Genomic DNA, 112,060 nt, shown 5'->3' with positions numbered 1-112,060 from the left:
GCATCACGCCTTTATGAACAGAAGCAAATGCAAACGTGTTTTCTTCTTCAATCGGCAGCGCGTCCATATCCGCTCGAATCGCAACTACTTTCCCCTGCTCTTTTCCTATTAATCTAGCCACCACGCTTGTTGGTGTAGGACGCGTAATGATAAAGCTTCCAAACGAACGAAGCGTATCTTCAACGTACTGAGCCGTTCGATGCTCTTGAAACGATAATTCAGGATAGCGATGAAAATGTCTTCTCCACTCAATTACCTGCTTCTTTAAGCTTTCTGTGACGCTGTATTCACTGATTAATTTGACTGTCATACACATACTCCTCCTTTGTTTGACTATATCGATTGGCTGGAACGGAAAGGTTCAAATTCCCGCGCAGCGTACTGCTTTCATATGAAGTGTCGTAAAGGCCACGCTCTTGTAAAATAGGCACTACTTTTTCCACAAATTGATGAGACGTCTCGCTCATAAAAGGACGAAGCACAAATCCATCCGCTGCTTCTTGCTCATGCCATTTTTGCATTTCATCCGCTACGTGTTCAGGTGTCCCTGAAAACGGCGAACGCGGCAATATTGTTTCAAGCGCCACTTGTCTTAACGTTAACTTTCGAGCAGCCGCCGCTTGTTTAATTTTATTTGTCGTGCTTTGAAAGGCATTTGCTCCGATATCCCCTAACTCTGGAAACGGTGCGTCTAGGTCAAATTGCTGAAAGTCGTAGTCATCAAAAAAACGAGCTAAATATGTAATGGCGTGATCAATTGGAATTAGCGCAGCAAGCTCTCCATATCTTCTTTCTACATCTTCCTCGCTATCTCCTATAATTAAATCAATACTTGGAAAAATGAGAAGCTCTTCGGGATTTTTTGCTCTATTTTTCATATCTTGATAGAATGCCTGCGCTTCTTCTAGTGTATGTGCATTTGTATAAATCGCATCGGCATTTTCCGCTCCGAATCCTCTTCCTCTTTCTGATGAACCTGCTTGAAACACAACCGGATGTCCCTGCTTTGAACGAGCAATATTTAACGGCCCTTGAACTTGAAAATGTTTGCCTTTAAATCCAGGCGTATGCATTTTCTTTGGATCAAAAAACTGCCCCGTTTCTTTTTGATAGATAAAAGCATCGTCTTCCCATGAATCCCACAGTCCTTTTACTGCATCGAGATGCTCTTTTGCAATTTCGTATCGTTCGCTGTGAAGAGGAAGATATCCTCTGCTGTGATTGCGCGCTGCCCTTTCTTGCGGAGAAGTAACTACGTTCCATCCCGCTCTCCCGCCGCTTATATGATCAAGAGACATCAGCTGACGAGCGATTGTAAAAGGCTCACTGAAACTTGTTGAAATCGTCCCGACTAGTCCGATGTGACTCGTAGAAGCAGCGAGAGCTGACAGCAGCGTAATTGGCTCAAAACGATTTAAAAAGTGAGGAATAGACTTTTCAGATATGGCTAATCCATCTGCAATAAAGACAAAGCTGAACAGTCCTTTTTCCAATATCCGCGCTTGTTTCTTATAAAACTCAATATTAATGCTCGCATCAGGCTCTGCGTCCGGATGTCTCCATCCATCCGTCGTATTTCCAAGGCCTTTAATATTTGCTCCTAGCTTTAGCTTTCTTTTTTCACTCAACGTATACTTCCTCCTTTTTACGACAAATAAAAAGAGATGCTTTGATTGTTCAAAGCATCTCCAGTCGTCTGGTCGATTGTTTTTAAACGGCTATTTATTTAGAGCAAAATAGCTGTTGACCTCTCATTTATTTAGCTTATTTGAATAGTATACTCACTATTCCTATAAGTCAAGTTTGTTTTTAGTTAAAATAAATGATCTCTTCTTTCTTTAACTAAACTTAATTACGATTTCATTCTTTTTAAATTTCTTAAAACTCATTTTGACTATCGAAATAACCGGTGATATAACTATATGTACATTCAGCATCCATACTGCCTGTCAGGCTACTGAAGGCTCTTATCTTCTCTTCAACTTGAAGCGAGATAAGAGCCTTTGGCATTTAAGGAGTTGAATGTTTAACCCAGCTCATTTATTTTCACTATTTAACTAAGGAGGCGTTACATATGAGTTTGCAATTTGCTTATTGGGCTCCGAACGTAAGCGGAGGTCTTGTCATTTCCAACATTCCTCAAAAAACAGAGTGGTCATTTGAAGCGAACAGCCGGTATGCGCGAATTGCCGAGCAGGTGGGCTTTGATTATGTTCTCTTGCAAACTAGGTTTTTTGCAAGCTACGGAGCTGAAAATCAACTAGAAGCTGCGACTCTCGCTTCTGCTTTGGCCGCCACTACTAAAAAAATCAACATTATTACAGCAGTTCTTCCGGGGCTATGGCATCCCGGCGTATTTGCTAAAATTATTTCGACTATTGATCATATCAGCAGCGGACGCGTCTCTGTGAACATTGTAAGCGGCTGGTTTAAAGGCGAATTTAACGGCTACGGCGAACCATGGCTAGATCATGATGAGCGATACCGCCGTTCTGAAGAATTTATTAACGTGCTTCGAGAGCTATGGAAAAACGAAACGACTACGTTCAAAGGAGACTTTTACCGATTAAATGACGCACCGTTAAAACCAAAGCCTCTTCAGCCGCCAAAAGTATTTCAAGGAGGAAACTCTAAAGCTGCCCGTGAAATGGCAGGCCGAGTATCAGACGTTTATTTCATGAACGGCAACTCGATTGAAAACTTAAAAAACCAAATTGAAGATGTAAAAGCAAACGCAAACGGCCGTGATATTCAATTCGGGGTGAACGGGTTTGTCATTGTCCGTGAAACAGAAGAAAAAGCAAAACAAGTGCTAAAAGAAATTGTTCTACAAGCGGATAAAGAAGCCGTTGAAGGGTTTGAAAGTCAAGTGAAATTTGCAGGCAAAGCTTCTCCTCAAGGTGAAGGCATGTGGGCAAACTCTTCATTTGAAAACTTAATCCAGTACAATGATGGCTTCCGAACTGGCCTTATCGGAACAGCCGAACAAGTCGCCAATCAAATTATCGAACTGAAAAAAATCGGCGTGGATATTATTTTGACAGGCTTTTTACATTATGAAGAAGAAATCAAAACGTTTGGCGAAACCATCATTCCGCTCGTAAGACAAAAAGAACAGGAACTAAAAGAAAAAGCGGGCGCATTGTAAATAGTTTATCCTAACAAACATTAAAATTTTTGGAGGTATGTTATGTCAGTCGAAATTTCTGCACGTCCTGTATATAATCAATCAACGCGCGCTTATTACGCGTCCATCCGCGAGAAAATCGCTTCTCTTGTAGATGAAGTGATCCGTCCTAATGCAGCCCTTACAGATGAAGAAAGCGTTTTTCCAAGAGAAAATTTAGAAGCGCTTATTAAAGCAGGCTGGGGAAATATTCTTGTACCAAAGGCATACAACGGCTTAGAGCTTGATCACGTGGCTTTTGCAATTGTAGCTGAAGAAATTGCAAAAGCTTGTGCTTCTACTGCTTTAGTTTACGTGATGCATGTCGGAGCGATTCAAACTATTACGCTGTATGGAAACGACAATCAAAAGAAACGCTGGTTACAGCCAATTGACCAAGGGCTGATTGGTACGTACTCTACAAGTGAAAAAGCCTCAGGAGGACACTGGTGGTACAACTTCAGCCAAGCACAGAGAAATGACGAAGATTATGTAGTTAATGCTGACAAATCATTTACTACGAGCGCCGGGCAAGCTGATTTTTATATCGTCCAAACACGCAGTCCTGAAGCACAAGAAGCAACGGATATTAGCTTTTTTATTGTAGATGGAAAATCAGACGGCATCACCGCAAGTCCATGGGAAGCGCTGGGCGTTCGCGGCAATCACAGCGGTCCGATTTCTTATAAAAATGTACATGTGCCAAAAGAAGATCTTCTAGGCAGTGAAGAAACAGGGAAAGAAATCGTCTTAAACGGCGTTTCCCCTATTTATTTAATTGGCCTTGGTTCTGCTTGGCTTGGAGTAGCGGAACATGCGCTAGAGCTTGCGGTTAACCATGCAACGCGAACGATTCACCGCGATTTTAATAACCAGCTTAGCGACTATCAAGTCATTCGCCAGCAGATTGCCGAAGCAAAAGTCCTCATTGAAAGCACAAAACCATGGCAAATTGACTTGGCAGAACAGCTTGATATTTTACAAGCTGAACAAAAAGCACAAGGTGTCCTTACCCTCCCTCTAACTGAATTTAAAGTGCACGCTTCAGAAGTAGCCAACAAAGCAACGCGAATTGCATTGGATGTAAGCGGCGGATACGGCTATAAAAAAGGACCTATTGAACGTTTGTTCCGAGATGCCAGAGCTGGCATTGCTATGGGCCCTTCTAATAATATTGCCAGAGAATGGATCGGAAAGAACCTTGTAGGGCTTCCTCTGGAACTTTGGATTAAAGGCGGAGAGTAGCGTTTAATATCGTAAAAAAGAGGATCTTTTAAAGAGATTCTCTTTTTTACTTTTTTAACGTAACGACTACGCTCCCTATTTTATGTCCGGTTTCTACATACTCATGAGCTTCTGGAATTTGTTCTAAAGAGTAGCATCTATCAATCACTGATTTTATCTGCCCTTCTTCCATCAGCTTTTTAAGAAGCAATAAATCTTTCGTCTGCACTTTGGCAATTCCTTGCCCTTCGACCGAAACAAAGCGTCCATTTAAGGCTAACGCTTCCTGGCACTGATTTTTTGTGATTTTCCCAACGGCATCAAAGATAAGATCGTATCTTTCTTCTTTTTCAGTAAAATTTTCGTGTTGGTAGTTGATGACGCGGTCTGCTCCTAAAGACTTTACTAGTTCACTATTTTTAGCACTGCACACGCCTGTCACTTCAGCTCCGTAATAGCTAGCAAGCTGTACAGCGGCAGTTCCTACTGCACCTGAAGCACCGTAGATAAGCACTTTTTGACCAGCTTGAATGTTTCCTTTTCTAAAAAAATGCAGAGCCGTCGTGCCGCCAAAAGAAATAGAGGCGGCTTCTTCACAGGTTACATTCTCTGGCTTTACGGCTATTGTCCCCTTTTCTGGTAAGCAGATATATTCCGCATATCCTCCGAACTTCATACCAGTCATTGCAAACAGCTGGTCGCCTTTTTTGAACCGCGTTACGTTCTTTCCGACGTCCTCTACTTCTCCGGCCAGCTCTACGCCTAGTATTGATTTTCTAGGCTTCCGTAATCCTAAAACTATTCGCATTGGAAGCCACAACAGCAGTGGACTGTTAAAGCTCCTCACTCTGCAGTCGCCCGATGTGACCGTGGTGGCATGAATTTTTATCAGTATTTCATTCTCTTTTGGAGTAGGATTTTCCACTTCTTCAAGCTGAAGAACATCTGGTTTACCATACTTTGTACATACCATTGCTTTCATAACAGCTCTCCTTTTTTCACTAGAGTTCAATATATGTTTATAAACTATGCTCGTCGAAAGCTATTCTTTCACATTTTATAAAGAACGCCGGTGAATCTACTATCACATATGGTAAATAAAAGGATATTGCTATAAAATAAGTATAAAAACAGAAAGCGTGGTACGTGTTATTGTTTAAACTTCTTTTAATTGAAGATGATGTAACGCTGTTTAACGAACTGAAAGAACGGTTGGAGCAATGGTCTTATGATGTTTACGGCATCCGTGATTTCAGTAACGTTATGCAGGAGTTTAGCGAGGTAAAACCTGATTTAGTTATTATGGATATTCAGCTGCCGAAGTATGACGGATTTCACTGGTGCAGAATGATTCGTTCTCATTCAAAGATCCCTATCATTTTTCTATCTTCACGTGATCATCCTTCTGATATGGTAATGTCTATGCAGTTTGGCGCAGACGACTTTGTGCAAAAGCCGTTTCATTTTGATGTGCTTGTAGCAAAAATACAGGCCCTTCTCCGCCGCGTGTATAATTACAGCGTTGAACAAGTAAACCTTCTTTCATGGCAAGGCGCAACGATTGATTATGAAAAAAACAAAGTATCAGCGGGATCTACAGCTATTGATTTAACCAAAAATGAAATCTTTATTTTAAAATGCTTAATACAAAAAAAGAATACGATTGTAAGCCGAGATGAACTGATTAATAGTTTGTGGGAAGATAAACGGTTTATCAGTGACAATACGCTGACGGTAAACGTCAATCGCCTGCGAAAAAAATTAGATGAAATTGGACTTGGAGCTTTTATTGAAACAAAAGTCGGCCAAGGCTACGTAGCCATTGAAGAGGAACGCTATGATTAAACTCTTTATTCGCGAGCGTTTAAGCTGGATCCTTTTCTTTTTTATCATACATTTTTTTATGCTGTTTATCGCGTATATTGATGAATCCATTCCTCTGTCTTCGATTCTCTATATCGTGTTTTTATCATCGATTATCTTTCTTATTTTCTGCGTCTTCCGCTATCACAAAGAAACGACATTTTATCAAAAGCTAAAAGATGAAGAAGACTTCTTTGATTCTTCTACTTTTTCTCATCCGCTGCGTCCGTTTGAAAAGATTGTTCAGCGAAATCTGATGCAACAATTAGAACAAGCGAAAAAAGATGGCGTGGAAACTCAGCTGCACGTGACGCAGGAAAAAGATGAACTGTTAGCTTGGATTCACGAAATTAAAACGCCGTTAACTGCGATGCATTTAATAATTGAACGTTTAGAAAATCGAGAAGTTAAAGCAAACTTGAAGTTCGAGTGGCTACGCATTCACTTTTTGCTTGATCAACAGCTGCATCAAAAGCGCATTTTCTTTATCGAAAATGATATGTATATTGAACATCTTGATTTAGAGTCCCTTATTTTCACTGAAATCAAAACGCTGCAAGCTTGGTGCATGCAAAAAAATATTGGGTTTGATGTGGACCTACAGGCAGAACGTGTACTGTGTGACGCAAAGTGGCTTTCGTTTATTATGAGACAGCTGTTAACAAACGCAGTCAAGTACAGTGAAGAATCTGATGTGATGATTAGAAGCTACGAGCACCGCGGTCAAGTATACATCGAGGTAAAAGATAACGGACGGGGCATTTCTCCTCAAGATATGCCGCGCATTTTTGAGAAAGGTTTCACTTCAACTACGCAGCATGAAGACAGCCGCGCTACAGGCATGGGCTTATATCTGGCTCAAAAAGCTGCGCAGGCCCTTTCTATTCACATTGGCGTGCAGTCAGCTCTTAACGAAGGCACAACGTTTACACTTGCCTTTCCTAAATCAAATGATTTTGTGGATATGAAAAGCATGTGACAAAAATGTCACATGCTTTCGTTATTTGTTCGGTGAATCAAAGGAAAAGCTAAAGCCCTTTTTCTATAATAAACGTATCAGATCAAAGGAGTGAGTACATATGAACATATTAGAAGCAACTAATATTCATAAAAGCTACGGAAATAAATTTAATAGACAAGAAGTATTAAAAGGCGTAGATATTACGATTATGAAAGGAGAATTTGTAGGAATTATGGGCGCTTCAGGATCAGGCAAGACGACTCTTCTGAACGTGCTTTCCTCCATTGACAAAATCAACGGAGGAACCATCAAAATCGAAGGAAATGAAATTAGCAGAATGAAAGAAAAGCAGTTAGCAAACTTCCGAAAAACGCATTTAGGCTTTATTTTTCAAGACTATAACTTGCTCGATACGCTGACAGTAAAAGAAAATATCCTCTTGCCTCTTTCCGTTGCAAAAACTCCTTCAGCAGTAGCTCACAAAAAATTTGACGCGCTTGCTAAACAGCTCGGTATCTACGAGCTAAAAGACAAATACCCAAATGAAATTTCGGGCGGACAAAAACAGCGTACCTCTGCTGCAAGAGCCTTTATTCATGAGCCAAGCATGATTTTTGCTGACGAACCAACCGGTGCACTTGACTCAAAAGCGGCCAGCGATTTGCTAAACAAACTGACCGAGCTTAATGACAAAAGAAGCGCAAGTATTGTGATGGTAACGCATGACCCAGTGGCAGCCAGCTACTGCAGCAAAGTCATTTTTATAAAAGACGGACAAATTTATACGCAGCTGTACAAAGGCGATCAAACGCAAAAAGCCTTTTTTGACGATATTATGAAAACTCAAGGCGTGCTAGGCGGAGTGCAAGATGAATATTAATCAGCTCATTTTCCGCAACTTCAAAAAGAATGTAAAAAACTATTATTTATACGTTTTTGCACTAATTTTCAGCGCAGCTTTATATTTTGCTTTTGTCACGCTTCAGTATGATCCTGCTCTTGATGCAACCAAAGGCTCCATTAAAGGAGGTGCAGCCGTTCGGGCCGCTTCTGTTTTACTTGTAGCTATTGTTTCTATCTTTCTATTATATGCAAATACGATATTCATCAAGCGACGCAGTAAAGAAATTGGCTTATTTCAGCTAATTGGTATGACCAAAACAAAAATTTTCCGTATTTTGACCGTTGAAAATTTTATGCTGTACTTTAGCTCGCTGATTGTCGGCATTTTAATTGGGTTTTCGTTTTCAAAAGTAATCATCATGATTTTATTTAAAATCACTGATACAAAAGGCATTGCCAAGCTTCACTTTTCCGAAGAAGCCTTGATTCAAACGCTGATTGTATTTGGAGTCATCTATTTACTGATTATGACGATGAACTATCTTTTTATTAAAAGACAGACCATTTTAGCATTATTCCGCGTTACTTCATCGACAGAAAGCAAAACGAAAAAAATCAGTATACTTGAAATTATTATTGGAATTCTCGGCATGACCTTTATTGCTTCTGGCTACTATATCTCTGCCAAATTGTTTGACGGATCTTTTACAAGCATGAATGCTTTAGCAATCGCCATGATATCTATTTTAGCCTCAGTTATCATAGGTACTTACTTGTTTTATAAAGGCTCGGTTCGCTTTTTATTAAATCTGATGCGAAAAAGCAAAAAAGGCTATTTGTCAATTAACGATGTATTATCTCTTTCATCCATTATGTTTCGCATGAAATCAAATGCACTGTTGCTGACGGTTATTACAACCGTATCGGCTCTCGCTATCGGTTTTTTATGTTTGAGCTACATCTCCTATTACTCTGCTGAAAAGTCGGCTGGGGACTATGTACCTAACGATTTTGCTATCAATAATACAAAAGACGCTGCTTCGTTTAAAGCCGCACTGGATCGAAAGAAAATAGCATATACGGAAAAAAAGATCGACGTCATCCAAGTAAAAGCAAACGTAAAAAACATCTTAGAGAATGAATTAAAAAGTCCAATGGTCGACTCGTCCGCTATGATTTTTCCGATGGTTAGTGAAACATCCGTTAGTGGTGTAACCATAGCTCAAAATGAAACTTTATTTACCGGCTCTAATGATATGCTTCAACAAGCAATGACATTTAAAGACTCCGGACAAATTGAGCTAAAAGGAAAGAAAAAAGTCGTCCCGCAAAAGTTTATAGGTTTAAACCGAAAATTTATCTTATCTACCTATTTTACAAGCGGTATGCCTGCTGCCATTGTAGATGAGGCTGTATTTAATGAGCTAAAAAAGGATGCGGATCCTTCTATTCAAAAAGAATCTTCTGTCTACACTGGAATAGACATATCAAATGAAGATAACTTACCAAAAGCAAATGAGCTTTTCGGAGAGATAAAATTTAGCGATAATAGCTTAAATAACTCGCGTATAGAAATGGCAGCGAGTCAAAAACAAAATATGGGTCTAATCATGTTCATTGTTGCTTTTCTAGGACTGGCATTTCTAATTACATCAGGCTGTATTCTTTACTTCAAACAAATGGACGAAAGTGAAGATGAAAAGCCAAACTATACAATTCTTAGAAAATTAGGCTTTACCGAAAAAGACTTATTAACTGGCATAATAATTAAGCAGCTTTTTAACTTCGGCATCCCCTTAACCGTAGGCTTGCTTCACAGCTATTTTGCCGTCCAATCCGGCTGGTTCTGGTTTGGAACAGAACTTTGGACACCTATTATTATCGTCATGATTCTCTATACCGCCCTCTACTCTATTTTTGGTATTTTATCTGTTCTTTACTATAAAAAGATTATCAAAGAAGCTCTTTAAAAATCAAAAGCACAAGCTATAGCTTGTGCTTTTGATCGTTAAATGCCATTAATTGCTCGCATTTTCTTTATTTCCCTGACTGGCTGCGTGTAAAAAACCTTCTAGTCGCTTTTTGACCAACGGCCACTCGTCGTCAATTATACTGAAGATCACCGAATCTCGTACGTATCCATCAGGTAAAACCATATGTTTTCTGCTGATGCCTTCCTGGGTAGCCCCTAACCGTTTAATAGCAGCTCTGGACCTATTGTTTCGCACATCCGTTTTGAATTGAACGCGGTGAAGCTTCAGCTCTTCAAAACAGTATTTTAACAATAAATACTTACACTCCGTATTAACCCGAGTGCGCCACACGGACGGATGGTACCACGTCCAACCTATTTCTACGCTTTTGTTGGGAAGTGATATATCTAAAAATCTCGTGCTTCCTACAATTGAATGTGACTTTATATCAAACACAGCAAAAGGCAGCTCTCTTCCCTCTTGCTTTGCTTTTAAAGCATTTTCAACGAGCCGTTTCATATCACTTAGACTATGAACGTTTACCGGGAGATGCTCCCAAATTTCTTTCGGTTTTGCAGCTTCATAGAGTCCTTGTTCATGCATTTTCCCAAGCGGCACTAGCTTTACCGCTGTTCCTACAAGCTCACCTGACTTTAGCATAACTTCGCTCCTTTTCGATACGTCTAAAGAAAATGTTAATACATGTATACGTACTGAAAAAGAGTCAGTTTCTGCTTATTGTAAGGTATCACTTTCAGAATACATAGCTAGTGATCAGCTAATTGCTTTTCGAGAAACTGACTGATTGTTTGGAAGGCTTGGTCTGCTGATTCTTTATTAAAGGTTTGTGAAAAAGGATTCATAAAACCATGAACGCCATAAAATTTTTTGATTTCCAAAAGCGGCTCTCTTTTTTGCTTTAATGAATTTATTAAACAGTCTACATCAAATGTTTGCTCTACAGCAGGAAAAATAAGAAGAGTTGGGCAAACAGGACTTCTATTTACATAATCTCTAATACGGGATCCGTAACAGCCAATCACAAAGTCACACAAATTGTTTTCACTGCATAGCCACGATATTGTTGCTCCTACACTGAATCCTATAACTCCTACTTCTTCATATTCTTGTTTTAGTTGAATTAGCATGTTAGTAATTTGTTTTGAACCCTCATCAATCCCAATGTTTTGAACAAAGTTTTGATAAGCCATTCCTTCTTCTTCATAACTATAGGAAACGTCTTTAGATAATAAGTTAGGACAGATAATATCTGCCTCTAACTTAGACAATTTCTCTTTCATATACTTCATATGATCGTTCACACCGTATATTTCATGAATCAATAAAATAGCTTTATTTGATTTTTCCATTACTTTTATAAAACAGTCGTTTCCCTTGTCAATTCACGATGCAATACGTCTCCCATGCGCTTCATGCCTTCAACGATTTGTTCAGCAGACATATTAGAATAATTCAAGCGCAGCGCATTGTTTCTTGTGCCGTTTGGAAAGAATGGCGTTCCAGGCACGCAGGCTACGTTATTTTTTAGACATTCTGAAAAGATATGTCCTGAATCGATCCCTTGAGGCAGTTCCACCCAAATAAACAATCCGCCTTCTGGCTTACTGTAAGACAAATTCTCCGGGAAAAATTCTTCAATGCACGATAGCATTTGGGTACATCGCTCTTTGTATACGGCTTTAATTTTTTGAATGTGCTCTTCGATATCATAAAGCTCCATGTACTTAGCCGTTACGCGCTGAGCAAAGCTGTCCGTATGCAAGTCTGCCACTTGCTTAAACGCTACGTACTTATCAATGAAGTCTTCATCTGCACACACCCAGCCGATTCGAAGACCTGGCGCAAAAATTTTAGAGAATGTGCTGATATAAATAACTCTGCCTTCTGTATCAAAATGCTTAACCGGCGGCAGCGTTTCTCCTGCAAATCGGACTCCTCCGTACGGATTATCTTCTACAATCAGCACATCGTATGCGTTCGCAAGCTCAATCATTCGCTGACGTCTTTCGCGCGTTAAGGTGCGTCCTGTAGGGTTTTGAAAATCAGGAATCGTATAAATAAATTTCGCATGGGGATTTTCCTGAAGCTTTTTCTCTAGTTCTTCCATAATCATTCCGTCTTCGTCCATGTCCACTTCTACAAACGTCGCATTATAGGATTTAAATACGTTAATAGCCGCTAGGTACGTTGGGCTTTCACAGATTACCACGTCTCCGTCATTAAGAAACAGTCTTCCGGTAAGATCGATTGCCTGCTGAGATCCGGACGTAATTAAAATGTTCGAAACCGTGGACTCAATGCCGATGTCCTTCATTCGTTTAGAAATTGCTTCTCGTAAAGGAATATACCCTTCAGTTGTACTATATTGAAGCGAAGCGGCTCCGTCTTCATTTAATACCGCGCGGCACGCATCGTTCATTGCTTCAACGGGAAATAGCTCCGGCGCTGGAAGTCCTCCTGCAAACGAAATGACTTCTGGTCGTTCCGTTACTTTTAAGATTTCACGCGTTTCAGAGGATTTTACAAGACTAGCTCGTTGGGCAAATTTATCTTTCATTAATGATCATTCCTTTTCTAGATTTTAAACTTTTAACAATAATTATTCGAATAGTCAGAAAAATTTAAGCAGAAGCCGTGGAAGATGCCTTTTTAATAGACAACCAGCATCTGCTTGCTCTCTGACTCTTCATTTCTTCTTGATGCCACGTTCTCCTTTCGGTACATATTTTTCTCATTCACTATTTGTAATACAAATCAAAGGTCGTACGATAATTATGGCCTTGTATTTAATGTATGTTAAAAAGGATAACATAAAAATCAAATAAATAAACAATAAATTCTATAAATTCTTAATTTTTTATGCGAATATATTTATCTTAGTAAACTATTTTGTAAGATTCCTTCTCTTTTATACTCATTAAATCGTTTCATGAGATAATCATAAACCTAAAATTTAACATTTTCTATTGACTATATATATCATTAAATGATATATATTAATTAACGATATATCGTTTAATGATATAAGGAGGTTGAATATGCCGCGAAACGATTCATTAGAGACAGGGGAACTTACCGATACGTCCTACTACATCTTAGTGTCCCTCATAGAAGCAAAACACGGGTATCTTATTATGAAAACCATTGAAGACATGACCAATCAACAGTTTTCGATTGGACCTGCATCCATGTACACCACGATTAAAAAGCTTCTTGCAGCTGAGTTAATTATGCTTTTTAGCGAAAGCAAAGACAAAAAGAAAACGTATGTTGCAACGGAAAAAGGAATTCAGTTTTTAAAAAAAGAAATTCAGCGCCGTAAAGAAATGATTAAACACGCTGAAGATGCTTTAGGAGGTTTATAAATGAAAAAGACAAAATACATAATGAGCGGCGGAACGGCTTTTGCAGAGCAAGAAGATTTACAAAAGCTCAGCGACTATGCTAAAAAAGGCTGGCTATTAGATCGTTTTGCATTTTTAGGATATACCTTAAAAAAAGGAGAGCCTCAAGACCTTCAATATTCACTGGATTTTCAGGAAAATGCAGATGATGAATATTTTCTGCTTTTTAAAGATGCTGGATGGCAGCACGTTTGTTCAGAGGGGCATGCAATGCATATTTTCAGCGCACCTCCGGGAACAAAACCTATCTATTCCGATATAGAGACTATTATTGACAGATACAAACGAGAAAAGCATTTCGTAGGGAAAGCAGCGCTATCTATTCTTGCCATTATGGTGTTTCTTCTGCTTTTTAACGCTATGAGCTCATACGGTTGGTTGCCAGAAGCAGTGGGAATGATTAGCGACATTTTATTGATAATTTCAACAGTGCTTCTAGTATTTCCAGGACTTCCTTACCTGGCGTATCAGCGTAAGTTAAAAAAGCTTCGCAACATCTAAAGAGATACTCTTTTTATTGACCTTTCCTATAAAACCCTTTATAATCCTTATTAACTCGATAAGATTTAAAGGTTTTAGTACAGGAGTGATGAAAAGTGAAATGGCTTCATTTGCTGTTTAATGAACGATGTCCTAAATGCAAGCAAGTGTTAAATACATCAAAATCCAATGCGCTTCGCTCTACTGTTGTGAAAATATGTCCGTCGAACCACTATCAAAAAGAATTTCATCCTGCGCTTGAAACGTTTGTGGAAAGTGATGAAGTACTATAAAAAAGCTAAAGCTATGGAAATCCATAGCTTTAGCTTTTTTTATAGCAGCCCCCACCAAATCTTAATTGCTGTTGCTAAAATTAAACCGGCAAGGATCCACTGAAGCACTTTTGTATTCATTTTCTGACCAACTTTTGCCCCAATTGGAGAAGCAACTAGGCTTGCTACCACTAATATAAGTGCAGGTATGAACGGGACTTGATGCGTTATCAACTTTCCAACCGTCGAACCAATGGAAGAAATAAAGGTAACGGCTAGTGAAGTTGCGATGGTAATTCGAGTTGGAATTTTAAGTACCACGAGCATCACAGGAACTAAAATAAAGGCTCCTCCTGCTCCTAACACGCCTGCTACGGCTCCGATAAGCAGTGATAAAATAGAAGCTAATCCTTTGTTGAATTGAAGTTCACCTTCTTTTATCTCATCTAAATTTTTCTTTGGAATAAACATCATAATAACCGCAATAAGAGCTAAAACTCCATATACAACATTTAATCCTTGTTCATTCATATAATGTGAGCTGTAGCTTCCAATCATGCTGCCGATTAGAATATTGCTGCCCATATATAAAATTAATGGTTTGTTTAAAAATCCGCTTTTTCGATACGCCCATACGCCGCCTATTGTCGCAAAGAACACTTGAACAGCTCCTGCACCTGAGACTTGATGAGCCGTTAATGCTCCTACTCCTACCAATGGAGGAATATATAACAGCATCGGATAATTAATAACAGACCCGCCAATACCGACCATACCGGAAATAAACGACCCAATAAATCCAATAAGAAAAAGCGTGATGATAAATGTAAGATCCATCTATAGTCGCTCCGTTTCATATAAGGAAAGGGTACCTTTTACAAGAGATACCCTTTTCGTCCATTATTTCTTATCCTTTTTTAATCCAAAATTTAAGAACGTCGCCTTCTTCTGTCTGAAGAAGCTCATGACCGCCAGATTTCGCCCAAGCTGCAAGGTCATTTTTCGCTCCTTTATCCGTTGCGTGAATTTCTAACACTTGACCTGCTTCTAGTTCATTCATTGCTTTTTTTGTTTTAACAATCGGCATTGGACAGGCCAGCCCTTTTGCATCTAATACTTTATTTGATTCCATTTCTCTCTCTCCTTTGTTTAGGTTTTAGCGAATCGCACAGCGGTTTGGTCCAATTTCCATTTCACGCTGTTTTTCTTCATCTGGACTTACTTTCCCCATATTAGTTTCACGGATTTCTTGATATGCATTTGGCTGCGGCGGTAAGTTATCTGTTACTAAGTGTCTGAACTCTGCTTCGTCTTTAATGTTTAATCCATGATTTTTTGCAAACAAAGTACCTAACTTTTCAGCTACGCTGCCGTTGTCATTTAGCTCATCAATAATCATAAAGTGAGCTGGCAATACGATTAACTCATCTGATAATGCTTTATAGCGTTTATAAAGCGTGTCGCGCAGATCCCCTACCCAGTCTTCAGCCATACCAGCTAAATCAGGACGTCCAATTGAATCAATGAATAAAATATCACCTGAAAGCAAGTATTGATCGTCTACGATACAAGAAGTTGATCCAATCGTATGACCCGGTGAATAAAGAGGCTGAATCGTAATCATTGTGTTACCAATCATGACATCACTGCCTTCTTCTAACGCCTTGTAGTCAAAAATCACTTCTTCTGCATCTTTTGGAGGCAGCCAGTACGCTGCATTTGTTGCTTCAGCAATAACTCTTCCTCCTGAAATGTGATCTGCATGAAGGTGCGTATCAAATACATGCTTAACTGTGACACCAAGTTCTTTGGCAAAGTTGATGTACACATCCGCCATACGCGTCGCATCAATAATAGCCGCTTCACCATTTGATACGATCATATAAGATAAGCATCCTTTACCGATACGAACAAACTGATAGATCTCTCCGCCGTCTTTTAAATCTCCGACTTTAACAGGTTCTAAATATTCACTCCACGCTTTCATACCGCCTTTAAGGTACGATACGGTAAGCCCCGCTTCTGAAAGCATGTCAGCTACCATCACGGATGAACCTTCTTTGGCGCAGACAACTAACACTTCTTTATCAGAAGGGATTTTTTCTAAGATTTCTTCTACTCCGTCTAAAAGATCGAAGTACGGCACGTTTAAATGCTGAAATTGATGACCTTCAATTTTCCAATCGCTAAAATCACTTTCATTACGAACGTCCAAGATAAATAGCGCTTCTTTATTGATAATTTTAGATGTAACTTCTTTTGCAGTAAGAACATGTACTGTCATATTAAAATACCTCCTTGAGTATATAAAATATCAAATTTTTTTAATTCACTATAATTCATTAGTTATTCTACTTTACCTGTCCAGTCACGCATACCAGGAACCACGTTAATTAAGTGTTTAAACCCTTGCTTTTTCATCGTTTGCCCTGCCATTTCACTTCGTCTTCCAGAGTGGCAAATAATATAAATTTCATTCTCTTTATTTAGCTCATTCGAACGTTTTTCTACTTCACCAAGCGGAATATGAACTACGCCTGGAATATGAGCTTCATCGTATTCTTCTACTTCACGCACGTCTAAAATATGAAGATGTTCATCATTCTCTACTTTTTTCGCAAATTCTTCTAATGAAATTTCAGGAATTGGCGTTACGTTTTCTTCAGCGCCGCCTTTACGAAGAAAGTGGTGAAGAACGTCACCTGCTGCCTCGGTACCTAAATACTCATGACCTGTGCTTTTTGCCCATGCTTGTAAGTCCGCCGTAGAGCCTTTATCCGTTGCTTGAATTTCTAGTACTTGACCTGCTTCTAATTCATTCATTTTCTTCTTTGTTCTTACGATTGGCATTGGACATGCTAACCCTTTTGCATCTAATACGAAGTTTCCTTGCATCATTTCTTTTTTCCTCCTTAGTTTAAATACTAGTAGGGGTATATTTTTCTCCAAAAAAATTAGATCGTTTCCCCTTTCCACTCCATCATTCCGCCTGTCATATTCGTTACACTGTAGCCTTGCTGCTCAAGAAAACGAGCTGCCATTCCGCTTCTGCCTCCAGAACGACACACCACAATGTAGTTCTTTGCTTTGTCTAACTCATGCATACGGAATTCCAATAAAGGAAGCGGGATATTTAACGCGTTTGGAATTTTACCTATTTTTACTTCCTCTACTTCACGCACATCTAAAATGTGAATTTGTTCTTGTTTTTTTACTAATTGTTCTACTTCTTGTGCCGCTATTGTCTTCACGCTACTTCTCCTCCTTTTTGATTTATCTCCACGTATTCATGCCGCCTTTAACGTTGGTGATGGATGTAAAACCTTGTTTTTTCAACAGTTTACTTGCTTTCATACTTCTCATTCCGCTTTGACAAATAACGATTACTTCTCTGTCTTTTGAAAGCTGGCCTGTTTGCGCTGGCAGTTCTGATAAAGGAATGTTTCGAAACCCTTTAATATGTTTGGTACGAAATTCATGCGGTGTTCGCACATCGATAAACTGTTTATGTTTATTTTTTAACTCTGCTTTTAATTCCATCGTCGATATTTGCTGTATTCCTTTTACTGGTGCAAAACGCTGATACAAAAACCACAGCAGAAAGATGATAATAAGCGCATTGATAATCATATTAACCCTCGCTTCATGAGTTATCTTTTAGATGAATAAGTTTACGTTTCCATCTTCTGCGTCGGCTAAATACGCCGCTACGCCTGCATATTCAATATTATCTAGCAGCTCTTTTTCCTGTAACCCTAGAAGATCCATCGTCATCGTACAAGCCACTAGCTTCACATCTTGTTCTTGCGCCATTTCGATAAGCTGCGGTAGCGTTAGGGCATTATGCTTTTTCATTACGTTTTTAATCATTTTAGGTCCCATACCTGCAAAATTCATTTTAGATAAGCCCATTTTATCCGCACCGCGCGGCATCATTTTGCCAAACATCTTTTCTAAAAATCCTTTTTTCACCGGCACCATTTCTTCTTTACGAAGTGCATTCAATCCCCAAAACGTATGGAATATCGTCACTTCATGATCATAGGCAGCTGCTCCGTTGGCAATAATATAAGCTGCCATCGCTTTGTCATAATCACCGCTAAATAATACAATTGTTGTTCGTTTCTTTTGTTCATTCATGTTGTTCCTCCTCTTACCCTGTGGGGTATATTTAATTCTAAAAAAAATTAGCCTTTTTGAATGTAAAAGATAAATGTGCTGCCTTCTTCTTTAAAATCAATAAGCTCGTGTCCTGTTGATTTTGCCCACGCTGTTAAATCACTTTTAGCACCTTTATCTGTTGTTTGCACTTCTAATACTTGACCTGTTGTTAAAGTATCCATTGCTTTTTTTGTTTTTACGATTGGCATTGGACACGCTAATCCTTTTGCATCTAAAACTTGATCAATTTTCATCGTATTTCTCTCTCCTTTTTATATACATATACCTGTAAGGGTATACTATACTAAATAATGATATTCGTCAACCTTAAACAAGGTGACAATGATTAACGACTTTTCACTAACAGCTGTACAGCTTCTTTCACTAAACCTTCCGTTGGCTCTCCTTGCTCCAGGCTTTCTCTGACGCACTGTTCAAGATTGCTGCTCACAATGACTCCCATTGTGCGATCAATGGCACTTCTTGCAGCAGATAATTGAGTCACGACGTCTCGGCAGTCTTTTCCTTGCTCCATCATGCTAAGCACGCCTTTTAGCTGCCCTTCAATTCGGCGCAGGCGATTTTTCACCTGTTGGTTATACTCCATAATCAAATACCCCTTTCTTTCCTTTACTTTTACACTTACATGCTGCTAACTCATAGCTGCGTACTTCAAAACCTTTTTTTCGTAAGAACCTTACGCCCAAATTTAACTCCACTCTATCTCCGGCAATCAGATGAACACTGCCCTGTGGAATTTCTGAATAAAAGCGTTTTAGATACGCATACGGAATAACTATACCAATCGAATCGCGAACTTCATGGTAATGACGAATATCTACAACCGTTCGCCCAAGTTCTTTTGCTTCAGATTCACGTATGCACTGTATTCCTTTAACGGGATAATAACGTCTGTATGCAATAAATAAAATAGCAAGCAACAACACTGCTATATAGAGCATAACCATCACCGCCTTGCTATTGAATTAATATTGTTTACATGCTTTATATTATACCCCTATAGGTATATTGTCAAGCGAGAAAATTATATTTAATTTTGCTCATTTACATAGTTCCTTTACCGCGAACTAGTCCATTTTATACAGCTTAGGCATTATAAATGTTGGTCTTCAACTCGCTTTATATATGTACCCCCTACCCTATCGACCAAACATATTCTTCATCATCGTCGCTCGTATACAGCGCTGAAAATCAAGCTTACTGCATCATTCACGTCTACACACAAAAGGTCCAGTTCCCAAGGAGAACCGGACCTTTTATGGTAAAAAGCTGATTAGCTTTGATGATAAATATTATGCCATTGATTCCACGAACTGTGTGGATGCTGCTGGTGCCACTGATTCCATGGCACATATGGATTTTGCTGATGCCACTGATTCCACGTACCGTGCGGATACTGCTGATGCCACTGATTCCAAGGTGTGTATGGATGTTGTTGATGCCATTGATTCCATGTGCCGTGCGGATACTGTTTATGCCACTGCTCCCACGGTACATGAGGATGTTGCTGATGCCATTGATTCCACGTGCCTTGAGGATGCTGATGATGCCATTGTTCCCATGGAATATAATGTTGCTGTCCTTGATGCATATTTCGTCAACTCCTTTTCCTTTGCCACATCATATGTTCTTTTTAGAATTTAGAGCTTATCTATTTTAAAATATAGGCGTTTGATTAATTATGAATTAAATTACGTATTTCTTCTCTTTACTTATAGGCATGAGCTCTTGTTTTATAAGTGGAAGCACGTATTTATGTAGAAGTATAGAATGAATATTTCTTATGTTTCACCTTATTGCTAATAATATTTCTTTCAGGGGTCTATGTTTTTTGGGATGCATTTGTCTTCCCATGAAAAAAACACCTTCTCATTCGAGAAGGTGTTTAAGAATTAACCTACAATATTGTAACCAGCGTCTACGTGTACGATTTCTCCCGTTACGCCGCGTGAAAGATGGCTCAATAATACAACCGTCATGTCGCCAACTTCTGCTTGCGTTACGTTACGCTTAAGAGGTGCTTTTTCTTCAACTTTGTGAAGAATTTGGTTAAAGTCAGAAATACCTTTTGCTGCAAGCGTACGAATTGGACCTGCTGAAATAGCATTTACGCGGATATTGTCTTTTCCTAAGTCTAATGCTAAGTATTTTACTGAAGACTCAAGCGCTGCTTTCGCTACGCCCATTACGTTATAGCCTTCAACTGCGCGCTCTGCACCAAGATAGCTCATCGCTACAAGAGAACCGCCTTCTGTCATAAGAGGTTTTGCTGCTTTTGCTACCGCGATAAATGAATAAGCGCTTGTATCTTGAGCAAATGCATATCCGCTTCTTGACGTATTGATGAACTCACCGTTTAAATCCTCTGAGTGAGCAAACGCAACAGAGTGAATCACTCCGTGAACTGTGCCTGCTTCTTCTCCGATTTTCTTGAACGCTGCTTCAATGCTTTCATCGCTGTTCACGTCACATTCAGCAATTAGTGATGCTTGAATTTCATTTTTTTCTAGCAGCTTGTTCAATTTTCCTAGTGAACGTTCTTTACGGTATGTAAAAATTAAGTTTGCTCCTACTTGGTGAAGGGCTTTTGCAACACCCCAAGCAATACTTCTGTCGTTGGCAACTCCCATGATCACAATGTTCTTGTTCTTTAATTGTAATAAATCTTCCATATTATCCTCCAAAAAAAATTAGTCATCAATGATGACTAATAGGTAATTGTATAGCTTTATTATAGCACAAAGATGCGCTTAGTTCCTAAGAGTCTTATGAATTAACCGATTTTGCTCTATAAATAATCTCCTACTTATCCGAATCCTGCAGCCATGCTTGCGTTGTTTCAGCAAATTTTTTGGCTGCAGGTGAAAGATGATAACGAGTAGCTAGACCAATTGAACGGTAGCTGTCTACTTGAAACGGAATCGCACGCAGCTCTTGCGGGATCGAATCCAAAAGCATTTCAGGTAAAATGCTAATTCCTAAGTGATGCGTAACCATCGATAAAATAGCACTTTCATCCATTAATTCAAAACGAATGTCAGGCTGAATGCCACGTTCCTCAAACAGTTGCTTAATATCATGATAACCGCCGTATGTCGGCATAATAAACGGTTCTTTCTCTAGATCTTCAAAAGAAACGGTTTTCTGATGGTATAGAGCACTTTGATTCGATACGACGCACAGCAGCCGGTCTTTTTTTAAAGAAATAATATGAAATTGACTTGAATGCGTAATGTTGATAAAGCCGCAGTCTATTTCTCCGCTCAGCAGCCACTGTTCAATTTCAAGGTAGTCGCCTTCCTTGAGCTGAATTTGAATGTCAGGGTAGTTTTTCTCCATCAGCCGAATAATTTCAGGAAGCCATTTGGTTGACACGCTTTTAAAAATACCGATTTTAATCGTTCCTTTTGCAAGACCCAGCAGGCTGGCTGCTTCTTGATGAACTTTTTCATTTTCTTGCAGAACCTTTCTAATGGCAAGGAGCATCGTTTCGCCTTCTGTTGTTAAGGTAATACCCGACCTGTTTCGATTTACAAGTGGAAAGCCAAATTCCGATTCAAGATTTGTAATGGCATGACTGACCGCTGACTGCGTGAGCGCCATCGCATCTGCCGCTTTTGTAAAGCTTTGCAATTCCGCTACTTTGTTTAAAATTTCATATTTTACTAAGCTCATTTTATCCCGCCCTAACATGAATTTAATTCATGTTTATCATTATAAAGATTCATTTTATTAATATCAAATTCCTTTGTATACTGTGAGTACATCATAAACAATGGAGGGTTGAACGTGAGTTACCGCACACGAGCAAATATGATGATGATTGGGGTAAACGTATTTTGGGGTATGTCGTACGTGTTTATGAAAATGGGGCTTAGTTCACTCGGGTCATTTACCATTATTGCGCTTAGATGTTTGATTGCTTTTTTCATTGCCGGGCTGTTTTTTCATAAGCCTTTACGGCAAATCACGCGCAAAACGATTTTATCATCCGCTATTTTAGGCTTTTTACTGTTTTCTGTTTTTACATTTGTCACGTTTGGCGTCAGCATGACGTCTGCTTCAAATGCCGGATTTCTTGTCAGTTTAACGGTCATTTTTGTTCCGTTGCTCAACTGCGTGTTAGTGAAGAAGCTTCCTTCTTGGCCGATTGGGCTCGGCATTATCACTACCCTAACCGGTATAGGTGTTTTAACTTTAAAGCACTCCTTTCATATGAATGCTGGTGATTTACTTTGCATTGGAACCGCACTATGTTATGCCGTTCATATTACGTTGACCGGCACGTTCACCAAAAATGAAAATCCAATTGTTCTCGGCATTTTACAGCTAGGGTTTGCTGGATTATTTGCACTGATTTGCAGCTTTTTATTTGAACACCCTAGCATCCCCACTACTTTATCATCATGGATTGCGATTTTAGGTCTTGGCGTTCTTTGCAGTGCGATTGGATTCATTTGTCAAGCCATTGCCCAGCGCTACACAACTCCTACTCACACAGGCCTTATTTTTGCAACAGAGCCTATTTTTGCTGCGCTGTTTGCCGTTCTTTTTTTGCATGAGCTGTTTACGCTTAAAGAACTGATTGGTTCTGTTATTGTGGTTGCGGGGATTTTAATTGCTCAGTTAGACAATTTGCTACTAAAAAAAAGAGTTCATTATCAAGAGACATTGCCAAAGTAAAAGCCGCTAGGTTCGTTGACCTAGCGGCTCACTTTATACCTTATATGTATAAAACTTTTTATCTACGTTCATCACCGGGAAATTCTCAGGCAGCTTTTCTTTCTCTATATGTTGAAACCCATTTTTCTCATAAAATCGATGAGCAGCTCTATATTGTAATGTGGTTCCTAAATATATTCTTTCCACTTCCTGCTTTTTTGCCCACGCGATGGCTGTATGCAATAACCGGTGAGCTGTTTTGAAGTTCGCTCCTCTATAAGACTTTGCTACAAACATTTTCCGCAGCGCTACTTGACGGCTGCCGATGTCTATTAAAGCCACGCTTCCTACTACTCTTTCGTTACAAACAGCAACCCAGAAGTTTCCGTTTCCCTGTTGATAAAAGCTTTCAATTTCAAACAAATCAGGCTGATCTTTTTCCGTTATCGGAATGTGGTAAGGAAGAATTAAATCCACTACTTGCTGTTGATACTTGCTAGCATATGGCTGAATAATGATACTTTCACTCAAAACCTCCACCGCCTCTAATCAGTTTACTCCATCTTACTTTTGACTGTTTTTAATACTGCACAGCCTATGTTCATTATAAAACCAATCACAATACCTGCAAGAATCGATATCACGCCTACAGCGATAAAATCGCCTTTAGTCGGCTGAAATAAATTCATGGAAAGCAAACCGAACATAAAAAGCATGGGAATAAGATAACTCAGCATCTTTTTCAATTTCGCACCTCATTTCCTTATCTTTATAAACCCTGTAACCATTTTATCGTATAGTAATTTCCTATTTATTACAATCATTATCTTATTTCATATTTTTATCGAAAAAATGAAATAAAGTGCCTGCCTCTCGTTCCTTACTAATTGAGAGACAGACACTTTTTTATAAAACATGACTCGTTGCTTGTAAAAAGAACTGAGACTGTTCGTAGTTGTACGTTACTTTTGAAAAGTCAAACGGCTGGCCGTTGGCTAAATGAAAAAGCGTTTCAATAAACAATTTAGGATCGCCTTCTTTTAATCCTAAGTATGTAGCTTCTTCTCCGTTCAGCTTGCCAACGTGAAGATATAGATCAGAAAACCCGATTTTTAAGCCAAGTCCTTCTTTAATGTAATGAAAAATAGACTGAGAAACAATTTCATTATTTAAGTATGTAACGATGGATTTATTATAAAACGATTCTTCTAGACACAGCGTCTGGCCGTTGATATACCGCACTCTTTTTACATAATAGACGTCACTATTTTCTTCTATGTTTAAATTTAACGCGGCTTCTTGCGTCGGCTTTCGCACATCTAACTCAATCACTTCCGACGTTAACTGAAAATCTTCAAGTTCACTCGTAAATCCTTGATTGGAAAGCAAGCCAATGTATCCTGTTCGTTTATGACGACGGACAAAAATGCCGCTTCCTCTTACTTGAAAAACCACGCCTTTTTTCTCCAGCAGATCTAAGGCTTTTGTTACCGTACTTTTGCTTGCCTTAAACTGCGCCATCAGCGTTTCTAATACCGGCAGCTTATCTCCTTGCTGAAGCTTGTGTTCTTCAATATAGGTTTCAATTTCAATTGCAATTTGTTGGTATTTAATCATAGCTATACCTCTTTACTGAATTTGTCTCAAGAATAACACGATTATACCATAATCTAACTCCATGCCATAAACTTAAATTATTTATTGATTATTATTTTATTAGGGTATTGATAAATTGTATCGGTACAATTATACTGAAGCGTATAATCAACAAAGAGGTTACAATCACGCCGGTTATTATCACCAATTCAAGCGCTTATCGAGAAGTGATTGTTGAAGATGTTGAAACTAGCGGGCTGAATCAAACATTATTTACCGTAGTGAAATAAGGAGGAACTAACAATGACAAAGATGCCAAAGAATTTTTTATGGGGCGGCGCATTAGCAGCTCATCAATTTGAAGGTGGATGGAACCAAGGCGGAAAAGGACCGAGCGTAGTAGACGTGATGACTGCAGGTGCGCACGGTGTACCGCGACAAATCACTGAAACAGTAGAAGATGATAAATTTTATCCGAATCACGAAGCGATTGATTTTTATCATCGCTACAAAGAAGATATCGCGCTGTTTGCAGAAATGGGCTTAAAATGTTTGCGAACGTCGATTGGCTGGAGCCGTATTTTCCCTAAAGGCGATGAAACTGAGCCAAACGAAGAAGGACTAAAATTCTATGATGATGTATTTGATGAACTGTTAAAGCATGGAATTGAACCGGTTATTACGCTGTCTCACTTTGAAATGCCACTGCATTTAGCTCGAGAATACGGCGGGTTTAGAAGCCGAAAAACAGTAGATTGCTTTGTGAAGTTCGCTGAAGTTTGTTTCGACCGCTATAAAGATAAAGTCACGTACTGGATGACGTTTAATGAAATTAACAATAAAATGGATGTAAACAATCCTCTATTCTTATGGACGAACTCAGGTGTTTCTGTAAAACCGGGTGAAAATGCAAAAGAAGTGATGTATCAAGCGGGACATCATGAACTGCTTGCAAGCGCTCTTGCCGTATCAAAAGGAAAAGAAATTAATCCCAATTTCCAAATCGGAGCGATGGTGTCACACGTGCCAATTTATCCGTATTCTTCAAATCCTGAAGATGTGATGTTAGCAGAAGAAACAATGAGACAGCGCTACTTCTTCCCTGACGTTCAAGTTCGCGGCTATTATCCAAGCTATGCATTAAAAGAATTCGAACGAGAAGGCTATCATATTCCGTTTGAAGAAGGCGACGAAGAAATTTTACGAAACGGAAAAGTCGATTATTTAGGATTCAGCTATTACATGTCAACAACGGTTAAAAGCGACGTTGAAGCTGATAACACGGGCGATATCGTAAACGGCGGATTGCCAAACGGCGTAGCAAACCCTTATATCAAATCAAGCGATTGGGGCTGGTCAATTGATCCAACGGGCTTGCGCTATACGTTAAACCGCTTCTACGACCGCTATCAAATTCCGCTGTTCATCGTAGAAAACGGATTTGGTGCCATTGATACAGTTGAAGAAGACGGATCAATTCATGACGCATCACGAATTGAATATTTAAAATCACACATCGAAGCGTTAGAAAAAGCTGTGATGTACGATGGCGTTGATTTGATGGGCTATACTCCATGGGGGATTATTGATATTGTTTCCTTTACAACAGGCGAAATGAAAAAGCGATACGGCATGATTTATGTCGACCGTGACAACGAAGGAAACGGATCGATGAAGCGCTACAAAAAAGATTCCTTTAACTGGTACAAACATGTAATTGAAACAAATGGTGAAGAGCTATAAGAAATTAGAAAAAGCCGGACTCCTGCGTAAAAACATAGGAATCCGGCTTTTTTAAAACGTGTAAAAATAAAGGCAAATACATTATCTCGGTTTATCTACTAGCTGTGTTTGCGCAATTTCCGTTTGCTTAATTCCCGCTCGTTGAATTTCATCAGCAAACGATTCATGTTTCAGCGTTTTGATTACCTTTTCGCTTCCATCTCGAAGAGTATACACTCTAAATTCATACATACTCTGCCCTCTCCTTTAAGCTATGATTGATGCGATACATTAGATGCGCTCCTGTAAAAGCAACTCATAATAGAGGTAACTTTTTTCTCTTCTTTACTTTACCCACTTTTTAGGAAACTAGACAACGAGATTTAATCTGACGCGATAGAAAACAAACAAAAAGCCTTTGCGGCAAGCAAAGGCTTTGATCTATTTAATATTATTGTTCAAAAATGGTTCCTTTTTTAAACTTTGACTGTTTAAAAGCAAATTTCGTCAAAAGAATATATGTGATTCCTGCGACTACTACTCCTATAATCCAACCTAAATCAACTTCGATAAACGCAGCACCTGCACCGATGAGCATCGCAAGCATGGCGCACGGATTATAGCCGGAAAACGGTCCTTTTTCTTGATACAATTCTTCTACGTTTACTCTTTGTTTCCGTAAAATATAATAATCGACTAGTAAAATAGAAACAATCGGCCCTAAAAAAGCAGAGTAAATTAAAATGAAGAGCCCAAGACCTGCAGCTGACGAATCTTGAACAAGCACCCAAGGGAACGAGCAAAAAGCAAGCAGTCCAGTAATGGTAACCGCCACTTTATAGTTTGCTTTTGTCAGCAGCGTAATCACATACGTAGGCGGAATAATATTTGCCACCATGTTTACCGCAATAACGCCAATCACAATAAAAGCTGATACAGCGACGGTAATATATGAATTATCCACTACAACCGCAAACGCTTTGACAGGATTGGATATGCCCGTAGCAGAAGCAAGCATTGCCCCGATTGTAAGAACGAATCCATAGGCTACTAGAATTGGTGTAAAGTATAAGAACCCACGCTTTGTGTCGCTAATTCCTGGCTTCAGTTCTCTAGAGTAATCGGCTGCGCTTAGAAAAATCGCTGCATAATTCCCCATGAACATCATAATGAAAGAAAAGAACGGAAGTCCCCATGAACCTTTTGTATTTACCCACTTCTCCCCTACTACCTCACTATGAGAAGTTAAAAGAACACCAAATACGTAAACAAGGCCAAGCAATATGATGATTGAAGCAAGCATCTCTACCCATTTAACCGCGTGGAAGCTGTACAGGGAAAGCACGATTTGCAGCAGCTGAATGATAATAAAACAAAGAACAAGATTGTCAAAAGACCCTTTACTTACAATTTTCCCGATTTCGTTTAAAGCGGTACCGCCTGTCCAGCTTTGGAAACCATACCAAATGATAGCTGGAATACCTCGTAAAAGAGACGATATGACGGATCCTTTTATTCCAAAAGACATTCGAAGCTGCATCACATACGGTATGCCCGTCTTATAGCCGATTCGATCGTTCAAGACAAAAAAAGTAGAAATAATACCAATGGCAATAATTGCTGCCACAAACGTTTGAAAAAGATTTAATACCGCAGTACCTGCGATTACCAAGCTAGCCCCAAGCGTCATATTCCCCAAATTAACCCCGTCTCCAATCCACATAAACATATACGATAACGGAGTTAGCTTTCGGTCACTTTCGGCTTTTGGCTTTAGTGACGGATCAAGACTTCTATCTTGATAAGAATGCACCTCTTCTATAACGGAACTTGTTGCATTTGTAGACACTATACACTCAACTCCTTTTTTATGGTGTTTCCCCTCTCTCTTCTAACATTATATGTGAGTTAACTTAACATGTACATAGTGTATACGAATCCCAAAGTAAGTTCATTATTATTTATGTGAATTTTCTGATATTATTTTGTGCGATTTGACTAATTTTTGAGCTCAGCTCGCAACATACAGGAGTTGATGATAATAAAAAATCCAAGCGCTTACAATAAGCGCTTGGATGAGTCCGCTAGTATTTATTTTTCACAGGCAATGTAGTCTTTATCTCGATCTAGCTTTGTATTGGCATCATACAGTGATTTTGACACATACGGTTTGTACTTTGTTTTGCCGCCTTTATTTTTCACATTAGCCGCACGAGCTACGCCGCCTTTGTAGTCTTTGTTTAATTCCGTGCAGTTTTTGTAAGATTTAGCTGCCGCATCTACGTTTGAAACCGTGCTAAAAGATACACTTGTTAATAAACCGAAAGATAGAACAATTGGAAAAATCTTTTTCATAAGAGATACTTCCTTCCTATATTTTTTCTAATTAATAATAGAATGTTCTATCAATCTTTTCAATCTTTTTTTTACATTTAAACTACTATTATCCAAATTTATTTTTATTTACGAGTAACTTTAAGAGCCTTGACCGCTTGTTTAGCCGCTTCTGCAATCAGTTTATCATTATACTCCGCATCTTTTTCCGTACGATTGGAAAGGATCGCAAGAACAATTGGATCTCCTTTCGGCGGCCAAAGGATAGCAATATCATTTCGCGTCGCGTATGAGCCTGCGCCTGTCTTATCAGCTACTTCCCAACTTTTCGGCACGCCCGCTCGTATTAACGCATCCCCTGTTGTGTTTCGCTTCATCCAATCTGTTAAAAGTGCACGCTTGTCTTCAGGAAGTGCCTGTCCAAGTACATACGTTTGAAGACTTGAAGCGAGTGCTCTTGGTGTACTTGTATCGTGAGTTTCTCCTGGATTCACTTCATTTAAATCCGGTTCAAAGCGCTCAGGCAGCGTCACATCGTCTCCTATTTTTTCTAAAGCTTCTTTAAATCCATCCGGTCCGCCCAGCTGCTGCAGAATTAAGTTCCCTGCCGTATTGTCGCTGTAGCGAAGTGATGCATCCGCGAGTTCTCGAAGAGTCATGCCTGTATCCACGTGCTTTTCTGTAATTGGATTATAGTTTACAAGGTCATCGCGCGTATAAAAGATACGCTCGTTGAGATCTTCGATTGACTTCTGCTGTAAAAGTGCGCCGACAGCAAGAGCCTTATGAGTAGACGTATAGGCAAAACGCTCGTCCGGGTGATACGTTACCGTTTTATTTGTACCGGTATCTAATGCATAAATGCCAAGATTCGCATCATATTTGTCTTCAAGCTTAGCAAACTCTCGATCACTCTTAGTTTCTTGTCTTTGACATTTTACCGTTTCAGCATGTACCTCGCTGCTTGAAAAGCTTACAGCCGCCGCGCACGACAGAGCGAGTACAGGCATCATTTTTTTAAGCTTTGAAGTACGAAATATCTCTTTCCATGTCTTCATTACACTTCATCACCTTTCAAAAAAGTATTTAGTATGTATTCTCTTAGGTAGAGATTACCAACAATGCTATTTTATCAATTGTTCACTCTCACAAACATGATAGTTTTATCACATTTATATAATAAAAGTGCCTCACACTGAAGGTGAGCAGTATAAAAACCGTAAGTACTTTAAAAAACAGGCGGCGTAACGGAAAATAAAATAATGGCTTTCTCTTCAAATATATTCTCCCATTTATGATTCAGATGCGAAGGGATTTTGACACTATCTCCTTTTTCTAGCACGTATACTTCCTCTTCCAAATACACTTTAATTTTCCCTTCTAAGACGTATGCCACTTCCTCTCCTTTATGCGCTAAAGGAGTTTCTGATGAAGCCATCATCGGCGGTACTTCCATAATTGCCGTAGCTAGATTCCCTGTGAAATCGGGTGATAGCAGCGAATACGTTAGCTCTTTTACCTTCATTGTTTTACGCTCATTCGACCTTACGACTAAATGAGAGGTGTTTATTTCTTCAAGTAAAAAACTGAAAGTAGGAACATCGAGGCATTTAGCTAAAATTTTAAGCGTTGAAATGGACGGATTAGCTAATCCTCGCTCAATTTGACTTAACATAGACGGCGTAATCTCCGCTAATTTGGCTAATTCTCGACTGCTTAGCCCCTTTTCTTTTCGAAATTTCTCTACTTTTTTTCCAATATCTATGTTTTCCATGATGATTCCTCCGTAAAAGATGTTTAATTATACTTAATTTTATTAAATTAAACTTAATAAACGGCGTTACTTATGTTAAATTATATTTAATAAATAAATTATAATTTAATACTATCACAGTAAGGAGGAAGAAAAAAATGAACGACATCTTCACCTTTTTGATTCTCACATTATTTGTTATTATGAGTCCTGGTATTGATACCGCTCTCATTACCAAACGAACGATGGCAGATGGACAAACGGGCGGCTATAAAATGGCATTAGGCTTAGCGAGCGGCTCTTTAGTTCATACACTCGCCGCCACGTTTGGTTTATCGGCTCTTCTCCTTCAGTCAGCTCTGGCATTTGAAATCGTAAAATACGCAGGAGCCCTTTACTTAATGTATTTAGGAATCTCTTCCTTCCTTTCTAAAAAAAGCAATATACCTTCTTCTGAAAAAGAGGAGCAGTCAAAAGAAAAGTCCGCTTTTCGTCAAGGCCTTGTCTCAAACGTTCTTAACCCAAAAGTAGCCGTGTTTTTCTTAACTTTTTTACCTCAATTTGTTCAAAGTGATCAAAATGTAACGCTTCAATTACTTCTGATGGGAATAACGTATACGATCCTTGCTATCACGTGGTTTTTCGTATTCGTCTTTTTTATTAACTATTTACGAAAATGGCTCACAACACCTAGCGTGCAGCGCTTTATGGACAAAGCAACGGGAGTCGTTTTAATCGGGTTTGGATTAAAGCTTGCTTTTGAAAAACATAAATAACAAAAGTATGTTAGTTGAAGAAAGTTCCGAATGAGTTTGATTTTTGATGGAGAATCAAACTCATTCGGATTTTTTTATTGTGATGATGAACGTAGGTCTAATCAGGTGCTTCTAGCCATTAATTGGAGGGCAAGACGAAGACTCCTGCGGGAAAAGCGGAAATGGTGAGACCCCGCAGGAGCACAAGCGACGAGGAGGCTCAGCGGCCGCTCGCGGAAAGCGAAGTCTTGCACGGAAGTTAATGGCGGTGTCACAAGCGGTTCAGCTCCTTTATCTCGTTTGTTCATCTTTAGATGGAATTGATTTCGTTATGTCTCAATTTCTTTTGTTATTTATACACGTCAGGTTCATAGAGATAGACTTTAAGATCAAGCTTTCCATCCGAAGAAACGATTATTCCTTCCGCTTCGAGTGAAAGTTTTTGAACAACGTACATTTCTTCGTCTTTAAACCCAATTTCTCCTTTAGAATTAATGACTCTGTGCCAGGGGAGATTATGTTTCTTACTCATCGAATGCAGGACTCGTACAACTTGCCTTGCACCTCGCGGACTCCCAGCCAGACGGGCGATTTGTCCGTATGTCATTACTTTCCCGGATGGTATTTGTTTAATAAGTGCTACTGCTCGTTCTGTAAAACTCAAGTCGCTCCTCCTTTCGTTTCTTCTTTAGTACAACATTACCATATTAAATAAACAGTGAAGTAATCACTCGATTTTTCTTCAGCAACATTATAAGATAATAATAAGAAGCACGCTCATCATTGTTCAACATACTCCAAACAAATGCTTACTGATTATTTCCCATTCTTCAACTAACAAATCTTTGTGCGAGTGGCAGCTTATACCTCATTTATGACACTGTGATTATAAAAACGTTACAGAAACCAACACAGCAAGGTACGTAGAAGCGTTACATGATAAGATAAACAGTAGAGATACTAGTACAATTTCAAATTGATGCTGACGAATAAGTAATCATTTAAAAAGTGGTGAGAAAATGACAAAATGGCTTAGTGTAAAAGAGTTATCTGAAGAAACGAGTATTCCTACTTCAACGATTAGAAGATATATAGATAAATTCCAATATTTCTTTATACAAAAAGAAGATCATCGACCAAAACAATATGAAGCTGCGGCTGCGACCGTTTTACTGAAAATTAAGCAGCTTTATGATGAGGGCTGTCAAGCAGAAGAAATCAATGAAGCGCTGCAAAAAGAATTCTCTTTGACTACAAGCGAGGATCAAGCTGCCGTGTCTCTAGAAGAAGCCGAAGACAAAGAGGACACAGAGAACACCGCAGAAGCAGCTGACCAGCCCGAGGCCGACGACCAGCAGCCGACACCTCCCGAACAGCCGGTACAGTCTTCACCCCAACAAGAGCCTGATACAAAACAAATTCTTCAGGAAAAAGATAAGCAGCTTATTCAATCTTTGCGCAAAAGCCTGCGTGAACAGCAGGCCATTTCAGAATTAGTAGAAGCTTCAAAAGAAAGCAGCGTAGTAGGTAAAAAAAGATCGATTTTAAAACGATTATTCCGACGAAAAAAGGACTGAGTTTGCAAACAAGTTTAGGCTACGAAATACCGTTATTTCTGGTCATTAAATTTATGTAAAACAAAGTTTCTAAACTGTTTAACAGCCGGTGATAGATATCTTCCTTCAATCCATGCTAGTCCAATTACTCGATGGCAGTTGGCTTTAGCTAATGGGATTTTCACTATTTTACTTTGATCGATTCCGTGTAAATCTGGAAGGATAGAAATTCCTAAGCCGGCTCCTACAAGTCCTGCTACGGTGTCAGCTTCCTCTCCTTCAAACATGATGTGAGGCTTTACCCCTGTCTCTTCAAATAACTGCTCAAACGTAAGACGAAGAGAAAAACCTTCTTTTAAGTGAATAAAGGATTCCTCAGCAATTTCTTCTAGTGCAATACTTTCACGATCAGCATACCGGTGATTTTTCGGTACGATCACAAACAGCTCTTCACTCCAAAGATGCTGCCACTTAATGACCGATTTCTCTTCCATAGGGGCAATCAAACAAAGATCCAGTTCACCGAGCTGCAGCTGCTCAAGAAGAACGTGAGAAGGACTTTGCCTCAGCTGAAAATTCACTTTAGGATATGAGCTGCGAAACGACGCGATTAAATCTGGAATCAAATCTGTGCTGAGCGTATGTAAAAATCCAAGTGACACCTGCCCTTTTTCCGGATCTAGCAGCGCTTGAATTTCCTCTTGTCCTTTATCAAATTCTTTCATCATATTATCTACACGCTTCAAAAAAACTTTACCGTATTGATTCAATCGAATGGAACGTCCTTGCCGGTCAAATAGCGGCGCTCCTACTTCTTCTTCAAAACGAGCAATTGAACGACTGAGCGCAGGCTGCGTAATTAACAGTTCTTCTGCGGCGCGCGTCATATGCTGTGTACGTGCAAGCGTTTGAAAATATTTAAACTGCTGCCACTCCACTTTGTACCATCTCCTTATTAACCGTTCTATTCATTACATAGATGTATGAAAAATATGATTATAATGAATTATACATTATAAATAGAGGGCGTTACTATAAAAAATGGAAACATACTCGAGGATGTTTTTAGTTCACCTTGACGATTGCTGTATACGGCACTTATTAAAAGTTTATACTCATCATTTTCTAGCAGAAAGAAGGATTTGGTATGAAACGTAAGGAAAGTTATTAAAAAGCTAACTAAGATATCATAGTAACTACACATCAAAAAGACCTTTCTCTCACAATCAAAGAAAGGTCTTTTTTGAGAATGTAAAACGCATTTTTTCTTGTATGTACCCCTTAAAGTAAACTTTTTTAGAGTTTAACTCGTTCTACTAACTGCAGAAACTCATCATTAGGTCCGTGAAATAAAATCATACGGCCGCCTTCAAGCGTTGGCTGAGGCTCCGATGATAAAAATTCAATTCCTTTGCTCTTATAATGTTGAATCGCCTTATTTATATCCTCTACCGTAAAGGCAAGGTGGTTAACAATCCCGCTTTTGTTATACTCGCCAATCGGATCAATATCTCGAATGAGCTCAATTTCCATACCCGGCTGTTCTTCAAGATACAAAAAAGCCATCTCTCTTTTCTCGTTAGATCCTTGAAGGCGAACTTTAAAGCCAAACATATCTCCGTAGTAGTGAATCGTCTCATCCATATTTCCAACAATAATTGCTGTATGCTCCATTTTTTTAATCATCAATCTTCTCCCTTTCCCCGTATTTAGTAAGTACAAGTAAACTATACCGCAATTTAGCCAATATGTATTTCCATATACCTTGAATTCTCATACTATAGTTAGGAAAATTCAAGCACTCTATCAATGAGTCGGCTATGATTTGAAAAATAACAAATAAAAAAACAAACCTCATTGGTTTGTTTTGGTTACGTATTTTATAGTCAGTCTCTGTTTCAACAACGTTCGATAAGCCATGTTTTGTACCTTTGTACTGCAAACGATTTTACTCTCGTACTCAGGCGGTAATCATCTATCTACGATTACACATGTAACCGTCCGTCTCTCCGTTTGATTCCTTAGAGACAGTTCCCCTACCATTGTTTGGGTTTCTCGCTCGTGGGGTTTACCGTGTTCCACCTTTGCTGTTTCCAGCAAAGCTTCGTCACTGTGGCACTTTCAGGGATACTCGACCATATCCGAAGACTTAGGTGGTTTTTCCCGCCGTCAGCTAAGCTATAAGCCAAGCTGCCCTAGCTTATTTTTTCACTAGGCACGAACACTACGGGCATCTCAGCACCGTGCGAGCATGGACTTTCCTCTACATCAAATGATGCAGCGATTACCTGAACGTTATTTCAGATCGTGTATGAGTAGTATATGCGTTTTAGCTTGCCGAATCAAATGTAACTTTTGGTATGGATTCCATTTCAATTTTTGCGGCAAATTAAATAAAATAACCTCTTTCTGTACAATTTTTTTAGTGGATGACTCACCAGCAAGCCAAGAAATATTCTCTTCATCCATTTCTACGGGGGATACTTTGTTTCTTTGTAGAATATTCTATACACCACACAAAAAGATAACAGAGGTGATGAAAAATGAACGCTGAGTTAAAATTTGATTTTCATACCCATCACGACCGATGCGGACATGCTCGCGGAACGATTCGAGATTATATAGAGGCATCCATTAATAAAGGGCTTGATATCATTGGAATTTCGGATCATTCTCCTTATTTTGCGAGCGAAGAAGACCAGCCTTATCCTCATATTGCGATGGGAAAAAGCGCATTTTCCGGATATGTAGCTGAGATTTTGAAACTAAAAGAAGAATATAAAGAGAAAATTGAAGTACTGTTAGGCGTGGAGTCTGATTTCTTTCCCGAGCATGCAAAAGTATACCAAAGCCACTATGAAAAATATCCGTTTGACTACATAATTGGCTCTGTCCATCTAGTTGATGAAGTCAGCATCTTTCATAAAACGCGCTGGGAAGGTCTTTCTCAGCATGAAAAGCAGCGCACGAAAGAAACGTATTATCAATTAATCGAAGAATCCGCCCGGAGCAGAATGTTTCAAATCCTTGGCCATATTGATGCCATGAAAGGATTCTATCCCTCGTTTTCTTCTATCGAGACAGCTGTCATTGATCAAACGCTAAAAGTGATTTCAGCGCATGACATTGCCATAGAAGTGAATACATCAGGCAAAACCAAAGACTGCGGAGGCTGGTATCCTGCAGATGATATTTTAGAAAGAGCCCTGCACTACGGGGTACACATTACCTTTGGTTCCGATGCTCATGATCCGGAACGCATTGGCGACGACTTTGAACTAGTAAAAAAGCGTCTTAAAGAAATCGGCTTTACAGATTGGGTCTTTTTTAGACAGAAAAAAATGCAGATGACACCTTTATAAAACGTAAATAGACTCACAATAAAAATATGCCTGAAGACAAGGAGATGAAGGACATCTCGTGTTTTCAGGCATGTGTTTTTTACTGAGAAACTTTGACTTTTGTAGATGAAGATAAATCTTCTCCATTTGTCTGAATCACTTGTTTATACCAGTAAAAAGAATCTTTTTTAGATCGTTCAAGTGTACCATTTCCTTCATCGTCTTGATCTACGTAAATAAAGCCGTATCGTTTTGACATTTCGTTTGTTGACACACTGATTAAATCAATAGGTCCCCACGCCGTATAGCCCATTAAGTCCACACCATCTTTAACAGCTTCTTTCATTTGTTCAATATGCTGCTTTAAGTAATCTACGCGGTACGGATCATGAATAGAGCCGTCTTCTTCTACTTTGTCATGAGCTCCTAAACCATTTTCAACGATAAACAGCGGTTTGCCATACCGGTTATGAAAATCTTGTAACGTATAGCGCAGTCCTTTCGGATCGATTTGCCATCCCCAGTCGGACGTTTGAAGATGAGGATTTTTTACACTTCCTGCAATCATATTTCCTAGGACATTGTCTTCTTCGCTTTGAGTTGTGACAGAAAGAGACATATAGTAGCTAAACGAAATAAAGTCCACAGGGTATTGTTTGATAATCTCATCGTCCCCTACTTCTTTTACGATTTGAATGTTGTTTTCTTTAAAGTAACGCTCCATTACCTTTGGATATTCTCCGCGAACTTGAACATCTGTAAAAAATAAGTTCAGGTCATTTTTATGCTGAGCTAGTAAAATATCATCCGGATGATTCGTCACAGGATACGTTGTCATACGCGCAAGCATACATCCTACTTTTACATCAGGAATAATCTCGTGAGCTAACTTAGTGGCAAGTGCACTCGCAACAAACTGATGATGCGCCCCTTGATACGCAATTTGCTCCGCTGACTGATTTGGAACGTTTTCAACTAAAATACCGCCGCCTGTATAAGGACTATGTGTAATCACATTAATTTCATTAAACGTCAGCCAGTATTTTACTTTGTTTTTATAGCGTGTAAATACCGTTTCCGCGTAGCGTGTATAAAAGCCAATTAGCTTGCGGCTGTACCAGCCGTTGTATTTACGGGTAAGCTCAAGCGGCGTTTCATAATGCGAAAGCGTCACCAATGGTTCAATGCCGTACTTTAACATTTCATCAAACAAATTATCGTAAAATTGCAACCCTGCTTCGTTTGGCTTCACATCATCTCCATTTGGAAAAATTCTCGCCCAGTTGATCGAAATGCGAAGCGTTTTAAATCCCATTTCCGCGAACAGTGCGATATCTTCTTTATAGCGATGATAAAAGTCAATAGCCGTACGCTTTGGAAAACGATCGTTTACTTTGTTGTTAAGCACATCTTCAATGTAATCTGCTTTTACATCCATTGAATAACCAGTTCGTTCGTCTTTTGGGACAAATCGGATCATGTCTGCAGTAGACAGCCCTTTCCCATCAACGTCGTAAGCTCCTTCAATTTGGTTAGCAGCCGTCGCTCCTCCCCATAAAAATCCTTTTTTAAATACAGTATCATTTGTTAACATAGCCCCCACGTCCTTTTTTCATATTTTTATTAAAAATAGCATTTATTTTACTACAGAAAGTAGCTGTTCCCCTTCAAAAATTGGACCTATTTCATTGACCGGCAGCACATCTAAATACTCTGCGGTGTTTGTGATAATAACCATCGTAACGGTTTCGAATCCAGCTTCTGCAATCGCATGCCGGTCAAATTCAATGAGCGGCTGCCCTGCATTTACATACTCTTTTTCTTTCACCAGTGCTTTAAAATGCTCTCCTTTTAAAGAAACGGTATCAATTCCAATATGAATTAAAATTTCTTCGCCCTCTTCTCCTTTAATGCCGATTGCATGTTGAGAATCAGGCAGCACCATAACCGTGCCAGCAATAGGCGAAACTACGCGGTTTTCGTTCGGTTTAATTGCAATTCCTTTCCCCATAATTTCTTGAGCAAATGTTGCATCTGACACTTGATGCAGCGGTACAAGCTCACCGTGCAACGGAGAGAAGACGCCTGCTGTTTTACCGCTTTTTTTCGCCTCTACTGCTAGAGAAACATTTTGTAATGGCGCTTTTTCTGTGACAGGATGTTCTTCAAGTTTGATTGTATTTTTTTCTGTTTCTTCTGAAGCAATATCTTTAAATCCAAGAGTGAGTACCAAAACAGCTGGTAAAATAACTGCCGCTGCCAGCAGCGCCACAGCGACCATTAAATTGCCTGCTGCTCCGCTTGGATCTGCAAACGTAGGGATAGCAAAGATTCCGACTAATCCTCCTAGTGTAAAAGCTTTAAAACCATACCAGCCAGCAAAGCCGCCTAGCAGTGCACTAGATGCCATAGCGTAATAAAAAGGTTTTTTTAACTTCATGTTTACTCCGTACATAGCGGGCTCTGTAATTCCGATAACAGCTGAAATAGCCGATGAAAATGCCACTTGTTTTAAATCTTTATTTTTTGTCTTCAAGGCTACTCCAAAAGCTGCTCCACCTTGAGCAAGGTTGCTGATATACATCATTGGCATCAAAACATTGTCAAATCCGTATACTTTTAGATTTTGAATCGCAATCGGACCTATTGCATAGTGCATGCCGGTCATGATAATAAGAGGCATAAGACCTGCTAGTAAAAGCCCTGCCAGCGGACCGGCTGTTTCAAACATCCAAGAGAATATAATGGCTACTCCGTCTCCCATATACGTTCCAAGCGGACCGATTACCCATAACGTGATAGGTGCAGCAATTAAAAGGGTAAGCAGTGGTGAAAACATGACCGTAAGAGTAGCCGGCATCCATGAGCGAACAAATTTATATACATACTTTAATAAAAGCACACCTAAAATAATCGGTATAACGCTAGACGTATAGTTCACAACTGGAATGGATATAAAATTGATTCCAAATAACGTGAATTCTTTTATTTTCGTAATGCCTCGTGCTGCATCTACAAAGGTCGGATACAGCATGGCAGCTGCTAAAGCAAGCGCTAAGTATTCGTTTGTTTTAAACTTACGAGCTGCTGAAACTGCTAAGAAAAAGGGTAAAAAGTAAAAGACTCCGTCTCCAATTGCGTTTAGCACGGCGTACGTATCGCTTTCTATGCTCAGCCATCCGAGAGTAGCAAATAAAGCGACAAAAGCCTTTAGCATACCCGCACCAATAAGCGCTGGTAAGATAGGAGTAAAAATTCCCGAAATACTGTCCATTACAAGTGAAACAACGCCTTGTTTTGTACCGCTTTTCTCCTCAGCAGCGCTTCCGCTTCCTACTAAAGGTTCAACTTCTTCAAACACTTCAGCCACTCTGTTTCCAATAATGACTTGAAACTGATCACCGGAAAATTGAGCGCCCATCACTCCTTTTATTTGCTTAATTTCCTCAACCTGGACTTTATTCTTATCGTGAAGATTAAAGCGAAGTCTCGTCACGCAGTGCCAAGCCTGGTTAACGTTCTGTACTCCACCGATTTTATCTACTACTTGTTTAGCTGTTTCTTTATATGAAGTCATTTATATCCCTCCTTTTTTCAATAAAAAAACCCAAACAGATCACTACATGTTTGGAACATGTCAATGTCTGCTTGGGTAATGCCTGATCGAGTCAGTAACAATCCTCCAATGAAGAACAATTATTCAGTTTCTACGAGATTCGTCACGCGCCAAATGTGTAGCGTTAAGTAAAGCTTTTCATCTGACGTTAAAGACCAACCGTACTGTTTATGAAGCAGATTTGTCACTTTTTCAACAGCTTTGTACGCTTTCTCATACTTTGTTTTTACAACATCCAGCAGCGTAGCATCAACTTCAGGAGAAACATGTGGGTTCTGATCTAGCTGACGTAAGACAAAAAATCGTAGATGCGTGACAAAGCGGGAATAATTCATCGATTCTTCATCAAGTTTTAGCTGAAAATGATATTGAACAATATCGATAATTCGATTAATCACTTCAGTCATCTTCATCGTTTCTTCCACTTTTGCTTGTACATTCTGTGCGTTTACAAAATGATAGGTAAGAAACGTTTCTTCACTTTTAGGAAGCAGCACATCAAGCCGGTCATACACTAGTCGAATCGCGTTAACCGCAGCATTATACTCTTTCGGATAAAGCTTCTTGACTTCCCAGCGGCTCGGCTGCGCGTATTCAAGGCCACTATGGCTTCGTTCAATCGCAAAATTTAAGTGATCCGCAAGAGTTAAGTGAATATTGGTGCGAAAAGGCTCACCTATTTCTTTTTCTGCTTGTTTGATTAGCTCTACAGAAACCTCAAGAATTTCTGGTTTGATGCTCTCTAACATTTGAGCCAGCGGTCGACGAATGTTGGACGACTCGGCCACAAACTTTCGTCGAATGACAGCTTTATCAACGGGATCACCTTTTTTCTTTTGGAAACCGACGCCTGTTCCCATGATGACCCATTCTACATTAGAAGAGTCTTTCACCAAAGCTACGTTATTATTAAATACTTTAACAAATTTCATAGATGCTTCCCCCACATCAGAACAAACATGAAAATCCCATCTTAAAAACACATGAACACACCACGTATTTTTAACACAGGTAATGCCTGATCGAATCAGTAACAATCCAGTTTTAAGTTATTACCGAAATTATATTCTACTATGAAAGCGATGTCAACACATAAAATACTGAATTTTTAATAATCTTCTAGTGAAAGAGAGATAATTCTTATAGACTAGCCAGCTACTTCCTTCACTGATACTAAATTCCTAATAAAATATCCACATTTTATTTGAACTGTGCTACATTTAACTAAAAATGCTTTCTTAATGAGGGACACGATTGTGAATTTAGATTTAACCGCTTATATAACGCTTATCTGTACGTCTGGTGTTCTTAATTTATACTTGTGTTTTTACGTATTTATTAAACGTCACCACTACAGCAATATTGCGCATTTATTTATTCTTCATACGGGTTTCACCGCCGTTTATTGTATGGGTGCGGCATTCAGCTTGCTATCCGTTAATCTTGAGGAAATGAAATTTTGGACCGTTATTCAATACGTGGGCATGCCTTTTTCACCTCCTGCAGGACTGCTGTTTGTTATGCAGTATGTCGGCATAAAGGTAAGGAAAAAACATATTTTTGCGCTTTTTATCATTCCGTTTATTAGTTTGATTATGGTCGCAACAAACGACTGGCATCACCTTCATTATCGCGTGTTTGAAATTGACCCAGTTTTAGGTGCTCCTTACATTCATCAAGAAATTGGACCATGGTACACGATTCACGGCATGTTCATCTTTTCGTCTATGTTCGTTGCTTTTTTGCTCGCCGTTTACCGCTGGAAAGAAACAGCCAAAGCTTACCGCCTGCAGTTAATTGCATTAATGGTCGGGCAACTAGTCCCTATCGTCACAGCTTTTGTCTATTTAATGGGCTTTACGCCGCAGGGAATTGATCCAGTTCCGACGGTTTTATGGGTTTCTTCTTTTTTATATTTATGGTCCATTAACTCATCGCGTATGTTTACAGTCATGCCCGTTGCGAAAGATGCGATATTTAACAGCATCAATGACGGTGTTATCGTGCTTGATGAAGCTTACAGATTAATTGAATTTAACTTAGCGTCGAAGAACATGTTTCCCCAGCTGAAAAAAGCGATGTTTGGAAAACGGTTTGCTGATATTTGGTTCACTCTATCGGACAGTTCATTTCCTTTTACATTCGAAAATAAAAACAGCAGTCAAGAGCTGCAGCTTTTTTCTGCGGATCAATCTCAGTATACGTATCAAGTTCGCACTTCTCCTTTGCAGTATGCTAACAATAGTCACGGCTTGCTGCTTATTTTTACGGATATTACAGAGCTCAAAAGACTTCAGCTAAAGCTTGAAAACCAAGCTTATTACGATGAGCTGACGCAAATTTATAATCGTCGGGCATTTTTTCAGCACAGTAAGCAAGCGTTCAAAGAAGCAAAACAGTCCGCAGCTTCTTTTACGCTTCTTTTACTTGATATTGATTATTTTAAAAAAGTGAACGACACGTATGGTCATTATGCCGGCGATCAGGTGCTTGTACATGTCGTAAAAGCCTGTCAGTCCGTATTACCGCAAGGAGCGCTTTTTGCTCGGTACGGCGGTGAAGAATTTGTACTCGCGCTAAAGGGCTATACTTTATCCGAAGGCGAAACGCTTGCCGACCAAATTCGCCGTCACGTCGAGACTCAGCCCTTACTGATTAACGAAGAAACCATTTCTGTTACGCTGAGTCTTGGAGTAGCACAAGCGGAAAAACAAGAAAATGAAACGTTAGATGAGCTGTTGAATAAAGCAGATATCGCCCTGTACGATGCCAAACAACATGGACGCAACCAAGTACGTATATATAAAGAGATAAAAGAAATCCTAAAAAGAACCTAAACAGCACTGTTTCGGTTCTTTTTGCTTTTGACTAACATTCTTTCATTTATCAAGTGAAAGTGGTAAAAGACTTGATTTTATCTATGTATTTGCAACTAGAGCATCCTATAAACTATATGTAGATCAAAAAAAGGAGAGATACAGATGAAGATTACACATATTCGTAACGCTATTCTAATTGTTGAATACGGAGGAAAAACGTTTTTAATTGATCCTATGTTAGCAGAAAAAGGTACGTACCCTCCTTTCCCAAATTCGATCAGACAAGATCAAAACAATCCTTTAGTGAACTTACCGATATCCGTTGAAGAAATTATTGCTGATGTAGATGCGGTTATTGTCACTCACCTCCATTTAGACCATTTTGACGATGCCGCTAAACAGGCGTTGCCAAACAATATCAAAATGTTCGTTCAAAATGAAGAAGATGCCGCAGCAGTAAAAGAAGCTGATTTTAAAAATGTAGAAGTACTTACGCAAAACACGGTTTTTGAAGGCGTTGAATTAATCAAAACAAAAGGCGAGCACGGAAGAGGAGAAATTTTAAAGCGTACTGGTTTAGTGTGCGGCGTTGTTTTTAAAGATAAGAGTGAAAAAACCCTCTATGTAGCTGAAGATACGGTATGGTATTCCGCTGTTGAAGAAGAAATCAATACACATAAACCCGACGTTATTGTCGTAAACGGCGGCGATAATCAGTTTTTAGAAGGCGGTTCTCTTGTGATGGGGAAAGAAGATATTTACGAAGTTTTTAAAGCGGCCCCTCGTGCTACGATTATTTCTGTCCATATGGAAGCTGTAAATCACTGGACGCTATCAAGAGAAGAATTAAAAGGCTTTATCAAAGAAAAAGACATGACATCTCAAGTCTTTGTTCCAGATGATGGGGAGGTTTATACTTTTTAAGAGAAAAGCTGAGATAAAAGTATTCTAGTTGAATGTAAATCCGAACGAGGAATCAAGATTCCTGATGGAGAATCAACTCCGTTCGGATTTTTTCATCGGTATGGTGAACGTAGGTTTCATGTATACGGGTACTTCTAGCGGTTGATTGGAGAGCAAGGCGAAGACTCCTGGGGGAAAAGCGGAACAGGTGAGACCCCGCAGGAGCGTAAGTGACAAGGAGGCTCAGCGGCCGCCGGCGGAAAGCGAAGCCTTGCACGGAAATCAACCGCGGTATTATAAGCGGTTCAGCTCATTTATTCCATTGGTTCATCTTTAGATTAGATTCATGTAGTTATGTCCCAGCCTCTTTTTATAACCGTTTCATTTATCAAGTATTAGTCGTAGTAGCAACTGCTGAAGTGCTCGCAATAACAGCTAGCATAGCTGCCTGCTGGGCTTGAATAATCGTTTCAATCGTTGTATAGATACCTGTTTCGACCAGTCTAGAATCCTTTAGCTTTTCACTGATAACCAGATTAACCGCCAGCATAACATTGATGTCTTTATGCCACTTAAAAAGTTTATCTGCATTCAGCTGCTTTACCGCTTCATGGATAATTTCAATTTCAGCTTCCGGATTTTCAAACAGTGCTAATAAGCCAAGAACCGGGTAATGCATTGCTTTTACTTTCATACCTGCCGATTCACAGGTTTCTTTTACTGCTAGGCACCTTTCAATAACGGTATCCCCATGTAAGTTTTTATCGATTGCGAGAATATGACTTAAAAATTGAAGGTCATTCCCTCTTTTAAATCCATGCTGCCCCAATGTGGTATAAAAGTGTTCAATTTCATGCATCAAATCATCAACAGACTCGCTCGTTTCAGCTAATAAAACGGCAAGAGGTACATCACCGCTTGTTGTGAGGAAGAGATGCTTTTTTTTCATGCCTTGATAAATTTCTACTGACCTTCGAACCATTTCTTTATGACTTCGACTTGACTCATTCGACAGCATAGCGGAAGCTGCGATATACGTAAATGCGCCTCTGGTAAATCCGCCTTGTACCAATTGATCATATACATCCAGAAATTCATGAAACGTTTCTTTTGGATTCTCATAGCGGGTATCTAGCATAGCTGCGATCGTAAACCTCTGCGATGATTTTAATGTAGAAAACATTCCTACTTGATTTTTAATATAGTCACTTAACTCAATATAAGGCTTAAGCTGAAGCGATTTGCCTTTCACTGCATACATAGAAGCGATAGCCATAAGCTGCTTCGGATCTGCCACTTTCCATTTGAGCTCATTTTTTAAGCTGATATAAAAACCTCTATACTGATCTACTTTTTGTTGAATCGTTTCCGGTAGCATATCAACACGTCCTTTATTTGTCGTTAGCTTATATACGTAACACTTTAATAAAAGTTTCAATATTCGGTAAATAAGCCGTGCATTTATGACAATACGAAAAAGACCTCGGGATATCCCAAGGTCTTTTTTCTTTCAGCTTTATTTATTAACCTCTTCCCGCTTGAAAAGAAGGATATTTTGTCATACCGCCATCAGCAAATAGTGTAATACCTGTTACGTAGCTTGCTTGTGACGATGCTAAGAATGCTGCAACTGATGCAATTTCTTCCGGGTTGCCGATGTAGCCCATTGGAATCATGCTTTCTACGTCTGCACGCTGTTCCGGATCTGCGAATTTTTCAGCGTTGATTGGCGTATCGATCGCGCCTGGTCCAATGTTATTTACGCGGATACCTTTTGGCGCATATTCAAGAGCCAATGTTTCCGTCATTAGCTTCATACCGCCTTTACTTGCTGCATAGTGGACAAATAGTGGCCAAGGAATCATTTCGCGAACGCTGGACATGTTAATAACGTTTCCTTTAATGTCATTTTCAACAAAATATTTAATCGCTTCGCGGCTTCCTAAAAACGCGCCTGTTAAGTTTGTATCGATTACTTGATTCCAGTTTTCTAATGATAATTCGTGAGAAGGAACCGGGTTTTCAACACCTGCATTATTAATCATAACGTCTAATGTGCCAAATTCTTTAACAGCTGTCTCTACAAGGTTCACAACGTCTTCTTCTTTTGTTACGTCGCCTCGAACAACAATTGCTTGACCGCCAGCTTGTTCAATTTCTTTTTTTACTTCTAGCGCTTCATCCTCATTGCTGCGGTAGTTTACAACCACTTTTGACTGCTCTTGACCAAAACGAACGGCCATTGCGCGCCCCAATCCTTTTGATCCGCCTGTTACAACTACTACTTTATCTTTTAAATCTGTATACATCTTGAAGTCCTCCTACTTTTCCTGCGTGATATGTCTTGTTATACTGTACTAATTACAAATACAGTTTAGGTTTTAAAAAGAGAATAAACATTTCTCTATCTCTTCTTTCTCAAACTGTCATTCATTTAAAAAGTAACAAATTCACTTTTGTCTCTTTTCGTTACTTATCGTAACTAAGAGAAATAAAGTAGTCAAACTTTTTGTTTTATCATTCTTATTATTTATTTTCATCACTTACTTTCTTCATCTCTGTTCCCCGCAGGATGTGGTTTCACACTTTTAATTAACACCACTTCAAAAGTTTAAACTTTTTCCCTTGCAATTCTTAAATCAATGTATTATATTGTTGATGTATCAATTATTGATATGTCAAACAATTGTCCACAATCAAAAATATGGAAATGACAGTAAATATATTTAACGCCTAAAAAGAAAGGAATAATGACTATGATTATAAAAGATTTTAACGAAATTGCTTTAAAACGTCGTTCAATTAAAAAATATAATCCTTCAGTAAAAATCAGCCGTGAGGAAATGGAGGAAATCCTTACAGAAGCTATGCGCGCTCCTTCTTCTGTTAATATGCAGCCGTGGCGCTTTGTTGTTATTGAAACACCAGAAGGAAAAGAAAAACTAGCTAAACTTGCGAAATTTAACAGTGAACAAGTTCATACATCTTCAGCTGTTATTGCCGTGTTTGGTGACATGAACAACGTCGAATATGCAGACGAAATTTTCGGGAAAGCAGTAGAGCTTGGCTATATGCCTCAGGATATTAAAGAACAGCAGCTAAATTTCTTTAAGCCGATTTACGAAAACATGCCAAAAGCAGATATGAAAGACATCGTGCTAATTGATTCAGGTCTTGTATCTATGCAGCTTATGCTTGTTGCTCGCGCTCACGGATATGATACAAATCCAATCGGCGGATACGAAAAACACTTAATCGCAGAAGAATTCGGTTTAGATAAAGAACGTTACCTTCCAATTATGCTTATCTCAATCGGGAAAGCAGCAAGCGAAGGCCATGCTTCTTACCGTTTACCGGTCAATACGGTTACAACTTGGAAATAAGCAGCAGCTAGTTCTGTTCATTGAACAAAGAGTTAAAAATGTGAAGTAAAAGGGGATTTTCTGATGAATAACTATCAAGAACTTACAAAAAAACAGCTTTCATTCTTTAATAGCGGTAAAACAAAAGAAGTTGCGTTCCGTATCGAAACGCTAAAGAAATTAAGAGAACTTGTTGTGCGTCATGAAGACGACATTTTAAAAGCAGTAAAAGCTGACCTTAACAAACCAGAAATGGAAGCAAAACGTGCAGAAGTTGGTCTTGTGCTAAGTGAAATCGACTTTGCAGTTGAAAATCTTGCAGAATGGGCAGCGCCAAAAGAAGTAGAAACACCATCTACTCACGCTGGAGCAAAAAGCTACATTTATCAAGATCCATACGGTTTAGCTCTAGTGATTGCACCTTGGAACTATCCGTTCCAACTTGCTGTATCACCAGTAGTAGGCGCGATTGCTGCAGGTAACTGCGTGGTGTTAAAGCCTTCTGAATTAACACCTCATACGTCAAGCCTTCTTGCTAAGATGTTTAATGAAAACTTCCCTGAAGAATACTTAACGGTAGTCGAAGGTGAAGTGGAAACAAGCACGGCTTTACTAAAAGAAAACTTTGATTACATCTTCTTTACAGGAAGTACAATGGTCGGCAAAATCGTGGCAGAAGCTGCAGCTAAACATTTAACGCCTGTTACGCTAGAACTAGGCGGAAAAAGTCCTACAATTGTACACGAAGATGCTAATATTGAAGAAGCAGCTAAACGTATTGCGCGCGGTAAATTTGCAAATGCTGGCCAAACTTGCGTAGCGCCAGACTACATTCTTGTTCAACGAAATGTAAAAGACGAGCTGCTAGCTAACCTAAAACAAGTCGTAACAAACACGTACGGCGAAGATGTTTCACAAAATCTAGACTTCCCTCACGTAGTGAGCGAAAAGCATTTTGATCGTCTTAACAGCTTCTTAACAAACGGAGATATCGTTTTTGGAGGCAAAACGGATCGTTCTCGTCTGTTTATTGAACCAACTGTTCTTGACAACATCTCATGGGAAGACAATGTGATGCAAGATGAAATCTTTGGACCAATTCTTCCAGTCATCGTATACGATGAAATCTCAGAAGTAATTGAAGCAATCGTAAAACGTCCAAAACCATTAGCACTTTATCTTTTCTCTGAAGATGAAGCAATCCAAGATCACATCTTAAACAGCGTGTCATTCGGCGGCGGTTCTATCAATGATACGATTAACCACATGACGTCTCACTACCTTCCATTTGGCGGCGTTGGTGACAGCGGAATGGGTGCGTATCACGGAAAAGCAAGCTTTGATACATTTTCACATGCTAAAAGCATCTTAAAACGTTCAAATAAATAATAAAAAAGAAAAGCCGAAGTCACGCGTTGACTTCGGCTTTTTTATTCCTTCATCTGTTTGACGATTTGGTCATATTGCTCTTCTTTTTTTGTAGAAACCGCTAAATCACAAAGAATATGTAAAAAGTACTTTTTATCTTGAACAAATAAATACTCTTCTTCAAAGCCTTTAGAAATGTATACGGCAAACTCCCAAATATCGTCGTAATAAGCTGGCCCAATGGCCTCAGCGAGATTTCCAAGCGTTTTGAGCAGCTCCATCGTAATGATAATATTCCGCCTCGCATAGTGCCGGATATTAGCGAATCCATCATATAAAAAGTCCTCAAATTTTTTATCAGGAATCACCATTCGTATCACGCCGCTGTCATCCACTAAATAAGAAGAAAATTGACTAGCTTCACAAATTTCCCGAAGAATATCGCTAATTTGATGAATGGAGTTAACCGCCGTCTTGAAATCATCATTCCCTAGTGATTTAACTGCCATCTCTACAAACTTCGTAATGATATACGTAGTATCCTGAATATCAGTCTGAGATTTCCCTACATGGATATATTGGTGAAAGACGGTACAGTCCATTTCATCGTGCTCTGTCGAATCTCTGTGCCAATAATAAAACAATACGGTTCCGCTGAGCACGTAATCCCCTACTTCACGCTCCATTTTTATCACCAAATTATGCTCTTTGGCACAGTGAATCAATTGGCTGTAGTTCAACGTTTGAATATAGCCAGATGTTTGAATACATACCGGCTTTTTCTCTCCTTGTGGAAAGGAAAATTGTTCGCTATGACTAGACTGCGTTCTATGAATCTCCAGTTCCTCGCGAATCGTTGTTTTAATCGCTTTTATGGACGCTGTTTTCATCGATTGAGTCATATGATTTACTTGCAGCCACTTAACAGAATGATTAATGAAGTAGACAAACGTGCCCGCACTAAAAACAGAAAGGGCTGTCGTCACAAACGGAATCGCAAAATATCCGTCTACTTGAGAGCTGTTTAAAAAAAGAAAGACAAAAAGTGTATACAAAAAACTTCCTATAAAAATACCTAAAATTCGCTGAGTGGACTTAGAAGAAGCAAAGTTTTTTAACACGCGAGGAGAAAACTGAGCTGCAAATGATGTAAACACAACAAGCATTAAATTAAAGGTAAATGTGGTAATCGATAGAATCCCGGGCATAATCGTACTCACTAACGTATTCGTTAAATCCATGTTGATCGAAAAAAATGAAGGGACCTTCTCTCCTACTTTGCAATAATAGTCAAGAAACAGCGTCAGTGCAGCTAAAAGAACAGAAAAGAAAGCATAAATTAAGGGACTAAACCAGATTTGACTAGTTAACTCATCTTTAAACGCACGAGGAGAAAGCTGTTTCCTTGCAGCTATCCATCTAAATGTATTCATATAAAACCTTCCTTTTTATTTGTAAATCTCTAACTTTTTTCTTAATTCCCTAATTTTTTTTGATTATGCTTATACAATGGAAAAAAATCTTTTTTTTAAGATATAGGCATACAAAGCAAAAATGAGATTGACACATACCTAATTAATTCAATCTAAAGACGCAAAAACAGGATACATGAGCTGAACTGCTTGTGACGCCGCAGTTGATTTCCGTGCAAGGCTTCGCTTTCCGCGGGCGGCCGGTGAGCCTCCTCGTCGCTTGTGCTCCTGCGGGGTCTCACCTGTTCCGCTTTTCCTGCAGGAGTCTTCGCCTTGCCCTCCAATCAACTGCTAGAAGTAACTGAATGAATATATGAAAGCTATGTTCACCATACAAACAAAAAATCCGAACGCGTTGGATTCTCAATCAAGAATCCATCTCGTTCGGATTTTCTTTCAACTAACCTAATTTTATCTCAGCCTCTTTTAACTCTTATCTTTTTACCAGCCTCGGCTCGCTCCGCCGCCTCCGGAGCTGCCGCCTCCCCCTCCGCGAGGACCGCTTCCACTGCCGCCACCTCCTCCGCCTCTTCCTCCAAACATGACAAGGAAGTTTAGCAGAAATTGAGTGATGGCTCCTTTAAAAAAGACAAAGTCAAGGATAAGCAAGCCCACAATAAAAGCTGCAATCAGCAGCGTTTGAAGCGTTGTGAAATGAGCACCGCTATCGGAAGGCGAAGATGCTTTTGGCACTTTTTGTTCAAAATCTTTTCCTAAATCATACTCTTTTACGACTTGGTTATAAACAGCTTTATATGTAGTTTCTAGCGCCGTATCGTATTTTCCATTTTTTAAGTTAGGAATGGCATAAGAGTCGATAATTTCTCCAGATTTGATATCAGTGATGGCGCCTTCTAGACCGTATCCTACTTCAATACGAATTTTTCGCTCCTTTTTAGCAAGCAAAATAAGAACGCCATTGTTCAGCTTTTTATCACCGAGTTTGTACTTTCGAAAAGCTTCATTTGTATACTCTTCTAAATCCGAATCACCTAATGAATTCACGGTAAGAATCGCTACTTGAGCTTTCGTTTCATCATCTAACTTTCTACTCATTTGATTGATATCCGCTTTTTCCTGGTCATTTAACAGATGAGCAAAATCTTGAACGTAAATATCGCCTACCGGATTTGGAATATCAGGTGCAGCAAAAGCAACGCTTACCGTATTACATAAAAGAGACAATAATAAAGTAAACGAAGCTAGGAATTTCATCATTTATCGCTCCCAAAATCAACTTTCGGCGCTTGTTTTTCTTCATTTGTTACTTCAAAATATGATTTTTCACCAAACCCAAACGTGCGCGCGAACATGTTTTTAGGAAATCCTTTAACTGATTTATTATATTTTGCAACTTCATCATTATAGTCTTTACGCGCTACAGCGAGTCGATTTTCCGTTCCTTCTAAGCTATCCATTAAGCTTCTGAAGTTTTCATTCGCTTTTAAATCCGGATACTTTTCAACCACTACAAGCAGGCGGTTTAACGCGCCGCTTAACTGTTGATCAGCATCAGCTTTATCTTCAGGCGTTTTCGCTCCCGCTAGCTGCGCTCTTGCCTGAGTGACTGAATCAATGGCTTCCTGCTCATGCTTAGCGTAGCCTTTTACCGTTTCCACTAAGTTAGGAATTAAATCAGATCGTCTTTTTAGTTGGTTATCCACTTGGGAAAATTTATTATCTACCTCTTCCTCTGCGCTAACGAGGCCATTGTAAGAGCTTACTCCGTAAATGACAATGAGCACTAACACGACAATCGTAGCAATCAAACCTTTGTTTTTCAATGTACTACCTCTTTTCTTCATCAAAATTATGTATCTATTTACTAGTACGAACCACGCTCTAAAAAGATTCATTTTTTACCAATTTTTTTAGATTGCACGTCTAAGTAAGATCTCTCCTAACAATCAATTTCTCGACAAGGTGAAATACTTTTCTCTACCTAGTCTTTCTATCCATTCACCCATGTAACCCTTCTCGATTTTATCTTGTTTCACAATAGAAAAAAAGGAATACCTCTTGGCTATTCCTTTTTCTGCTTAAGACCATCCTTCAATCTTGTATGCGACTCGGTGAAATTCAGGAACCGTTACAAATTGATAGTCGTTTTTTATTAAATATTTAATAAGTTTCGGCAATGAAGCAACAATTTGATCCCGCGCTCCGCTGCCGTATCGATCCCCGTCGTGCATGACAATAAGATTCTTTTCTTGTAGATTTTTAATCGTATATTTGCATATGGCCAATGGATCTTCTTCACGCCAATCCTGACTATCTACATTCCATAGAACAGACGTCATTCCCAATTCCTTAATAGCAGCAAGAGCTGTATCATTTATCGAACTGTAAGGTACACGAAATAGCTTGGGAGAATAACCGGTGATTTTCTCTATTTGAACATTTGTAGAAGTGATTTCTTTCCACAGTTCACGCTTAGAAAGAGTTGTAATATCAGGATGACTCCACGTATGATTTCCAATTACGTGCTTTGCTCTATGAATACGTCGGATCAGCTTCGGAAATTTTTCCGCTTCTGCACCTACGACAAAAAAGGTCGCACGTACATTATATCTTTTTAGAATTTTTAAAATAGCAGCAGTGTAGACTGAAGGGCCATCATCAAACGTCAAAGCAACGTACTTTGGTGAATTTTGATTCATGTATTCTCTCCTTATATAAAATAGATATAGAAATAAACCCCTCAATTTGTGGGTGTAAGCTGAGGGGCTTTTACGGCGAGACAATTTTTAAGAAATGATGTTATATCTTTTTCTGCATGTAATAGCGCTACAGGTAATAGATTTGTTCAAAAGAACTCGCCAAGTAGTCAAATCCACGAGGGCGCAGTGTTTCGAACTGCTGAATAATTTTTATTCTTTCCTCTGATCCTCCTGGGAGATCGTAAAGTTTCGTCACGGGCTGTCCACTATTTAAATATTCAATGATTCTAAACAGCATGATGCGAAAAGCATGTTTAAATTCCTTATATTCATCAGGAAAACGCTTCTCCAGCGCTTTATATTCAACTAATGTTTTATGCATATGCATAAACGGAAGCTCTTTCCATTCAAGAGAGAGGATAAGCACGTCTATATTGGGATGTTTTTTAACAAAACGATAGTGATTTCCCCACTGTTCTTTTACTTTTCGCTTGGACATACCGTGTTCTTGGTGATAAGCAACCGTAGAGGAATCTAAAACAAATTGTGCACCATTCTTATATAAACGATATCCAAGCTCCCAGTCTTCTGCCCCGTAGCCAACAAACGTTTCATCAAAATAGCCGGATTTCTTTAATTGCGTTTTTCTTACGGATACATTTCCACTTAAAAATGCGATATACGGTAGCGTAAATCCCTCAAGTCGCTCTCCGAAATGTTTTAGCCCGCTGTTAAGGAAATAACGATTGGGAAATGATAAACGTTGAAAACGGTTTGTATCAATATCTTCTTTTGTTACAAGAGGACAAGGAACGTTTGAATGCCGCTTCGTTTGTTCATAGTTTTCATATAATCTTCTATACTCAGGATCCCTGACGACTAGTTCTTTCAAGTGGGCCATTTGATCTTCATTATAGTCTGGCATAATAAACGTGTAGACTCCTTCATAATGCATAGCTCCGGTAACCACAAGATTGGATTCATGCACATGATGTTTATAGTGATTTTCAATAAAAGCAGGAGGAGCCAGCATTTCTCCGTCTAAAAAGATTAAAAGATCTCCTTCAGCATGATTAATTCCTATATTACGTACTGAGGAACGCCCTTTATTTTGTTTCATACGGATATACTTAAATTTGAACGGGACATCCGCTTCTTTTAAAATGTCGGGCGTATTATCAGAAGAAGCGTCATCCACTAGAATGACTTCATACTCAGCTTGAGGAAACGTTTGTTTTGATAAACTATAAAGCGAAAGAGAGGTTTGATGATACTTATTATACGTAGGCATAATGATACTAACTTTAATAGGTTGTTTATGATTATTTTTTATGCTCATACTATATAATGAATGGTCTGCTTTATTTATTTTATTTTTGGTCTCTTTTAAGGGATTTGGACTCTTTTTTTTCTTTTTAATATAGTATTTTCCATCGGAACGGTTGTAATAGGAATCATATAATTCTATTTTAATCATCCTTTCTTTGTTTTTCCTCTATATACTATTCAATAAATGACCGGGTGCTTGTACAATATATAAATTTTTTTAGAAAAGGCGTATATAATAGATTCGCGAACTCTGATAGATCGTTCTATTGAAGTAGAAACACATTCTCTTATCATAAATAAGTGTTCTACTTCTCAGCATAAAAAAGCTGCTTACAACTTCATACGTTATAAGCAGCTCCCTTTTATAGCTGATTTCCATATACCCCATCAATATTCGCAACAGCAGTTTGATCAAATAGATCTGCATCCATATTTGTGTTTTTCATTCGCGCACAAGCAGCTGAAATGTCTCCATACGTTGAGTTGATTCCAACAGATTTAACATCCGCTGTGTGTCCGTTGTGAAGAACTTCTCCAAAATTCATCGATCCGTTTCTCGCCATACCATTAATTCTCGTGTTACAGATGTTAATAACTCCTGCCATGACCATACCACCTTTTCTTAAAATGAATTCGTACATCGTATGCTGTGACAAGCCTATGTGTGAAAAGTTTTCAAGAAGTGAAAAGCAAGGTCCAAGTACTAGTGAAATTATTCATTTCCCCCTGCTTCACCCAAAGTTTCCACATGTTTTTATGCTTTTTCTGTTACAATAAATGCATAAGTTATTTTTCATCCATATTGTTTGAAGGAGGATACGTAATATGGACGAACCAAAAGATATTCAACCTAAAGTAGAAAAAAGTTTTGAACTGATTGGCAAGAAATGGACAGGATTAATCATTTATGTACTTATGAGCGGTCCTAAACGCTTTAGTGAATTAAATGAAAGTATACCAGCCTTAAGCAGAAGGCTTTTGACAGAACGCATTAAAGAGCTTGAAGACCACGGAATTGTTGTCCGAAATGTCATTCCGGAACGCCCTATTCGTTCTGAATATTCGCTGACTCAAAAAGGAACAGAGCTAGGCAAAATATTAGGGCCGATTAGCCAGTGGGCAGAAAGCTGGGTCCAAGATTAATAAAACTACTCCATAGAAAGGATGAGCATCATGGCAAATGTTCTCTATATTACTGCACACCCTTTAGCTGAAGACGAATCACTTAGCATGGCTGTTGGGAAAGAATTTATTGACGTGTATAAACAAACACATCCAGAAGATGATGTGGTTCATTTAGATTTATATCAAGCAGATATTCCATACTTAGATGCAGACGTATTTAACGGCTGGAAAAAGCTTCGTTCTCACTCTTCCATCCAGGATTTATCAACGGATGAACGATTAAAAGTGGGACGATTAGCTGAACTAGGCGGACAGTTCGTACTCGCTGACAAATATATTTTTGTCACGCCAATGTGGAATTTCTCTGTTCCTGCGATTATGAAAACGTACATTGATGCGATTACCGTGTCAGGTAAAACCTTTACATATACAAAAGAAGGCGCTCAGGGATTGCTTAAAGGAAAAAAAGCAATTCACATTCAATCCCGCGGAGACGTGTATTCAGAAGGCCCTGAAATGGCAAGGGAAATGGGCCACCGCTATTTAGAAATCATGATGGACTTCTTTGGAATTGAAGCGTTTGAAAGCATTATTATTGAAGGGCAAGTAAAATTCCCGGATCAAATTCCGCAAATCAAAGAAAAAGCACTCCAAAAAGCCTATTCAATGGCCAAGACGTTTTAAATTCAATAAAAATTAAAAAGACCTCGAAGCAGATCGAGGTCTTTTTCTTTACTCTTCCCTCCCTTATATTTCCCTTGAAATAATAATCACCTTCCTGCTCGTTTTACGCTGAAAATAGATTTAAAGGAAAGATGAAACGCTGTTATTTTTTGTTACTATTAATAACGAACAAAACAAAAATACACGTTTTTTCTTTTTCGTTTTTTAATTATCTACGTTCAAAAAAGATAGTTCCTTTAAATGAATAAGGTTTAAAACCACGCCTTAAACAGAAATAAACCTTTTATTTTAAAGGGTTTAGCTACTAAACCCAAAAGCGTAATACTCTTAAAAACGTTTTTGAACATGATAAAACCCAATAAAAAAACCTTTGACTAAATTTGTTACGTAAGTTACTATTAATAACGTAGTAGATGTTTTCGAACATATTATCTTTAATTCATGAAACAACATTTATATATTGAAGACGGAAAGGTGAAAAGAATTATGGCAAAAGTATTATATATTACAGCAAACCCTAACGATGCTACGCAATCATTCAGTATGGCTGCGGGAGACGCATTTATTAGCGAGTATAAAGAAGTAAACCCAACGGATGAGATTGTTCACGTTAATTTATATCAAGAACATATCCCTCACATCGACGGCGATGTATTCAGCGGATGGGGCAAACTTGGAAGCGGCGCAGAATTTGACGCGCTTACTCCGGAAGAACAGAGCAAAGTTGCTCGTTTAAACGAATTAAGTGATCAATTTGCTCAAGCGGATAAATACGTATTTGTTACACCAATGTGGAACTTCTCATTCCCACCGGTAATGAAGGCATACTTAGATTCTGTAGCAGTAGCTGGAAAATCATTTAAATATACAGCAGAAGGTTCTGTTGGTCTATTAACAGATAAAAAAGCGTTCCATATTCAAGCAAACGGCGGTATTTATTCTCGCGGCCCTGCTGGTGAATTAGAAATGGGTCACCGCTATATGCGCATTATGATGAACTTCTTCGGCGTTCCTTCTATCGGAAGCCTATTTGTAGAAGGACAGGCTGCAATGCCAGATAAAGCAAAAGAAATTAAAGAAGACGGCATTGCTCGCGCTAAAGAAGCTGCACGTACGTTCTAATAACAAATATAAGCATAAAAAAAGGAACATCTCCCCGTGTTCCTTTTTTTATGCTTGCAATTATATCTTTGCTTCCTCGCGCAGCAGCGAATAAACATATGTATCAAACGGGATGCCGTTTTGGAGCAGGTACTCTCTTAGGGTCCCTTCTTTTTTAAATCCTAATTTGCTCAACAAGGCGATAGATCCACTATTTTGCGTAAATACAATCGCTCCTATACGATTGTATTGAAGTTCGTTGAAGCCATAAGAAATCGCTTCATGAACGGCTTCTGTTGCGTATCCTTTGTTCCAATACTCCGGAAAAAGAGCATAGCTTACGTTTGCTTTCTTATGCCCAGGAGACCACTCTTGAAACCCTATTGTTCCAATCAGCTTCTCTTTTCCTTTTAGCTGAATCCCCCATTTAATTAATTGTTTTTCTTCGTAGCCTTTGGAAAAATTTTTAATGATCTCCTTCACTTGGTTGATCGATTCTAAAGGTTTTTGCCCGTAATAGCGCAGCACCTTCTTCCCTCTTTTCTGCGCAGCTTATCTATCTACGGGAAACCATACTATTCTCCTCTCAACTAGCAATATCCTGCTAAAACCTTACCCGGGAGGACTCATTTCCTATCCAAATAGTCGATTTACAGCGGAGATAGTGGTATTTTATATAGTGGGCATAAGTTGCTTTTTATCAACACAGAGGCGGTGAACGCAGAAATGAACCAAGATAAAGAATTGCTGTCCACGATACAAGCTCTTCAAAAAGAGCTGCAGCAAGAAAAAGAAAACCGTGCGTATATGCAAAAAGATATGGACGAACTAAGAAGCGCTTTATTACAATCAGAACAAGTAAAACAAAACTTAATTGATCAGCTAGAAAAGAAAGTCGATTTGATTTTAACGTTGATTCAAAAAGGAGACGCATAAAGGAATGGATTTTTTTAAAAACAGCAAAATACTATACACTATTGTGGCACTTGTTATTGCCCTCATCGCTGTATTTACCAACAATTCGCCCATTTCTCTCATTCAGCAGCATGAAAATTCAAGCAGTACATCGAGTAGCACATCGGACACTACACCAAGCAACCAATGCTCTGCAGAGACTCAAAGCGACAGCTTATTTACCGGCAAAGAACTTGTCTTACAAGAAGGAAATGATAAATACGGATATTGCCACATTATCGCGCATATGCAAAAACCAGGCGTTGACAACTATCAAGGTAAAAGCCAATTCAGTAAGTATTTAAATGAAAAACAAGCGATGTCTGTTGCTGAAGAAGTCATCAACGAAGGCGAAGACGGCACCAACAATAAATCTGGCAACTACGTGAAAGAAAAGTATATTAGTTCTTTGAACCAAGAAGTTAGAGTTGTGTATACCGACTACAGAGGCAAAGACTACGACTACAGCGTAACCACCATGTATCCAATCGGTCATTAACCCTAATATAAATATATGAAATGAAAAAAGCAGGCTCAAGCCTGCTTTTTTTTCATTTCATTATCTACAGCTCTAGAAAGTTAATAATTGATTTAAAGTCTATTTAATATGTAAAAAACCCAACTTTAGACTATGAAATTTTGGAGATATGACAGTAGCACTTTTACCTCTTGGACATATTCTAAATATAAAAAAGAAACAGCCCCTTGCTTCTTTTTTAAGAAAGAGGTTAAAAAATGAGTAACAAGTACAAAGTTAGAAAAAACGTATTATCTCTTACAGACACGGAAAAAAGAGATTTTGTTCGTACCGTGCTAATACTAAAGGAAAAAGGAATATACGACCGCTATATAGCGTGGCATGGTGCGGCAGGTAAATTTCATACGCCTCCGGGCAGCGATCGAAATGCAGCACATATGAGTTCTGCTTTTTTGCCATGGCATCGTGAATACCTTTTACGATTTGAGCGTGACCTTCAGTCAATCAATCCAGAAGTAACCCTTCCTTATTGGGAATGGGAAACGGACGCACAGATGCAGGATCCCTCACAATCACAAATTTGGAGTGCAGATTTTATGGGAGGAAACGGAAATCCTAAAAAAGATTTTATCGTCGACACCGGTCCGTTTGCAGCTGGGCGCTGGACGACGATTGATGAACAAGGAAATCCTTCCGGCGGGCTAAAACGTAATTTTGGCGCAACGAAAGAGGCACCTACACTCCCTACTCGAGATGATGTTCTCAATGCTTTAAAAATAACTCAGTATGATACGCCGCCTTGGGATATGACCAGCCAAAACAGCTTTCGTAATCAGCTTGAAGGATTTATTAACGGGCCGCAGCTTCACAATCGCGTACACCGTTGGGTTGGCGGACAGATGGGCGTTGTCCCTACTGCTCCGAATGATCCTGTCTTCTTTTTACACCACGCAAATGTGGATCGTATTTGGGCTGTATGGCAAATTGTTCATCGCAATCAAAACTATCAGCCAATGAAAAACGGGCCATTTGGTCAAAACTTTAGAGATCCGATGTATCCTTGGAATACAACTCCTGAAGACGTGATGAACCATCGAAAGCTTGGGTACGTATACGATATAGAATTAAGAAAGTCAAAACGTTCATCATAACCCGTTCTAGAAACAGCGGTATGCAATCAAAAACAGATAAACCCCTTCCCTTCTGACATAACTTATAAAGCCCCCAAGCACCGTAAAACTCACTGCTTCATTTCCACTCACCATAAAATATAGTTAATTAACCATAATTGGGCTGTGAATAAGCTTCATATAAGAACCTTGGAACATATGAATAAGTTATCAAAGCTTTATAAAAGTTTTATAAATGAAGGGAAGATATTAAAATGCATAATAACGTAAACGCACCTTTTAGTTCTAATGAAAATATGCCGTTCTCACCTGCTATGGCTCACCACGCCTATACAGCTCCTGCTTATGAGCACATGATTCCACACTGCGGGTATTCAATGCCGGACTATGGATATATGGTTCCTGAATGTGGATATGGCGTTCCTCACCACGGATGTAATGGTTTTGCCATTATCATCGTACTGTTTATTTTACTCATTATTATTGGTGCATGTGGTTGCGGTTTCTGGCACGATGAGTGTTAACCTAAAAAACTCCAGTATAAATACTGGAGTTTTTTCATGTCTTAATAGGCGGCAGGCACCTTCAGAATTCTATAGCGTTTCATCCAAATCCAGGGGTCTCAGCTTCTCTTCGATTTCTTTGCGCTTCGGCTCTAAAAATGGCGGCAGGGCTAATGTTTGGCCCATCGTTTCAAGCGGTTCATCGGTTGCAAATCCAGGTGTGTCCGTTGATAATTCAAATAAAATGCCGTTTGATTCTCTGAAATAAAGTGCTTTGAAATAGTATCGTTCTACTTTACCGGAATTCGGCAGACTGTTTTCATTTAATCGAGCTGCCCACTTATTGTATTCTTCTTCATTTGGAACACGGAAGGCAACGTGATGAACGCCACCGCGCCCTAAGCGAACTTTCGGCAAATCGGGTCTCGTTTCAATATGAACTTCGGCTCCGCTTCCGCCTTCACCTGTTGCATAAACCAAAATATCTCTATGATCTCCTGCAAGAGATGGATAAGAATTCACGTAGCGAAATCCCATAATATTTGTCAGTACGTCAACCGTTGGTTCTGGCGTACCCACCGTTAGCGTGACCGGTCCTAAGCCTATAATCGCATGTTCTAACGGAATGTCTTCGCGCTTCCACGGCACGCCTGCTCTTACCCCTTTTTCACCGTTGTCCGCAACAAGAAGCAAGCGTGTGCCTTCATAATCTTTAAATGCTAACGTGTCACGATTAGCTCTTTTAGCTATTTCTTCATACTCTACTCCGTACTGCTCAAAGCGCTCTTTCCAAAAGTATAAAGAATCCGTACTTTTAACACGAAGCGACACGGTTGAAATGTCAGATGTACCTTCATGTGTTCTTGCAAGCCCTGGGATATCAAAAAACGTTACTTCCGTTCCTGGCGTCCCTTCTCCATCTGCATAAAACAAGTGGTAAGACTGGGTGTTATCTTGATTCACCGTTTTTTTTACTAATCGCATGCCTAACACTTTGGTGAAAAACTGATAGTTTTTCTCAGCTTTCCCCGTCAAAATAGATACATGATGCAACCCTAACAATTCCATCTGCTCCGCCTCTTTTCATAATATATAAATTTTTTAACTTCCACTAAAATTATCTTTAATTTAATTATCTTTAATTAAAGATAATTTTAAAGGATATACAGCCCCTTTGTCAATAACAAGAAAATGTTGTGAACATAAAAAGAAACTAAACACATAGTTAGTTTCTCTTTATCTTCCCTTTAACAAACTGCTGATCTTTTCCAACAGCGGTTACTTCTTAAGCACGCGCTCCACATTTTGCTTCATCAGCTCCGCAATTTTCGTTTCATTTTCACGAGACGTCTGCTCTAACTTTTCGATGACTAACTGCTGTCTTTCTACTGAATGATTTTGACTTAGCTTTTGCTTGCCTTCCATTTTGCTGATGTCGATTTTAAACCCAATGATTCCTTTGCTTAAACTATTCATATAAGCAGGATCAACGTCATTTAGTGTATATGTACTGCTCGGGCTTTCATATTTCTCCACCATCTTCCTCAGCAGCCCAAGCAGTTCTGTTGGTTCTTCAATCATTTTCATAGTGCCATACACGTGAACAGCTTCATAATTCCATGTTGGCACAGCTTGATTCGTTTCATACCAAGACGGTGAAATATAACAGTGAGGCCCTTGAAACACAACCAAAATTTCTTGATTTTCAGCATCTTTCCACTGCTGATTCGGACGAGCAAAATGTCCGTATAAAGCTTTTTCTTTCCGGTTTAACATCAGGGGCAAATGAGTAGCATAAGGCTTTTCATTATGATACGAAAACAAAGTGGCGAACCCATTGTCTTCAATAAAATCATACATTATTTGTTCATCATTCACTTTGAAATACTTTGGAATATACATCGGCGCTTCTCCTTTATCTCTTATTTAGTAAAAGATATAATACTATACGTGTTTGCAACAGCGTCAGTTATGAACTTTTTATGGAGGTCAGCAAGCATTTAACCATTTATGAATCGATTTTTTAAGAAGCTTATGCTATACTGCTGTGACGTAAACCGCTGATTTTCTATATGTATTTATTTAGCACATGATGCAATTAGATACCTGTTAGTTAAACAAAGCTTCAGGAACTCAAAAAAAGAAGAGCTTGTTTAAAACAGCTCCTTTCTCACGTTTATCTATATAATTGAGGATTTTTTTCTCGTTTGATAGGGCCGCCTTTAGCTATATGCCACTCAATGACGCGATCCGTCAAACGATCGTATACGTCGTCTTCTAAATACGGATCTTCTGCCGAAGTGAGCAAGGTGTGAACATCGGCTTTTATTTCAGCTAAAGCAGCTGAGCTAAATACCGCAGGTTCATTTAATACGTCTAGTATATATAACACCAGCATCTCAAATCCGCCGTCCCAATTGGCATTCCCGTTGCCTTGAGCTTCACAGCGAAGCTTTTCAATGGCCCGGATGACTTCTCCTTCTACGATATCCGACTGCCCATTTCTCGGGACGTAGTTTAACCATAGTTCTTTTGCTTCATCAAAATATTTCATTCTGCACTCCTTCTTTCAGAATTTTATTCCTTTTTATGTTTTTGATTCATTGCCGTTCCAAAAGCAACACCTAAGGACGTTCCGATCGCAATACCAAAGCCAATATTATCCATCAGCATCCCAAGAGAAGCCCCCATCGCAACGCCCAGACCTAGTCCCAGTCCTAGATAATTTGTCTTTTTCTTTTCTTCAGACAAAAAAACCTCTCCTTTTTCTACTATTTTATTGATACCTTTTATACGTAAAAACCGCGCTAAAAGTTTCATAAAAATGGAAAAAAGCAGTCGCTGTAACTGCTTTTTAAATGATGAGCTGATAAATGGCCTCTCCGAGCAGCAAGAACCACGTAAGCATGCAGACACTCCAAATACGTACATCGTTTTACGTGCAGAAAAATACAAACAACTCAACAGGGAAAGGTATCCAAAACTTAAGAAAAGGGCATTTTAAAAATAACGAAATTTTTCTTACTTAAAAGGATGGATTACATTGACACCAAACCAACAGGAATATCTAAAAAAGATACATAGCATACAAGAAAATCTAGCCAAAACGTGGGCTGAATATTGGCAACACTACTCCACTCCAGGCTCTTGGCAGTTTTGGGTTACCTTGGGCGCTTTCATTTTACCTTTAGTCATTCTCTATTTTTTAATTGACCGAAAAAAAGCCTTTCACTTAGGGTTTTATGGATTTAACGTGCACGTTTGGTTTCACTATAGTGACACCGCTGGAGTTTATAACGGGCTGTGGACGTATCCTTACCAAATCAACACAATCATACCCGTAAGCTTTAGCCTAGATGCTTCGCTTATTCCTGTCTCTTTTATGCTTCTTTATCAATGGACAATTAACCATCATAAAAATTACTATGTATATGCAACTGTTCTTTGTTTGTTTTTTGCTTTTATTTTCAAACCTCTATTAACAGGGATTGGCTTTTTTCAGCTGCATGAATGGGCTACTTACGGTTATTTATTTGTATTTTATCTCGGTGTGATACTGCTATCAAAATGGATTACCAATCTGTTTCTTTATTTTGAAAAACAGCATTAAATTTGATAAGTGTCATCAATAAAAAACGTAAGCATCTTCAAAAGACCTTACGTTTTTTTGATTGTTTTCTTACTAGTTGTCTGCCTTCTCAAAAAATAGAAGGCTTTTTTCATTGTTAATTTAGAACATGCTGCATCTAGCAATAATAAAACTTCTGTTAGCAGCAAACTAAGCCCTGCTTAAATTAGCGTTGTATAAGTCCATTAAACTGCTTAAATCATCCAACAACGGGCAGTGGCCTACGCCTTTCATAATTTTTAACGTCGCATTTTCCCCTATGCCTTTTGCGATGTCGGATGCATCTCTTGTGGAAACCATCTTATCTTCATCGCCTTGAATAACCATAGTAGGAATCGTAATTTTTTCCACCTCTCCTGTCCCTTCCACAACACCATTAAAATCGTTTGAAATATTAAATCTCATGAGTGCGTAATTGATATCAATTAAATTTCGCTGCTTGATCGTTCCTTCTAAATATGTTTCAAATTGATCAGCAGACGGCTTATTTTTTGTATATAAAAATTGACGCAGCATCATTTTTAAAAACCATGTGTTTTTTGTTTCTTTTGCGTTTTCTACCATTCTAAATGCTTCTTTTACTTCTTCTTTGGTTTGTATAAAGTTGTTAGGAATAGGCAGTTCTAGGAACGTTCTTCTTGGAATGGGGTAGCCTTTAATGTTGACGGAGCTTAATAAAATTAATTTTTTGGCATCATTCGGATGATCAATCACATATTGCATAGCCACTGCTCCTCCTAATGACCACCCGCTTATTGTAAAAGCAGACAACTTTAAAGCATCCGCAAACAGTTTGACATCATCTGATAAGTCTTTGATTGTGTGGATAGGTGTATGATAAGTGGAATCTCCAAATCCTCTTAAATCGATCGCATAAGCTGTGATATGTTCTGGAAGTTCATTCATTAACACATCCCAGTTAAGGGAAGAGTTCATGTTTCCGTGAATTAACAAAAGTACCTCTTTTCCGCCTTTTTTCATTCGGTAATTTACTGTTTCTCCATTCGGTAATTCTACTTTTGCTTGTTCTAAAGCAGATACGGTCATCGCTATTTTCCTCTTTTCTTATATAATTAGAACGATCGGTAGCATTTATTTTTTAATACCCTATTTATCAAGATTTAAGCAGTTAGAAAGAAGTTGTGCAAAAGCCAACATAATGCTATGTTATTCTACTTGCTAAAAAAGACAGCCAAATACGCGATTCGGCTGCCTTTTTATAGTGAAGAAATATACGAATGAGCAACAAGGCCATTACTTTTTCGGTGCGTCTAATGCTTGATAGGCAAGCTGATATTTCCCGCCTTCAGCTACTTCTGCATGGTACAGAGCTTTAAGAGCAAAGTTTTTTTCAAGGCTGTGCTCTTTCATCAGTCCATTCAGCTTACCTTGCAGTTCCTGATTGTCTTTAATGAGCTGCTTCATCTGTGATTTTAAATATTTCATGGTGTTTTCCGCTCCTTTCACTTGATGAATATCTATCAAGTATATCACTTAAGGATAGGATAATGGTAAAACGACTTACGATTGACCAATTAAATCTGTACCGCTCTGTTCTTTAAACGTCCTACAAGCGGAACGACGATGATACCGGCGATAACAACTTGCATCACATTTCCCGGTATAGAGCCAAGCGGAAGGATCCAGTTATGATAAAGAATCACTTCGGCAAAATAGTAGCCTACGATTTTTACAATCAGCGCAGCAACAACTGCCAGTGTGTTCACAAGTGCTCTTTTACCAGGTGCTTTTTCTGAGATAAGACCTGCTAAAAAGCCCATTGCTCCTACGATAATAAACGTAAACGGCGCCCATGCTGTCCAGCCGGAGATGAGGTCGAATAAACCCATTCCAAAAGCCCCGGCGATGGCTCCTGTTTTTTTGCCGTAAAGAAAGGCTGCTATAAAAAGAGGAACGTTGCCTAAATGGATGAGGCCTCCGTTACCCATGATTGGAAGCTTGATGTTGATAAACATTGTCGCTACAAACGTCAGTGCGATAAAAAGTGCATGCATGGATAAAGCTTTGATTTTGGTTGATTCTCTTGGTGAGTATGTTGAATTCATTTGTTGGCCTCTTTCTTTTTTTACTACTATCATACTCCTAATTACATACTTAATAAATACGTAAAACTATTTATTTAGTAAGATATATCATTCTAGCAGCACAAAGGGATCGGCCAACTTCAAAATTTGTCCTATCCGTTCTTAAAAAAATAAAGCTTCCTCAGCTTCCTTTAGCAGACTGCGGAGCCTAATTTTTGTTATGGTAAAGAGTCTGTTCGGGCATAATATGAGCAAATCGTTCTTTTTCAAGAGTTGACGAAGGCTGATAAATATGAGAAGTTATATGTTTGTAGAAATGAATGGAATAACCTAGAATTCCAGCGGAACCTGTTACTATAATTGTACTGATATTGACCAAGTTCGTTCAGATTGTGGCAGTCATGATTTTTACATACAGCAAGCAAGTTATAGGAGGATCAAGAATGGATAATAACGATATTTTAATTAGATTACGATATGCCTTGGATTTAAAAAATACAGAAATGGTAGAGATCTTTAATCTTGGCGGAGTAGACGTAACAAAAGAAGACGTATTAAAGATCCTTACGAGAACGCCGGACGAAGAAGACGAGGATGCAGTTCATGCGGACGAACACATTTCGTGCAGTAACAATATGTTAGATTCTTTTTTAAACGGTTTTATTACCTTTAAAAGAGGAAAACAAGACCCTAAACCAGGGCAAGCACCGCCAGCGCCGGTTCAGAGCAATCAAAATATGTACAACGTCTTATTAAAGAAAGTGAAAATTGCTTTGTCCCTAACCAGTGAAGAGATGTTAGAAGTATTTGATGACGGTGGCATACGTGTATCCAAAGCAGAATTAGGTGCTTTATTACGAAAAAAAGGCCACAAAAATTACAAACCGTGCAAAGAGAATTTCGCACGAAAATTTCTAAGAGGCTTAACCGTACAATATAGAGGATAAAATGATACACACTTTTTCAAATCAGAGTATCCATTATGAAATACGATATAAAAACCGAAGTTCTTTTGCGATTAAAGTAGACGGATACGGAACGGTCGAAGTCCTTGCTCCTAAAGGAACCTCTACTGAACAAGTACGTATGTTATTAGAGAACAACTGGGCATTGATTCAGCAAAAGATAAACGAAATGAAAGATAGAACGCATGGACCAAAGAAAAAAGTCTATGAACACGGAGAACGCTTTTTGTATGTAGGGAAAAACTATCCGATACAGATTCATCACGATTCGACCATTACAAAGGATTCTGTAGTGTTTGAAGCGAACACGCTTCAGATTTATGTCAATCAGCACGACGATGAAGCGATAAAACAAGCGCTCAAACGCTTTTACTATCAACAATGTAAAGCGCTAGTAACCAAGAGTATCTCCTCCTATCAAAAACATTTTAAAATAAAGCCGCGCTCCATTTCGATTTCCGATAGCAAAAAAGCGTGGGGCACGTGTGATTCCAAGCGTCAGCTAACTTTTAACTGGCGGCTGGCAATGGCACCTCAGCACGTCATTGATTACGTAGTCGTTCATGAAATGTGCCATATGGTTCACATGAACCATGACCGGTCTTTTTGGCGCCTTGTCGGGAAAATCATGCCCGATTATCGTGAACAAGAGCACTGGCTGGAAATGTCGAACTGGGAAATGACGGTGTAGCACCGCTAAATAAAAAAGAGCAGAAGCCCCAGAGGCATACTGCTCTTTTTTTATCTTTAACTATAGCGATATTTTCTTAAATCTTTTAAAATAGAAATTTCTTTTAACAATTCTTCTCCGACGTTTGTTTCTAAAACCATTTTTCTTTCTAGCTCTTTGTCAACCAATCGCTTTACGGATAAGACGTCCGTTCCTTCTAATAAAATCTCTTCTTTTGAATTAAAGTGTTTGTGAGCGACTAGCTGCATGCCGTAAGAATTATATAATAATGTATATCCAGCAATCCCTGTTGTAGACTGATACGCTTTTGAAAAACCGCCGTCAATAACAATCATCTTTCCATTTGCTTTGACCGGGTTTTCCCCTTCAATTTCTTTGACTGGCGTATGCCCATTGATAATATGACCATGATCAGGATTTAGATTAAATTCTGCGAGGATGTTTTGGCAGACTTCCTCATTTTCCCGTAAATAGTAGTATGGATTCTTCTTCTCTTTATGCGTTGTTTTATCACTTATAAAATATCTTTCAAACGTCGTCATTGCACGTTTCCCGAAAAGTGATGAATATTCTCCTGTCCATAGGTACCAGACCATATCTGTTGCCAAATCATCCGTTTCTTCAGGATGGGCAAAAGCCTCTTGCAAATAATGTTCAAACACATCAAGCAAGTTGCGGCCTGCATACGTTTTATCTTCAATCGTCATTTTCTCCATGTTTCCTTCTTCATCTAAAGGAATGCAGCCGTGTATTAATAAGTTTCCGTTGTATTTTAAATAAAGACTGCCTTTTTTCATCAGAAACTTCATATGTCTCGCCAGTTTTTCCGAATGCTGCACGGAAAGCAGCAGTCTTTCCATTACCTGCTCTTCTTCTTCTAATAGCTGATCAGGCTGCGCCGGATTAACCGTTGCAAAGCAGCTGTTTTCCAGCGGATACGTGTTTCCGTATATCGTAATTTCATTTTTATCATAATCAATTTTTTCAAGCAACAGCCTTTCTGACATATTAAAGAAAGGACGTCTTTTTATAATCGGACTTTCAAGCTTGAACTGAATCATCGCAATGGCCTGATGAATTTTCGTAATTTGCAGTCGCTCGTGATCGGATAGTTTGTCACTCGAGCTTACTTTTGGTCTAAAAGCAGGATTGTCATCATAATATTTCTCCGCCAAGTTAAGCAGCGGTCTCAGGTTAATGCCATATACGTCTTCAATAATATCTAGATTGTCGTATCTCGCGCAGATACGAATAATATTAGCTAAGCACACTTTTGAACCCGCAAAAGCGCCTAGCCACAGCACATCGTGATTTCCCCACTGAATATCAACGGAGTGATAATTAATGAGCGTATCCATAATTTTATCCGGCTCAGGTCCACGGTCATAAATGTCCCCTACTACGTGCAGATGGTCCACAACCAACCTTTGCGTCGTATAAGCAAGGCCTATAATAAGCTTATCGGCTTGTCCTAGAGAAATAATCTGCTGAACAATCTTTGTATAGTACTGTTCTTTATTTGTAAATTCATCCGTTTTATATAGCAGTTCTTCAATAATGTACACAAATTGATCCGGCAATGCTTTACGCAGTTTAGAACGCGTGTATTTAGAAGAAGCGTACGAAATGAGATTAAGCATACGATCAATGATTTCTGTATACCATTGATAGAGTTCCTTTTTGTTTCGAAACTGTGCTTTAATCAACGGTAATTTTTCTTCAGGGTAATACACTAATGTCGCAAATTCATTGATTTCTTTGTCAGATAATACATCTTTAAAAAGGTCTTTGATTTTCTCTTTTACATTTCCTGAACCATTTCGCAGCACGTGCTGAAAGGCTTGATATTCGCCGTGTAAATCACTGACAAAATGCTCGGTCCCCTTTGGCAGATGAAGAATAGCTTCAAGGTTAATAATTTCGGTTACCACTTTTTCTTCCGTATCATACTTTTGTGCAAGTAAATCTAGATATTTTGTGTTCAAAACTATGTATCCCCTTTCAACGTTCACCATTTAGTATAATCACCGTTATAACCCTTTAAGATAAATTGTGATTATAATGTTACGCACCTCTTATTTAACTCTTTTCTCTCCATGCCTCACCTCTTTATTTTAACCTATTTTACGTATAGGTAAAATGGTATAAAGTCTATTTGTCTATAAAGATTTCCCGGTCTTTTCCCTTACCTCATAGAGAAAGTGATACTATAAAAAAACCTGCTGATCTCAGTCAGCAGGTTCGATACATATGAAAGAAGCGCACATAATCAAGAAAGTTTACTCCGACTTCTACACAATAACAGATTTTTTCCTTCCTAGCTGTGAGATATCTCACAGCGTTAAGACCTTGCTGGTGTTACAATAAAAATGACCTTTCTGAGACAGGAAAAGTCATCCTTTGTATTATATAAGAATCATCATTCTGTTGAATCTCTGTTCTTTTATGTTCAGAGATTTTTTCTGTTGGATGAAGAGAAAAATTATCACACTAATGTCTGCTGATACCTTATCCACCTTAATTCTGACCGTTTCACTTTTTTAGCATATCCGGTTTTAAAGCCCTCCGCTACGCAAGCGGATTTTGCGATATAAAAAAGCAGCGGATGTAAAACATCACGCTGCTTTTCTTATCTATACACCCCAACCTAAAAGTGGATTATTCCAGAGTGTTCGTACAAATGTAGTGATTGGTGAACTTAATGAATATTATTCTTTCTGAAATTACCGCCTTTAACTTCCGCTACGTCATATACCGTAACAAAAGCCGTTGGGTCAATTTCATTGATAATTTCTTTCATTTTACTTTCTTCCAAACGGTTGATTACGCATGTGATTTCCTTAAATTTTTCATGAGAATAACCGCCGTAAGCTTCTTTGTATGTAGCGCTTCGACCTAAACGATCACGTATTGTCTCTACCATTAATGCAGGCTGAGAAGTGATAATCTGGAAGGTTTTTGATCCGCTTAGCCCTACCTCTACAATGTGAATAACTTTGGATGCAATAAAGTATGCAATTGCAGAAAGAATCGCGCCTTGTAGACCAAATACTAATGAAACGAAAATAAATACAAATGCATTTAAGAACAAAATAAGATCACTTGTTCCAAACGGCAGTTTTCGAGAAAGCAGCACGGCCAGCATATCGATGCCATCTAAGGCCCCGCCGTTACGAAGTGCAATTCCCATTCCAAACCCAAGGATAATACCGCCGACAACGGTTACGAGTAGTGTATCTCCTTCAATAATCGCTGGAGTGTGATGCATGAGGCTTGTACCGACAGCTAATGAAACGATTCCGAGGATTGAAAAGATGGCAAAACTTTTACCGATTTGTTGATATCCTAACCATACAAAAGGAATGTTGATAACGGCGATGAGAACCCCAAGTGGCAAGCCAAATAGGTTTGAAGCAACGATGCTAATGCCTGTTACCCCTCCATCTGAAACATGGTTTGGAATTAAGACAGTTTCTAAGCCGTAAGCTGCAATAATTCCTCCGATAATGACCATTAATGCTCGGAAAGCAATTTTTAGCCGCTTAGGCCTGTGATGTTTTTTAGTTGTGTTCATATAATGCCTCACTTTTAAATGTTTTTTACTATTTAAGTGTACCACAAACATTCTCTTTATTTGAACTAAGGAGGCTTACGTATCGTTTTTTAGCTCACATAGTGCAAACATAGATAAAAGAGAAATTGTAGCTGTACAGACTCTACCCTTGCAATAAGTCCCTATTTCTGTTAAGTTTAAGAAGAATTATTTTTGTTCGGCAAAGATTGATAAGTTACATAACTTTCGTCTATAGATTTGAGCAAGGATAGTAATACAATGTGTGCGTGTCACACTAGGAGGCAACAATTATGGAACAAGGTAAAGTAAAATGGTTTAACGCAGAAAAAGGTTTTGGATTCATCGAACGCGAAAACGGAGACGATGTATTTGTACATTTCTCAGCAATCCAAAGCGAAGGCTTCAAATCTTTAGACGAAGGTCAAGCAGTTACATTTGACGTAGAACAAGGTCAACGCGGCCCTCAAGCTTCTAACGTTCAAAAAGCGTAATCCATCATAAATATAAAAAGACAGACTCCATGGAGTCTGTCTTTTTCATTTCCTTGAAAATGTCATAATAAAACCCTATCCACCGAGGAATAGGGCTTATTAATACAAAAATAGTAATCGGTAATACAAATGGTAAATTCAGTATAGCACAGTATAGGCAAAATCCAAACTATAAATCAATATTTATTCATGTTTCATTAATTCTTCTTCAAAGAAAAACGTACTTGGATATTTATCCACTGTATAAGAGTATCTTTTCATATTTTTTACGTAATGGCTTTTTAAGATGATCACTTTTTCATTAGATGCTTTTATATTTACAATTTCTCCATTGGAAAATAAGCTTATACTCATATTCCTCATCCTCTCTCGTATCAAAAATAATCAAATTTTTAACTTTATTTATCGGGAAATATAATGTGTTAATCCAGCGAAGGATAGTTATTTTTGAGACCTTCAGGCGTATATGTACTCCTAAAGTATACAGTTTTATAACCATAAGGGGGTTTTTTCTATTTTTTGGGACACGAGATTTTACATATAGGTAGCTCTGCTTTGATAGCATTCTGTCTCCAATGTCTCTACTTATTTTTTACGTAATCTTTTTAAATTATTAAAATCCAAAGCAAAAAGACCCCTATGTGGAGTCTTTTTTAGTTTTAATTATGCTACTTTATGAACGTTAGCAGCTTGTGCTCCGCGTTGACCTTGTTCGATGTCAAACGTTACTTTTTGACCTTCTTCTAATGATTTAAAGCCTTCACCTTGAATAGAGCTGAAATGTACGAATACATCGTCTCCTCCTTCAATTTCGATAAAGCCGAAGCCTTTGTCTGCATTAAACCATTTCACTGTACCTTGTTCCATAATTGTTGCCTCCTGGTGTGGAATACTCCACGCTTGTATTACTACCCTTGTCCAACCATACTATCTTAAGATAAAAAATTCTATGGAAGACATTTCTCTTCTCTCAATCTTATACCGAACAAAAATAATTAACTTAATCGTAACATACAGAATCAAAGATAGCAAATACAGGGAATGGGATAAATGATTGAATGATAAAAGAGCCTTCTCTATGCGATACAAGGAGAAGGCTCTTTTTAAGTGTTCATATTTTGCGCAGCAGTTAATGCAGCTGCTGCTGTTTATTTACTTTATTTTTCTGTTTGCTCTGTGTGCCACCATAATGAATCTTTTGGATTTTCAACTGCTTCATTGTATTCAGATTTAGAAGCAACCGTTGGGTATGAACCTTTGAGTGATTTTCCTGCCGTGTTCGCAAACAGGAACAAGATTACGAAGAATCCAATGATGCTCACAATCGTTAAATAGAACGCGGGAGCCAAGTGATTGCCCGTTGCGTGAACTAACCATGTCGCAACCAATGGCGTCGTTCCACCAAAGATAGAAACTGAAACATTAAACGTGATCGCTAATGTACGGTAGCGAATATCTGTGTAGAACATTGTTGGCAGCGTTCCTGGCATTGTTCCTTCATACGTAGCAAGTAAAACACCTAGAATAAGAATACCGATTGAAACAAATACTAAACCATTTAAGTTGATTAAATAGAACGAAAAGGCTGACAGTAAGCTCAATCCGCCTAAACCGATTAAGAAAACTTTCTTGTTTCCGATTTTGTCGCTCAGTTTTCCAAACATAAGAGCAAGCGGCACCATTAAAATCATAACTGCCGTAATTAATACCGTACCAACTGTGTTTGATAAACCAATAATTTCATTCAAATAAGAAGGCATGTACGATAATAGCATATAGTTTGTGATGTTAAAGAAAGCCACGGCTACGAAACAAACAAACACATCTTTTTTGTGATTTTTTAAAATAGAGAGGAAGCTTTCTTCTTCAACTTCGTCTTCATTGGAAAGTTCATTTTCAAAAATAGGTGTTTCCCCTAAACTTCTTCGTAAATAAAAACCAATAAGTCCTAAAGGCAATCCTAATAAGAAGGGAATTCTCCAGCCCCATGAGGCCATTTGTTTATCCGACAGAATAAAAAATAGTAAGCTAGCTAGCAGTGAAGCAAGAATATAACCAACAAGTGTACCGATTTCTAGTCCACTTCCAAGCACATTTCGCTTATTATCTGGAGACGATTCTGCAATATACACCATCGCACCAGCATATTCACCACCAGTTGAAAAACCTTGAATGATTCGTGCAATTAATAAAAGGATGGGTGCCCATATACCGATTTGATCATATGTAGGTAATAACCCAATGAGTAACGTGGAAAAGGCCATTAAAATAATGGTGGTGGTTAAAACGACTTTCCTTCCTAACTTGTCCCCAATTCTACCGAATATAACACCGCCTAATGGACGCATTAAAAAGGCAATCGCAAATGTAGCAAATGTGAACACTAATTTGAGCTGATCATTTTCAACTGCGCTAAAAAAGTTTTGACTAATAATTACGGCTAAATATGAGTACAAGCCAAAGTCAAACCATTCCATCGCGTTTCCTACTCCTGTAGCAAAGACGCTTTTTTTAGCTTTGTCAATATCTACGACGTTAATTTTTTTCTTATTAAACTTCATTTCATTACGTCACCTCCGCGGTATACGATTATACAAGACTGAGTAGTAAAGTCAAATTTGACTTACTGTATTTCACACTTAAATGTGTTGTAACTCTCTTTATTTTTAAGTAAAAAACAAAAACTATTCATGTGATGTTAAATATTAAAAAAGGTTATGGCTAAAGGGATTGAAGCCAAAAAATGCTGAGGAAGGAACGCTAACAAATAAATGAATTAAAACCAAAATAAACTTTTTTTATTTCAACGTACAATTTATTGCTATTTAAAAAACGATTTTCACCTAAAATAGGGATCGTTTTCGATGGAATTACAGTCGCTGAAATAGTAACTTGTTGTTAAAGATAGCGCATTCACAATGTTATTGGTAGCAATTTCCGCTCAGGTTATCTGACAATTATTGTTACAACCCATTAGATATAAGCTTTATTTTTGTAATAGATACCCTGTTTCTATTACAAAAATTATGTAGCCTTAAAATAAATATAAAGCTCGTTCTAACAAGTGCAGCAATGGATGATTCGGTCCATAGAATAAAACTTTAAAAGTTGGCTGGGATTCGAGGGATAAAAATTCAACTCCTTTCTCCGTATAATCATTCGTGGCTTCAAGTAAGTTTTCTACTGTAAAAGCAGGCTGGTTTATAGTGCTACTTTTGGCATATTCTTCAACTTGTGTAATATGCCAGCTCCACTCCCTCACCACGCTGTTTTTCAGGATAGAAAGATACTCTCTTTCTTCTCTTAGATACCCCATAAGACAAACTTTAAACCTAAATACACCCGTATAGTTTTGAACATAAAGATTCAGACTTATTACATTTATTTACATTAAATAAGCGTTTTATCTGCGATAAAATAAAAAAATAGACCTTCGCTTAGAAGAAGATCTATTTTTTTACTTGCTTTATTTTTTAGTAAGCCTGCCATTTCGCTCTAAAACAGGGACTTCAATATCTACCGTGTTTGGATATTTAACTCCAAGCCCTGTATTTAAAGCCACAACCGTTTCGTTTTCTTTGATCCAGCCTTCTTCTCGTAAACGGCGTGCAGCTAGAAATGTAGCAGCGCCTTCCGGACAAATGAACGAACCTTCAAGCTGTGCAACCTTTTTTTGTTCTTCCACAATTTTATCTTCGTCGACCGCAATCGCGCATCCATTTGTATTGTATACAGCTTCTAAAACAAGAAAGTCTCCGATTGCTTTTGGTACGTTAATCCCAAAGGCAATGGTTGAAGAATCCGGCCAAAATTCAGATTCTTGTTTTCTTTCATTCCATGCTTTTACAATAGGCGCACAGTTTTCAGCTTGTACCGCAACTAAACGAGGAAGATCACCTTTAATCCAGCCAAGCTCTTTTAATTCATTTAACGCTTTATAGATGCCGATTAAACCAACCCCTCCTCCTGTTGGATATAAAATCACATCAGGGAGATTCCAAGAAAACTGTTCAGCAATTTCCAGGCCCATTGTTTTTTTACCTTCGATTCGGTACGGCTCTTTAAGCGTAGAAGCATCATATAGACCCCAGGCTTTAATAGCTTCACCGACAATTTTACCCGCATCGCTAATAAGTCCATCTACTAAGTAAAGGTCAGCGCCAGCGACAGCACACTCATTTCGTGTAATAACAGGCGCATCTTTTGGCATCACAACAGTTGCTTTTATGTCAGCGCGTGACGAATAAAGCGACCAAGCGGCTCCGGCGTTCCCATTCGTAGGCATCGCTAACTGTTCAACGCCCAGTTCTTTTGCTTTTGACACCCCTACAGCGGCACCTCTAGCTTTAAATGATCCTGTTGGAATAATGCCTTCATCTTTCATATATAAGTTTGGAATGTTCATTTCTTTACCTAGCTTAGGCATTTTTATAAGCGGAGTCATCCCTTCTCCTAAGGAAACGACGTTTTCTGGATCTTCTACTGGAAGCAATTCATGATATCTCCATAGATTCGGTTCTCTGCTTTGGACATCTTCTGGACTTAGATTGTCTTTCAGTCTCTCTAAATCATACGCTACTAATAAAGGTGAGCCACATTCACATAATTGATGTTTTTCTTTTGGACTATATTCTTTTTTACATTTAGGACAATATAAGTGAGAAACATAACTGAACGGCATCATACACACTCCTTTAAGGTTGGTAAACATTAAACATAATATCTTATATAAAATATTATAGTATTTTTATCAGAATTGTAAGGTATGATTTACCCATCATTTTTTGAATAGTAATAAAAGCATAAAAACCCCTGTTATAGTAGGGTTTTTATGCTTCTTTCCACTTTGTTTATATTCTTTTTTAAAAGTCAACATCAGTGAATTTAAATAAACACGCGAAAAGAAATGTAATTTGCACTTTATCTATAGGAATAATCATTTAAGAAGGAGTAACTGCTCTTCGAGTTTCACCACAGAAACGTTTACTGCTATTCAAAACAAAATTTACTTAGCAAGACTTTTCTTCAACTATTCAGCTTTTATCTATATGTTTAACTTTGTCAAAGTATATTTTTTATAAGATATTGACATTTTAGTAAGGTACCTTTACTATTTGATAAGGTACCTTATCTTTTTGAGAAGATAAAATTTTTTGTGCAGATAAGGATAACGTTAATTAGCAAGGAGGTTTTTACCATGAATGAAAGAGATAACGAATATTTACACGAGCAAGATTTGATTGATCAATTTTTCAGGTTCCAGAGACAGCTGGCAAGATACCAGCGACACTACTTTGTTAATCGAAGAGATGCTGGAGCACTAGGTGATCAGCACCGGGGGCAAGGACGGATATTAAAATTATTAAAATTGCAGCCTAAAACTACACAAAAAGAGCTGTCGTACTTACTGGATATGAGACCTCAGTCAATAGGTGAATTACTTAGTAAGTTAGAAAGAAAAGGTTACATTGTTCGTACGCCATCTGAGAAAGATCGGCGAGTACTTTCCGTTGAGCTAACAGAATCCGGACTAGAAGCTATCGAGGCTACGGAGGAACAAGACAATAACTCAGGCATCTTTGATGTTCTTTCAGAAGAAGAGCAGGATACTCTTTCACATTTAATGCAAAAGTTAAATACTTATTTAGATGAAGAAATGTTAAAACAAGGTCATGATGAAAATCAAGAATTTCGACGCCATAATGACCTACGAGGATTTGGACCTCACCACAGATTTTTTGGTGGTGATCCAGAGCATGGTCCAAGAAGTTTTGGACGCGGACCTTGGGGAGATGGTGCTGAATTTAGAACACCGAGATTTAGAAACCCAAATCCCCGAGAGACTAATAGAGATAATAACGAGAAATGATTCACATGCTGTTTAGTGACTATTTCTACTAATTTCACGAGAGGAAACGCAATATGGAAAACATCTCAAATGTTGGAGAACAAGTTTCAAATAATAAAAACAATAAAGTATTAGTAATGGCTGGATTGATGATTGGAATCATTTTTTCTGAGCTTGATGAAACGGTGGTAAATACAGCCATGCCAACGATTATACGTGATCTTGGCGGATTATCTATGTATGGCTGGGTTGCAGGAATCTATATGCTAGCGCTATCTGCTTTTATGCCTATACTAGGAAAATTAGCCGATTTATTTAGTCGAAAAAAAGTCTACTTCGCTTCTATGGCCTTCTTTATTGGAGGATCTATTATATGCGGCCTTTCTCATTCTATGATTATGCTTTTAATTGGACGAGGAATTCAAGGACTTGGCGCGGGTGGCTTAATGCCATTAGCCATGACGATTTCGAGTGATTTATTCCCTATTGAACAACGAGCAAAAGTTCAAGCGTTTATGGGTCCAGTTATGTTTATCCCTATGCTTTTAGGTCCGTTAATGGGCGGCTTTTTTGTAGATCAAGCAAGCTGGCACTGGATTTTCTTCGTAAATATTCCTGTAGGATTAATAGCAGTCATTTTTTTAGCAAGTGGGTTAAAAGAAACACATGAAAGAAAAAAAGTAAAGATTGATTGGGCTGGAGCCGTTCTTCTGGTAGCTGCGATCATTTCGTTATTAATTACGCCTGTTTTGGTCGAGAACGAAGGATATGCGTGGAGCTCTCCATTCATCATTTCGCTACTATGCGTAGGCGTACTTTTAATTGTATTTTTCATTTGGGTAGAATCAAAAGTGGTTGAACCTATCGTACCGCTGCATCTATTTAAAAATCGTAATATTTTAGTATTATCGCTGCTTGTTTTTACTGTAGGTTGTGGATTAATGGGATCATTCTCATCGTTCCCTTACTTTGCACAAAACGTATTAGGCCTTACCCCTACGGAATCTGGGTATTTAACTTTGCCCATGATGATAGGTGCTGTTGCAACTTCAATCGTTTCTGGGTTTCTATTAACAAAAGTTCGGTACCGCGAATTATTCGTGATTTCTTTCATTATGCCTGTTATCGGCTTTTATTTATTTTCTAAGTTAAATATTAGTACCACTACCCTGCAGGTTATCGTTTTCTTTTTCATCACAGGGCTTGGCTTAGGCGTCATGTTTGGGGGTGATAACTTAATTGTTCAAGAATCCGTAGAAAAAGAACACAAAGGGATTGCATTAGCAACCGTTCCATTGTTTCAGTCTATTGGCGCAACTGTGGGAGTAAGTATGTTTGGTACACTATTATCTTCCACACTTACTTCAAAGCTAAGTAGTTTAGGTGATGAATTACCAAAAAGTATGGCAGATAATATGAATAGCCTGGTAGCAGGAGGAATTCCAAACGGCCTTACTCCAGAATTATTTATAAAAATCAAAGTTTTATTTATTGAATCATTTCAGCATATCTATACTTACGCGTTTGTGCTTACGATCATTTCCTTTGTTTTATGCTTCTTTCTAAAAAAAGAAGTGCTATCTTCAAAACCAGAAGAGGAATAAAAGAGATTCATACTTTAGTCAAAAGTTTATTTGTACAACGATGGTTCCCAAAAATGAAAAAGCCAATTCGAATTTAACTCGAATTGGCTTTTCTTATTAATAGATTAAAGATTTTACTTTAGTTATTTCGGAGTCATATTACTATCAGCTTTACTCTTGATTGTTCTTTCTTTTTCTTAAATAGATTTATTCGCACTCTCTTTCTTAAAGACTCCTATTAACAGCGTAACAAGTCCTACTAAAAAGAAAAACGGAAACAATAACATCATTAAGGCAACTCCTGCAAAACCTTCTTCCTGGCTAATTGCAAACAAAATTGAAACGGCCCATGAAAAGAACGGAGCTATGATCACTATGGTTGTTGTCCCCCACACTATATATTTTCTTTTAGCCGATTTTCCTTGGCTTAGTCCGCTTGCAAACATCAGACCTAATACTAAAACAAGTAATGCAACTCCAATTGCCATTTCACCACCGCCTTTAGCAGCTATTTTATTTCTGACTTTAGAGAGTTTTCTTTTTTGCCTCTTGAACGGAAATGAATACACTTGTAATAACGAGTAAGATCAAACCTTCTCCGATAATCATCAAACCTTTTATTTGAATGTCTAGAGCATCAAACCCGCTTACGTTGGCAAAAGCGTAAAAAAGTAAAAATAAACCGAATAATACAGTAACTAAGGAACTAAAAAGAGCAGCTATTCTTTTGTTACATACGATACTTACAAAAAGTAGTATCACAAACATTATACTAATGGCCATACAATTAGTTAGAATAAAAGACATACACACCCCCTTAAATACCTTTTTATTTCATTAATCTTACTCAAACCTAAACCCAATTCCACCATCTACAATAATGTTTTGACCCGTAACAAAAGAAGCGTCATCCGAAAGAAGCCACTTTACTGCTTTTGCCGCTTCAAGGGGATCACCAATTCTGCCTAGCGCGTTTAGCTTTTGATAGGATTCATTAAGCTTTGCTTTTTCCTCTGAAGATAGATTTGAAAATCTTTCTTCTAACATAGGCGTACGAAATGCGCCTGGACAAAAAGAGTTAATTCTTATATTTTGATGGCCATATTCTTGAGCAACTGATTTCGTTAAAGCGATCACACCGTTTTTCCCAGCCGCATATACGCCAGTCTCCGCTGAGCATAAAATCGCATCCATTGATGATGTATTTACAATTACACCGCTGTTTTGTTTGGTCATTACCTGCAGCTGATACTTCATACAAAGCCATACACTTTTTAACGTAACGTTGATCAAATGGTCAAAGTCTTCTTCTTTGAATTCATGCGTAGCACTAGAGGACGCCTCTGTGTTAGCCGCATTGTTAAAGCCCACGTCAATTTTTCCAAATGTAGAGTATGTTTGGTTAACAAGGTTTTTAACATCTTGACTATTCGTCACATCGGTTTTGATAAAAAGAGATCGAGGAGACCACTTTTTTAATCTAGAAAGAGCTTCTTCTCCTTTTTCACTATTTCTAGAAGCGATCACAACATGCATGCCCTCTTTTGCGAGTAATTCCGCTGTTGCTAAACCAATCCCCGACGTTCCACCCGTAATAATACCTACTTTTTCTTCAAACATACGTTTCTCCCCTTTTGCGTTCAATAAAATCACGACAAATTAAATTTAGCAGTATTAGTCATAAGAGTTATTCAGCTTTGGATAGATTAATACCTGCTTCGAAACTCTAAAAAGAGAGTGAGACATAACTAAAGCAATTCAATCTACAGGCGAGCAAATTGGAGAAAAGAGCTAGTATAGGTCACTTGCTACACCGCTGTTGATTTCCGTGCAAGCCCTCGCTTTCCGCGGGCGGCCGGTGAGCCTTGCCCTCCAATCAACCCCTAGAAGCACCCACCCACATAAACGAAACCTACGTTCATCACAACAACAAAAAATCCGAACGAGTTTGATTCTCCATCAAGAATCTCCATTCATCGTTCAGATTTTTCTTTAACTAAAATACTGTTGTTGCAGTCTCTTTTGATTAGCTACTAATCTGATGTTGAGAAACAGGTAAAGTAGATTTTCGATTCCATAAATAAAAGGCATATCCGCTTAAAAATAGAAGCAGCGCGTAATTAACAAGGAAAGAATCGTTAGCGTCGACAGGGCTTGTAAACTGGAGAAAATTGTTTAAGCCGTGGAATGCAATCGTAATTCCAATCGATTGACCATTAACGATTAGCAAAGCCAGTACCATCCCAATAACAAATGCAAATAAAATTTGAAAAATTGTATTTGCTACCGATTGACCGCTTAGCATATTCAAACTGTGCGTAAAAGCAAATAGGAACGATGATAGAAGAACGGTCATTTTATAGCTTTTTGATAACAACAGATTAAGGATAAATCCTCTAAATACCATCTCTTCTACAAATGCTATGACTAGAGTTTGGGTAAGCAAAACAAGAATAAGATCAACAATGGAATTTCCGTGTACACCTTTGTTGCCAATGAGGATAATAAGCAAATACAAAAGAAGCGGAGAAAGAAACAGGATTCTCGTTCTAAACGACATGTTTTGTTGAAAGGAGAAAAAATGCGGCCACTTTTTTGTTTTTGTTAGATAAAATGCTATTCCAATCGCCAAAGGGACGATTCCTAAAAACTGAAGATAATGTGCAGTAGGATGCGTCATGCTCACGTATGCACCGTTTACCACAAACCAAAAGATAACTAAGATTTCTAGGCCAATAACTTTCCACAAAAGCTTTGACTTGATCATCACTACGCCACTTTTCTGCTTTAGGTTTCATTGATAACTATACTATTCGTTTTAAGGGTTTTATATGTTTTCACCTTTTTATCCTTGTTCATAAAAATCCTTTTTGACATCTTTTAAAAGTTTTAAGATGTTTTTATAAAAACAAGTAATTAACATGCCCGCGATGTTGGTGACCATCATAATTGTAAGATTGCCGATAATCAGGCTAAGAAAAGTACCAAGAAACATAATACCTATTCCGATATAAAAACCTGGGTGAAGCAGTTCATCGTCGTCTTCTTTTTCTTCTTCAATAATGTTTATTTTGTTTTGTAACGCAGCATCACTTTTAATAAATTCATCAATGGTTGTTCCATAGATGTCCCCTAGCTTCAAAAGATGCTGAATTCCAGGGTAGCTCTGATTATTTTCCCACTTATGTATGTTTTGTACAGATACACCCACTTGCTTAGCAACCTCTTCTTGAGACATTTTTTGTTCTTCTCTTAATTTTTCTAGCTGATTTCCTAACCTCAACTCATTCACCTCTATAACTATGGCAGCGTGTAAACGGAACCTGCTTGCACTATGTTTTCTCGTTTCCTACAATTCTAACATATTGTGGTAAAAAAAAAGAAACAGTTAATGTGGCGTATACCAAAACCTACAAGGGCAGTGATAAAAAATAGTGAGAATTCTCATGTGTAAAAAATGAAAGAATGCACTTTTATCTTCATCCTTTTATTGTTTATACTAAATAGTGGATTGTACGAACGTAGAAATAAAAAAGGAGGCAAAATAACAATGGAAATGCTGCTTATTTATATATTTGTTATCGCTCTTATTGGACTCATTATTTGGAGGAAGATGAAAAAGAAAAATAAGCCCATTAAAAAGAATGGACTTGGTATATTAGCACCTATTTTTTTCATATTGATTGCATTTTCACTTAGTCTAAGTCAGCTGATGCACATACCGGGCCAGCCCTTTCACTTACCACCCTACTGGGAAATGCTTATTGCTGGTGTATTAGGTGTTATATTCGGGCTCATTATGCTTAGCCAAACGGCCTATGAAGTAAGAGAAGACGGCTTCATTTACTCAAAGCCAAATAAAAATTTTAAATATGTGATTATTGCTATTATCTTCATAAGAATGGCTTTGAGCCAGTACTTTAAAGGTTTAGATTCGATAGACTTCGCGGTCTTAACGATGACGCTAGCCTTTATATATATTGTTATTTGGAGAGTTGGCAGCTATCTAAAATTCCGTAAATTAAACGGTGATCATTACAGCGTAAATGCTGGGTAATCATCAATATGAATGGTCCTTCTTTCTGCTTGGAAAGAAGGATTTTTTGTCATAGGGAGTAAAAGTACCGCCTGTTGTGTAAGACAATAAATATGTTGTATAATACAATATGTGTTTTTTATAACGGTAGTCCATATATAAAAATAAAACAGATTAAATTAAAAATGTACCTGGTCACCCGCTTTTTAATTTACAAGTAGATTATGAAAGGAATCATACTATGACATTTATCAATTCTGTAACAGGCCCAGTCAACGCGTCAGAACTAGGGTTAACGTTAATTCATGAGCATATGCGCGTTCGTTCTGAATCTGTTCACGCACAGTTTCCTCATTTATATGATGAAAAACAAGAAATCGCAAAAGCAGTCGAACAAGTAAATCGCGCAAAGAAGCTCGGAGTCAAAACAATCTGTGATCCTACGGTGATGGAACAAGGGCGAGATATTCGTTTTATTGAAAAAATTGCCCGTGAAACGGACACTCAAATCATCGCAGCTACGGGAATTTATACGTATAACTACATCCCTACCCATTTTCAAACTCGTAGCATTGACTATATGGCAGACCTGTTTGTTCGAGATATCGAAGTCGGCATTCAAAACACGTCGATTAAAGCAGGCTTTCTAAAATGCGCTACAGATGCACCTGGCGTAACGGCCGATGTAGAAAAAGTAATGCGTGCCGTGGCACGCGCTCATAAAAAAACGGGCGTGCCGATTATGACCCATTCACATCCTGCAAGCGGAACAGGCTTAAAGCAGCTTGATATCTTACTGGATGAAGGTGCTAACCCAAGTCAAATTCTGATTGGACATACGGGAGATACGGATAACCTTGAATATATTTCAAACATTTTAAATCAAGGGGCTTTTATTGGAATGGACCGCTACGGTTTGACAAGAGAATGTTCAACTGAAAATAGAAATAACACGGTCATTGAGTTAGCCAAACAAGGATACTCAAACCGCATGTTTCTATCACAAGACTACTGCTGTACAATGGACTGGTTTCCAGAAGGCGTAATTGAAGAACGTTTTCCAAAATGGTCAATGAGCTTTATGTTAGAAGAAGTCGTGCCGGAATTAAAAAGAAAAGGCGTAACTGAACAGCAGATTCAACACATGCTTTTTGATAACGCCCGCTGTTGGTTTGAAGGAAAGTAATTGAGATAGTCTTTTTCATTACTACTAAAACCCCCACTGTCTAAGCCTACAGCGGGGGTTTTTACGCGTATTATTTTGTATGCTTACATTAACCAGTTTTTCTTAATAGCTTTTGTTTTTCTTGACTCTTTTTCACCATAAAGCGTACACCACACAGGCATAATCCAACGGCTATTCCTACTGTCAAGTTTGTAAATACCGTTAACAAAAAAGTCGTGAGTAAAACCAGCGAATGAAATGATCTTTCTTTTATCACTTTTGCAAACTGTTCTTTTTTACTTATATTCCATGCTACGACCATCAAAACTGGCGCGAGACTGGCAAGCGCCACGTATGAAGCATACGGCGCAAGCACCAAGAGCACAATCAACACAAAGATAGCATGAGTGATTCCTGCGATTGGAGATGAAGCTCCGTTTTTAATATTGGTAACCGTTCTTGCAATCTCTCCTGCCGCGGGAATACCTGAAAACATCGGCGTTACCATGTTTACGATTCCCTGGCCACTCAGTTCTTTTTTGCTGCTGTGCTTTGACTTTGTCATTTCATCCGCAACGCGAGCTGTCAGCAAAGACTGTAACCCTACAAGTACAGCAATTACAAACGCAGAAGGTAAAAGAGTTACCACCCTCTCCACTGTTATATCTGGAAACGCTGGCGCCGGGAAATGACGAGGTATCTCTCCGTAAATCGAACCAATCGTTTCAAACTGATTTGCAAAGAAAAAAGATGCTAATCCCGTTGATACAATAATTCCAAGTAAATAGGACATTCCCAGCGACTTAGGCGAAAAGTAAAGAACAATTAAAATCGTAGCTAAGCACAATCCTGCTGTAGCGATACTATAGATGTTGATGAAGTGTAAATTACCAAAGATCTCTTTTATATTCAAATGAAAATACTGATATTTTTCAATAGAGTGTAACCCAAGGAAGTTTGGAATTTGTCCGCTGAAGATAATCAGCGCAATCCCTGACTGAAATCCAACAATAATAGATGACGGAAAATACTTGATTAAAGCTCCTACTTTGCATAGCGCAAAGATAATGAGGAGAATCCCTGACATAAAGCCGGCAATTAATAAGTTTTCATAGCCATATTGCAACACAATTCCTAATAAAACAGGAACAAACGCACCCGTAGGTCCAGCGATTTGAAACCTACATCCACCTAAAATAGCAATTAACAATCCCGCTACAATCGTCGTATAAAGTCCTGTAACAGGCGATATTCCAGAAGCTATCGCAAATCCTAACCCTAAAGGTATAGCTATAATGCCAACAACAATACCCGATAGTATATCTTTCTTCAAATGCTGCAAGGAGTAATTTCGAAAAACCTCTAGATTCATAAGTGTACATCAGCCTCCATTTTAAGTAGTGAGGTTACCCATTCGTATTTTCGTCATACAACCTTATTGAGCTTTCAACCATTCAAAATAAGGTGGACTACTCGATTACTTTTATTTTAAAGGAGACAACTTACAAAAAAATAAAGGAGAAATTAGAAGTTTCTTAGACAGTTATTAAAATTTTCTTAAAAATTCTTACTTTTTATTCTTTTAGTTATTTTTCAACTAAACTGCGCTTCTCAGTAATGAATAAAGCAAGAAATCTAAACAGGTGAAATCTACGTTCATCCTAACAAAAAAAACGAACCACCCATCAAACATGTTGATCAAGAGTCCGTTTTTCACTTGAGCTAACATACGTTTGTCCCAGGCTCGTTTTTTTACTAATAAGATATATAATACCAATTCCTTTGTAACTTTTTTATTTCTTCAAACTTCAGACCAAAATCGCCCGATGAAGGTTTACGGTTGTTTGGGTCATACACAAAGCCTGAGAAATGACCTAAGATCCCAAGGTTTGTAAAGAAAAGTACGGAGGTTGCCTTTCCTTTGGTTTCTACTGCGACATCATCTCGACCTCTAGATACGCTCACATACTCTTTCGGCAGATCAATTAGTGATGAGAGGTCGGGTTCATTGGGTAAAAAATGGAACGATGGATAGTTGGCTTCATCGGGTTTCAGAACACCTTTTTGTATTTTAGCTGCCACTTCTTCTCTCTTCTGCTGATGGAGTTTAAAGTTTATGTCTAAATTAAGCTGCTCAAACGGAATGAAGAACCACAGCACAACGGTTATCACTTGAATGACTAAAGGCAGCCACTTTCTACTGCTAAACAGATAAATTCCTGTCCACAGCGTTAGTAGTAAAAAGAAAGGAATGACAAAGAATAACCATATATACGGACTTACGTATTTCCCTATCCAATCATCTAAATCCCATTGAAACAGTGACAATAAAAAAACAAGTAAACTACTACATAACGATAAAATTAAGGTTAAATGACGTTTCACACATTTCCCTCTCTCTGAAATAATTCTTTTTTAACCTTCATTCTTTATAATTCGTTATTTACTATAGTTCTATGAATCCGCTTTAAGAATTCTCTTATTATTCTAGAAAGACCATTATTAGCGTTATAAAAGTAGCCAAAAGAATAAGTTTTGTAATGCGGAGGAGCAAAGTTAACGACTACATATTGATCACTTCTAGATAAGCCGGCATCTGTTTTAAATGCGTAGTCAAATCCTATATTTATTGCCGTATTATTTTCCAATGTATTACGAATTGTATCTACATTATTGGTAGTAAACAAGATATCAAATGGTAATGAACTAAAACCTTTCATAAATTCCTGAATATATTTATCGTTATATAAAACAATTGGCTGGTTGAGCAACATCTCTTCAGTAATGAGTGTTTGTTTGGCTAATGGCGACTTCTTATTTACTGCAGCTACCATATGGCCATCTAATAACTTTTTAAATACCAAGTTCCGATACTTTGTTTCTTCTTTTTCTGTATAAGTAATAAAACCTACATCTACCTCCCCCTCTAGAACTTTATCTATAATATACTCGGTGCTATTTTCATAGACAGAAGCCTTTATGTTCGGATATTCTCTTTTAATTTCTGTTATTAAGTGAACGAGAATCTCCATTGGTCCTGGGTAGGTTGCAATCTTTATTTCACCATTCATTGTATTTGTATACGCTTCTGCTTCATCCATAAATTCTTGAATTTTCAATAAAGCAGAATTGGCCTTTTCAATTAACCTATGACCTTCTTCAGTTGGAATAGATCCTCTTCTAGAACGATGAAAAATCATTATATTTAGTTCTTTCTCTAAATTTTTTATAGATTGGCTTAGTGCAGGTAACGTAATATGCAGATTATTAGCTGCTTCTTTTAGTGAACCCGTTTTATCTATTTCCACCATATGTTTTAACTGTTCAATATTCATAATGCCCTCTTTTTCTTTTAGTTAAGTATTACTTAACAATCGTTAATATTAACTAAATTTACCATAAGCATATCTGATTGTATACTTATAGGTATAGTAAAAGAAATGACACAAGGAGATGTAGTATATGAAGGCGCTAAGATGGCATAATCAAAAAGATATTCGTCTTGAAGAAATAAATGAACCGGTTGTACAGGCTGGTCAGGTAAAAATGAAAGTTAAATGGTGTGGAATTTGCGGTAGTGATTTGCATGAATACTTAGGCGGTCCCATCTTTATTCCAGTTGATAGACCGCACCCTCTCACTAATGAGGTTGCTCCAGTGACCCTTGGACATGAATTCTCAGGTGAAGTAGTAGAGATTGGAGAAGGTGTAACTCGTTATAAAGTGGGTGATCGTGTCGTAGTTGAGCCAATCTTTGCTACACATGGACACCAAGGTGCTTATAACCTAGATGAACAAATGGGATTCTTAGGTTTAGCCGGAGGCGGTGGAGGTCTTAGTGAATATGTTGCTGTAGACGAAGAACTTTTATTCAAACTTCCAGATGATTTATCTTATGAACAAGGTGCTCTAGTAGAACCAGCGGCAGTAGCTCTTTATGCAGTACGTTCAAGTAAAGTGAAAGCAGGAGACAAAGTTGCTGTATTTGGATGTGGCCCCATTGGACTTCTTGTCATTGAAGCGTTGAAAGCAGCAGGTGCAACCGATATTTATGCAGTTGAATTATCTCCAGAAAGACAAGCGAAAGCAGAAGAATTAGGAGCAATCATCATCAATCCTGCTGAAGTTGAAGATACGGTAGCTGAAATTGGTAGATTAACTGACGGTGGCGTAGATGTATCTTTTGAAGTAACAGGCGTACCTATTGTATTACGTCAAGCAATCCAATCTACAGGAATTGGTGGAGAAACTATTATCGTTAGCATATGGGAAAAAGGAGCAGAAATTCTACCAAATGATATTGTAATTAAAGAACGAACTGTTAAAGGAATCATTGGCTATCGTAACGTGTTCCCAGCGGTATTATCTCTTATGCAAAAAGGATACTTCTCAGCCGAAAAGTTAGTAACGAAAAAGATAGCTCTAGACGATGTAATTGAAGAAGGGTTCGAAAGCCTGATTAAGGAAAAAAACCAAGTTAAAATTTTGGTTGAATCAGAACAGCGATAATAAGGATTTCTCTAGGCCACTGATAGTAATTAGTGGCTTTTCAGCTCTTTAATAGGATTCAGCCGAGATGTGTGCAGAGTTCCATCAACATAATTTAACAGTGTAGAAGAATTAACGAGTGAACTCCAGGACTATCCCCGTTGATTTAATTATATTCGAATCCATGGGATGCTTAGTTACATGAATTTCATAGATTACAGACTTTAACACCTAAAAAAATTGTTTCATCTAATACTAACATATCAATAGGTTAGTTCATGAGGACTAGACAGATATAAAATACGCCACCTTTTCCAACAAAATAAAGAACTAGGGGCCATTCCATAAATAACTTAGCTATGAAACTTTTTATTTTCTTTGTTCTTTTGGTACTCTACAAAAAATGAGACCGGGACTGCTCCAATACCTATACCTATTGAAATAAACAGCGCCTGGTTTAGCTGAAGACTCGTATTTCCTGCTGCTTTACTATAAATCATAAAACATACGAAGCTTAAAAGGCCTATAGCTAAAGGAATGAGCGCGTGCTTGTACCATTTCATTGTATTAATCTCTCCTCTTTTATAACAGGATAAAGTTAGAAAAACCCCCAGCTTCCAAGGTTATGATCATTTCCAAATTATCACATCTTCTTTTCCTTCCTTTTCCTTCTTTTCTTCTTGTTAAACAAGTTTAGCCAAATAGTCAGCAATGCCTCTCCAGAACATACGAGTCCTCTTGAAATCATACAAAAATAAAAAAGGCAGGGTTTCTCCTGCCTTTTTTGCATATGTAATTCCTCTTCACTATGTCAACTCAGCGCTTTTAGCGAGCATAAAAGCAGAGATACTAAACAACACAATAAATAAAGAAGCGGCATGTAACAGTAAAAAAAGAAATTTTTGACCGCCTTTAATGAAGAGCGAATAAATCATTCCTAGGATTGTTACTAAGATTAAAAGTGCTGCTGCTATTTTAATTACTATAGCAAAGAAAGCTCCCACAAATACAATTGACGGAATAAAAGATGCTACAATAATGATATACAAAATCAGTGTAGCAATAAAAGCGTTTTTTGATACGTTTGAAGCCTGTTTAAACGAATTCCCCATATAATCTCCTTTCTCATTTTAAAACTGCATCTTTTACTATAATACATGTGTATAGAGGACACAATTAACTTTTGTAAAAGTGCTTATCCCTCAAGCTTGATCACCAATCATATCGGCTATATTTTTGAGATCTTGTTTGCTTAGTTTATCAAATGTTGTGGCTGTTTTTTTGTTTGAATTATTTGTTGATAAATAGCCTTAAAGAACGCTTTGTAGTCTTTACTTCAAAACCAATTCATACTAAAATTCTCTCTTCCGGTAGATAGACAGCGCAATAAAGTAAGAAGCAATATACATCCCCACTCCAAAGAGAGTATATAAGATAGGAACATGCAAAGAAGAAGCGATCGGTAAGCCGGATGCTGCTAATATTTCAACTATATACCCAACAACTCCTTGTAAAGCAATCGCAACGAAAAGACCTCCCATTCCACCTCCAAGTACTATTCCGTCAGATTTCTCTGCTCCGAATACATAAAGAAGCGGATAAGCAAGTGCACCGGCAAAAAGGACGATAAATGTACCAAATGAAACGATATTTACTATATTCTCTAATGCACTCTTAGAAATAAGCGAATACATTGAGAAAACACCATAGGATAGGATGGTTCCGCTGACGACAATTAAAAAATAGAAAACATAGTGGCTTTGCACCACATTTTTTCGACTGATCGGAAGAGTAAGCACGTATTTGTCATAGCCGGTTTTACTTTCTAATTTGATTACTTCAAGCGCCGGCATTGCCATTAATAAAATAATTAACATCGCTATAATACGGTAAAATGAAGGGTCCTCAAAATAAAAGATGACCGCAGAAATAACTATGGCGAGCGCTGTGTAAGTCAAAAAGCTTCGGTGAATGAGGTAGTAGTTCGTTAACAATAGACCTCTCATTTACATTTCACTCCTCGTTAAAAGCACGCTTAGTTCTTCCATAGACATCGGTTCAGTTACAGTCTCATCTGGCAGCTGATGCTTATCTGATACGAGTACACGGACAGACGTATCATACGTTCTTTTTGCCACTACTACATCTTCAGGAAGCAAGTTCAGCTGTTCTTCCTTCATAACGGCAATTGCATACTCCTGAAAAACTTTCTCTTTTTCTTCATTTAATAAAACCTCACCGTTTTTAATCACAACAAGGTGGCTCGCTATTTTTTCGACGTCGCTCATAATGTGAGACGAAAGCAGTATTCCGCTGCTGCCATCGCTGACAAATGCTTTTAATTCATCTAGTATTTGCTCTCTAGACGAAGGATCCAGTCCTCCTGTCGCTTCATCTAACAGCAATAGTTTAGCACGGTGAGACAGCGCTACAGCTAGAGATAATTTCATCGACATGCCGCGCGAAAACATATGTATTTTTTTATCTTCCGGCAACGAAAACGAACGAATCAACCGGTGAAAACCAGCTTCTTCCCAGGAATTAAATAGTTTCTTAAAAACGTTGTTTAACTGTTTTATGGTCAAAGAAACCGGCAGATTAATCGCATCAAACACGACTCCAATATCTTCTTTAATCGTCGCATCTGTATTCAAATTGTCTTCACCAAATATTTCGACAGTACCGCTATCTCTCGAAATTAATCCTAGTACTGCTTTAAACGTCGTAGATTTACCCGCTCCGTTATCACCAATAAATCCCACAATCGATCCAGGAGGAACATGAAAGGAAACATCTTTTAAAACCTCATTTCGGCCAAACGATTTCGCCATGTTTCTAACTTCTAAAAGATTTGTCATTTGTTCACTTCACTTTCTCTATTAGTAGAGTTAGGTGGAGTCATAGAAAGTAACTAATTTAGTCATTTTGACAGCACACAGAATCACCTTTTATTTACAAAAATGACTATTCAATACCAATTATAGCTAGTAAACTATAAAAAGTCGATGATAACATAAAGGTTTGCTGCCTCTTCATTTGTTTTTGATGACCGTAATATGTATGACAACATCTGGCTGTACTATTCTTGCCTGACCTATTTAGCGAAATCACAAATAAAAAAAGGATCTGCTATAAAAGATCCTTTTTCTTCACTATAATTGATGACCCTGCTTTTTTTCTTTTTCACTTAATACGTAGTCGGTTATAAAACCAAGAATAAGTCCGACGGCTACCGGTATTAAACCGCCTTTTGCTTCCATTTGAAAATTTTCCGGTTTATTTACATAAATCCACTGAACTGACAGTAACGAAATATGAAATGTATTGCCGATAAAAAATAAAAGTGCTATGGTGCCAATTGTTACGCCGAATGAAAGAATATATTTCTTCATAATGCTCCCTCCTTTCACTAAAAGGCTGCTCCTAACAGAGCAACCTTTTAATCTCTTTATTTTGCTTCAAGCGCTACTTTTTCTTGAACAACCTTCTTTAATACAACAGACTGAAAAATCATAAACAAACTGCCCGTCATCCAGTATATAACAAGACCAGATGGTGAAAAGATTCCAAATGAAAGCACCATGAGAGGCGAAAGAATTCGAGATAACACTGCTTGCGATTGATTCACTCCTTCTACATCACTTTGCATAACTTTTGACTGTAAGTACGTAGCAACTGCCGCCGCGATTGGAAGAATAAAATACGGATCCGCATGTCCTAAGTCAAGCCACAAAAAAGATGATGCGCTAATTTCATCTATTCGTCTAATCGCGTAGTACACAATTGAAAAGACCGGAAGCTGGACAAGTAAAGGAAGGCAGCCCATAAGAGGATTGGCTCCATTTTCTTTAAGCAGTTCCATCATTTCACGCTGATATTGCTGCTGACTCTCAGGATCTTTATTTTTGTACTTCTCTTTTAGCTGTTGAAGCTGAGGCTGGATACGTTTATTGCTCAGCTGATTTTTATATTGAAGAATGTTTAAAGGCGCCAACAGCATACGTACACCAACGGTCACAAGCATGATGGAAAAGCCAACGCTTTGATGAAGCCACGTATTTCCTATAAACAAAATGAGCAGTGAAAAAGGATAAATAAAATAGTGATCCAAAAAGTGAGTGTGCGAACTTTGAATTACGTTTGCTGAATCACAGCCGGCAAGTAGAAAAATGGAAACAAAAATAAAGAAAAGCTTCTTTTTATGTTTTAACATTTATATTCCTCCAGTATTTTTTTAGTTAAACGAAAAAAATACTGGCGAATGCGGACCTTCATCATCTTGTTCACCTATTGCTTCTTGTCTGTGAACAGAATGTATAAATTTAAATTTGTGATACACGCAGCATATGAGATTCTGAGCGCATAAAAGATTCACGTTTTGTATGAGATACATGTCTTCTTGCTTCAGGCAAACATGCTTATGTATTGTTTGAAAGGTAGCTAGTTTAATAGCCGCATGTACAAAAAAGGCCGTCATAATCGCAAATGACACATACAGAAAAGCATCCGGTATAAACAATTCCATTTATTCACATCCTTATGGATTATTGTATCATATTTTCCTTAATTTAGGTTAATTGATTTTATGACGCAGAATCTGCTATCTCAGTAAATATACTCTACAAAGCTGGTTTTCTTATAGGAAAGTCAAAAGCTGCGTTTCTTTTGCACATACCTTCATACGTTTGATAAAACAACGAATAGAACATATACTGGGGCACATATAATTCTAAAAATTTCTACTTTTATTAGGAAAAAGGATATTATTCCTTTTTATGGTATAATCAAAAAATATAATTTATAGGGAGTGAATTCATTGGAAACTAATACAAAACCTCAAGTAAACACCAACTCTATTGTTTCTCTAACTCTAGGTATCGTATCTATTTTTATTCCAATCATTGGGTTTATTACAGGGATTATTGGAATCATCTTCTACAAAAAAGCATCAAATCAAATAGCTGCTACGTATCAAAGCGGTAAAGGACTCGCGATTGCCGGTCTGATTTGCAGTATAGTAGGCATGATTTCTCAGCTACTCTTTATATTAGGAATTATTACGTTTATGTTTGGAGGAACAACGGTTGACTATGAATAAAACAGGTCAATTAAAAATGTAAGAAAATCGAGATTTAGATAGGGTTATTGAAATTTCTATATGAAAGAATAAAAGCTTGATTTTCGACTATCCGAAAATCAAGCTCTTGAAATTTAAACGTTATGACTCATTGTTACTACGCCTATAGCTCTTAATATAAATTGCAAAGGAGAATGAAAAATTAAATCTATCGTTGAATCTAGAATAAAAGAAATCATAATTGTTCTACTTACTTTACTACTAGTAATCTCTGTATTAATTAACTGTTCTAGCTTTTTTAATAGTTCAGAGATAAAAACTTTGACCTCAAGATGTTATGATAACGGCGGAGAAGCCATAGTAGAAATACATAATTCAATTATTAATGATTATTCTTTTGAATGTAAATAAATGAGTTAAAAAACAGCTGGTTACTTAACAAGCTTACTTAAAAGAGGGATAACGATGTAGCCCTCTTTTATACGTTAAAAAGCTGTATGAAGTCAATGACAAAGTAAACACCACAAAAGTTCTTATCCACAACGATTCATAATTTCATCGTTGTACTTCTTATGTACGAGCTATGAGAAAAGATAGCCGGTAAAGATAATAAACCCTGTTACTAGGATTAATCCACCGCTAATTATTACTGTCAAAATACTTCTCAGAGCCGATACCCAATTGTTTATTCCAAAGAACCCTGCGATACCAATACAAAATAGAATAATTGCTAAACAAAGATTGATATTCAATAACGCTGGATAATAAAAAGCGATGAAAAAGAAACCAACGCACAGTAGCGTAAAGATAAATGACCAGAAATTAACAATTCGCGCCATCTCACCTATCCTCCTCTACTTTTAAAATTTCCACGTTTAAACACACTCTTAGATTATTTATTTCAAATCTATTTTTAAACGCTGCAATAAAAAGTCACATACTTCCATTTGAATACACTGCTTCTTTAAACTGCACAATAAATATTCTAGTTCAAATTCCTGATAAAAGATTTTAGCAACAACCGATTTTAATTCCTCTAAAGTTGGTTGTTCTGACGCATATAATTTATCCAACGGAAGATTAAATTGAGAGAACAGCTGATCATTTTGATAAAAGGTAGAAATGTCTTCACCCTTGATTCGACAGCTAAACACACCTAGCATGTTTAAAAATGCCTTTACTTGGTTTTCTTCAAATTCATGATCAATCACAAACATAAAAAAAGGATGTTCCTCTGCGTTAATCATGTGCTTCATGAGACTCATTTGATATTTTAATAGCTTCACTTCTTTTACGACATCCAACTTCTTCCCATCTTTCTTTGAAAAATGATCCTACTATACTCTGTGAATTTTACCATAATCTAGTAGTGTCAATAAACCGTTTATAGAAAATTACTTTGTAATGAATGGAATAATAAGGTATATTGTTATAAATGGTAATAATTTCATAAACTGAAAGCGAGGATACATATGGGCCTGTTACTAATTGCGGTTATTATCACGCTATCCATCATTTTAGATTACTTTATTTTTGACTATGAAGATAAGCACTGGGGCTGGCTAAAGAAAGCTTCTACACCTGTTAGAAGAAGTGTTATTGGCTGTTACTTGCTTATGTCGTTTGTTATTTATTTTGGTTTGAGCTTTCCGTATATTAAGCCTTTTTTATAAATATTAGTCTGCCTAAACTGGTTAGCCTATAACTCTTATCTAAAGGTTATAGGCTAATCCCCTCATTTCACCACCACTACAAATTGTTTGTCTTCAAATTTCAACATTTCCCCTAATTCATAGATATACTTCTTTTTGTCTAATTTATAATACTTTCCAAAATACAGCGTTTTTAAGTTAATACTCATATCTAGACTTAAATCTTTTTCATCCGCTTCATCACCGTCTAAGCATGAATATAATTCAATGTGACAGCCCTCTATCAGCTGTTCTTCAATATAAGTAAACAGCCCTCTTATCGATTTAGGATGTGTATCACAAGATAATTCATAGATATATGGCAAGGTGAATACGTGCTTGATGTCGCTATACCCGTCGGTTAAACGATTAACACTAATACCGTACGCATCTTCTTCTTTTTCATAGATTGTAATCAACTTTTCTTTTGTGCCAAAACTTCCTGTAGGCAATTCATAAGGAGATCCTATATAGTGATGTACAGTCATATTCGTCACTTCTCTTTCTCTTTGCTTATATAAAATACTATTATTCTATCACTCTTATTAAGATTACATACAAATACAAGGAAAATATGTATAATAAAACCAGTAGATGACAACATGAAAAAACTACTGCCTTTTCTATTTCTAGCGGCTCTTTATTTGTATGACTCTTCATACAATCATACTGCTTTTTTACATAAACCGGTTGTTTCTGCGTTTTTATATGTAGCTGCTATTTTTGCCTGTGCGCTACTGCTTGTAAATGTAAAAAAAGATCGAGCTGTTTAAATAAGGAGATTACTATGAGCTATAAAATTGTATTCTTTGACGTAGATGGAACTCTTACTCATCACGAAAACGGGACTATTTCCACCAAAACTCGAGAGATTGTAAAAAGTTTAAAGCACAAAGGATTAAAAATCGTAGCCGCTACCGGAAGGCCTTTATCTCTCTGTGAAGAAATTAGAGAATTAGGTATAGATACGCTCATTACCGCGAACGGGGCGTTTACTGTACACGATGAAAAAGTTATTCATAAGCTGTCCATGGATAAGGACGTTGCGCATGAAGTCTTTGAATACGCAGCCTCGCAAAATCACGGTCTTTCATTTTATACAAAAGAGCTCAGCATGAACGGGATTAAAGATGATAATATTTTAAAAGCCCTGAAGGAAACGCTATCGCTCAGTGATTATCCTCAAATTAATGAGCGTATTTATGACGAAGATATTTATTTAATGTGCTTGTATGCCAATGAGGAAACCGCCGAGCAGTATGCACAGCGATTTCCTCATTTACTATTTAAAAGATGGCACCCTTTTATCGTAAGTGTGCTTCAAGAAGAAATCACAAAATCGGTAGCTATCCTGAAGGTCTTAGACTATTTTAACATCCATCAATCCGAGGCTATTGCATTCGGAGACGGAGAAAATGATATTGATATGATAGAATTAGCCGGCCTTAGAATTGCGATGGGCAACGGATCTAATAAGTTAAAAAGCGCCGCTGATTTTGTAACGAAGAAATCGGGTGAAGACGGTATTGAATTTGCTCTAAAAAAATTCAAAGTCTTATAGAAAAGCAGCACGCTTGGATAAGTCATCCAAGCGTGCTGTTTTTTTATCTCCATAAATGCTTCAGGATGTAGCTCCTCCGATTGAATGACAATGGCAGTCATACCTTCTTCACTTCCCGACATATGCCATTCTCCTTTTTCCCACAGTGCCGCTTCTCCACGTTTAATCGAAATTCGCTTTTGGTCCTCTCCTGTTACCCACCCTTCACCTTCGACTACGATAAATAACTGAGGTATAGGCGCTTCGTGATATCCTACGGTTCCTTCTCCGTCTATATACATATAACCGATCGTAGCTGCTTCGTTTGTTTGAATCATTTTTACGTAAGTAGCTAAATGCGACTGATATTTTTCTACTTTTTTGCCATGTTCTTTACTAAAATTATAGATTTTCAATGTACACCTCTTCTTTGTTCATTACGATTTCTTATTTATTTTTACTGCGTTTAAGATACTCAGGCGTAGACACAGACTCAACAAATAAAGCACCGTCTAGCTGGTCACGCGGTACAAATAAAGTTGGCATAGTACCACTTTCTAAAAAGATCGTTTTAGTAAATATCCATTTGTTGTCTGAGTTTTTTTCAAGCTGTGAGAAATCAGTAAATAAGGCCGGTGATTGCACTTGATGCATATAGTCCTCTAGACTTTTTTTAGGTGGCTTCTCTATTTTATATGGCTGCCCTGTATCCGTATGTATTTCACCTTCATACATAAATAAGCCTAAGTAATAAGACTGTTTTTTTATCTCATTAGAGACAATTGCTCCTAGAGATTCAAATCCCGTAAACGTTTTGTATTGTTTAAAGATATGAAGGTTATGGGCCCAAATAATAATTTTCTCGTCAGGATACAGATCTTGACAAACCCACTCTAGATTTTCTTTCATCCTTTTTTCTCTTACTTTTTTATACGTTCGGTGGTTATGGTGAATATGGTTAATAAAATACAAGCGATTTTGCAGGCATCGAATAATCATTTTAACCTTACATACAAGCTCTTGATTTTCAAGATACAAAACGTATTCTTCATGTAGATAGGCTTCTAAATCTCCTATCACCGCGCTTACTTTTTCTTTAAACTCTTCAAACTCACGTAGCATTTCTGCTGGGACTTTTTTTCTTTTTGCTTTATATTGCCCTAGCTGGTAGTACCATTTATATACGCCTGCTTCAATGTATTCTATCTTTTCTATTACGTCTTCAGACACTACGGGACTCAGCTGCTGAACAAATTTTACGAAAAGATCAGGATTAGAAGAAGGGTTAATATCTATTCCTATTAAACTTAAATCTGATTTTTTCATCAGCTGAAACAAGGGCATATTTTCCTTTGTGGCCCATAAAGAATAAACGGCGTTTTTTAAAAAGGCTTCATCCGTAAACTCTTTCTTTAACTCGTTAGCGCTGTAGCATTCCGCTAAGCCGCTCTCAAATGCCAGTACGGTAAAATTCATTTCTTTATGTAGAAATTCTATTATTTTTGACTTCATCATATTATGTTCTCTTATGTTATGACCGTTTTCCCCTAACCACACAATTCTCTTATCTTTTACGATATGACGGAGAAATTCAAACTCTTGCAGCGTACATTCAGTTGGTTTGCTTAAATGGATTGAGTTTTCAGATAGCCATTCTATAGAGTTTAAATACTTCTCTTTTCTTCTAAAAAAAATCCCCATACCCTATCCCCCTTTGCTACATTACCTATTACTTCCATTTTACTAAAATAAAGCTAACACTTCACTATTTATGTCCGGTAGCTAATCATTAGCAAAAAGACCTTATAGATATCTCTATAAAGCCTTATCTTTCTAGAACTCTAGCTTAACTCATCCCGCTGAGCTTTCTCCAAACGTTCTTTAACTATTTTTTTAAACGCATGAGGATCATCTACGCGAATAGCGACCCGCTGGTATTTCTTTTTGATTCCCATAAAAAGCGTCGCTTCAATTGGAGACTTTAATGTTAGTACAAGATCAGGATAAACTTTTTCAAAATCGCGTGCGATAAATTCAATCGTGGTGTTAGGGATTTTTTGTTCGAGGATGTGAGTGTCTTCTACGATTTTTTCAATATCTTTAAAAGAAATTTCCATACGCTTAGCTAAGCCAAACGAAATGTATATACGATCATCTTCAACTCGTAAAGGGTTAAGCCTTAATGCTTGAATGTCTCCTAAAAAGAAAACAATGCTATAAATATTAAGGATCAGTAAAACGACTGAAAGAATTATAGAGGTATTGTGCAGCAGCCCGTGAAGCCCTAATGTTTCAATGACAATCGCATGAATAATCATAATTTGAAACGTGACAAAACTTGAGCGTTTATACAGGGTAAAGGTGTTGGCTTCATCACTCGGCTTCTTCTTCCACGTTCCAAACGCATAGTAAAACATCAGCATTTCTGAACAAAGGATGTGTATAAACGTTTGTTTGGGGAACTTGTCGTTTACAGCCCGCGAAAAAGAAAATAAAAGCGGTAAAGAGCTTGATTTGATCCTTCTTAAAATAGGCGGTACGTTTTTAACTAGCATAAACAGCAGTGAAAGTTCAAACAAAATAAGTAGTCCTTCTATGCCAACTCCTAGCCACATAACCGACTGAAAAGAAGTGAAGTATTCACTTGGAATGATAAAACGTGCAGCCACAAGGCCTGTAGCCATTAATACAATAAAGTACTTTAGACTGAACTTACGCTGCCAAGCTAGAAATAAGATCGGAGCCACAAGGCTTAAGTCTAAAATAGAACCTACTACTACTCCATTGAAATCACCAGGCAACGACTGAAGTCTAAAAGAAGAATGGTACAAAACGTAATTGGAGCTTATTACTAACAGCAGTAAGAACAGAGCGACAAAAGAAACTGTTTTTTTATGAAGAACCAAACAACCCACCTCACTTTTAGTTGGTGAAACGCGAAAATTCCTGTTACTTCCATTTTAGCAGTGAAGTTGATTTAAATCACTTTGTAACGTGACTTTGTTTTATAAAACCATTTTAAAGATATCTACTTTTTTATAGCGATTCTTCCATACAAATAATTCACAATGTAAAAAGAGTTTGACATTTTTGGAACTGATGCTACAATAATAAATGTAAAATACTTTTTACATTTATTATAAGGAGGAGTAAAATGGATTGGGTTAAAATTGTGTATTCATTCATCCTGTTAGTTTGCGGAATTTTGATTTTTGTTTCATCATCTTCGCGAAAAGGTGACGAAAGAAAGAAGTTTATCAACACGAAGGCTCAATCATACGCATTTGTAGTAGTTATAGGTATGCTGATTTTAGAAGTTGTAGAGTCCATTTATCGGACTTTTCAAGGGAAAAGTTCCTATGATGGCATTGGTATTTCGCCACTAATATTTCTGACGATGATTTCAGTTATATATTTAATAACGTTTCTCACGTACAGAAAAAAATACGGTGATTAAATGAACGATCACAAGTAAGAAATAAAGAAATTGAGCTCATATTTTCTGGTGAAACGATAAATATAACCTCACTTTACAATTAGCTTTTAATACAGCCTCTAGATGGCATCCGACAGTAAATGAGCTGGTTATAAGTGCTTTTAAAAGTAATAACTAGACCTCCTACTGAGGTTTTTTTTATGCACTCTTAAAATAAAACATCTCCCTTAGCTAAAGTCAGGAGATGATATCATAAACGTTGAGTTCATTAGCGTTTTCTTACTCTCTATTCTGTTTCTCAAGTAATTCAATCACTCGATCATTTTGTTTAACAATCGTTCTTAGCTTTGCTTCTAATGAACACAAAGTGATAAAAACGGCTATAAATCCTACAATAGCTAAAAACATAACAGCTTCTCCCCTTTTTAAAACAATTAAACATATACGCCTTACATCTCAAAAAAGCTATGTCTTTCCACTTTACAAATCCTAAGCGAAAACTTTTGATACCATTCTGTTTTCCCTTTGTACTGTGCTGCACGATGGGCTGAGTTTTCTTTCCACATTTTAATTGATTCTAAAGAATCCCAGTATGAAATGGTAATGCCTAAATCTTTGTCCCTAGCACTTTCTATTCCTAAAAAGCCTTTTTGATTAGATGCAAGCTCTACCATTTTGTCTGCCATGATTCCATAACCCTTCTCACCTTCCGTTCTTTCAGAAGCAAAAATAACGGCATAATAAGGCGGTTCGGGGGTTTTAGCAATTCCAGACATATTGATTTCCTCCTTTAGACGTCATATTAATAGTAAAAAAGTATAAGTGCATAATTAATTTTTCTATTACCTTTGTCTTCTTTTAGCACTATTTTTATAAATTCCATTATAATACTTTTTTTAGTTTGCCTATACAAAATGTAACATTTAATAGTATATAAAGATAAATATTCCATTTATATGATATAGTCTTTATATGTAAAAACAAATAGAAATGGAGTTTCAACATGAGGAACATAAGCAAGATAACAACTGGGACCATTACGATAGCTTTGGCGCTTGGATTAATAGGGTGCAGTCACACAAGTTCAAATAATGAGAGCATAGATGGAAGCGAGGCAAAAAAAGAGCTGGCCATAGAGCTGAAATTCCTGCAAAACGAGTGTGAACGCTTAATCAATAAAGACGGAAAGATAGAAGATAAAACGTTTCAAAGCTATAAAAACGATTTTAATCTTCTGTCTGCGTCTATCAATAGTACGTCAAAAGTAGAAACACAAAGTGATAGTGAGCTAAAAGAAAGCATAGCGCAATTAAAAAGAGATGTAGATGCATTAACAGAAAAAGAATATGTAAAATCCTATAAAAGATTTAATTCAAGCAAGACTATCTATGAAGTTACGCTCATGAACAATGTTCATGACGTTATAGATGCAACAAAAATTTCAGAAAAAAGCAATAACGTGTCAGATTCATTTGATGATAAACACTTCCATTCTTCTGAAGCACAAATAAAAAAAGATATGGGGCCTGCGATTGAGCATATTAACACCCTATCTAAATATAAAATAGAACTCATGCAAGATGAAATCCAAAAACATCGCGATAGTTTCACCAAGCTGCAGCTCGAACAATTAAAAAAAGCCACTCATAATTTTGATTTGTCTTTAGACAACCAAATTAAATCTATTCAATCTTATAAACCTATAGGTGAAGATTATAGTGTAAGTAGAGAATTCAGCTATAAAGCATCTGAAAAGTATACCAATGCCTGTGTGTACATTACCGACTTTGAATCTAATTTAGGAATCGCCAAGGCCGGTGATTTTTAAAAAAGCTCTCTAAAAGTACTTTTAGAGAGCTTTTTTTCTGTATTCATTACAAGCTCAAGTTTTTACTCCTTACGTTTTGTACATATTCGCTTTTTCTAAGTCAAGCGAAGCATCACATATAACCTGGGGATATCGGTGTTATTTTTCATAAACAATAACCAAAATAAGGGTTTTAAAAGAGCTTTATAGCTCATTTATCGCGTAAAGAAACCTTATTATTTGATACATCAACTAATAAAGAGTAAAGTTTTTCTATAATAAAGGTGAAAAGCGAAAGGATGAGTAAGATGTTTAAAGATGGTTATGTAAAAGTGAATGATGTAAACCTTCATTACGTAACAAAAGGTGAAGGCGAGCTTATGCTGTTTTTACACGGCTTCCCTTACTTTTGGTATACGTGGCACCATCAGTTAGAAGAGTTTTCGAAAGATTATCGCGTGGTAGCTGTAGATATGCGAGGCTATAACTTATCAGATAAGCCAGAAGAAATTTCTTCTTACAGCATGCCCCTTTTAATGGAAGATGTAAAACAGTTAATTGAAGAGTTTGGTGAAAAAGAATGTGTGTTAGTGGCACATGATTGGGGCGGCGCTGTTGCATGGGCATTTGCTTATACATATCCGCAGTATGTCAAAAAGTTAGTGATGTTTGATGCACCGCACCCTTACACATTTATAAGAGAGCTTGCTGAAAATCCTGCTCAGCGAGAAGCAAGCAGCTATATGAGCTTTTTCCAACAGCCAAATTCTCAAGATGAGCTACTCGAAAATAATAGCGAAAAGCTAAGAAACATGCTGACGGAGCCAGGCATCAAAAAAGGCTATTTAACAAAAGAAGAAGAAGCTAAATACGTAGAGGCGTGGAACCAGCCGAATGCAATGAAATCCATGCTTAACTACTACCGTGCGTCTTCTCTTTATCCATTTGAAGAACGCGTTCATCAACCTGTTGCACTGCCGCATAAAGTATTTCAGTCTCCGACTTTAATTGTATGGGGAAATGCGGACGAAGCGTTTGAAAACAGTAATTTAGACGGCATCGAAGAATACGTTCCAAACGTAACGATCCACCGCTTAGACGGTGTGGGACATGCGCCTCAGCATGAGCAGCCCCAAAAGGTGAATGAATTTATGAGAGACTTCTTACGCAAATAAAATCGAAAAAGACTGCAAAGCACAGGATACAGCCGCTTTGCAGTCTTTTTTATAAATTATAAAGCATATTATCAACTATTCATTTCTATTATTGGACTATTTTTCAACGTTTCAACAAGTGCATACCGGGTACAAATTTTACTGTACAGATGCAGTCCCCCAAAGGAACATGTACATTTCTTTCTTACTTACCCTTTTTTGAACTCTCTTTTTTGAGGGTTCTTTTTTTACGCGTTTACTTCTTTCCCATTGGAAGAACAATCTTAAACAATGCTCCTCCCGTCTCTTTATTATCGGCCGTGATGCTTCCCCCATGGTTTTTCACAATAGAATGAGCAATATAAAGACCTAGCCCTAAGTTTCCGTGACCGCTTGTTCTCGACGCATCTTCTCTGTAAAACTTTTTAAACAGCTGTTCTTTGTTGGATAGTGTAAACCCAGGCCCCGTATCATGTATTTCAAAGATTACTTCGTTGTGATGAATCACGGTATTCCAAGCTATCTCTCCTCGTTCAAGCGTGTAGCGAATACAGTTTGTGATGATATTATCTAACACTTGAGAAATGCGCTGGTGATCTCCGTAAAATTGGTTTGATGCATCTTCTACACTAATTGAAGATACAAATGCAATCTCTTTTTTTTGACATAAAAGCTGAAATTCGTCTGCTTTCTCATGAACAAATGTGTTGATATCAATAGGCTCACTCTTTACGGAAAAGCCTGGATTTTCTATGACCGATACTTCTTGCAGCTGATTTAATAGTTGAATAGAACGAAGTGTATTCGTGTAGATCGTATATAAATATCGATTAAGCCTCTCCGGGTCCTTTTTGCTTCCTTCTACTAAAATTTCGGTATGACCGTGAATAATCGTAAGAGGCGTTCGTAAATCATGTGCAATCGCAGCCGTCATATCTTTGCGGTCTTCTTCTAGCTGCCACTGTTTAGCTAGCGATTGCTTTAATTCTTTCCGCATTTCTTCAAAGGCATGAAGCAGCTGGCTTAATTCTTTTGCGTCTTGAGTGACGGACAGCGAAAAATCTAAATTATTATGCTGAATATTTTTAGCTGCGGTCATCAGCTCATTAAAAGGCCGTTCAATTTTTTTGCTAAATCGTCTTCCAAATAAATAAGCAAACAAATAAAAATAAAGAAACGGACTGGCTAGCGATACAAATGTGACAAGCGCAACGATCCATTTAATATTTGGGTTAGTCGAAGCCATGTTTAATTGATATCTTAGCGCAATGGCCCCGTTTACTTCGTCTTTTGAATTAAAAAGCGGATACACTTTTATAATATATTTACCTGAATGGATATTTGTATTGACCTGAGAATAAAGATCCCTTTTATTTTTCATGTATGAAGTGGACGTGGATCCATACACGATTTTTCCTTCTTTATTTATAATTTGATAATCCATTCCTTCTAGCGGAATAACCGATTCTACTTGGCTTTGAACATCTTTCGAAAGAAGCTCATCATCTTTTTTATTCACAAACTGCAAAATATCAGGAATTTGTTGTTCATAATAATTTGCTGGATTCAGTGCTCCGGGCATAAGAAACCAGTTCACTAAGATGACAATTCCCCACGTTAAAAGCGTCGCAAGCAGGCTGTACAGCAAAATTAAATGAAAAGATAAAACAAACTGCGCTTTTAACGTCGCCCGGTTCATCCATTTTTTTATTTTACCCATTTGTAGCCAATTCCCCAAACCGTTGAAATGTAAGGTGTTTCGTCATATTTTAATAGTTTTGCTCTAATTTTTTTCACGTGTTCTGTAATCGTAGACGAATCGCCTTCCGCGTCGTAGCCCCAAACTTTTTCATACAGCTGCTCACGTGTAAACACCTGACCTGGATGAAGAGCGAGGAAATGAATAATCTCAAATTCTCTTGAAGTAAACGGAATCACTTCATTGTTATGTAAAATTTGATAGCCGTTTAAATCAATGGTTAACTCTCCAAAATGAAGCCTGTTATAGGAGTTACTATTAATTCTTTGCTCCCGGCGCAGATGGGCGTAAATCCGGGCTTTTAGTTCTTTCATGCTAAAAGGCTTAACTAAATAATCATCTCCACCGACTAATAGTCCTTTTACTCTGTCCTGCTCCGTTTGCTTGGCGCTTAAAAAGATGATGGGACATGATATGCTTTTTCGGATCATTTCACAAAGAGCAAAGCCGTCCATGCCTGGCATCATCACATCCAGCACAATTAAGTCTGGATTTATTTTTAACTTTGTTAACGCTTCTTGACCTTCGTAAGCAAACACCACCTCATATCCTTCATCTTGCAGCGCATCTTTCATAAACGAAATAATGTCTTTTTCGTCGTCTACTAGTAAAATTGTTTGCTTCATCTCCAGCTCACCCTACCCATTCTTTCTTTTTCCATACGAATAGGTTTATTATAAGGCTAATAAGCAAAATTGGAAATAATAGGTTTACTAAAAATTCAGAGTTTGGCCTGCTTAATTCATGAAAAACAGAATCGGTTACGGAGAAAAAGAAGCTTAGTTTATCTGACACATACACACTTCCAATTAAAGCACCAATAGTTGCGACGTAAGATAAAATGGAATTAGGCATAAGAACACTCAGGATACTCCCGATACTAATAACCGCTATAAAGATGCAAAAACAAATGCCGTAAAATTTTAGCGAATACAGGAACGCCCCTAAAGTCCCTAGCGTATGTCCGCCTAAAAACGTTGTTTCGTTTACGTGAGGCATAGCTAGCTTCCCAACACATGTGCCCACTACCCAAGTAATACAAAGAATAAGAAAAACTAACAAACATTGAACGGCCCATTTTACAAAAAACAGTTTTACACGATGATGCGGTCGAATCAATACCATGCGCAAAGCTCCGGACGTGTACTCGCCGTTAAAACTATCTGCCACAAACATCGGAATGACAATAAACGTAATAACAAACGACAGTTCTCGAAGAAACAAAGGCGCGGAATTTAAAGAATCAATTTTCACGTCATGATCTGCATCAAAAAACGAAGTGCCTCCCATTCGAAATAAAAAGAACCAAATAAAAGCAAGTAACCCTGCGTACACGGCTAATACAGCCGCTGTTTTCTTTCGTTTAAACGTTCGCTCTAATTCACTGATAAAAAGTCCTGTCATCATGTCTTCTCTCCTTTTATAAAAATGATTCTTTTTTTCGAATCGCTACATACGTTAAACCGCTAAAAAGTAAAATATAAAATCCTAAAACGCCGAAATTCCAGCCTACAAATTGCGGTTTCTCTGCCATCATGACTGTGATTCCCTGCCATTGAATCATCGGTACAGAAGTAAAGAAAAGCTGTCCAAAAAGCTCTTCACTCATCCACTGCTTAAATCCCGTTAATAAAGTTGGATACGAAAAGGAGATTAGTATAAAAGCAACACCAATTCCAACAGCCGTAGTGGTCGTTTTGCTGATAACAGAGATAAAAAACAGCACACAGCATATCGCAATAGTCGTCAAGTAGGCATATCCATAGAATGAAAGATTATATACTAGCGCTTCTTTTATGTTAAAAGCATGACTGTGATAAAACACAAAGTAGGTTTGCGGATGTTCAAACATCAGAAAGCCTATCACATAGCTCATACAAAAATACGTAATAAAAAACAGTGCATTAAACAGCAGAATCACTATGGCTTTTGCTAGGATAATTTCTTTAAACGAATACGACCGGATCATGACCATTCGCAGCTGTCCTGACCGGTATTCGCCGGTAACAACGAGCGTAATAAAAACTAAGAACATGGCATTAAAAACGGTAAATAACATTTCAGCTAAGCTCAGTACAGGAAAGTTTCCTGCAAACGTATACTGTGGTAAATCGACTGTGAGTGCTCCGTTTTCTTTTTGGAGATAGGATGAAGCAGCTAATAGTACTACCGGCACTAACAAAAAGGTCAGCCACGCCAATTTTCGTTTCCAAAGTCTTTCCCACTCCGCTACTAAGAGATCCTTCATTGCGACACCAGCTCTACAAACGCATCTTCAAGATTTTTACCGGATGCTAACTGGTCTAAAGCGCCGTCCCATATTAGCTCTCCTTCTCGCATCACGACAATTTGATCACATACTCGCTGTAATTCATCCAGCAAATGACTAGAAATCAAAATCGTTTTGTTATAGTCCCGTTTTAAGGTGAAAAGAAGCTCGCGCAGTTCACGTACGCCCATTGGATCTAAGCCGTTGGCTGGCTCATCCAGTATTAATAAGTCCGGGTCGCCTAAAAGCGCTTGAGCAATTCCGAGCCTTTGCTTCATCCCAAGAGAATACGTTCGAACTTTATCATTTTCTCTGCCGGTTAGCCCCACAATATCAAGCACTTCTTTTACTTTTTGCTGCCTTTCTTTCTTTGTTGAAAATGAATGCAGTCGAGCTAAATTTGTCAGGTTTTCCTTTCCTGTCATATAAGGAAAAAAGATGGGTGACTCCACAATTGCGCCAACGCTTTGCAGCGCTTCTTTTCTTTGTGAAAAAATATGTTTGTTATTAATAAAAACTTCTCCCCCGGTTGGTTTAATCAACCCCGTCAACAAACGAATTAAGGTCGTTTTACCAGCACCGTTTGGCCCTAGCAATCCGCATATTTCCCCTTGGTTAATTTGAAACGATACTTCTTTTACTAAGTGACGACGCCTTACTTTTTTTGAAACGCTTCTTACCTCTAAAATAATATTTTTCATATTAAATCCCCCCTACACGTAGTATAAGAGGGATTTATAAAGAATTTATAAAGTTTATAAAAATTATTGTACAGGCTTTTTAGCTACAATATAGGATACAAACGCGAATAAAAGCAAAAACACAGATAAAAACAAATAGCCCGCACCTTCAAAACCTCTTACCTCTACATAGCCAATATAAAAAAGAACGGCGGCAGCCATAACGGCTAGCATTGAAGGAAGCATTCTAATGACTTTGTTCCACTTCATCTTTCTGAACAGCCAAGTTACAAGGATTACAAGTACGCTTGGCAGTAGCGCAATCAACAAAGGACCGCCTATCATCATCATCTATCAACCTCTCTAAATCCTCATCATTCACCTATAATAAAAATAATAAGCTTACGGTTCAGAAATGCCATTCGCAATTGCTAATAAAAAAATCAAAACAGAAAGCAAAACAAAAAAGAGGCTGTTTGCGATAATGCTAAACCACACAATGCTTGGTCTCTTTGTTCGAACTCCTAAAACTAATGCCACAATAAAGCCAATATCTATCGCAAAAAACAGCCACAGCAGAATGGTCAAATCACCGGTTTCACTTGGGAAAATTGAATTTTGGGGAAGCAGCCGATTTGCAAAAAATACAACAAACGCAGCCGCCAGTAAAATAACGGTCAATACAATCGGTTTATTTTCTTTTGATATACTCATTTCAAATACCTCCTAACTAAAGGAAATAATACCATATAATGTCAAAATAAAAATATACAGATTCCATAGTCTCAACATCAAAAAGAAAAAAGAACATAGATTTTTGCTAACGGGTGCTTTTCTGGGGTGAAAAACTTAATTTCATCATGTATTTTTATCGTGAATTGATACATAAATTCACGTTTCCCATTTGCTTGGTATTACTTCTATATTTGCTATTTCCTCTAAATCCAAGCAGGAATTCGCATGAAAATTCTCTAATATGGAAATAATTATTCGAATTTAAGTGAATTATTTATTGAGTTTTAAGAATATTATTTATTTCAAGTAGGTTCTGATATCTTTCGTTGTTGATTCATTTTATTAAACTGTTAAGAAGTTTTGTTGAAAAAGTTGTAAATGTAACCTTCTAAAGTAAGAGCATTTTTTCGTATTGAGAAATGCTTTTTATTTTGTTTAAAATTAAAAGGATATTTCAATAACAACAATAATATAATAAAAAACGATAATATTTTATTGTAAAACGATAAATCATATGTTAAATTCTTATTATTATTAAATAAGTGAGGTGTTTTTTATGAATGTTAAACGAGGCTCTACCACTTTCTTAAAGGTAATAATTTTTCTGATTGAAATTGCAGTGCTTGCCGCATGTATATTTTTGTTGCCTGAGGCAGCCAGAAGAGATGCTATAGAGCGTCCTGGTGATTATTCGTTATATCCACTGTTGGTATGTACATATGGAATATGTATTACATTTTCTTTGGCGTGTTATCAAGCTTTTAAACTTTTAACCTATATCGAGAAGAATAACGCTTTCTCTGAGTTATCTCTTCAATCTTTGAAGGTAATAAAAAAATGCACTTTTACTGTCATTTTGTTTATTTTATTAGCAATAGTTTATTTAAGGGCGCATGCTCAATTCACAGATGATGATGCAGCAGGTCCAATATCTCTAGGTCTAATGGGCATCTTGGCAACAAGCATCATCGCAGCCATTGTGGACGTGTTTCAAAAACCTATAAAGAATCTCCTGGATCTACAGACAAAAAACGATTAATATTTTGAAATATAGAAGAGGTGTTTTTATGAAGATAGTAACCACATTATTTTTGAAGATAGCAGTTATTCTCATTGGAATTCTAGTTCTCACTTTGTGCATATTTCTAGTTCCTGAACTGGCAAATGCGGTAGCGGAGTTCTTAGGTATTCATTCCATAAAATATATCATTTTCATCCTTTTATATGGAGGAACATTACCTTTTTACTTCGCCCTTTATCGAACTGTTAAACTGTTGAGTTATATTGATAAGAACATTGCTTTCTCCGAATTGTCTGTTCGAATTTTAATGAGCATCAAATACTGCGCCATTTCTATCTGTAGTTTGCATGTCTTAGGTTTGCCCATCTATTATCTCGTGGCAGATAAAGACGATGCCCCAGGTCTCATTTTTGTTGGAATGGTTATTCCTTTTGCTTCGTTGGTTATCGCAGTTTTTGCTGCTGTTCTCCAAAGGCTGTTGCAAGAAGCGATTAACATAAAATCAGAAAATGATTTAACGGTCTGAGGTGAAGGATATGGCAATTATTATTAATATTGATGTGATGTTAGCAAAACGAAAAATGAGCGTAACGGAGCTTTCAGAGAGGGTTGGAATTACTATGGCGAATCTTTCCATCCTGAAAAATGGAAAAGCAAAAGCGGTTCGTTTTTCAACATTAGAAGCAATATGTAAGACTTTGGATTGTCAGCCAGGTGATATTTTGGAGTACAAAAGCGACGAAGGCAATTCATAATAAAAGACATCAAATTTTTTCAACCATAATGATGAGGTAGTGAAATTAAAATGAAGGGGCAGCTTAATTGCTGTCCCTTCTCTGCTTTTATTGATTTATTTAATTAGAGAACTCGATTGAGAATTATATTAATATTGGTTACAAAAAGTGTAATGTGATTTGTAATATTTACACCTCAAAAGGGAACACGTTAGATTTTTCTGCGTCCTCTTTATTATTCATTTAGTACATACTCTAAAATGTCAGCCGATTGACAATCTTAGGCATAGCTCATTCCAAATACTCTTCCGCTAAAAAAGGATTTAAATAACGAGCCATTCCGGTTTTCATTTTCCGAAATCCTGCTTTTCTATAAAACTCTTCATTACCTGCTGTAGAAACAAGATGAACGCAGGAAATATCGTCAAGCTGAGCAAGCAAATTTTTTATAACTTTCTGTCCAATTCCTTTGTTTTGATAATGCTCATCAACCACAACATCATAAATCGCAGCATTAAACACACCGTCTGAAAGAGCTCTGCCAAATCCTGCTATGTTATCTTCATCATAAGCAATCGCTACTACGTTGCTTGATTGAAATACTTTTTTAATTTTTTCTTCATTATGGTTCGTCCATCCTACCGAGTGATAAATTTCTTTCATTCTCGACCACTCAACATTTTCTATACAATTTGAAAGGAAAATCTTCATGGAACCTACTCCTTTTATTTTTATACAAACTATTTCTGTTTTCAAAAACAAAAGTCCTTGGTAAATCGTTACAAGTATGTATACGATAAAAACCATCCTACATAGTGGTAATGATTTATAAACGTTAGCTTCTGAGTTTAATCCCAAAAAAGGTTCAAATCATCTGCGATTTGAACCTAAAATAACTATGCTCATTTACTTAATAATCATTATACGAAAAAGACGACTTTTTCTAGTGACTGTATCACTGAAGGTATTTAGGGTTTGGTTTAGAATGGTGCTCAATTTCTTCAAATATATCTGAAGAAGGGTTAGACGACACTTTGTTATGTAGATCTTGCGCAGGGACGCTAGTTTGAGAAAAAGATGGCATATATAATTCCATTAACTGTTTAAAGTCACCTACAGTCAACGGTTTTGCATCTTCTTGAAGTTCGTACCCTAGCTGTCCATTTGGTTCAATTGTTGCAGTTTTAACATCTTTTATAGTTGATATGCCTGCATTTCGTAATCTCATTTCTAATTGATCGGCGGTTAAACGTAATTTTTTAAGCTGCTTAGTATCTAATTGGCCATTATTTATAACGATTTTAGACTTACCTGTCAGAAATTTTTCAAACCCATTAAATTTTAATTGTAAGTACTCTAAAACTAAAATAGCAAGAACAAAGATAGCTGCCCCGCCAATCGCTTTTAACATACTTTTTTCAACAATGGGCTGCACGATGATGGTACCTAGAGAAAGCATAACGACCGTTTGAGCGAGCGTCATTTGAGCAATCGATTTTCTCCCCGCTATTCTTAGTAATAATATTCCCGATAAAATCAAGATTGCAGATTGCCAGATAAAATTCATACTATCATCCTTTTTACTACAGTTTGCTTTTAGAGTAGGCAACTGAAAGCAAATTATTCATGTATCAAAAATTCCGTTTGCACTTCTCATATCTTAATAAGATTAAAAAACAAAAAGATACCCCTCAGGTATCTTTTTGTTTTGATATTTTTTCTCTGAGTAACACTTACACCGATTGATCAATACAGCGGATTAACCTTGTTTCAATATCTTCTGCCAGTCGTTGAAGCTCTTCATTATGAAGCATATTAATCATTGCCGTAGGTCTAGGCATGCCAATCTTTGTTTCACTTCCATCTTGATATACAACCATTTTACAAGGCAGAAAGTATCCTACTAAAAGGTTTTGCGAAAGAACACGCTGAGCTTCTTTCGGATTGCACACTTCTAATACTGTAAACGGTGTATGAAAGTCCTGCCCTTTTTCCTGTAGCTTTGCAGTTAAATCAAAATTCCACAACACA

The 112,060-nt window shown here is 37.8% G+C and carries 133 protein-coding genes and 1 other RNA gene (2 of these 134 running past the window's edge); 44 read left to right on the top strand and 90 right to left on the bottom strand.

Features of this window, described 5'->3' with window-relative positions:
- Nucleotides 1–310, bottom strand: the 5' end (the start) of a protein-coding gene (locus AC1D0Y_RS16590; RefSeq protein ID WP_057244308.1) for a M20 family metallopeptidase. Its footprint begins 875 nt before the window's first position; the window shows 310 of its 1,185 coding nt (coding positions 1–310); its start codon is at nt 308–310; its stop codon lies off the left edge, out of view.
- Nucleotides 288–1,628, bottom strand: coding sequence for an LLM class flavin-dependent oxidoreductase (locus tag AC1D0Y_RS16585; RefSeq protein ID WP_477707800.1), 1,341 nt, complete (start codon nt 1,626–1,628; stop codon nt 288–290). The genes AC1D0Y_RS16590 and AC1D0Y_RS16585 overlap by 23 nt, the downstream gene beginning before the upstream one ends.
- A 446-nt stretch (nt 1,629–2,074) precedes the next feature.
- Between AC1D0Y_RS16585 and sfnG the strand changes: the two genes are divergently transcribed.
- On the top strand, nt 2,075–3,148 hold the full coding sequence (gene sfnG, locus AC1D0Y_RS16580) for a dimethylsulfone monooxygenase SfnG (protein WP_098332107.1): 1,074 nt from the start codon (nt 2,075–2,077) through the stop codon (nt 3,146–3,148).
- A 42-nt stretch (nt 3,149–3,190) separates the two neighbouring features.
- Nucleotides 3,191–4,411 carry an acyl-CoA dehydrogenase family protein gene (locus AC1D0Y_RS16575; protein ID WP_430247452.1) on the top strand — a complete coding sequence of 407 codons (1,221 nt, stop codon included), beginning with the start codon at nt 3,191–3,193 and terminating at the stop codon, nt 4,409–4,411.
- A 46-nt stretch (nt 4,412–4,457) separates the two neighbouring features.
- Here AC1D0Y_RS16575 and AC1D0Y_RS16570 read toward each other — a convergent pair whose 3' ends face one another.
- Nucleotides 4,458–5,372 carry an NAD(P)-dependent alcohol dehydrogenase gene (locus AC1D0Y_RS16570; RefSeq protein WP_028409350.1) on the bottom strand — a complete coding sequence of 305 codons (915 nt, stop codon included), beginning with the start codon at nt 5,370–5,372 and terminating at the stop codon, nt 4,458–4,460.
- Nucleotides 5,373–5,542: 170 nt separating this feature from the next.
- Between AC1D0Y_RS16570 and AC1D0Y_RS16565 the strand changes: the two genes are divergently transcribed.
- From AC1D0Y_RS16565 to AC1D0Y_RS16550, 4 genes are all read left to right on the top strand, one after another.
- A complete protein-coding gene (locus AC1D0Y_RS16565) occupies nt 5,543–6,235 on the top strand; it encodes a response regulator transcription factor (RefSeq protein WP_028409351.1) in 693 nt (230 codons plus the stop codon).
- Complete coding sequence (locus tag AC1D0Y_RS16560; RefSeq protein ID WP_430247448.1) at nt 6,228–7,232, top strand: sensor histidine kinase; 1,005 nt, start codon at nt 6,228–6,230, stop codon at nt 7,230–7,232. Before AC1D0Y_RS16565 ends, AC1D0Y_RS16560 begins: the two co-directional genes overlap by 8 nt.
- A gap of 100 nt (nt 7,233–7,332) precedes the next feature.
- The gene (locus tag AC1D0Y_RS16555; RefSeq protein ID WP_098432262.1) at nt 7,333–8,094 is read left to right on the top strand and encodes an ABC transporter ATP-binding protein; all 762 of its coding nucleotides are present in this window, start codon (nt 7,333–7,335) and stop codon (nt 8,092–8,094) included.
- Nucleotides 8,084–10,027 carry an FtsX-like permease family protein gene (locus tag AC1D0Y_RS16550; protein ID WP_477707799.1) on the top strand — a complete coding sequence of 648 codons (1,944 nt, stop codon included), beginning with the start codon at nt 8,084–8,086 and terminating at the stop codon, nt 10,025–10,027. Before AC1D0Y_RS16555 ends, AC1D0Y_RS16550 begins: the two co-directional genes overlap by 11 nt.
- Nucleotides 10,028–10,075: 48 nt before the next feature.
- On the opposite strand, the gene AC1D0Y_RS16545 is transcribed toward AC1D0Y_RS16550, so the two are convergent.
- The 3 genes from AC1D0Y_RS16545 to AC1D0Y_RS16535 form a co-directional block, all read right to left on the bottom strand.
- Nucleotides 10,076–10,690: a GNAT family N-acetyltransferase gene (locus AC1D0Y_RS16545; protein ID WP_098580080.1), complete on the bottom strand. Its 615-nt coding sequence runs from the start codon at nt 10,688–10,690 to the stop codon at nt 10,076–10,078.
- 107 nt (nt 10,691–10,797) lie between these two features.
- On the bottom strand, nt 10,798–11,400 hold the full coding sequence (locus AC1D0Y_RS16540) for a dienelactone hydrolase family protein (RefSeq protein ID WP_477707798.1): 603 nt from the start codon (nt 11,398–11,400) through the stop codon (nt 10,798–10,800).
- Between the two features lie 5 nt (nt 11,401–11,405).
- Entirely contained in the window at nt 11,406–12,608 is a 1,203-nt protein-coding gene (locus AC1D0Y_RS16535; RefSeq protein ID WP_028409357.1) for an aminotransferase-like domain-containing protein, read from the bottom strand.
- Nucleotides 12,609–13,089: 481 nt separating this feature from the next.
- Here AC1D0Y_RS16535 and AC1D0Y_RS16530 point away from each other — a divergent pair, with 481 nt between their 5' ends.
- From AC1D0Y_RS16530 to AC1D0Y_RS16520, 3 genes are all read left to right on the top strand, one after another.
- Nucleotides 13,090–13,416 (top strand): PadR family transcriptional regulator, encoded by a 327-nt coding sequence (locus AC1D0Y_RS16530; protein WP_028409358.1) that lies wholly within the window; start codon nt 13,090–13,092, stop codon nt 13,414–13,416.
- Nucleotides 13,417–13,956 carry a DUF2812 domain-containing protein gene (locus AC1D0Y_RS16525; protein WP_028409359.1) on the top strand — a complete coding sequence of 180 codons (540 nt, stop codon included), beginning with the start codon at nt 13,417–13,419 and terminating at the stop codon, nt 13,954–13,956.
- Nucleotides 13,957–14,051: 95 nt separating this feature from the next.
- Nucleotides 14,052–14,228, top strand: coding sequence for a hypothetical protein (locus AC1D0Y_RS16520; protein ID WP_165574902.1), 177 nt, complete (start codon nt 14,052–14,054; stop codon nt 14,226–14,228).
- A gap of 39 nt (nt 14,229–14,267) precedes the next feature.
- Here the strand turns inward: AC1D0Y_RS16520 and AC1D0Y_RS16515 are convergent, their stop codons facing one another.
- From AC1D0Y_RS16515 to AC1D0Y_RS16455, 13 genes are all read right to left on the bottom strand, one after another.
- The gene (locus AC1D0Y_RS16515) at nt 14,268–15,044 is read right to left on the bottom strand and encodes a sulfite exporter TauE/SafE family protein (RefSeq protein WP_286127554.1); all 777 of its coding nucleotides are present in this window, start codon (nt 15,042–15,044) and stop codon (nt 14,268–14,270) included.
- A gap of 70 nt (nt 15,045–15,114) precedes the next feature.
- Nucleotides 15,115–15,339, bottom strand: coding sequence for a sulfurtransferase TusA family protein (locus AC1D0Y_RS16510; RefSeq protein WP_028409361.1), 225 nt, complete (start codon nt 15,337–15,339; stop codon nt 15,115–15,117).
- 24 nt (nt 15,340–15,363) lie between these two features.
- Nucleotides 15,364–16,491, bottom strand: coding sequence for an MBL fold metallo-hydrolase (locus tag AC1D0Y_RS16505; RefSeq protein ID WP_060745266.1), 1,128 nt, complete (start codon nt 16,489–16,491; stop codon nt 15,364–15,366).
- A gap of 62 nt (nt 16,492–16,553) precedes the next feature.
- Nucleotides 16,554–17,105: a sulfurtransferase TusA family protein gene (locus tag AC1D0Y_RS16500; RefSeq protein ID WP_028409363.1), complete on the bottom strand. Its 552-nt coding sequence runs from the start codon at nt 17,103–17,105 to the stop codon at nt 16,554–16,556.
- Nucleotides 17,106–17,161: 56 nt separating this feature from the next.
- Nucleotides 17,162–17,458: a rhodanese-like domain-containing protein gene (locus AC1D0Y_RS16495; protein WP_028409364.1), complete on the bottom strand. Its 297-nt coding sequence runs from the start codon at nt 17,456–17,458 to the stop codon at nt 17,162–17,164.
- Nucleotides 17,459–17,480: 22 nt separating this feature from the next.
- Nucleotides 17,481–17,837, bottom strand: a complete 357-nt coding sequence (locus AC1D0Y_RS16490) for a rhodanese-like domain-containing protein (protein ID WP_028409365.1) — start codon at nt 17,835–17,837, stop codon at nt 17,481–17,483.
- Between the two features lie 27 nt (nt 17,838–17,864).
- Nucleotides 17,865–18,347, bottom strand: coding sequence for a DsrE/DsrF/DrsH-like family protein (locus AC1D0Y_RS16485; protein WP_060745265.1), 483 nt, complete (start codon nt 18,345–18,347; stop codon nt 17,865–17,867).
- Nucleotides 18,348–18,394: 47 nt separating this feature from the next.
- Nucleotides 18,395–18,622, bottom strand: a complete 228-nt coding sequence (locus tag AC1D0Y_RS16480) for a sulfurtransferase TusA family protein (RefSeq protein ID WP_014459166.1) — start codon at nt 18,620–18,622, stop codon at nt 18,395–18,397.
- Between the two features lie 92 nt (nt 18,623–18,714).
- Complete coding sequence (locus tag AC1D0Y_RS16475) at nt 18,715–18,975, bottom strand: metal-sensitive transcriptional regulator (protein WP_028409367.1); 261 nt, start codon at nt 18,973–18,975, stop codon at nt 18,715–18,717.
- Nucleotides 18,965–19,330: a hypothetical protein gene (locus AC1D0Y_RS16470; RefSeq protein ID WP_057234884.1), complete on the bottom strand. Its 366-nt coding sequence runs from the start codon at nt 19,328–19,330 to the stop codon at nt 18,965–18,967. Before AC1D0Y_RS16470 ends, AC1D0Y_RS16475 begins: the two co-directional genes overlap by 11 nt.
- 332 nt (nt 19,331–19,662) lie before the next feature.
- Nucleotides 19,663–19,980 (bottom strand): hypothetical protein, encoded by a 318-nt coding sequence (locus AC1D0Y_RS16465; protein WP_028409369.1) that lies wholly within the window; start codon nt 19,978–19,980, stop codon nt 19,663–19,665.
- 301 nt (nt 19,981–20,281) lie between these two features.
- Complete coding sequence (gene fabI / locus AC1D0Y_RS16460; protein WP_014459159.1) at nt 20,282–21,061, bottom strand: enoyl-ACP reductase FabI; 780 nt, start codon at nt 21,059–21,061, stop codon at nt 20,282–20,284.
- A 130-nt stretch (nt 21,062–21,191) separates the two neighbouring features.
- Entirely contained in the window at nt 21,192–22,064 is an 873-nt protein-coding gene (locus AC1D0Y_RS16455; protein WP_060745264.1) for a LysR family transcriptional regulator, read from the bottom strand.
- 114 nt (nt 22,065–22,178) lie between these two features.
- Here AC1D0Y_RS16455 and AC1D0Y_RS16450 point away from each other — a divergent pair, with 114 nt between their 5' ends.
- Entirely contained in the window at nt 22,179–23,072 is an 894-nt protein-coding gene (locus AC1D0Y_RS16450) for a DMT family transporter (RefSeq protein ID WP_060745263.1), read from the top strand.
- A 33-nt stretch (nt 23,073–23,105) separates the two neighbouring features.
- Here AC1D0Y_RS16450 and AC1D0Y_RS16445 read toward each other — a convergent pair whose 3' ends face one another.
- The 3 genes from AC1D0Y_RS16445 to AC1D0Y_RS16435 form a co-directional block, all read right to left on the bottom strand.
- On the bottom strand, nt 23,106–23,582 hold the full coding sequence (locus AC1D0Y_RS16445) for a GNAT family N-acetyltransferase (RefSeq protein ID WP_477707797.1): 477 nt from the start codon (nt 23,580–23,582) through the stop codon (nt 23,106–23,108).
- Between the two features lie 23 nt (nt 23,583–23,605).
- The gene (locus AC1D0Y_RS16440; RefSeq protein ID WP_153255133.1) at nt 23,606–23,788 is read right to left on the bottom strand and encodes a hypothetical protein; all 183 of its coding nucleotides are present in this window, start codon (nt 23,786–23,788) and stop codon (nt 23,606–23,608) included.
- A 169-nt stretch (nt 23,789–23,957) separates the two neighbouring features.
- Nucleotides 23,958–24,668 carry a GntR family transcriptional regulator gene (locus AC1D0Y_RS16435; protein ID WP_060745260.1) on the bottom strand — a complete coding sequence of 237 codons (711 nt, stop codon included), beginning with the start codon at nt 24,666–24,668 and terminating at the stop codon, nt 23,958–23,960.
- A 282-nt stretch (nt 24,669–24,950) separates the two neighbouring features.
- On the opposite strand from AC1D0Y_RS16435, the gene bglA reads away from it, so the two are divergent.
- Nucleotides 24,951–26,390, top strand: coding sequence for a 6-phospho-beta-glucosidase BglA (gene bglA, locus AC1D0Y_RS16430; protein ID WP_477707796.1), 1,440 nt, complete (start codon nt 24,951–24,953; stop codon nt 26,388–26,390).
- Between the two features lie 81 nt (nt 26,391–26,471).
- Here bglA and AC1D0Y_RS16425 read toward each other — a convergent pair whose 3' ends face one another.
- From AC1D0Y_RS16425 to AC1D0Y_RS16405, 5 genes are all read right to left on the bottom strand, one after another.
- Nucleotides 26,472–26,621, bottom strand: a complete 150-nt coding sequence (locus AC1D0Y_RS16425) for a hypothetical protein (protein ID WP_013058052.1) — start codon at nt 26,619–26,621, stop codon at nt 26,472–26,474.
- 199 nt (nt 26,622–26,820) lie between these two features.
- Nucleotides 26,821–28,218 carry an NCS1 family transporter gene (locus AC1D0Y_RS16420; RefSeq protein ID WP_477707795.1) on the bottom strand — a complete coding sequence of 466 codons (1,398 nt, stop codon included), beginning with the start codon at nt 28,216–28,218 and terminating at the stop codon, nt 26,821–26,823.
- 242 nt (nt 28,219–28,460) lie between these two features.
- The gene (locus AC1D0Y_RS16415; protein ID WP_028409380.1) at nt 28,461–28,724 is read right to left on the bottom strand and encodes an excalibur calcium-binding domain-containing protein; all 264 of its coding nucleotides are present in this window, start codon (nt 28,722–28,724) and stop codon (nt 28,461–28,463) included.
- 104 nt (nt 28,725–28,828) lie between these two features.
- Nucleotides 28,829–29,761 carry a class A beta-lactamase gene (gene bla / locus AC1D0Y_RS16410; protein WP_060745257.1) on the bottom strand — a complete coding sequence of 311 codons (933 nt, stop codon included), beginning with the start codon at nt 29,759–29,761 and terminating at the stop codon, nt 28,829–28,831.
- A gap of 170 nt (nt 29,762–29,931) precedes the next feature.
- The gene (locus tag AC1D0Y_RS16405) at nt 29,932–30,477 is read right to left on the bottom strand and encodes a helix-turn-helix domain-containing protein (RefSeq protein ID WP_060745256.1); all 546 of its coding nucleotides are present in this window, start codon (nt 30,475–30,477) and stop codon (nt 29,932–29,934) included.
- A 137-nt stretch (nt 30,478–30,614) separates the two neighbouring features.
- Here AC1D0Y_RS16405 and AC1D0Y_RS16400 point away from each other — a divergent pair, with 137 nt between their 5' ends.
- Nucleotides 30,615–31,232 carry a LysE family translocator gene (locus AC1D0Y_RS16400; RefSeq protein WP_060745255.1) on the top strand — a complete coding sequence of 206 codons (618 nt, stop codon included), beginning with the start codon at nt 30,615–30,617 and terminating at the stop codon, nt 31,230–31,232.
- A 328-nt stretch (nt 31,233–31,560) separates the two neighbouring features.
- Here the strand turns inward: AC1D0Y_RS16400 and AC1D0Y_RS16395 are convergent, their stop codons facing one another.
- Complete coding sequence (locus AC1D0Y_RS16395; RefSeq protein WP_028409384.1) at nt 31,561–31,875, bottom strand: MGMT family protein; 315 nt, start codon at nt 31,873–31,875, stop codon at nt 31,561–31,563.
- A gap of 355 nt (nt 31,876–32,230) precedes the next feature.
- Here AC1D0Y_RS16395 and AC1D0Y_RS16390 point away from each other — a divergent pair, with 355 nt between their 5' ends.
- On the top strand, nt 32,231–32,788 hold the full coding sequence (locus tag AC1D0Y_RS16390) for a MerR family transcriptional regulator (protein ID WP_098334324.1): 558 nt from the start codon (nt 32,231–32,233) through the stop codon (nt 32,786–32,788).
- A 32-nt stretch (nt 32,789–32,820) separates the two neighbouring features.
- On the opposite strand, the gene AC1D0Y_RS16385 is transcribed toward AC1D0Y_RS16390, so the two are convergent.
- From AC1D0Y_RS16385 to rnpB, 3 genes are all read right to left on the bottom strand, one after another.
- On the bottom strand, nt 32,821–33,705 hold the full coding sequence (locus tag AC1D0Y_RS16385) for a LysR family transcriptional regulator (protein WP_477707794.1): 885 nt from the start codon (nt 33,703–33,705) through the stop codon (nt 32,821–32,823).
- 358 nt (nt 33,706–34,063) lie between these two features.
- Nucleotides 34,064–34,453, bottom strand: coding sequence for a VOC family protein (locus AC1D0Y_RS16380; RefSeq protein WP_477707793.1), 390 nt, complete (start codon nt 34,451–34,453; stop codon nt 34,064–34,066).
- Between the two features lie 221 nt (nt 34,454–34,674).
- An RNA gene (rnpB, locus tag AC1D0Y_RS16375) (RNase P RNA component class B) lies at nt 34,675–35,063 on the bottom strand.
- A gap of 247 nt (nt 35,064–35,310) precedes the next feature.
- On the opposite strand from rnpB, the gene AC1D0Y_RS16370 reads away from it, so the two are divergent.
- Nucleotides 35,311–36,129 (top strand): histidinol-phosphatase, encoded by an 819-nt coding sequence (locus AC1D0Y_RS16370; RefSeq protein ID WP_060745250.1) that lies wholly within the window; start codon nt 35,311–35,313, stop codon nt 36,127–36,129.
- A 79-nt stretch (nt 36,130–36,208) separates the two neighbouring features.
- On the opposite strand, the gene AC1D0Y_RS16365 is transcribed toward AC1D0Y_RS16370, so the two are convergent.
- The 3 genes from AC1D0Y_RS16365 to AC1D0Y_RS16355 all read right to left on the bottom strand — a co-directional run bounded on the left by AC1D0Y_RS16365 (nt 36,209) and on the right by AC1D0Y_RS16355 (nt 40,656).
- On the bottom strand, nt 36,209–37,702 hold the full coding sequence (locus tag AC1D0Y_RS16365) for a glycoside hydrolase family 1 protein (protein ID WP_060745249.1): 1,494 nt from the start codon (nt 37,700–37,702) through the stop codon (nt 36,209–36,211).
- 42 nt (nt 37,703–37,744) lie between these two features.
- Nucleotides 37,745–39,685 carry a beta-glucoside-specific PTS transporter subunit IIABC gene (locus AC1D0Y_RS16360; protein ID WP_477707792.1) on the bottom strand — a complete coding sequence of 647 codons (1,941 nt, stop codon included), beginning with the start codon at nt 39,683–39,685 and terminating at the stop codon, nt 37,745–37,747.
- Between the two features lie 119 nt (nt 39,686–39,804).
- Nucleotides 39,805–40,656, bottom strand: a complete 852-nt coding sequence (locus AC1D0Y_RS16355) for a PRD domain-containing protein (RefSeq protein ID WP_060745247.1) — start codon at nt 40,654–40,656, stop codon at nt 39,805–39,807.
- 324 nt (nt 40,657–40,980) lie between these two features.
- Here AC1D0Y_RS16355 and AC1D0Y_RS16350 point away from each other — a divergent pair, with 324 nt between their 5' ends.
- Together AC1D0Y_RS16350 and AC1D0Y_RS16345 are read left to right on the top strand one after the other, a co-directional pair.
- Nucleotides 40,981–42,561, top strand: a complete 1,581-nt coding sequence (locus AC1D0Y_RS16350; RefSeq protein WP_477707791.1) for a sensor domain-containing diguanylate cyclase — start codon at nt 40,981–40,983, stop codon at nt 42,559–42,561.
- A gap of 144 nt (nt 42,562–42,705) precedes the next feature.
- On the top strand, nt 42,706–43,467 hold the full coding sequence (locus AC1D0Y_RS16345; RefSeq protein WP_477707790.1) for an MBL fold metallo-hydrolase: 762 nt from the start codon (nt 42,706–42,708) through the stop codon (nt 43,465–43,467).
- Between the two features lie 367 nt (nt 43,468–43,834).
- Here the strand turns inward: AC1D0Y_RS16345 and AC1D0Y_RS16340 are convergent, their stop codons facing one another.
- On the bottom strand, nt 43,835–44,824 hold the full coding sequence (locus AC1D0Y_RS16340) for a DUF4003 family protein (RefSeq protein ID WP_060745244.1): 990 nt from the start codon (nt 44,822–44,824) through the stop codon (nt 43,835–43,837).
- A 145-nt stretch (nt 44,825–44,969) separates the two neighbouring features.
- Complete coding sequence (gdh, locus tag AC1D0Y_RS16335) at nt 44,970–45,755, bottom strand: glucose 1-dehydrogenase (RefSeq protein WP_477707789.1); 786 nt, start codon at nt 45,753–45,755, stop codon at nt 44,970–44,972.
- A 447-nt stretch (nt 45,756–46,202) separates the two neighbouring features.
- Between gdh and AC1D0Y_RS16330 the strand changes: the two genes are divergently transcribed.
- Complete coding sequence (locus tag AC1D0Y_RS16330; protein ID WP_477707788.1) at nt 46,203–46,829, top strand: nitroreductase family protein; 627 nt, start codon at nt 46,203–46,205, stop codon at nt 46,827–46,829.
- A 63-nt stretch (nt 46,830–46,892) separates the two neighbouring features.
- A complete protein-coding gene (locus AC1D0Y_RS16325) occupies nt 46,893–48,197 on the top strand; it encodes an aldehyde dehydrogenase (protein WP_060745241.1) in 1,305 nt (434 codons plus the stop codon).
- A gap of 41 nt (nt 48,198–48,238) precedes the next feature.
- Here AC1D0Y_RS16325 and AC1D0Y_RS16320 read toward each other — a convergent pair whose 3' ends face one another.
- The 7 genes from AC1D0Y_RS16320 to AC1D0Y_RS16290 all read right to left on the bottom strand — a co-directional run bounded on the left by AC1D0Y_RS16320 (nt 48,239) and on the right by AC1D0Y_RS16290 (nt 54,242).
- On the bottom strand, nt 48,239–49,609 hold the full coding sequence (locus AC1D0Y_RS16320) for a DUF2254 domain-containing protein (protein WP_060745240.1): 1,371 nt from the start codon (nt 49,607–49,609) through the stop codon (nt 48,239–48,241).
- Between the two features lie 147 nt (nt 49,610–49,756).
- Complete coding sequence (locus AC1D0Y_RS16315; protein ID WP_098247984.1) at nt 49,757–49,936, bottom strand: hypothetical protein; 180 nt, start codon at nt 49,934–49,936, stop codon at nt 49,757–49,759.
- A 153-nt stretch (nt 49,937–50,089) separates the two neighbouring features.
- Nucleotides 50,090–50,863 carry a TPM domain-containing protein gene (locus AC1D0Y_RS16310; protein WP_060745239.1) on the bottom strand — a complete coding sequence of 258 codons (774 nt, stop codon included), beginning with the start codon at nt 50,861–50,863 and terminating at the stop codon, nt 50,090–50,092.
- The gene (locus tag AC1D0Y_RS16305; protein ID WP_477707787.1) at nt 50,863–51,432 is read right to left on the bottom strand and encodes a LemA family protein; all 570 of its coding nucleotides are present in this window, start codon (nt 51,430–51,432) and stop codon (nt 50,863–50,865) included. Before AC1D0Y_RS16305 ends, AC1D0Y_RS16310 begins: the two co-directional genes overlap by 1 nt.
- Before the next feature lie 255 nt (nt 51,433–51,687).
- Nucleotides 51,688–52,308: a polysaccharide deacetylase family protein gene (locus tag AC1D0Y_RS16300; protein WP_060745237.1), complete on the bottom strand. Its 621-nt coding sequence runs from the start codon at nt 52,306–52,308 to the stop codon at nt 51,688–51,690.
- A 127-nt stretch (nt 52,309–52,435) separates the two neighbouring features.
- Nucleotides 52,436–53,785 carry a glycosyltransferase family 2 protein gene (locus AC1D0Y_RS16295; RefSeq protein WP_060745236.1) on the bottom strand — a complete coding sequence of 450 codons (1,350 nt, stop codon included), beginning with the start codon at nt 53,783–53,785 and terminating at the stop codon, nt 52,436–52,438.
- 214 nt (nt 53,786–53,999) lie between these two features.
- Nucleotides 54,000–54,242, bottom strand: coding sequence for a spore germination protein (locus AC1D0Y_RS16290; protein ID WP_060745235.1), 243 nt, complete (start codon nt 54,240–54,242; stop codon nt 54,000–54,002).
- A gap of 220 nt (nt 54,243–54,462) precedes the next feature.
- On the opposite strand from AC1D0Y_RS16290, the gene AC1D0Y_RS16285 reads away from it, so the two are divergent.
- The 3 genes from AC1D0Y_RS16285 (at nt 54,463) to AC1D0Y_RS16275 (ending at nt 56,568) form a co-directional block, all read left to right on the top strand.
- Entirely contained in the window at nt 54,463–54,780 is a 318-nt protein-coding gene (locus AC1D0Y_RS16285) for a winged helix-turn-helix transcriptional regulator (protein WP_060745234.1), read from the top strand.
- A gap of 30 nt (nt 54,781–54,810) precedes the next feature.
- Nucleotides 54,811–55,446 carry an FMN-dependent NADH-azoreductase gene (locus AC1D0Y_RS16280; protein WP_060745233.1) on the top strand — a complete coding sequence of 212 codons (636 nt, stop codon included), beginning with the start codon at nt 54,811–54,813 and terminating at the stop codon, nt 55,444–55,446.
- Nucleotides 55,447–55,932: 486 nt separating this feature from the next.
- Complete coding sequence (locus AC1D0Y_RS16275; RefSeq protein ID WP_477707786.1) at nt 55,933–56,568, top strand: FMN-dependent NADH-azoreductase; 636 nt, start codon at nt 55,933–55,935, stop codon at nt 56,566–56,568.
- Between the two features lie 60 nt (nt 56,569–56,628).
- On the opposite strand, the gene AC1D0Y_RS16270 is transcribed toward AC1D0Y_RS16275, so the two are convergent.
- Nucleotides 56,629–57,075, bottom strand: coding sequence for a GNAT family N-acetyltransferase (locus tag AC1D0Y_RS16270; protein ID WP_235593552.1), 447 nt, complete (start codon nt 57,073–57,075; stop codon nt 56,629–56,631).
- Nucleotides 57,076–57,273: 198 nt separating this feature from the next.
- Between AC1D0Y_RS16270 and AC1D0Y_RS16265 the strand changes: the two genes are divergently transcribed.
- From AC1D0Y_RS16265 to AC1D0Y_RS16250, 4 genes are all read left to right on the top strand, one after another.
- On the top strand, nt 57,274–57,483 hold the full coding sequence (locus AC1D0Y_RS16265; protein WP_028409407.1) for a hypothetical protein: 210 nt from the start codon (nt 57,274–57,276) through the stop codon (nt 57,481–57,483).
- A 4-nt stretch (nt 57,484–57,487) separates the two neighbouring features.
- Nucleotides 57,488–58,000: a hypothetical protein gene (locus tag AC1D0Y_RS16260; protein ID WP_060745231.1), complete on the top strand. Its 513-nt coding sequence runs from the start codon at nt 57,488–57,490 to the stop codon at nt 57,998–58,000.
- Nucleotides 58,001–58,236: 236 nt separating this feature from the next.
- Entirely contained in the window at nt 58,237–59,130 is an 894-nt protein-coding gene (locus AC1D0Y_RS16255) for a tyrosinase family protein (RefSeq protein WP_028409409.1), read from the top strand.
- A gap of 233 nt (nt 59,131–59,363) precedes the next feature.
- The gene (locus tag AC1D0Y_RS16250; protein ID WP_034276228.1) at nt 59,364–59,633 is read left to right on the top strand and encodes a YjcZ family sporulation protein; all 270 of its coding nucleotides are present in this window, start codon (nt 59,364–59,366) and stop codon (nt 59,631–59,633) included.
- A gap of 69 nt (nt 59,634–59,702) precedes the next feature.
- On the opposite strand, the gene AC1D0Y_RS16245 is transcribed toward AC1D0Y_RS16250, so the two are convergent.
- The 4 genes from AC1D0Y_RS16245 to AC1D0Y_RS16230 form a co-directional block, all read right to left on the bottom strand.
- Nucleotides 59,703–60,680 (bottom strand): ring-cleaving dioxygenase, encoded by a 978-nt coding sequence (locus AC1D0Y_RS16245; protein WP_477707785.1) that lies wholly within the window; start codon nt 60,678–60,680, stop codon nt 59,703–59,705.
- A gap of 210 nt (nt 60,681–60,890) precedes the next feature.
- Complete coding sequence (locus AC1D0Y_RS16240) at nt 60,891–61,514, bottom strand: FMN-binding negative transcriptional regulator (RefSeq protein ID WP_060745229.1); 624 nt, start codon at nt 61,512–61,514, stop codon at nt 60,891–60,893.
- A 274-nt stretch (nt 61,515–61,788) separates the two neighbouring features.
- Entirely contained in the window at nt 61,789–62,166 is a 378-nt protein-coding gene (locus AC1D0Y_RS16235; protein WP_028409412.1) for a hypothetical protein, read from the bottom strand.
- A gap of 23 nt (nt 62,167–62,189) precedes the next feature.
- The gene (locus tag AC1D0Y_RS16230) at nt 62,190–62,363 is read right to left on the bottom strand and encodes a glycine zipper domain-containing protein (protein WP_180976346.1); all 174 of its coding nucleotides are present in this window, start codon (nt 62,361–62,363) and stop codon (nt 62,190–62,192) included.
- Between the two features lie 292 nt (nt 62,364–62,655).
- Between AC1D0Y_RS16230 and AC1D0Y_RS16225 the strand changes: the two genes are divergently transcribed.
- Nucleotides 62,656–63,222 carry a CBO0543 family protein gene (locus AC1D0Y_RS16225; RefSeq protein WP_028409414.1) on the top strand — a complete coding sequence of 189 codons (567 nt, stop codon included), beginning with the start codon at nt 62,656–62,658 and terminating at the stop codon, nt 63,220–63,222.
- Between the two features lie 168 nt (nt 63,223–63,390).
- On the opposite strand, the gene phaZ is transcribed toward AC1D0Y_RS16225, so the two are convergent.
- From phaZ to AC1D0Y_RS16210, 3 genes are all read right to left on the bottom strand, one after another.
- Nucleotides 63,391–64,287, bottom strand: a complete 897-nt coding sequence (gene phaZ, locus AC1D0Y_RS16220) for an intracellular short-chain-length polyhydroxyalkanoate depolymerase (protein ID WP_263033963.1) — start codon at nt 64,285–64,287, stop codon at nt 63,391–63,393.
- Nucleotides 64,288–64,494: 207 nt separating this feature from the next.
- Entirely contained in the window at nt 64,495–64,686 is a 192-nt protein-coding gene (locus AC1D0Y_RS16215; protein WP_013058089.1) for a hypothetical protein, read from the bottom strand.
- 89 nt (nt 64,687–64,775) lie between these two features.
- Nucleotides 64,776–65,306, bottom strand: a complete 531-nt coding sequence (locus tag AC1D0Y_RS16210) for an ECF transporter S component (protein WP_060745349.1) — start codon at nt 65,304–65,306, stop codon at nt 64,776–64,778.
- Between the two features lie 422 nt (nt 65,307–65,728).
- Between AC1D0Y_RS16210 and AC1D0Y_RS16205 the strand changes: the two genes are divergently transcribed.
- Both AC1D0Y_RS16205 and AC1D0Y_RS16200 read left to right on the top strand, forming a co-directional pair.
- On the top strand, nt 65,729–66,232 hold the full coding sequence (locus AC1D0Y_RS16205; protein ID WP_328249908.1) for a YehS family protein: 504 nt from the start codon (nt 65,729–65,731) through the stop codon (nt 66,230–66,232).
- A 1-nt stretch (nt 66,233) separates the two neighbouring features.
- Nucleotides 66,234–66,941 carry a M48 family metallopeptidase gene (locus AC1D0Y_RS16200; protein WP_060745227.1) on the top strand — a complete coding sequence of 236 codons (708 nt, stop codon included), beginning with the start codon at nt 66,234–66,236 and terminating at the stop codon, nt 66,939–66,941.
- 56 nt (nt 66,942–66,997) lie between these two features.
- Here the strand turns inward: AC1D0Y_RS16200 and fbp are convergent, their stop codons facing one another.
- Both fbp and AC1D0Y_RS16190 read right to left on the bottom strand, forming a co-directional pair.
- A complete protein-coding gene (gene fbp, locus AC1D0Y_RS16195; RefSeq protein WP_060745226.1) occupies nt 66,998–68,926 on the bottom strand; it encodes a fructose-1,6-bisphosphatase in 1,929 nt (642 codons plus the stop codon).
- 713 nt (nt 68,927–69,639) lie between these two features.
- The gene (locus tag AC1D0Y_RS16190) at nt 69,640–70,515 is read right to left on the bottom strand and encodes a YitT family protein (RefSeq protein WP_013058095.1); all 876 of its coding nucleotides are present in this window, start codon (nt 70,513–70,515) and stop codon (nt 69,640–69,642) included.
- 290 nt (nt 70,516–70,805) lie between these two features.
- On the opposite strand from AC1D0Y_RS16190, the gene AC1D0Y_RS16185 reads away from it, so the two are divergent.
- Complete coding sequence (locus AC1D0Y_RS16185; RefSeq protein ID WP_013058096.1) at nt 70,806–71,006, top strand: cold-shock protein; 201 nt, start codon at nt 70,806–70,808, stop codon at nt 71,004–71,006.
- Between the two features lie 183 nt (nt 71,007–71,189).
- On the opposite strand, the gene AC1D0Y_RS16180 is transcribed toward AC1D0Y_RS16185, so the two are convergent.
- The 5 genes from AC1D0Y_RS16180 to AC1D0Y_RS16160 form a co-directional block, all read right to left on the bottom strand.
- The gene (locus AC1D0Y_RS16180) at nt 71,190–71,360 is read right to left on the bottom strand and encodes a hypothetical protein (protein ID WP_169305199.1); all 171 of its coding nucleotides are present in this window, start codon (nt 71,358–71,360) and stop codon (nt 71,190–71,192) included.
- 309 nt (nt 71,361–71,669) lie between these two features.
- Nucleotides 71,670–71,873: a cold-shock protein gene (locus AC1D0Y_RS16175; RefSeq protein ID WP_013056405.1), complete on the bottom strand. Its 204-nt coding sequence runs from the start codon at nt 71,871–71,873 to the stop codon at nt 71,670–71,672.
- Between the two features lie 290 nt (nt 71,874–72,163).
- Entirely contained in the window at nt 72,164–73,567 is a 1,404-nt protein-coding gene (locus AC1D0Y_RS16170; RefSeq protein WP_013084113.1) for an MFS transporter, read from the bottom strand.
- Nucleotides 73,568–74,040: 473 nt separating this feature from the next.
- Nucleotides 74,041–74,322 (bottom strand): hypothetical protein, encoded by a 282-nt coding sequence (locus tag AC1D0Y_RS16165; protein WP_060745225.1) that lies wholly within the window; start codon nt 74,320–74,322, stop codon nt 74,041–74,043.
- 150 nt (nt 74,323–74,472) lie between these two features.
- Complete coding sequence (locus tag AC1D0Y_RS16160) at nt 74,473–75,687, bottom strand: threonine synthase (protein WP_060745224.1); 1,215 nt, start codon at nt 75,685–75,687, stop codon at nt 74,473–74,475.
- A gap of 474 nt (nt 75,688–76,161) precedes the next feature.
- On the opposite strand from AC1D0Y_RS16160, the gene AC1D0Y_RS16155 reads away from it, so the two are divergent.
- A complete protein-coding gene (locus AC1D0Y_RS16155) occupies nt 76,162–76,875 on the top strand; it encodes a MarR family winged helix-turn-helix transcriptional regulator (protein WP_477707784.1) in 714 nt (237 codons plus the stop codon).
- A gap of 53 nt (nt 76,876–76,928) precedes the next feature.
- Nucleotides 76,929–78,458 (top strand): MDR family MFS transporter, encoded by a 1,530-nt coding sequence (locus tag AC1D0Y_RS16150; protein ID WP_477707783.1) that lies wholly within the window; start codon nt 76,929–76,931, stop codon nt 78,456–78,458.
- Nucleotides 78,459–78,634: 176 nt separating this feature from the next.
- On the opposite strand, the gene AC1D0Y_RS16145 is transcribed toward AC1D0Y_RS16150, so the two are convergent.
- From AC1D0Y_RS16145 to AC1D0Y_RS16125, 5 genes are all read right to left on the bottom strand, one after another.
- Nucleotides 78,635–78,925 carry a hypothetical protein gene (locus AC1D0Y_RS16145; protein ID WP_060745221.1) on the bottom strand — a complete coding sequence of 97 codons (291 nt, stop codon included), beginning with the start codon at nt 78,923–78,925 and terminating at the stop codon, nt 78,635–78,637.
- Between the two features lie 37 nt (nt 78,926–78,962).
- The gene (locus AC1D0Y_RS16140; RefSeq protein WP_235593551.1) at nt 78,963–79,244 is read right to left on the bottom strand and encodes a hypothetical protein; all 282 of its coding nucleotides are present in this window, start codon (nt 79,242–79,244) and stop codon (nt 78,963–78,965) included.
- Between the two features lie 36 nt (nt 79,245–79,280).
- Nucleotides 79,281–80,057 carry an SDR family NAD(P)-dependent oxidoreductase gene (locus AC1D0Y_RS16135; RefSeq protein ID WP_477707782.1) on the bottom strand — a complete coding sequence of 259 codons (777 nt, stop codon included), beginning with the start codon at nt 80,055–80,057 and terminating at the stop codon, nt 79,281–79,283.
- Between the two features lie 406 nt (nt 80,058–80,463).
- On the bottom strand, nt 80,464–81,204 hold the full coding sequence (locus tag AC1D0Y_RS16130; protein ID WP_063611548.1) for a CPBP family intramembrane glutamic endopeptidase: 741 nt from the start codon (nt 81,202–81,204) through the stop codon (nt 80,464–80,466).
- Between the two features lie 78 nt (nt 81,205–81,282).
- Nucleotides 81,283–81,729, bottom strand: a complete 447-nt coding sequence (locus AC1D0Y_RS16125) for a helix-turn-helix domain-containing protein (protein ID WP_235593550.1) — start codon at nt 81,727–81,729, stop codon at nt 81,283–81,285.
- Nucleotides 81,730–81,987: 258 nt separating this feature from the next.
- On the opposite strand from AC1D0Y_RS16125, the gene AC1D0Y_RS16120 reads away from it, so the two are divergent.
- A complete protein-coding gene (locus AC1D0Y_RS16120) occupies nt 81,988–82,494 on the top strand; it encodes a CcdC protein domain-containing protein (protein WP_060745218.1) in 507 nt (168 codons plus the stop codon).
- Between the two features lie 220 nt (nt 82,495–82,714).
- Nucleotides 82,715–83,659, top strand: a complete 945-nt coding sequence (locus tag AC1D0Y_RS16115; protein ID WP_060745217.1) for a phosphotriesterase family protein — start codon at nt 82,715–82,717, stop codon at nt 83,657–83,659.
- An 88-nt stretch (nt 83,660–83,747) separates the two neighbouring features.
- On the opposite strand, the gene AC1D0Y_RS16110 is transcribed toward AC1D0Y_RS16115, so the two are convergent.
- From AC1D0Y_RS16110 to AC1D0Y_RS16100, 3 genes are all read right to left on the bottom strand, one after another.
- Entirely contained in the window at nt 83,748–85,010 is a 1,263-nt protein-coding gene (locus tag AC1D0Y_RS16110; protein ID WP_477707781.1) for a SulP family inorganic anion transporter, read from the bottom strand.
- Between the two features lie 383 nt (nt 85,011–85,393).
- On the bottom strand, nt 85,394–86,023 hold the full coding sequence (locus AC1D0Y_RS16105) for a hypothetical protein (RefSeq protein WP_060745215.1): 630 nt from the start codon (nt 86,021–86,023) through the stop codon (nt 85,394–85,396).
- Between the two features lie 44 nt (nt 86,024–86,067).
- Nucleotides 86,068–86,973, bottom strand: coding sequence for a LysR family transcriptional regulator (locus AC1D0Y_RS16100; RefSeq protein WP_028409434.1), 906 nt, complete (start codon nt 86,971–86,973; stop codon nt 86,068–86,070).
- A gap of 127 nt (nt 86,974–87,100) precedes the next feature.
- Here AC1D0Y_RS16100 and AC1D0Y_RS16095 point away from each other — a divergent pair, with 127 nt between their 5' ends.
- Nucleotides 87,101–88,147, top strand: a complete 1,047-nt coding sequence (locus AC1D0Y_RS16095; protein WP_028409435.1) for a 2,3-butanediol dehydrogenase — start codon at nt 87,101–87,103, stop codon at nt 88,145–88,147.
- A gap of 332 nt (nt 88,148–88,479) precedes the next feature.
- Here AC1D0Y_RS16095 and AC1D0Y_RS16090 read toward each other — a convergent pair whose 3' ends face one another.
- From AC1D0Y_RS16090 to AC1D0Y_RS16060, 7 genes are all read right to left on the bottom strand, one after another.
- Nucleotides 88,480–88,689: a hypothetical protein gene (locus AC1D0Y_RS16090; RefSeq protein ID WP_060745214.1), complete on the bottom strand. Its 210-nt coding sequence runs from the start codon at nt 88,687–88,689 to the stop codon at nt 88,480–88,482.
- A 243-nt stretch (nt 88,690–88,932) separates the two neighbouring features.
- Complete coding sequence (locus AC1D0Y_RS16085) at nt 88,933–89,238, bottom strand: hypothetical protein (RefSeq protein ID WP_060745213.1); 306 nt, start codon at nt 89,236–89,238, stop codon at nt 88,933–88,935.
- 240 nt (nt 89,239–89,478) lie between these two features.
- The gene (locus AC1D0Y_RS16080; RefSeq protein ID WP_060745212.1) at nt 89,479–90,132 is read right to left on the bottom strand and encodes an ABC-2 transporter permease; all 654 of its coding nucleotides are present in this window, start codon (nt 90,130–90,132) and stop codon (nt 89,479–89,481) included.
- Nucleotides 90,133–90,984 carry an ABC transporter ATP-binding protein gene (locus AC1D0Y_RS16075; RefSeq protein WP_060745211.1) on the bottom strand — a complete coding sequence of 284 codons (852 nt, stop codon included), beginning with the start codon at nt 90,982–90,984 and terminating at the stop codon, nt 90,133–90,135.
- A gap of 294 nt (nt 90,985–91,278) precedes the next feature.
- The gene (locus tag AC1D0Y_RS16070; protein WP_060745210.1) at nt 91,279–91,518 is read right to left on the bottom strand and encodes a hypothetical protein; all 240 of its coding nucleotides are present in this window, start codon (nt 91,516–91,518) and stop codon (nt 91,279–91,281) included.
- Between the two features lie 56 nt (nt 91,519–91,574).
- Entirely contained in the window at nt 91,575–92,339 is a 765-nt protein-coding gene (gene yidC / locus AC1D0Y_RS16065) for a membrane protein insertase YidC (protein WP_477707780.1), read from the bottom strand.
- A 21-nt stretch (nt 92,340–92,360) separates the two neighbouring features.
- Nucleotides 92,361–92,651: a hypothetical protein gene (locus tag AC1D0Y_RS16060; protein ID WP_060745208.1), complete on the bottom strand. Its 291-nt coding sequence runs from the start codon at nt 92,649–92,651 to the stop codon at nt 92,361–92,363.
- A gap of 291 nt (nt 92,652–92,942) precedes the next feature.
- Between AC1D0Y_RS16060 and AC1D0Y_RS16055 the strand changes: the two genes are divergently transcribed.
- On the top strand, nt 92,943–93,224 hold the full coding sequence (locus AC1D0Y_RS16055; protein WP_060745207.1) for a DUF4190 domain-containing protein: 282 nt from the start codon (nt 92,943–92,945) through the stop codon (nt 93,222–93,224).
- Between the two features lie 560 nt (nt 93,225–93,784).
- Here the strand turns inward: AC1D0Y_RS16055 and AC1D0Y_RS16050 are convergent.
- The gene (locus AC1D0Y_RS16050; RefSeq protein WP_060745206.1) at nt 93,785–94,042 is read right to left on the bottom strand and encodes a hypothetical protein; all 258 of its coding nucleotides are present in this window, start codon (nt 94,040–94,042) and stop codon (nt 93,785–93,787) included.
- A 57-nt stretch (nt 94,043–94,099) separates the two neighbouring features.
- Complete coding sequence (locus AC1D0Y_RS16045) at nt 94,100–94,507, bottom strand: DUF1878 family protein (protein ID WP_033580205.1); 408 nt, start codon at nt 94,505–94,507, stop codon at nt 94,100–94,102.
- Nucleotides 94,508–94,675: 168 nt separating this feature from the next.
- Here AC1D0Y_RS16045 and AC1D0Y_RS16040 point away from each other — a divergent pair, with 168 nt between their 5' ends.
- The gene (locus tag AC1D0Y_RS16040) at nt 94,676–94,876 is read left to right on the top strand and encodes a hypothetical protein (protein WP_060745205.1); all 201 of its coding nucleotides are present in this window, start codon (nt 94,676–94,678) and stop codon (nt 94,874–94,876) included.
- 62 nt (nt 94,877–94,938) lie between these two features.
- On the opposite strand, the gene AC1D0Y_RS16035 is transcribed toward AC1D0Y_RS16040, so the two are convergent.
- On the bottom strand, nt 94,939–95,382 hold the full coding sequence (locus tag AC1D0Y_RS16035; protein ID WP_060745204.1) for a hypothetical protein: 444 nt from the start codon (nt 95,380–95,382) through the stop codon (nt 94,939–94,941).
- Nucleotides 95,383–95,496: 114 nt separating this feature from the next.
- On the opposite strand from AC1D0Y_RS16035, the gene AC1D0Y_RS16030 reads away from it, so the two are divergent.
- Nucleotides 95,497–95,667 carry a hypothetical protein gene (locus AC1D0Y_RS16030; RefSeq protein ID WP_016766569.1) on the top strand — a complete coding sequence of 57 codons (171 nt, stop codon included), beginning with the start codon at nt 95,497–95,499 and terminating at the stop codon, nt 95,665–95,667.
- A 14-nt stretch (nt 95,668–95,681) separates the two neighbouring features.
- Complete coding sequence (locus AC1D0Y_RS16025; protein ID WP_060745203.1) at nt 95,682–96,455, top strand: Cof-type HAD-IIB family hydrolase; 774 nt, start codon at nt 95,682–95,684, stop codon at nt 96,453–96,455.
- A 426-nt stretch (nt 96,456–96,881) separates the two neighbouring features.
- Here the strand turns inward: AC1D0Y_RS16025 and AC1D0Y_RS16020 are convergent, their stop codons facing one another.
- The gene (locus tag AC1D0Y_RS16020) at nt 96,882–98,135 is read right to left on the bottom strand and encodes an erythromycin esterase family protein (protein ID WP_060745202.1); all 1,254 of its coding nucleotides are present in this window, start codon (nt 98,133–98,135) and stop codon (nt 96,882–96,884) included.
- Nucleotides 98,136–98,275: 140 nt separating this feature from the next.
- Nucleotides 98,276–99,349 carry a beta-carotene 15,15'-monooxygenase gene (locus AC1D0Y_RS16015; protein ID WP_477707779.1) on the bottom strand — a complete coding sequence of 358 codons (1,074 nt, stop codon included), beginning with the start codon at nt 99,347–99,349 and terminating at the stop codon, nt 98,276–98,278.
- 239 nt (nt 99,350–99,588) lie between these two features.
- On the opposite strand from AC1D0Y_RS16015, the gene AC1D0Y_RS16010 reads away from it, so the two are divergent.
- Nucleotides 99,589–99,891, top strand: a complete 303-nt coding sequence (locus AC1D0Y_RS16010) for a hypothetical protein (RefSeq protein ID WP_060745200.1) — start codon at nt 99,589–99,591, stop codon at nt 99,889–99,891.
- A 258-nt stretch (nt 99,892–100,149) separates the two neighbouring features.
- Here the strand turns inward: AC1D0Y_RS16010 and AC1D0Y_RS16005 are convergent, their stop codons facing one another.
- Nucleotides 100,150–100,278, bottom strand: coding sequence for a hypothetical protein (locus tag AC1D0Y_RS16005; RefSeq protein WP_255257705.1), 129 nt, complete (start codon nt 100,276–100,278; stop codon nt 100,150–100,152).
- Nucleotides 100,279–100,319: 41 nt separating this feature from the next.
- Nucleotides 100,320–100,646: an antibiotic biosynthesis monooxygenase family protein gene (locus AC1D0Y_RS16000; protein WP_060745199.1), complete on the bottom strand. Its 327-nt coding sequence runs from the start codon at nt 100,644–100,646 to the stop codon at nt 100,320–100,322.
- A 227-nt stretch (nt 100,647–100,873) separates the two neighbouring features.
- Here AC1D0Y_RS16000 and AC1D0Y_RS15995 point away from each other — a divergent pair, with 227 nt between their 5' ends.
- Nucleotides 100,874–101,698 (top strand): hypothetical protein, encoded by an 825-nt coding sequence (locus tag AC1D0Y_RS15995; protein ID WP_060745198.1) that lies wholly within the window; start codon nt 100,874–100,876, stop codon nt 101,696–101,698.
- A 278-nt stretch (nt 101,699–101,976) separates the two neighbouring features.
- Nucleotides 101,977–102,852: an alpha/beta fold hydrolase gene (locus AC1D0Y_RS15990; RefSeq protein WP_060745197.1), complete on the top strand. Its 876-nt coding sequence runs from the start codon at nt 101,977–101,979 to the stop codon at nt 102,850–102,852.
- Between the two features lie 235 nt (nt 102,853–103,087).
- Here AC1D0Y_RS15990 and AC1D0Y_RS15985 read toward each other — a convergent pair whose 3' ends face one another.
- The 7 genes from AC1D0Y_RS15985 to AC1D0Y_RS15955 form a co-directional block, all read right to left on the bottom strand.
- Nucleotides 103,088–104,551: a sensor histidine kinase gene (locus tag AC1D0Y_RS15985; protein ID WP_477707778.1), complete on the bottom strand. Its 1,464-nt coding sequence runs from the start codon at nt 104,549–104,551 to the stop codon at nt 103,088–103,090.
- On the bottom strand, nt 104,539–105,216 hold the full coding sequence (locus AC1D0Y_RS15980) for a response regulator transcription factor (RefSeq protein ID WP_049165724.1): 678 nt from the start codon (nt 105,214–105,216) through the stop codon (nt 104,539–104,541). Before AC1D0Y_RS15980 ends, AC1D0Y_RS15985 begins: the two co-directional genes overlap by 13 nt.
- 7 nt (nt 105,217–105,223) lie before the next feature.
- Entirely contained in the window at nt 105,224–105,997 is a 774-nt protein-coding gene (locus AC1D0Y_RS15975; protein ID WP_082178509.1) for an ABC transporter permease, read from the bottom strand.
- 13 nt (nt 105,998–106,010) lie between these two features.
- Complete coding sequence (locus tag AC1D0Y_RS15970) at nt 106,011–106,838, bottom strand: ABC transporter permease (protein WP_477707777.1); 828 nt, start codon at nt 106,836–106,838, stop codon at nt 106,011–106,013.
- Nucleotides 106,835–107,560, bottom strand: a complete 726-nt coding sequence (locus tag AC1D0Y_RS15965) for an ABC transporter ATP-binding protein (protein ID WP_060745192.1) — start codon at nt 107,558–107,560, stop codon at nt 106,835–106,837. Before AC1D0Y_RS15965 ends, AC1D0Y_RS15970 begins: the two co-directional genes overlap by 4 nt.
- A gap of 63 nt (nt 107,561–107,623) precedes the next feature.
- A complete protein-coding gene (locus tag AC1D0Y_RS15960) occupies nt 107,624–107,890 on the bottom strand; it encodes a YesK family protein (protein ID WP_477707776.1) in 267 nt (88 codons plus the stop codon).
- A 51-nt stretch (nt 107,891–107,941) separates the two neighbouring features.
- Nucleotides 107,942–108,253 (bottom strand): hypothetical protein, encoded by a 312-nt coding sequence (locus AC1D0Y_RS15955; protein ID WP_060745191.1) that lies wholly within the window; start codon nt 108,251–108,253, stop codon nt 107,942–107,944.
- A 577-nt stretch (nt 108,254–108,830) separates the two neighbouring features.
- On the opposite strand from AC1D0Y_RS15955, the gene AC1D0Y_RS15950 reads away from it, so the two are divergent.
- Genes AC1D0Y_RS15950 through AC1D0Y_RS15940 form a run of 3 tightly spaced genes read left to right on the top strand, consistent with a single transcriptional unit; the run spans nt 108,831 to nt 110,050 of the window.
- A complete protein-coding gene (locus tag AC1D0Y_RS15950; RefSeq protein WP_477707775.1) occupies nt 108,831–109,313 on the top strand; it encodes a DUF2975 domain-containing protein in 483 nt (160 codons plus the stop codon).
- 28 nt (nt 109,314–109,341) lie between these two features.
- The gene (locus tag AC1D0Y_RS15945) at nt 109,342–109,821 is read left to right on the top strand and encodes a DUF2975 domain-containing protein (RefSeq protein WP_060745189.1); all 480 of its coding nucleotides are present in this window, start codon (nt 109,342–109,344) and stop codon (nt 109,819–109,821) included.
- 10 nt (nt 109,822–109,831) lie between these two features.
- Nucleotides 109,832–110,050: a helix-turn-helix domain-containing protein gene (locus AC1D0Y_RS15940; protein WP_060745188.1), complete on the top strand. Its 219-nt coding sequence runs from the start codon at nt 109,832–109,834 to the stop codon at nt 110,048–110,050.
- Nucleotides 110,051–110,320: 270 nt separating this feature from the next.
- Here the strand turns inward: AC1D0Y_RS15940 and AC1D0Y_RS15935 are convergent, their stop codons facing one another.
- The 3 genes from AC1D0Y_RS15935 to AC1D0Y_RS15925 all read right to left on the bottom strand — a co-directional run.
- On the bottom strand, nt 110,321–110,740 hold the full coding sequence (locus AC1D0Y_RS15935) for a GNAT family N-acetyltransferase (RefSeq protein ID WP_060745187.1): 420 nt from the start codon (nt 110,738–110,740) through the stop codon (nt 110,321–110,323).
- Nucleotides 110,741–110,984: 244 nt separating this feature from the next.
- Nucleotides 110,985–111,596, bottom strand: coding sequence for a DUF421 domain-containing protein (locus tag AC1D0Y_RS15930; protein ID WP_060745186.1), 612 nt, complete (start codon nt 111,594–111,596; stop codon nt 110,985–110,987).
- A gap of 166 nt (nt 111,597–111,762) precedes the next feature.
- Nucleotides 111,763–112,060, bottom strand: the 3' portion of a protein-coding gene (locus tag AC1D0Y_RS15925) for a DUF302 domain-containing protein (RefSeq protein ID WP_028409477.1). It continues 86 nt past the right edge of the window; the window shows 298 of its 384 coding nt (coding positions 87–384); its start codon lies beyond the right edge, outside the window; its stop codon occupies nt 111,763–111,765.

The organism is Priestia sp. P1_B12_1 (genome assembly GCF_056406695.1).
This window is presented reverse-complemented; position numbering and strand designations above follow the sequence as displayed.

Coding starts and splice junctions, on each gene's coding strand:
- AC1D0Y_RS16115 (WP_060745217.1), top strand. CDS start 82,715: ATGACATTTATCAATTCTGTAACAGGCCCAGTCAACGCGTCAGAACTA.
- AC1D0Y_RS16070 (WP_060745210.1), bottom strand. CDS start 91,518: ATGAAGAAATATATTCTTTCATTCGGCGTAACAATTGGCACCATAGCA.
- AC1D0Y_RS16515 (WP_286127554.1), bottom strand. CDS start 15,044: ATGGATCTTACATTTATCATCACGCTTTTTCTTATTGGATTTATTGGG.
- AC1D0Y_RS16280 (WP_060745233.1), top strand. CDS start 54,811: ATGGCAAATGTTCTCTATATTACTGCACACCCTTTAGCTGAAGACGAA.
- AC1D0Y_RS15990 (WP_060745197.1), top strand. CDS start 101,977: ATGAGTAAGATGTTTAAAGATGGTTATGTAAAAGTGAATGATGTAAAC.
- AC1D0Y_RS16160 (WP_060745224.1), bottom strand. CDS start 75,687: ATGCCGTTCAGTTATGTTTCTCACTTATATTGTCCTAAATGTAAAAAA.
- AC1D0Y_RS16235 (WP_028409412.1), bottom strand. CDS start 62,166: ATGAAATATTTTGATGAAGCAAAAGAACTATGGTTAAACTACGTCCCG.
- AC1D0Y_RS16090 (WP_060745214.1), bottom strand. CDS start 88,689: ATGAAATGGTACAAGCACGCGCTCATTCCTTTAGCTATAGGCCTTTTA.
- AC1D0Y_RS16145 (WP_060745221.1), bottom strand. CDS start 78,925: ATGGCAATTGGAGTTGCATTACTTGTTTTAGTATTAGGTCTGATGTTT.
- AC1D0Y_RS16510 (WP_028409361.1), bottom strand. CDS start 15,339: ATGGAATCAAATAAAGTATTAGATGCAAAAGGGCTGGCCTGTCCAATG.
- AC1D0Y_RS16295 (WP_060745236.1), bottom strand. CDS start 53,785: ATGATTAAAATAGAATTATATGATTCCTATTACAACCGTTCCGATGGA.
- AC1D0Y_RS16200 (WP_060745227.1), top strand. CDS start 66,234: ATGATACACACTTTTTCAAATCAGAGTATCCATTATGAAATACGATAT.
- AC1D0Y_RS16365 (WP_060745249.1), bottom strand. CDS start 37,702: ATGTTAACAAATGATACTGTATTTAAAAAAGGATTTTTATGGGGAGGA.
- AC1D0Y_RS16505 (WP_060745266.1), bottom strand. CDS start 16,491: ATGACAGTACATGTTCTTACTGCAAAAGAAGTTACATCTAAAATTATC.
- AC1D0Y_RS16140 (WP_235593551.1), bottom strand. CDS start 79,244: ATGTCTTTTATTCTAACTAATTGTATGGCCATTAGTATAATGTTTGTG.
- AC1D0Y_RS16110 (WP_477707781.1), bottom strand. CDS start 85,010: ATGAATCTAGAGGTTTTTCGAAATTACTCCTTGCAGCATTTGAAGAAA.
- AC1D0Y_RS16135 (WP_477707782.1), bottom strand. CDS start 80,057: ATGTTTGAAGAAAAAGTAGGTATTATTACGGGTGGAACGTCGGGGATT.
- AC1D0Y_RS16245 (WP_477707785.1), bottom strand. CDS start 60,680: ATGGAATTGTTAGGGTTGCATCATGTATCTATTTTGACGGGGAAAGCT.
- AC1D0Y_RS16215 (WP_013058089.1), bottom strand. CDS start 64,686: ATGAAATATTTAAAATCACAGATGAAGCAGCTCATTAAAGACAATCAG.
- AC1D0Y_RS16555 (WP_098432262.1), top strand. CDS start 7,333: ATGAACATATTAGAAGCAACTAATATTCATAAAAGCTACGGAAATAAA.
- AC1D0Y_RS16030 (WP_016766569.1), top strand. CDS start 95,497: ATGAAAAAACTACTGCCTTTTCTATTTCTAGCGGCTCTTTATTTGTAT.
- AC1D0Y_RS16325 (WP_060745241.1), top strand. CDS start 46,893: ATGAATAACTATCAAGAACTTACAAAAAAACAGCTTTCATTCTTTAAT.
- gdh (WP_477707789.1), bottom strand. CDS start 45,755: ATGTATACAGATTTAAAAGATAAAGTAGTAGTTGTAACAGGCGGATCA.
- AC1D0Y_RS16425 (WP_013058052.1), bottom strand. CDS start 26,621: ATGTATGAATTTAGAGTGTATACTCTTCGAGATGGAAGCGAAAAGGTA.
- AC1D0Y_RS16300 (WP_060745237.1), bottom strand. CDS start 52,308: ATGAATCAAAATTCACCAAAGTACGTTGCTTTGACGTTTGATGATGGC.
- AC1D0Y_RS16360 (WP_477707792.1), bottom strand. CDS start 39,685: ATGACTTCATATAAAGAAACAGCTAAACAAGTAGTAGATAAAATCGGT.
- AC1D0Y_RS16095 (WP_028409435.1), top strand. CDS start 87,101: ATGAAGGCGCTAAGATGGCATAATCAAAAAGATATTCGTCTTGAAGAA.
- AC1D0Y_RS16150 (WP_477707783.1), top strand. CDS start 76,929: ATGGAAAACATCTCAAATGTTGGAGAACAAGTTTCAAATAATAAAAAC.
- AC1D0Y_RS16285 (WP_060745234.1), top strand. CDS start 54,463: ATGGACGAACCAAAAGATATTCAACCTAAAGTAGAAAAAAGTTTTGAA.
- AC1D0Y_RS16440 (WP_153255133.1), bottom strand. CDS start 23,788: ATGCTGAGTTATCTTATTCCCATGCTTTTTATGTTCGGTTTGCTTTCC.
- AC1D0Y_RS16060 (WP_060745208.1), bottom strand. CDS start 92,651: ATGGAATTGTTTATACCGGATGCTTTTCTGTATGTGTCATTTGCGATT.
- bglA (WP_477707796.1), top strand. CDS start 24,951: ATGACAAAGATGCCAAAGAATTTTTTATGGGGCGGCGCATTAGCAGCT.
- AC1D0Y_RS15965 (WP_060745192.1), bottom strand. CDS start 107,560: ATGAAAAATATTATTTTAGAGGTAAGAAGCGTTTCAAAAAAAGTAAGG.
- AC1D0Y_RS16025 (WP_060745203.1), top strand. CDS start 95,682: ATGAGCTATAAAATTGTATTCTTTGACGTAGATGGAACTCTTACTCAT.
- AC1D0Y_RS16415 (WP_028409380.1), bottom strand. CDS start 28,724: ATGAAAAAGATTTTTCCAATTGTTCTATCTTTCGGTTTATTAACAAGT.
- AC1D0Y_RS15955 (WP_060745191.1), bottom strand. CDS start 108,253: ATGAGTATATCAAAAGAAAATAAACCGATTGTATTGACCGTTATTTTA.
- AC1D0Y_RS16250 (WP_034276228.1), top strand. CDS start 59,364: ATGCATAATAACGTAAACGCACCTTTTAGTTCTAATGAAAATATGCCG.
- AC1D0Y_RS16525 (WP_028409359.1), top strand. CDS start 13,417: ATGAAAAAGACAAAATACATAATGAGCGGCGGAACGGCTTTTGCAGAG.
- AC1D0Y_RS15950 (WP_477707775.1), top strand. CDS start 108,831: ATGAATGTTAAACGAGGCTCTACCACTTTCTTAAAGGTAATAATTTTT.
- AC1D0Y_RS16540 (WP_477707798.1), bottom strand. CDS start 11,400: ATGGAAAAATCAAATAAAGCTATTTTATTGATTCATGAAATATACGGT.
- AC1D0Y_RS16310 (WP_060745239.1), bottom strand. CDS start 50,863: ATGAAATTCCTAGCTTCGTTTACTTTATTATTGTCTCTTTTATGTAAT.
- AC1D0Y_RS16080 (WP_060745212.1), bottom strand. CDS start 90,132: ATGAGAGGTCTATTGTTAACGAACTACTACCTCATTCACCGAAGCTTT.
- AC1D0Y_RS16435 (WP_060745260.1), bottom strand. CDS start 24,668: ATGATTAAATACCAACAAATTGCAATTGAAATTGAAACCTATATTGAA.
- AC1D0Y_RS16240 (WP_060745229.1), bottom strand. CDS start 61,514: ATGTATATTCCAAAGTATTTCAAAGTGAATGATGAACAAATAATGTAT.
- AC1D0Y_RS16170 (WP_013084113.1), bottom strand. CDS start 73,567: ATGAAGTTTAATAAGAAAAAAATTAACGTCGTAGATATTGACAAAGCT.
- AC1D0Y_RS15935 (WP_060745187.1), bottom strand. CDS start 110,740: ATGAAGATTTTCCTTTCAAATTGTATAGAAAATGTTGAGTGGTCGAGA.
- AC1D0Y_RS16100 (WP_028409434.1), bottom strand. CDS start 86,973: ATGAATATTGAACAGTTAAAACATATGGTGGAAATAGATAAAACGGGT.
- AC1D0Y_RS16165 (WP_060745225.1), bottom strand. CDS start 74,322: ATGGGGTATCTAAGAGAAGAAAGAGAGTATCTTTCTATCCTGAAAAAC.
- AC1D0Y_RS15985 (WP_477707778.1), bottom strand. CDS start 104,551: ATGGGTAAAATAAAAAAATGGATGAACCGGGCGACGTTAAAAGCGCAG.
- AC1D0Y_RS16275 (WP_477707786.1), top strand. CDS start 55,933: ATGGCAAAAGTATTATATATTACAGCAAACCCTAACGATGCTACGCAA.
- AC1D0Y_RS16340 (WP_060745244.1), bottom strand. CDS start 44,824: ATGCTACCGGAAACGATTCAACAAAAAGTAGATCAGTATAGAGGTTTT.
- AC1D0Y_RS16400 (WP_060745255.1), top strand. CDS start 30,615: ATGAACGACATCTTCACCTTTTTGATTCTCACATTATTTGTTATTATG.
- AC1D0Y_RS16210 (WP_060745349.1), bottom strand. CDS start 65,306: ATGAATTCAACATACTCACCAAGAGAATCAACCAAAATCAAAGCTTTA.
- fabI (WP_014459159.1), bottom strand. CDS start 21,061: ATGGAAGATTTATTACAATTAAAGAACAAGAACATTGTGATCATGGGA.
- AC1D0Y_RS16570 (WP_028409350.1), bottom strand. CDS start 5,372: ATGAAAGCAATGGTATGTACAAAGTATGGTAAACCAGATGTTCTTCAG.
- AC1D0Y_RS16265 (WP_028409407.1), top strand. CDS start 57,274: ATGAACCAAGATAAAGAATTGCTGTCCACGATACAAGCTCTTCAAAAA.
- AC1D0Y_RS16485 (WP_060745265.1), bottom strand. CDS start 18,347: ATGAATGAACAAAAGAAACGAACAACAATTGTATTATTTAGCGGTGAT.
- AC1D0Y_RS16535 (WP_028409357.1), bottom strand. CDS start 12,608: ATGAAAGATAAATTTGCCCAACGAGCTAGTCTTGTAAAATCCTCTGAA.
- AC1D0Y_RS15975 (WP_082178509.1), bottom strand. CDS start 105,997: ATGATGACAGGACTTTTTATCAGTGAATTAGAGCGAACGTTTAAACGA.
- AC1D0Y_RS16205 (WP_328249908.1), top strand. CDS start 65,729: ATGGATAATAACGATATTTTAATTAGATTACGATATGCCTTGGATTTA.
- AC1D0Y_RS16355 (WP_060745247.1), bottom strand. CDS start 40,656: ATGAAATTTGTTAAAGTATTTAATAATAACGTAGCTTTGGTGAAAGAC.
- AC1D0Y_RS16290 (WP_060745235.1), bottom strand. CDS start 54,242: ATGGCAGGAGTTATTAACATCTGTAACACGAGAATTAATGGTATGGCG.
- AC1D0Y_RS16345 (WP_477707790.1), top strand. CDS start 42,706: ATGAAGATTACACATATTCGTAACGCTATTCTAATTGTTGAATACGGA.
- AC1D0Y_RS15970 (WP_477707777.1), bottom strand. CDS start 106,838: ATGAAGGATCTCTTAGTAGCGGAGTGGGAAAGACTTTGGAAACGAAAA.
- AC1D0Y_RS16075 (WP_060745211.1), bottom strand. CDS start 90,984: ATGACAAATCTTTTAGAAGTTAGAAACATGGCGAAATCGTTTGGCCGA.
- AC1D0Y_RS16020 (WP_060745202.1), bottom strand. CDS start 98,135: ATGGGGATTTTTTTTAGAAGAAAAGAGAAGTATTTAAACTCTATAGAA.
- AC1D0Y_RS16035 (WP_060745204.1), bottom strand. CDS start 95,382: ATGACTGTACATCACTATATAGGATCTCCTTATGAATTGCCTACAGGA.
- AC1D0Y_RS16255 (WP_028409409.1), top strand. CDS start 58,237: ATGAGTAACAAGTACAAAGTTAGAAAAAACGTATTATCTCTTACAGAC.
- AC1D0Y_RS16180 (WP_169305199.1), bottom strand. CDS start 71,360: ATGAGTATAAGCTTATTTTCCAATGGAGAAATTGTAAATATAAAAGCA.
- AC1D0Y_RS16330 (WP_477707788.1), top strand. CDS start 46,203: ATGATTATAAAAGATTTTAACGAAATTGCTTTAAAACGTCGTTCAATT.
- AC1D0Y_RS16120 (WP_060745218.1), top strand. CDS start 81,988: ATGGAAATGCTGCTTATTTATATATTTGTTATCGCTCTTATTGGACTC.
- yidC (WP_477707780.1), bottom strand. CDS start 92,339: ATGTTAAAACATAAAAAGAAGCTTTTCTTTATTTTTGTTTCCATTTTT.
- AC1D0Y_RS15995 (WP_060745198.1), top strand. CDS start 100,874: ATGAGGAACATAAGCAAGATAACAACTGGGACCATTACGATAGCTTTG.
- AC1D0Y_RS16085 (WP_060745213.1), bottom strand. CDS start 89,238: ATGGGGAATTCGTTTAAACAGGCTTCAAACGTATCAAAAAACGCTTTT.
- AC1D0Y_RS16575 (WP_430247452.1), top strand. CDS start 3,191: ATGTCAGTCGAAATTTCTGCACGTCCTGTATATAATCAATCAACGCGC.
- AC1D0Y_RS16185 (WP_013058096.1), top strand. CDS start 70,806: ATGGAACAAGGTAAAGTAAAATGGTTTAACGCAGAAAAAGGTTTTGGA.
- AC1D0Y_RS16550 (WP_477707799.1), top strand. CDS start 8,084: ATGAATATTAATCAGCTCATTTTCCGCAACTTCAAAAAGAATGTAAAA.
- AC1D0Y_RS16260 (WP_060745231.1), top strand. CDS start 57,488: ATGGATTTTTTTAAAAACAGCAAAATACTATACACTATTGTGGCACTT.
- AC1D0Y_RS16470 (WP_057234884.1), bottom strand. CDS start 19,330: ATGCTCTATATAGCAGTGTTGTTGCTTGCTATTTTATTTATTGCATAC.
- AC1D0Y_RS16175 (WP_013056405.1), bottom strand. CDS start 71,873: ATGGAACAAGGTACAGTGAAATGGTTTAATGCAGACAAAGGCTTCGGC.
- AC1D0Y_RS16465 (WP_028409369.1), bottom strand. CDS start 19,980: ATGCATCAAGGACAGCAACATTATATTCCATGGGAACAATGGCATCAT.
- AC1D0Y_RS16380 (WP_477707793.1), bottom strand. CDS start 34,453: ATGATTAAAAAAATGGAGCATACAGCAATTATTGTTGGAAATATGGAT.
- AC1D0Y_RS16530 (WP_028409358.1), top strand. CDS start 13,090: ATGCCGCGAAACGATTCATTAGAGACAGGGGAACTTACCGATACGTCC.
- phaZ (WP_263033963.1), bottom strand. CDS start 64,287: ATGACCGTATCTGCTTTAGAACAAGCAAAAGTAGAATTACCGAATGGA.
- AC1D0Y_RS16560 (WP_430247448.1), top strand. CDS start 6,228: ATGATTAAACTCTTTATTCGCGAGCGTTTAAGCTGGATCCTTTTCTTT.
- AC1D0Y_RS16000 (WP_060745199.1), bottom strand. CDS start 100,646: ATGTCTGGAATTGCTAAAACCCCCGAACCGCCTTATTATGCCGTTATT.
- AC1D0Y_RS16050 (WP_060745206.1), bottom strand. CDS start 94,042: ATGGCGCGAATTGTTAATTTCTGGTCATTTATCTTTACGCTACTGTGC.
- AC1D0Y_RS16370 (WP_060745250.1), top strand. CDS start 35,311: ATGAACGCTGAGTTAAAATTTGATTTTCATACCCATCACGACCGATGC.
- AC1D0Y_RS15940 (WP_060745188.1), top strand. CDS start 109,832: ATGGCAATTATTATTAATATTGATGTGATGTTAGCAAAACGAAAAATG.
- AC1D0Y_RS16130 (WP_063611548.1), bottom strand. CDS start 81,204: ATGATCAAGTCAAAGCTTTTGTGGAAAGTTATTGGCCTAGAAATCTTA.
- AC1D0Y_RS16480 (WP_014459166.1), bottom strand. CDS start 18,622: ATGAAAATTGATCAAGTTTTAGATGCAAAAGGATTAGCGTGTCCAATG.
- bla (WP_060745257.1), bottom strand. CDS start 29,761: ATGAAGACATGGAAAGAGATATTTCGTACTTCAAAGCTTAAAAAAATG.
- AC1D0Y_RS16455 (WP_060745264.1), bottom strand. CDS start 22,064: ATGAGCTTAGTAAAATATGAAATTTTAAACAAAGTAGCGGAATTGCAA.
- sfnG (WP_098332107.1), top strand. CDS start 2,075: ATGAGTTTGCAATTTGCTTATTGGGCTCCGAACGTAAGCGGAGGTCTT.
- AC1D0Y_RS16545 (WP_098580080.1), bottom strand. CDS start 10,690: ATGCTAAAGTCAGGTGAGCTTGTAGGAACAGCGGTAAAGCTAGTGCCG.
- AC1D0Y_RS16005 (WP_255257705.1), bottom strand. CDS start 100,278: ATGTTTTTAGCTATTGTAGGATTTATAGCCGTTTTTATCACTTTGTGT.
- AC1D0Y_RS16500 (WP_028409363.1), bottom strand. CDS start 17,105: ATGATGCAAGGAAACTTCGTATTAGATGCAAAAGGGTTAGCATGTCCA.
- AC1D0Y_RS15930 (WP_060745186.1), bottom strand. CDS start 111,596: ATGAATTTTATCTGGCAATCTGCAATCTTGATTTTATCGGGAATATTA.
- AC1D0Y_RS15945 (WP_060745189.1), top strand. CDS start 109,342: ATGAAGATAGTAACCACATTATTTTTGAAGATAGCAGTTATTCTCATT.
- AC1D0Y_RS16040 (WP_060745205.1), top strand. CDS start 94,676: ATGGGCCTGTTACTAATTGCGGTTATTATCACGCTATCCATCATTTTA.
- AC1D0Y_RS16320 (WP_060745240.1), bottom strand. CDS start 49,609: ATGAATACATTTAGATGGATAGCTGCAAGGAAACAGCTTTCTCCTCGT.
- AC1D0Y_RS15960 (WP_477707776.1), bottom strand. CDS start 107,890: ATGATGATGATAGGCGGTCCTTTGTTGATTGCGCTACTGCCAAGCGTA.
- AC1D0Y_RS16405 (WP_060745256.1), bottom strand. CDS start 30,477: ATGGAAAACATAGATATTGGAAAAAAAGTAGAGAAATTTCGAAAAGAA.
- AC1D0Y_RS15980 (WP_049165724.1), bottom strand. CDS start 105,216: ATGAAGCAAACAATTTTACTAGTAGACGACGAAAAAGACATTATTTCG.
- AC1D0Y_RS16490 (WP_028409365.1), bottom strand. CDS start 17,837: ATGATTATCAATGCGCTTATTATCATCTTTCTGCTGTGGTTTTTGTAT.
- AC1D0Y_RS16475 (WP_028409367.1), bottom strand. CDS start 18,975: ATGGAGTATAACCAACAGGTGAAAAATCGCCTGCGCCGAATTGAAGGG.
- AC1D0Y_RS16010 (WP_060745200.1), top strand. CDS start 99,589: ATGGATTGGGTTAAAATTGTGTATTCATTCATCCTGTTAGTTTGCGGA.
- AC1D0Y_RS16390 (WP_098334324.1), top strand. CDS start 32,231: ATGACAAAATGGCTTAGTGTAAAAGAGTTATCTGAAGAAACGAGTATT.
- AC1D0Y_RS16190 (WP_013058095.1), bottom strand. CDS start 70,515: ATGAACACAACTAAAAAACATCACAGGCCTAAGCGGCTAAAAATTGCT.